The 111,996-nt window shown below is 71.8% G+C and carries 104 protein-coding genes, 4 pseudogenes and 1 riboswitch (1 of these 109 cut by a window edge); of the genes and pseudogenes, 53 read left to right on the top strand and 55 right to left on the bottom strand.

Going from position 1 to position 111,996, the window contains the following annotated elements:
- Positions 1-188: 188 nt before the first annotated feature.
- Complete coding sequence (hisN, locus tag HUT19_RS13625) at positions 189-983, bottom strand: histidinol-phosphatase (protein ID WP_176180737.1); 795 nt, start codon at positions 981-983, stop codon at positions 189-191.
- A gap of 137 nt (positions 984-1,120) precedes the next feature.
- Here hisN and HUT19_RS13620 point away from each other — a divergent pair, with 137 nt between their 5' ends.
- A complete protein-coding gene (locus HUT19_RS13620) occupies positions 1,121-1,795 on the top strand; it encodes a TetR/AcrR family transcriptional regulator (RefSeq protein ID WP_176180736.1) in 675 nt (224 codons plus the stop codon).
- On the opposite strand, the gene HUT19_RS13615 is transcribed toward HUT19_RS13620, so the two are convergent.
- The 4 genes from HUT19_RS13615 to HUT19_RS13600 form a co-directional block, all read right to left on the bottom strand.
- The gene (locus HUT19_RS13615; RefSeq protein ID WP_176180735.1) at positions 1,749-2,072 is read right to left on the bottom strand and encodes a multidrug efflux SMR transporter; all 324 of its coding nucleotides are present in this window, start codon (positions 2,070-2,072) and stop codon (positions 1,749-1,751) included. The two genes, HUT19_RS13620 and HUT19_RS13615, sit on opposite strands and share 47 nt — an antisense overlap.
- Before the next feature lie 107 nt (positions 2,073-2,179).
- Positions 2,180-3,187 (bottom strand): ribosome small subunit-dependent GTPase A, encoded by a 1,008-nt coding sequence (gene rsgA / locus HUT19_RS13610; RefSeq protein WP_176180734.1) that lies wholly within the window; start codon positions 3,185-3,187, stop codon positions 2,180-2,182.
- 12 nt (positions 3,188-3,199) lie between these two features.
- A complete protein-coding gene (aroA, locus tag HUT19_RS13605) occupies positions 3,200-4,552 on the bottom strand; it encodes a 3-phosphoshikimate 1-carboxyvinyltransferase (protein WP_176180733.1) in 1,353 nt (450 codons plus the stop codon).
- Between the two features lie 116 nt (positions 4,553-4,668).
- On the bottom strand, positions 4,669-5,382 hold the full coding sequence (locus HUT19_RS13600; RefSeq protein WP_176180732.1) for a M50 family metallopeptidase: 714 nt from the start codon (positions 5,380-5,382) through the stop codon (positions 4,669-4,671).
- A gap of 110 nt (positions 5,383-5,492) precedes the next feature.
- On the opposite strand from HUT19_RS13600, the gene HUT19_RS13595 reads away from it, so the two are divergent.
- The 8 genes from HUT19_RS13595 (at position 5,493) to def (ending at position 13,569) form a co-directional block, all read left to right on the top strand.
- A complete protein-coding gene (locus tag HUT19_RS13595) occupies positions 5,493-6,350 on the top strand; it encodes an SOS response-associated peptidase (protein WP_176180731.1) in 858 nt (285 codons plus the stop codon).
- Positions 6,351-6,406: 56 nt separating this feature from the next.
- Positions 6,407-7,054, top strand: a complete 648-nt coding sequence (locus tag HUT19_RS13590) for an alpha/beta family hydrolase (protein WP_176180730.1) — start codon at positions 6,407-6,409, stop codon at positions 7,052-7,054.
- A 284-nt stretch (positions 7,055-7,338) separates the two neighbouring features.
- Positions 7,339-8,028 (top strand): sigma-70 family RNA polymerase sigma factor, encoded by a 690-nt coding sequence (locus HUT19_RS13585; protein ID WP_217712367.1) that lies wholly within the window; start codon positions 7,339-7,341, stop codon positions 8,026-8,028.
- A complete protein-coding gene (rsrA, locus tag HUT19_RS13580) occupies positions 8,025-8,354 on the top strand; it encodes a mycothiol system anti-sigma-R factor (protein WP_176180728.1) in 330 nt (109 codons plus the stop codon). Before HUT19_RS13585 ends, rsrA begins: the two co-directional genes overlap by 4 nt.
- A 175-nt stretch (positions 8,355-8,529) precedes the next feature.
- Positions 8,530-9,927, top strand: coding sequence for an HD-GYP domain-containing protein (locus HUT19_RS13575; RefSeq protein ID WP_176180727.1), 1,398 nt, complete (start codon positions 8,530-8,532; stop codon positions 9,925-9,927).
- A 386-nt stretch (positions 9,928-10,313) separates the two neighbouring features.
- Positions 10,314-11,597 carry an HD-GYP domain-containing protein gene (locus tag HUT19_RS13570; protein WP_176186840.1) on the top strand — a complete coding sequence of 428 codons (1,284 nt, stop codon included), beginning with the start codon at positions 10,314-10,316 and terminating at the stop codon, positions 11,595-11,597.
- Between the two features lie 218 nt (positions 11,598-11,815).
- Positions 11,816-12,802, top strand: a complete 987-nt coding sequence (locus HUT19_RS13565) for a hypothetical protein (protein ID WP_176180726.1) — start codon at positions 11,816-11,818, stop codon at positions 12,800-12,802.
- A gap of 137 nt (positions 12,803-12,939) precedes the next feature.
- Positions 12,940-13,569, top strand: a complete 630-nt coding sequence (def, locus tag HUT19_RS13560; protein ID WP_176180725.1) for a peptide deformylase — start codon at positions 12,940-12,942, stop codon at positions 13,567-13,569.
- Between the two features lie 84 nt (positions 13,570-13,653).
- Here the strand turns inward: def and HUT19_RS13555 are convergent, their stop codons facing one another.
- From HUT19_RS13555 to HUT19_RS13540, 4 genes are all read right to left on the bottom strand, one after another.
- Positions 13,654-14,685 carry a ribonucleotide-diphosphate reductase subunit beta gene (locus HUT19_RS13555; RefSeq protein WP_176180724.1) on the bottom strand — a complete coding sequence of 344 codons (1,032 nt, stop codon included), beginning with the start codon at positions 14,683-14,685 and terminating at the stop codon, positions 13,654-13,656.
- Positions 14,686-14,702: 17 nt separating this feature from the next.
- Positions 14,703-17,126 carry a ribonucleoside-diphosphate reductase subunit alpha gene (locus HUT19_RS13550; RefSeq protein ID WP_176180723.1) on the bottom strand — a complete coding sequence of 808 codons (2,424 nt, stop codon included), beginning with the start codon at positions 17,124-17,126 and terminating at the stop codon, positions 14,703-14,705.
- A 132-nt stretch (positions 17,127-17,258) separates the two neighbouring features.
- A riboswitch (cobalamin riboswitch) is annotated at positions 17,259-17,382 on the bottom strand.
- 71 nt (positions 17,383-17,453) lie between these two features.
- Positions 17,454-18,953 (bottom strand): FGGY-family carbohydrate kinase, encoded by a 1,500-nt coding sequence (locus HUT19_RS13545; protein WP_176180722.1) that lies wholly within the window; start codon positions 18,951-18,953, stop codon positions 17,454-17,456.
- Positions 18,950-20,011, bottom strand: coding sequence for a 2-hydroxyacid dehydrogenase (locus tag HUT19_RS13540; protein ID WP_176180721.1), 1,062 nt, complete (start codon positions 20,009-20,011; stop codon positions 18,950-18,952). The genes HUT19_RS13545 and HUT19_RS13540 overlap by 4 nt, the downstream gene beginning before the upstream one ends.
- Positions 20,012-20,105: 94 nt before the next feature.
- On the opposite strand from HUT19_RS13540, the gene HUT19_RS13535 reads away from it, so the two are divergent.
- The 3 genes from HUT19_RS13535 to HUT19_RS13525 all read left to right on the top strand — a co-directional run bounded on the left by HUT19_RS13535 (position 20,106) and on the right by HUT19_RS13525 (position 23,069).
- Positions 20,106-20,750 (top strand): histidine phosphatase family protein, encoded by a 645-nt coding sequence (locus tag HUT19_RS13535; RefSeq protein ID WP_176180720.1) that lies wholly within the window; start codon positions 20,106-20,108, stop codon positions 20,748-20,750.
- Positions 20,747-21,547 carry a DeoR/GlpR family DNA-binding transcription regulator gene (locus HUT19_RS13530; RefSeq protein WP_176180719.1) on the top strand — a complete coding sequence of 267 codons (801 nt, stop codon included), beginning with the start codon at positions 20,747-20,749 and terminating at the stop codon, positions 21,545-21,547. The genes HUT19_RS13535 and HUT19_RS13530 overlap by 4 nt, the downstream gene beginning before the upstream one ends.
- Before the next feature lie 64 nt (positions 21,548-21,611).
- A complete protein-coding gene (locus HUT19_RS13525; RefSeq protein ID WP_176180718.1) occupies positions 21,612-23,069 on the top strand; it encodes an FGGY-family carbohydrate kinase in 1,458 nt (485 codons plus the stop codon).
- A gap of 7 nt (positions 23,070-23,076) precedes the next feature.
- Here HUT19_RS13525 and HUT19_RS13520 read toward each other — a convergent pair whose 3' ends face one another.
- On the bottom strand, positions 23,077-23,577 hold the full coding sequence (locus HUT19_RS13520; protein ID WP_176180717.1) for a GNAT family N-acetyltransferase: 501 nt from the start codon (positions 23,575-23,577) through the stop codon (positions 23,077-23,079).
- Here HUT19_RS13520 and HUT19_RS44265 point away from each other — a divergent pair.
- Positions 23,458-23,955: pseudogene (locus tag HUT19_RS44265) on the top strand (KR domain-containing protein); the annotation flags it as partial. The gene HUT19_RS13520 and the pseudogene HUT19_RS44265 sit on opposite strands and share 120 nt — an antisense overlap.
- Positions 23,956-24,022: 67 nt before the next feature.
- Here the strand turns inward: HUT19_RS44265 and mctP are convergent.
- From mctP to HUT19_RS13500, 3 genes are all read right to left on the bottom strand, one after another.
- Positions 24,023-25,666 carry a monocarboxylate uptake permease MctP gene (gene mctP / locus HUT19_RS13510; RefSeq protein ID WP_176180716.1) on the bottom strand — a complete coding sequence of 548 codons (1,644 nt, stop codon included), beginning with the start codon at positions 25,664-25,666 and terminating at the stop codon, positions 24,023-24,025.
- Positions 25,663-25,923, bottom strand: a complete 261-nt coding sequence (locus HUT19_RS13505; protein ID WP_176180715.1) for a DUF3311 domain-containing protein — start codon at positions 25,921-25,923, stop codon at positions 25,663-25,665. Before HUT19_RS13505 ends, mctP begins: the two co-directional genes overlap by 4 nt.
- A gap of 239 nt (positions 25,924-26,162) precedes the next feature.
- Complete coding sequence (locus HUT19_RS13500; protein ID WP_176186838.1) at positions 26,163-26,951, bottom strand: GntR family transcriptional regulator; 789 nt, start codon at positions 26,949-26,951, stop codon at positions 26,163-26,165.
- 239 nt (positions 26,952-27,190) lie between these two features.
- Between HUT19_RS13500 and HUT19_RS13495 the strand changes: the two genes are divergently transcribed.
- The 6 genes from HUT19_RS13495 (at position 27,191) to HUT19_RS13470 (ending at position 34,819) form a co-directional block, all read left to right on the top strand.
- Positions 27,191-28,462, top strand: coding sequence for an extracellular solute-binding protein (locus tag HUT19_RS13495; RefSeq protein WP_176180714.1), 1,272 nt, complete (start codon positions 27,191-27,193; stop codon positions 28,460-28,462).
- Positions 28,463-28,466: 4 nt separating this feature from the next.
- Complete coding sequence (locus tag HUT19_RS13490) at positions 28,467-29,468, top strand: carbohydrate ABC transporter permease (protein WP_176180713.1); 1,002 nt, start codon at positions 28,467-28,469, stop codon at positions 29,466-29,468.
- Positions 29,465-30,295, top strand: coding sequence for a carbohydrate ABC transporter permease (locus HUT19_RS13485; protein WP_176180712.1), 831 nt, complete (start codon positions 29,465-29,467; stop codon positions 30,293-30,295). Before HUT19_RS13490 ends, HUT19_RS13485 begins: the two co-directional genes overlap by 4 nt.
- A 9-nt stretch (positions 30,296-30,304) precedes the next feature.
- Complete coding sequence (locus HUT19_RS13480; RefSeq protein ID WP_176180711.1) at positions 30,305-31,852, top strand: glycoside hydrolase family 3 protein; 1,548 nt, start codon at positions 30,305-30,307, stop codon at positions 31,850-31,852.
- A gap of 43 nt (positions 31,853-31,895) precedes the next feature.
- Positions 31,896-32,966 carry an SIS domain-containing protein gene (locus tag HUT19_RS13475; protein ID WP_176180710.1) on the top strand — a complete coding sequence of 357 codons (1,071 nt, stop codon included), beginning with the start codon at positions 31,896-31,898 and terminating at the stop codon, positions 32,964-32,966.
- 383 nt (positions 32,967-33,349) lie between these two features.
- Entirely contained in the window at positions 33,350-34,819 is a 1,470-nt protein-coding gene (locus HUT19_RS13470; RefSeq protein WP_176180709.1) for a sensor histidine kinase, read from the top strand.
- Positions 34,820-34,952: 133 nt separating this feature from the next.
- Here HUT19_RS13470 and HUT19_RS13465 read toward each other — a convergent pair whose 3' ends face one another.
- Both HUT19_RS13465 and HUT19_RS13460 read right to left on the bottom strand, forming a co-directional pair.
- On the bottom strand, positions 34,953-35,210 hold the full coding sequence (locus HUT19_RS13465; protein ID WP_003953983.1) for a WhiB family transcriptional regulator: 258 nt from the start codon (positions 35,208-35,210) through the stop codon (positions 34,953-34,955).
- A 318-nt stretch (positions 35,211-35,528) separates the two neighbouring features.
- On the bottom strand, positions 35,529-36,497 hold the full coding sequence (locus HUT19_RS13460) for a diacylglycerol kinase family protein (RefSeq protein ID WP_176180708.1): 969 nt from the start codon (positions 36,495-36,497) through the stop codon (positions 35,529-35,531).
- An 84-nt stretch (positions 36,498-36,581) separates the two neighbouring features.
- Between HUT19_RS13460 and HUT19_RS13455 the strand changes: the two genes are divergently transcribed.
- The gene (locus HUT19_RS13455; RefSeq protein ID WP_176180707.1) at positions 36,582-37,091 is read left to right on the top strand and encodes a hypothetical protein; all 510 of its coding nucleotides are present in this window, start codon (positions 36,582-36,584) and stop codon (positions 37,089-37,091) included.
- A gap of 53 nt (positions 37,092-37,144) precedes the next feature.
- Here HUT19_RS13455 and HUT19_RS13450 read toward each other — a convergent pair whose 3' ends face one another.
- The 4 genes from HUT19_RS13450 to HUT19_RS13435 all read right to left on the bottom strand — a co-directional run bounded on the left by HUT19_RS13450 (position 37,145) and on the right by HUT19_RS13435 (position 39,575).
- Positions 37,145-38,014: an RNA polymerase sigma factor SigF gene (locus tag HUT19_RS13450; RefSeq protein ID WP_254886160.1), complete on the bottom strand. Its 870-nt coding sequence runs from the start codon at positions 38,012-38,014 to the stop codon at positions 37,145-37,147.
- A gap of 56 nt (positions 38,015-38,070) precedes the next feature.
- A complete protein-coding gene (locus HUT19_RS13445; RefSeq protein ID WP_176180706.1) occupies positions 38,071-38,484 on the bottom strand; it encodes an anti-sigma regulatory factor in 414 nt (137 codons plus the stop codon).
- 244 nt (positions 38,485-38,728) lie between these two features.
- On the bottom strand, positions 38,729-39,268 hold the full coding sequence (locus tag HUT19_RS13440) for a GNAT family N-acetyltransferase (protein ID WP_176180705.1): 540 nt from the start codon (positions 39,266-39,268) through the stop codon (positions 38,729-38,731).
- Positions 39,269-39,314: 46 nt separating this feature from the next.
- Complete coding sequence (locus HUT19_RS13435) at positions 39,315-39,575, bottom strand: UBP-type zinc finger domain-containing protein (RefSeq protein ID WP_176180704.1); 261 nt, start codon at positions 39,573-39,575, stop codon at positions 39,315-39,317.
- 44 nt (positions 39,576-39,619) lie between these two features.
- On the opposite strand from HUT19_RS13435, the gene HUT19_RS13430 reads away from it, so the two are divergent.
- On the top strand, positions 39,620-41,230 hold the full coding sequence (locus HUT19_RS13430) for a Na+/H+ antiporter (protein WP_176180703.1): 1,611 nt from the start codon (positions 39,620-39,622) through the stop codon (positions 41,228-41,230).
- 40 nt (positions 41,231-41,270) lie between these two features.
- Here HUT19_RS13430 and HUT19_RS13425 read toward each other — a convergent pair whose 3' ends face one another.
- On the bottom strand, positions 41,271-41,861 hold the full coding sequence (locus HUT19_RS13425; RefSeq protein WP_176180702.1) for an N-acetylmuramoyl-L-alanine amidase: 591 nt from the start codon (positions 41,859-41,861) through the stop codon (positions 41,271-41,273).
- A gap of 162 nt (positions 41,862-42,023) precedes the next feature.
- On the opposite strand from HUT19_RS13425, the gene HUT19_RS13420 reads away from it, so the two are divergent.
- The 3 genes from HUT19_RS13420 to HUT19_RS13410 all read left to right on the top strand — a co-directional run bounded on the left by HUT19_RS13420 (position 42,024) and on the right by HUT19_RS13410 (position 44,009).
- Positions 42,024-42,935 (top strand): glutaminase, encoded by a 912-nt coding sequence (locus tag HUT19_RS13420; protein WP_176186834.1) that lies wholly within the window; start codon positions 42,024-42,026, stop codon positions 42,933-42,935.
- A gap of 97 nt (positions 42,936-43,032) precedes the next feature.
- Positions 43,033-43,257 carry a hypothetical protein gene (locus HUT19_RS13415; protein ID WP_176186832.1) on the top strand — a complete coding sequence of 75 codons (225 nt, stop codon included), beginning with the start codon at positions 43,033-43,035 and terminating at the stop codon, positions 43,255-43,257.
- Complete coding sequence (locus HUT19_RS13410; protein WP_176180701.1) at positions 43,254-44,009, top strand: helix-turn-helix transcriptional regulator; 756 nt, start codon at positions 43,254-43,256, stop codon at positions 44,007-44,009. The genes HUT19_RS13415 and HUT19_RS13410 overlap by 4 nt, the downstream gene beginning before the upstream one ends.
- A 72-nt stretch (positions 44,010-44,081) precedes the next feature.
- On the opposite strand, the gene HUT19_RS13405 is transcribed toward HUT19_RS13410, so the two are convergent.
- Both HUT19_RS13405 and HUT19_RS13400 read right to left on the bottom strand, forming a co-directional pair.
- Positions 44,082-44,477, bottom strand: coding sequence for a VOC family protein (locus tag HUT19_RS13405; protein WP_176180700.1), 396 nt, complete (start codon positions 44,475-44,477; stop codon positions 44,082-44,084).
- A gap of 74 nt (positions 44,478-44,551) precedes the next feature.
- The gene (locus HUT19_RS13400; RefSeq protein WP_176180699.1) at positions 44,552-45,511 is read right to left on the bottom strand and encodes a beta-ketoacyl-ACP synthase III; all 960 of its coding nucleotides are present in this window, start codon (positions 45,509-45,511) and stop codon (positions 44,552-44,554) included.
- A 284-nt stretch (positions 45,512-45,795) separates the two neighbouring features.
- Between HUT19_RS13400 and HUT19_RS13395 the strand changes: the two genes are divergently transcribed.
- Complete coding sequence (locus tag HUT19_RS13395; RefSeq protein ID WP_254885558.1) at positions 45,796-47,025, top strand: DUF2330 domain-containing protein; 1,230 nt, start codon at positions 45,796-45,798, stop codon at positions 47,023-47,025.
- On the opposite strand, the gene HUT19_RS13390 is transcribed toward HUT19_RS13395, so the two are convergent.
- A complete protein-coding gene (locus HUT19_RS13390) occupies positions 47,004-47,654 on the bottom strand; it encodes an HAD family acid phosphatase (RefSeq protein ID WP_176180697.1) in 651 nt (216 codons plus the stop codon). The two genes, HUT19_RS13395 and HUT19_RS13390, sit on opposite strands and share 22 nt — an antisense overlap.
- Positions 47,655-47,733: 79 nt before the next feature.
- Positions 47,734-48,727 (bottom strand): annotated as a pseudogene (locus HUT19_RS13385) (helix-turn-helix transcriptional regulator).
- A 211-nt stretch (positions 48,728-48,938) separates the two neighbouring features.
- Here HUT19_RS13385 and HUT19_RS13380 point away from each other — a divergent pair.
- A complete protein-coding gene (locus tag HUT19_RS13380; protein WP_176180696.1) occupies positions 48,939-49,316 on the top strand; it encodes an STAS domain-containing protein in 378 nt (125 codons plus the stop codon).
- Positions 49,317-49,541: 225 nt separating this feature from the next.
- The gene (locus tag HUT19_RS13375) at positions 49,542-50,093 is read left to right on the top strand and encodes an anti-sigma factor antagonist (protein ID WP_176180695.1); all 552 of its coding nucleotides are present in this window, start codon (positions 49,542-49,544) and stop codon (positions 50,091-50,093) included.
- Here the strand turns inward: HUT19_RS13375 and HUT19_RS13370 are convergent.
- Positions 50,065-50,289, bottom strand: coding sequence for a hypothetical protein (locus HUT19_RS13370; RefSeq protein WP_176180694.1), 225 nt, complete (start codon positions 50,287-50,289; stop codon positions 50,065-50,067). The genes HUT19_RS13375 and HUT19_RS13370 overlap by 29 nt on opposite strands.
- Before the next feature lie 262 nt (positions 50,290-50,551).
- Positions 50,552-51,217 (bottom strand): snapalysin, encoded by a 666-nt coding sequence (gene snpA, locus HUT19_RS13365; RefSeq protein ID WP_176180693.1) that lies wholly within the window; start codon positions 51,215-51,217, stop codon positions 50,552-50,554.
- A 291-nt stretch (positions 51,218-51,508) separates the two neighbouring features.
- On the opposite strand from snpA, the gene HUT19_RS13360 reads away from it, so the two are divergent.
- A complete protein-coding gene (locus tag HUT19_RS13360) occupies positions 51,509-52,564 on the top strand; it encodes a LysR family transcriptional regulator (protein ID WP_176180692.1) in 1,056 nt (351 codons plus the stop codon).
- A gap of 20 nt (positions 52,565-52,584) precedes the next feature.
- On the opposite strand, the gene HUT19_RS13355 is transcribed toward HUT19_RS13360, so the two are convergent.
- The gene (locus HUT19_RS13355; RefSeq protein WP_176180691.1) at positions 52,585-53,793 is read right to left on the bottom strand and encodes a serine hydrolase; all 1,209 of its coding nucleotides are present in this window, start codon (positions 53,791-53,793) and stop codon (positions 52,585-52,587) included.
- A 164-nt stretch (positions 53,794-53,957) separates the two neighbouring features.
- On the opposite strand from HUT19_RS13355, the gene HUT19_RS13350 reads away from it, so the two are divergent.
- Positions 53,958-54,464 (top strand): pyridoxamine 5'-phosphate oxidase family protein, encoded by a 507-nt coding sequence (locus tag HUT19_RS13350; RefSeq protein ID WP_176180690.1) that lies wholly within the window; start codon positions 53,958-53,960, stop codon positions 54,462-54,464.
- 117 nt (positions 54,465-54,581) lie between these two features.
- Here the strand turns inward: HUT19_RS13350 and sodN are convergent, their stop codons facing one another.
- Positions 54,582-54,977, bottom strand: coding sequence for a superoxide dismutase, Ni (sodN, locus tag HUT19_RS13345; protein WP_176180689.1), 396 nt, complete (start codon positions 54,975-54,977; stop codon positions 54,582-54,584).
- 157 nt (positions 54,978-55,134) lie between these two features.
- Here sodN and sodX point away from each other — a divergent pair, with 157 nt between their 5' ends.
- Positions 55,135-55,629, top strand: coding sequence for a nickel-type superoxide dismutase maturation protease (gene sodX, locus HUT19_RS42985; RefSeq protein ID WP_368661692.1), 495 nt, complete (start codon positions 55,135-55,137; stop codon positions 55,627-55,629).
- Between the two features lie 44 nt (positions 55,630-55,673).
- Here the strand turns inward: sodX and HUT19_RS13340 are convergent.
- A pseudogene (locus tag HUT19_RS13340) lies at positions 55,674-56,132 on the bottom strand (ABATE domain-containing protein); the annotation flags it as partial.
- A 123-nt stretch (positions 56,133-56,255) separates the two neighbouring features.
- Here HUT19_RS13340 and HUT19_RS13335 point away from each other — a divergent pair.
- On the top strand, positions 56,256-57,050 hold the full coding sequence (locus HUT19_RS13335) for a trans-aconitate 2-methyltransferase (protein WP_176180687.1): 795 nt from the start codon (positions 56,256-56,258) through the stop codon (positions 57,048-57,050).
- Between the two features lie 82 nt (positions 57,051-57,132).
- Here the strand turns inward: HUT19_RS13335 and HUT19_RS13330 are convergent, their stop codons facing one another.
- The 3 genes from HUT19_RS13330 to HUT19_RS13320 are packed head-to-tail and all read right to left on the bottom strand — an operon-like array spanning position 57,133 to position 59,834.
- The gene (locus tag HUT19_RS13330) at positions 57,133-57,894 is read right to left on the bottom strand and encodes an amino acid ABC transporter ATP-binding protein (protein WP_303331870.1); all 762 of its coding nucleotides are present in this window, start codon (positions 57,892-57,894) and stop codon (positions 57,133-57,135) included.
- Positions 57,891-58,829, bottom strand: coding sequence for an amino acid ABC transporter permease (locus HUT19_RS13325; protein WP_176180686.1), 939 nt, complete (start codon positions 58,827-58,829; stop codon positions 57,891-57,893). Before HUT19_RS13325 ends, HUT19_RS13330 begins: the two co-directional genes overlap by 4 nt.
- A 45-nt stretch (positions 58,830-58,874) precedes the next feature.
- On the bottom strand, positions 58,875-59,834 hold the full coding sequence (locus tag HUT19_RS13320) for an ABC transporter substrate-binding protein (RefSeq protein ID WP_176180685.1): 960 nt from the start codon (positions 59,832-59,834) through the stop codon (positions 58,875-58,877).
- A gap of 515 nt (positions 59,835-60,349) precedes the next feature.
- On the opposite strand from HUT19_RS13320, the gene HUT19_RS13315 reads away from it, so the two are divergent.
- The 3 genes from HUT19_RS13315 to HUT19_RS13305 all read left to right on the top strand — a co-directional run bounded on the left by HUT19_RS13315 (position 60,350) and on the right by HUT19_RS13305 (position 65,648).
- A complete protein-coding gene (locus HUT19_RS13315) occupies positions 60,350-61,576 on the top strand; it encodes an NADP-dependent malic enzyme (protein WP_176180684.1) in 1,227 nt (408 codons plus the stop codon).
- Between the two features lie 246 nt (positions 61,577-61,822).
- Positions 61,823-62,785 (top strand): zinc-binding dehydrogenase, encoded by a 963-nt coding sequence (locus HUT19_RS13310; protein ID WP_176180683.1) that lies wholly within the window; start codon positions 61,823-61,825, stop codon positions 62,783-62,785.
- 151 nt (positions 62,786-62,936) lie between these two features.
- Positions 62,937-65,648, top strand: coding sequence for a hypothetical protein (locus HUT19_RS13305; protein WP_176180682.1), 2,712 nt, complete (start codon positions 62,937-62,939; stop codon positions 65,646-65,648).
- On the opposite strand, the gene HUT19_RS13300 is transcribed toward HUT19_RS13305, so the two are convergent.
- The 5 genes and pseudogenes from HUT19_RS13300 to HUT19_RS13280 form a co-directional block, all read right to left on the bottom strand.
- The gene (locus HUT19_RS13300; RefSeq protein WP_176180681.1) at positions 65,649-66,107 is read right to left on the bottom strand and encodes a TIGR03668 family PPOX class F420-dependent oxidoreductase; all 459 of its coding nucleotides are present in this window, start codon (positions 66,105-66,107) and stop codon (positions 65,649-65,651) included.
- A gap of 9 nt (positions 66,108-66,116) precedes the next feature.
- Positions 66,117-66,902 carry an antibiotic biosynthesis monooxygenase gene (locus HUT19_RS13295; protein WP_176180680.1) on the bottom strand — a complete coding sequence of 262 codons (786 nt, stop codon included), beginning with the start codon at positions 66,900-66,902 and terminating at the stop codon, positions 66,117-66,119.
- Between the two features lie 145 nt (positions 66,903-67,047).
- A pseudogene (locus HUT19_RS13290) lies at positions 67,048-67,900 on the bottom strand (hypothetical protein).
- Positions 67,901-67,999: 99 nt separating this feature from the next.
- Positions 68,000-69,154 carry a PadR family transcriptional regulator gene (locus HUT19_RS13285; RefSeq protein WP_176180679.1) on the bottom strand — a complete coding sequence of 385 codons (1,155 nt, stop codon included), beginning with the start codon at positions 69,152-69,154 and terminating at the stop codon, positions 68,000-68,002.
- Positions 69,154-70,008 carry a DUF4097 family beta strand repeat-containing protein gene (locus HUT19_RS13280; RefSeq protein WP_176180678.1) on the bottom strand — a complete coding sequence of 285 codons (855 nt, stop codon included), beginning with the start codon at positions 70,006-70,008 and terminating at the stop codon, positions 69,154-69,156. The genes HUT19_RS13285 and HUT19_RS13280 overlap by 1 nt, the downstream gene beginning before the upstream one ends.
- A gap of 388 nt (positions 70,009-70,396) precedes the next feature.
- Here HUT19_RS13280 and HUT19_RS13275 point away from each other — a divergent pair, with 388 nt between their 5' ends.
- The 3 genes from HUT19_RS13275 (at position 70,397) to HUT19_RS13265 (ending at position 74,711) form a co-directional block, all read left to right on the top strand.
- The gene (locus tag HUT19_RS13275; protein WP_176180677.1) at positions 70,397-73,237 is read left to right on the top strand and encodes a non-ribosomal peptide synthetase; all 2,841 of its coding nucleotides are present in this window, start codon (positions 70,397-70,399) and stop codon (positions 73,235-73,237) included.
- A gap of 52 nt (positions 73,238-73,289) precedes the next feature.
- Positions 73,290-74,243 (top strand): NAD(P)-dependent oxidoreductase, encoded by a 954-nt coding sequence (locus tag HUT19_RS13270; RefSeq protein ID WP_176180676.1) that lies wholly within the window; start codon positions 73,290-73,292, stop codon positions 74,241-74,243.
- 69 nt (positions 74,244-74,312) lie between these two features.
- Positions 74,313-74,711: a nuclear transport factor 2 family protein gene (locus tag HUT19_RS13265; protein WP_176180675.1), complete on the top strand. Its 399-nt coding sequence runs from the start codon at positions 74,313-74,315 to the stop codon at positions 74,709-74,711.
- Positions 74,712-74,815: 104 nt separating this feature from the next.
- On the opposite strand, the gene HUT19_RS13260 is transcribed toward HUT19_RS13265, so the two are convergent.
- Positions 74,816-75,436, bottom strand: coding sequence for a malonic semialdehyde reductase (locus tag HUT19_RS13260; RefSeq protein ID WP_176180674.1), 621 nt, complete (start codon positions 75,434-75,436; stop codon positions 74,816-74,818).
- Between the two features lie 126 nt (positions 75,437-75,562).
- On the opposite strand from HUT19_RS13260, the gene HUT19_RS13255 reads away from it, so the two are divergent.
- On the top strand, positions 75,563-76,222 hold the full coding sequence (locus HUT19_RS13255) for a TetR/AcrR family transcriptional regulator (RefSeq protein ID WP_176180673.1): 660 nt from the start codon (positions 75,563-75,565) through the stop codon (positions 76,220-76,222).
- Positions 76,223-76,241: 19 nt separating this feature from the next.
- Entirely contained in the window at positions 76,242-77,057 is an 816-nt protein-coding gene (locus HUT19_RS13250; protein WP_176180672.1) for an AfsR/SARP family transcriptional regulator, read from the top strand.
- Here HUT19_RS13250 and HUT19_RS13245 read toward each other — a convergent pair.
- The gene (locus HUT19_RS13245; RefSeq protein ID WP_176180671.1) at positions 77,054-78,058 is read right to left on the bottom strand and encodes a GlxA family transcriptional regulator; all 1,005 of its coding nucleotides are present in this window, start codon (positions 78,056-78,058) and stop codon (positions 77,054-77,056) included. The genes HUT19_RS13250 and HUT19_RS13245 overlap by 4 nt on opposite strands.
- 129 nt (positions 78,059-78,187) lie before the next feature.
- Between HUT19_RS13245 and HUT19_RS13240 the strand changes: the two genes are divergently transcribed.
- The gene (locus HUT19_RS13240; protein ID WP_176180670.1) at positions 78,188-79,069 is read left to right on the top strand and encodes an NAD(P)-dependent oxidoreductase; all 882 of its coding nucleotides are present in this window, start codon (positions 78,188-78,190) and stop codon (positions 79,067-79,069) included.
- 4 nt (positions 79,070-79,073) lie between these two features.
- Here HUT19_RS13240 and HUT19_RS13235 read toward each other — a convergent pair whose 3' ends face one another.
- The 5 genes from HUT19_RS13235 to HUT19_RS13215 form a co-directional block, all read right to left on the bottom strand.
- Positions 79,074-79,256, bottom strand: coding sequence for a DUF6104 family protein (locus HUT19_RS13235; protein ID WP_176180669.1), 183 nt, complete (start codon positions 79,254-79,256; stop codon positions 79,074-79,076).
- Between the two features lie 147 nt (positions 79,257-79,403).
- Positions 79,404-83,252, bottom strand: a complete 3,849-nt coding sequence (locus tag HUT19_RS13230; protein WP_176180668.1) for a multifunctional oxoglutarate decarboxylase/oxoglutarate dehydrogenase thiamine pyrophosphate-binding subunit/dihydrolipoyllysine-residue succinyltransferase subunit — start codon at positions 83,250-83,252, stop codon at positions 79,404-79,406.
- Between the two features lie 234 nt (positions 83,253-83,486).
- Positions 83,487-84,761: a HAMP domain-containing sensor histidine kinase gene (locus HUT19_RS13225; RefSeq protein ID WP_254885557.1), complete on the bottom strand. Its 1,275-nt coding sequence runs from the start codon at positions 84,759-84,761 to the stop codon at positions 83,487-83,489.
- On the bottom strand, positions 84,758-85,498 hold the full coding sequence (locus tag HUT19_RS13220) for a response regulator transcription factor (protein ID WP_176180667.1): 741 nt from the start codon (positions 85,496-85,498) through the stop codon (positions 84,758-84,760). The genes HUT19_RS13225 and HUT19_RS13220 overlap by 4 nt, the downstream gene beginning before the upstream one ends.
- 104 nt (positions 85,499-85,602) lie before the next feature.
- A complete protein-coding gene (locus HUT19_RS13215) occupies positions 85,603-86,319 on the bottom strand; it encodes a spermidine synthase (protein WP_176180666.1) in 717 nt (238 codons plus the stop codon).
- Positions 86,320-86,562: 243 nt separating this feature from the next.
- Between HUT19_RS13215 and HUT19_RS13210 the strand changes: the two genes are divergently transcribed.
- From HUT19_RS13210 to HUT19_RS13200, 3 genes are all read left to right on the top strand, one after another.
- Positions 86,563-87,507: a rhomboid-like protein gene (locus HUT19_RS13210; protein ID WP_254885556.1), complete on the top strand. Its 945-nt coding sequence runs from the start codon at positions 86,563-86,565 to the stop codon at positions 87,505-87,507.
- An 89-nt stretch (positions 87,508-87,596) separates the two neighbouring features.
- A complete protein-coding gene (gene lon, locus HUT19_RS13205; RefSeq protein ID WP_176180665.1) occupies positions 87,597-90,011 on the top strand; it encodes an endopeptidase La in 2,415 nt (804 codons plus the stop codon).
- Between the two features lie 250 nt (positions 90,012-90,261).
- The gene (locus HUT19_RS13200) at positions 90,262-90,813 is read left to right on the top strand and encodes an NAD(P)H-dependent oxidoreductase (RefSeq protein WP_176180664.1); all 552 of its coding nucleotides are present in this window, start codon (positions 90,262-90,264) and stop codon (positions 90,811-90,813) included.
- Positions 90,814-90,881: 68 nt separating this feature from the next.
- Here the strand turns inward: HUT19_RS13200 and HUT19_RS13195 are convergent, their stop codons facing one another.
- Both HUT19_RS13195 and HUT19_RS13190 read right to left on the bottom strand, forming a co-directional pair.
- A complete protein-coding gene (locus HUT19_RS13195) occupies positions 90,882-91,460 on the bottom strand; it encodes a TetR/AcrR family transcriptional regulator (RefSeq protein ID WP_176180663.1) in 579 nt (192 codons plus the stop codon).
- A 113-nt stretch (positions 91,461-91,573) separates the two neighbouring features.
- Complete coding sequence (locus HUT19_RS13190; RefSeq protein ID WP_176180662.1) at positions 91,574-92,416, bottom strand: lysozyme; 843 nt, start codon at positions 92,414-92,416, stop codon at positions 91,574-91,576.
- Between the two features lie 302 nt (positions 92,417-92,718).
- Here HUT19_RS13190 and HUT19_RS13185 point away from each other — a divergent pair, with 302 nt between their 5' ends.
- On the top strand, positions 92,719-93,201 hold the full coding sequence (locus HUT19_RS13185; RefSeq protein WP_176186824.1) for a MarR family winged helix-turn-helix transcriptional regulator: 483 nt from the start codon (positions 92,719-92,721) through the stop codon (positions 93,199-93,201).
- Positions 93,202-93,311: 110 nt separating this feature from the next.
- Here HUT19_RS13185 and HUT19_RS13180 read toward each other — a convergent pair whose 3' ends face one another.
- Positions 93,312-94,082 carry a protein phosphatase 2C domain-containing protein gene (locus HUT19_RS13180; protein WP_176180661.1) on the bottom strand — a complete coding sequence of 257 codons (771 nt, stop codon included), beginning with the start codon at positions 94,080-94,082 and terminating at the stop codon, positions 93,312-93,314.
- 379 nt (positions 94,083-94,461) lie between these two features.
- Between HUT19_RS13180 and HUT19_RS43955 the strand changes: the two genes are divergently transcribed.
- The 5 genes from HUT19_RS43955 (at position 94,462) to HUT19_RS13155 (ending at position 100,213) form a co-directional block, all read left to right on the top strand.
- Positions 94,462-97,350: a nitrate- and nitrite sensing domain-containing protein gene (locus HUT19_RS43955; protein ID WP_176180660.1), complete on the top strand. Its 2,889-nt coding sequence runs from the start codon at positions 94,462-94,464 to the stop codon at positions 97,348-97,350.
- On the top strand, positions 97,347-97,838 hold the full coding sequence (locus HUT19_RS13170; RefSeq protein WP_176180659.1) for a roadblock/LC7 domain-containing protein: 492 nt from the start codon (positions 97,347-97,349) through the stop codon (positions 97,836-97,838). Before HUT19_RS43955 ends, HUT19_RS13170 begins: the two co-directional genes overlap by 4 nt.
- The gene (locus HUT19_RS13165; protein WP_176180658.1) at positions 97,835-98,224 is read left to right on the top strand and encodes a DUF742 domain-containing protein; all 390 of its coding nucleotides are present in this window, start codon (positions 97,835-97,837) and stop codon (positions 98,222-98,224) included. Before HUT19_RS13170 ends, HUT19_RS13165 begins: the two co-directional genes overlap by 4 nt.
- 37 nt (positions 98,225-98,261) lie before the next feature.
- Positions 98,262-98,882 (top strand): ATP/GTP-binding protein, encoded by a 621-nt coding sequence (locus HUT19_RS13160; protein WP_254885555.1) that lies wholly within the window; start codon positions 98,262-98,264, stop codon positions 98,880-98,882.
- Positions 98,883-98,959: 77 nt separating this feature from the next.
- Entirely contained in the window at positions 98,960-100,213 is a 1,254-nt protein-coding gene (locus HUT19_RS13155) for a styrene monooxygenase/indole monooxygenase family protein (protein WP_176180656.1), read from the top strand.
- Here the strand turns inward: HUT19_RS13155 and HUT19_RS13150 are convergent.
- From HUT19_RS13150 to HUT19_RS13135, 4 genes are all read right to left on the bottom strand, one after another.
- Positions 100,194-101,381, bottom strand: coding sequence for an NlpC/P60 family protein (locus tag HUT19_RS13150; RefSeq protein ID WP_254885554.1), 1,188 nt, complete (start codon positions 101,379-101,381; stop codon positions 100,194-100,196). The genes HUT19_RS13155 and HUT19_RS13150 overlap by 20 nt on opposite strands.
- Positions 101,382-101,652: 271 nt before the next feature.
- Positions 101,653-101,919: a hypothetical protein gene (locus HUT19_RS13145; RefSeq protein ID WP_176180654.1), complete on the bottom strand. Its 267-nt coding sequence runs from the start codon at positions 101,917-101,919 to the stop codon at positions 101,653-101,655.
- A 10-nt stretch (positions 101,920-101,929) separates the two neighbouring features.
- Positions 101,930-102,715, bottom strand: a complete 786-nt coding sequence (locus HUT19_RS13140) for a TetR/AcrR family transcriptional regulator (RefSeq protein WP_176180653.1) — start codon at positions 102,713-102,715, stop codon at positions 101,930-101,932.
- A 61-nt stretch (positions 102,716-102,776) separates the two neighbouring features.
- Entirely contained in the window at positions 102,777-103,706 is a 930-nt protein-coding gene (locus HUT19_RS13135) for a diiron oxygenase (protein ID WP_176180652.1), read from the bottom strand.
- Positions 103,707-103,898: 192 nt separating this feature from the next.
- Here HUT19_RS13135 and HUT19_RS13130 point away from each other — a divergent pair, with 192 nt between their 5' ends.
- Positions 103,899-105,008: a ferritin-like domain-containing protein gene (locus tag HUT19_RS13130; protein WP_176180651.1), complete on the top strand. Its 1,110-nt coding sequence runs from the start codon at positions 103,899-103,901 to the stop codon at positions 105,006-105,008.
- A gap of 48 nt (positions 105,009-105,056) precedes the next feature.
- Here HUT19_RS13130 and HUT19_RS13125 read toward each other — a convergent pair whose 3' ends face one another.
- A complete protein-coding gene (locus tag HUT19_RS13125; protein ID WP_176180650.1) occupies positions 105,057-105,605 on the bottom strand; it encodes a hypothetical protein in 549 nt (182 codons plus the stop codon).
- 276 nt (positions 105,606-105,881) lie between these two features.
- Between HUT19_RS13125 and HUT19_RS13120 the strand changes: the two genes are divergently transcribed.
- Positions 105,882-106,421, top strand: coding sequence for a GNAT family N-acetyltransferase (locus HUT19_RS13120; RefSeq protein WP_176180649.1), 540 nt, complete (start codon positions 105,882-105,884; stop codon positions 106,419-106,421).
- A gap of 414 nt (positions 106,422-106,835) precedes the next feature.
- On the opposite strand, the gene HUT19_RS13115 is transcribed toward HUT19_RS13120, so the two are convergent.
- Positions 106,836-107,735 carry a LysR family transcriptional regulator gene (locus HUT19_RS13115; protein ID WP_176180648.1) on the bottom strand — a complete coding sequence of 300 codons (900 nt, stop codon included), beginning with the start codon at positions 107,733-107,735 and terminating at the stop codon, positions 106,836-106,838.
- Between the two features lie 195 nt (positions 107,736-107,930).
- Between HUT19_RS13115 and HUT19_RS13110 the strand changes: the two genes are divergently transcribed.
- Positions 107,931-109,070: an MFS transporter gene (locus tag HUT19_RS13110; protein ID WP_368661691.1), complete on the top strand. Its 1,140-nt coding sequence runs from the start codon at positions 107,931-107,933 to the stop codon at positions 109,068-109,070.
- Between the two features lie 36 nt (positions 109,071-109,106).
- On the opposite strand, the gene HUT19_RS13105 is transcribed toward HUT19_RS13110, so the two are convergent.
- Positions 109,107-109,880, bottom strand: coding sequence for a thioesterase II family protein (locus HUT19_RS13105; RefSeq protein WP_176180646.1), 774 nt, complete (start codon positions 109,878-109,880; stop codon positions 109,107-109,109).
- Positions 109,881-110,065: 185 nt separating this feature from the next.
- Here HUT19_RS13105 and HUT19_RS13100 point away from each other — a divergent pair, with 185 nt between their 5' ends.
- Complete coding sequence (locus HUT19_RS13100; RefSeq protein WP_176180645.1) at positions 110,066-110,305, top strand: hypothetical protein; 240 nt, start codon at positions 110,066-110,068, stop codon at positions 110,303-110,305.
- 115 nt (positions 110,306-110,420) lie between these two features.
- Here the strand turns inward: HUT19_RS13100 and HUT19_RS13095 are convergent, their stop codons facing one another.
- Positions 110,421-111,996, bottom strand: the 3' portion of a protein-coding gene (locus HUT19_RS13095; RefSeq protein WP_176180644.1) for an MFS transporter. Its footprint extends 818 nt past the window's final position; the window shows 1,576 of its 2,394 coding nt (coding positions 819-2,394); its start codon lies beyond the right edge, outside the window; the stop codon is at positions 110,421-110,423.

Here is a 111,996-nt window from a genome sequence, read left to right as displayed (position 1 = left end):
TGGTGCATCCAGGGTGCGAACACCCGGCGCCGGAGGCGCCTGTGAAAGGATGCACAAGTTCACAAGGTCCTGGATTCTCATGTTCACATGCTTTGGCGGACTCAACAAGGGCGCGCGGAAGCGGATCTGCCGCTTCCTGGCTCCTGCGCGCCGATTGACAGTCTGAACGGATCCGGAGTGGCCCGGGCTCAGGACCGGAGGTGATCCAGCAGCGGTCCGTGGAGCAGTCCGTTGGATGCCGCCGCATCGCCGCTGTTCGGACCCGGTACCCCGTCCAGCCCGGTGAAGCGGCCGCCCGCCTCCTGGACGATCACCGCGTTCGCCGCCATGTCCCACAGCGACAGCTCCGGCTCGGCGCAGATGTCCACCGAGCCCTCGGCGACCATCATGTACGGCCAGAAATCGCCGTAGCCGCGGGTGCGCCAGCAGGCGCGGGTCAGCCCCAGGAAGCCGTCCAGCTTCCCCCGCTCCTCCCAGCCGCTGAGCGAGGAGTACGCGAACGAGGCGTCGGCGAGCCGGGTCACCCCGGAGACCCGCAGCCGACTGGCGGACGACAGACTCCGTCCGGTGTACGCCCCGAGCCCCTCGGCGGCCCACCAGCGGCGGCCCAGGGCCGGAGCCGAGACCACCCCGACCACCGGCCGGTCGCCGCCCTCGCCGCGCTCCATGAGCGCGATCAGGGTGGCCCAGACCGGGACCCCGCGGACGTAGTTCTTGGTGCCGTCGATCGGGTCGATGACCCAGCGGCGCGGTCCGCTGCCCTCGCTGCCGAACTCCTCGCCGAGCACGGCGTCACGCGGCCGGGCGCGCTGCAACTGGCTGCGGATCAGTTCCTCGGCCGCCTTGTCGGCCTCGGTCACCGGTGTCATGTCGGGTTTGGTCTCGACCTGGAGGTCGAGGGCCTTGAACCGCTCCATGGTCGTGGCGTCGGCGGCGTCGGCCAGCACATGGCCGAGGCGCAGGTCATCGTGGTAGTCGGGCATGGCCGAACAGTATCGATACGGAATGAACCGAAGCCACATGAGCGCGGCCGTGGCCCGGGTGCGTCGGAGCGCACCGGATCCCTTGACAGTATCTGGCGGCCCGTCAATTCTGTCCGCACCCGGCTGGGGAGGTGACGGTGCCCGCAGCGCGCGAATCCTTGTTGGACGCGGCCTACACCGCGCTCGCGGAAGGCTCCTGGGCGGCGGTCCGGATGGTCGATGTCGCCGCGGCCGCCGGGGTCTCGAGGCAGACCCTCTACAACGAGTTCGGCGGCAAGGACGGACTGGCCCGCGCCCTGCTGCGGCGCGAGGCGGACGCCTATCTGAGCGGGTTGGAACAGGCGCTCACCCAGCCGCCCGGCCCCGTGGACCCCGGGGAGCGGCTGGCCGCCGCGGCCGTCTGGACGGTACGGACCGCGACCGAGAATCCGCTGGTGCGGGCGGTGCTCACGGGCTGCTGGGGGGACCGGCTGCCCGCGCCCGTACGGCTCGACCCGGCGCCCCCGCGGCCGTCGCGCTCGCTGCGGCCCCGGGCCGCGGAGCGGGCGGAGACCATGGCGCCGCTGCCCACGCCGGTCGAACTGCTGAGCCAGGTCCGGGAGCGGTCGGTGCGGCTGCTGGCGGATCAATGGCCACGCGGCGGACCGGGGGAGCTGGCCCGCGCCTGCGACACCGCCGCGCGGCTGGCGCTGGCGTATGTGGTCGCCCCCGCCCCGGCGGCGGACGTGGCGACGGTGGTGCGCGGTGCGCTCACCTCCGCGCCGCTCAGTGAGCCGAGCCGGAGAGCTGGAGCCCTATCACCCCGACGATGACCAGGCTGATGGAGACGATCTTGAGGGTGGAGACCAGATCGCCGAGGAAGACCATGCCGTAGATCGCGGTGCCGGCCGCCCCGATCCCCGTCCACACCGCGTACGCCGGGCCCACGTCCAGCTTCTTCAGCGCCAGCGTCAGCAGTCCGAAGCTGCCGAGGGCGAACACACAGAAGGCGATCGTGGGCCAGACGCGGGTGAAGCCGTGCGAGAGCTTGAGACAGACGGCGAACCCGGTCTCGAGGAGCCCGGCGACCACGACCAGCAGCCACGCCATAGAGATTCCTCCCGAACCGCTGACGGCTGCCTTCGCCGGAGGGTGCCTTGATGCGATTATCCATTTACCTCCCGTCGGGGGTGGCAAACGTGGCCGGGGGGCCGGGGTCAGTCCCCCTCGCGCCGCTCCCGGGTGGCGAGCAGCCGCCGCAGCGAGTACAGCCGGGCCGGGTCGGCGTGGCCGTCGGCCACCCACTGGTCCAGCGCGCAGTCCGGCTCGTCGTGGCTGCATGCGCGCGGACACTCCGCCGTGCCCGGCTGCAGGTCCGGGAAGGCGTGGATGACCCGCGCCGGGTCCACGTGGTGCAGCCCGAAGGAGCGCACCCCGGGGGTGTCGATCACCCATCCCTTGTCGTCCGGGAGGGGGAGGGCGAGCGCCGAGGTGGTGGTGTGGCGGCCGCGGCCGGTGACCGCGTTCACCCGGCCGGTGGCCCGCCTGCGGTCCGGCACCAGCGCGTTGACCAGGGTCGTCTTGCCCACGCCGGAGTGGCCGACAAAAACCGTGATCCGGTCCGCGAGCCGCTCCCGCACCCGTTCCGCCGCCTGACCGTCGGTCAGTTCGTCCCGGTTGGTAACGACATAGGGCACGCCCAGTGCCTCGTATGTCTCCAGCAGCGTGTCGGCCGGGGCCAGATCGGACTTGGTGAGGAAGAGCAGCGGCTCCAGACCCGCGTCGAAGGCGGCCACCAGACAGCGGTCGATCAGCCGCGGCCGGGGCTCGGGGTCGGCGAGCGCGGTGACGATCGCCAGCTGCTCGGCGTTGGCGACCACCACCCGCTCGTACGGGTCGTCGTCATCGGCGGTCCGGCGCAGCACCGAGGAGCGTTCCTCGACCCGGACGATCCGGGCCAGGGTGTCCTTGTCGCCGGACAGATCGCCGACGACGGCGACCCGGTCGCCCACCACAACACCCTTGCGGCCCAGCTCACGGGCCTTCATGGCGAGGATGGTGCGGTCCTCGACCAGGACGGTGAGCCGTCCGCGGTCGACCGTCAGCACAAACCCCTCGGTGGCGTCCTCGTGCTTGGGGCGGATGTTGGTGCGCGGGCGGTTCCCCTTGCGGTTGGGGCGGACCCGGACGTCGTCCTCGTCGGTGTGCTTGCCGTAGCGGCGCATGGCGGAGGGCTCTCAGGCTCTCCGCGCCGAGGGTGTCGTCGCGTCGAGCATGCCGGTCCACAGGCCGGGGAAGTCGGGCAGGGTCTTGGCGGTGGTCGCCACGTTCTCGATCTGGACGTCCTCGACGGCCAGACCGATGACGGCGGCGGCGGTGGCCAGCCGGTGGTCCTCGTAGGTGTGGAAGATCCCGCCGCGCAGCGGGGCCGGGACGATGCGCAGGCTGTCCTCGGTCTCGGTGACCTCGCCGCCGAGCCCGTTGATCTCCTTGGCGAGGGCGGCGAGCCGGTCGGTCTCGTGCAGCCGCAGATGGCCGATGCCGCGCAGCACCGACTCGGAGTCGGCGAGCGCCGCGACCGCCGCGATCACCGGGGTGAGCTCGCCCACCTCGTGCAGATCGGCGTCGATACCGGTGATCCGGCCGGTGCCGGTGAAGGTCAGACCGGTCTCGGTCAGCTCGCAGGAGCCGCCCATCTCGACGAAGATCCGGCGCAGCTCGTCCCCGGGCTGGGTGGTGTGCTCGGGCCAGTCGGGGATGGTCACCCGACCGCCGGTGACCAGGGCGGCGGCCAGGAACGGCGCCGCGTTGGACAGGTCCGGCTCGACGACCAGGTCGCGGCCGAGCAGCGCGCTCGGCGCCACCCGCCAGACACCCCGCTCGCCGCCCGCCTCGGCGGTGTCCACCCGGGCGCCCACGGCGCGCAGCATGTCCACGGTCATCCGGATGTGCGGCAGGGAGGGCAGCGCGGCGCCGACATGGCGCACCTCGACACCCTGGTTGAAGCGCGGCGCGGACAGCAGCAGCGCGCTGACGAACTGGGACGAGGACGAGGCGTCGATCCGCACCGGGCCACCGTCCAGCGCTCCGCCGCCGTGGACGGTCATCGGCAGCGCGCCGCGGCCGTCGTCGTCGATCCGGGCGCCGAGCGCGCGCAGCGCGTCGATCACTCCGTGCAGCGGGCGCTCGTGCGAGCGCGGGTCGCCGTCGAACCGGACCGGGCCGTCGGCCAGGGCGGCGACCGGCGGCAGGAAGCGCATCACGGTGCCCGCGTTGCCGACGTCGACGGTGGCCGGGCCGTGCAGCCCCGCCGGGATGATCCGCCACACCTCACCGCCGCCGTCGGGGCCGACGCCCTCCTCGATGCCCACGCCCATCGCCCGCAGCGCCTCGGCCATCAGCAGGGTGTCGCGGGAGCGGAGCGGACGGCGCAGCCAGCCGGGTTCGGCGGCGAGCGCGGCCAGGATCAGACCGCGGTTGGTAACCGACTTGGATCCGGGCACGGTGACGGTCGCGTCCACCGCTCCGTCGGCGGTCGGAGCGGGCCAGAGGGCGGGGTGTGCGCCCGGGGAGGTCTCAATGCCGGTCATGGGTTTCACTTTAGTGGTTCGCCGAGAGTGCGATTCTTGATCAAAAGTGGCGAAACCCAGTCGAAACACAGCCCTGGGCCATGTGGCGCACGAGGTACGCCGGGGGCTCGTACGGCTCACATCCCCAGCAGCCAGCGACCGCCCGCGAGCAGCGAGCACAGCGAGACGACGTGGAACATCAGCAGCCAGGCACCGGCCGGAATGCCGGTGAGGCGGGCCAGTTGATCGGGGTCGGAGTCATGCGCGCCGCCGTGCCGGCGCTTGCGCTGGAGCTCGAACGCCGGGCGGACGCCGCCCAGCAGCAGGAACCACACCGCCGCGTAGGCGAACGCCGCCTGCACCTCCGATCCGGTCAGCCAGGAGACGAGGAAGAAGGCGGCACCGGTGACCACGACCGTGAGCACTCCGTACGCGTTGCGGATCATCACCAGCATCGCGGCGAGCAGCGCCGTGGCCCCCCACAGCAGGGCGGTGATGTGGTTCGAGGCCAGCAGCCAGGAACCGGCCAGGCCGAGCAGCGAGGGCGCGGTGTACCCGGCGGCGGCGGTGAGGACCATGCCGAGGCCGGTGGGCTTGCCGCGGGAGACGGTCAGCCCCGAAGTGTCCGAGTGCAGTCGTATGCCGTCCAGCCGCCGCCCGCTGAGCAGCGCGACCAGCCCGTGGCCGCCCTCGTGGGCGATGGTGATGGCGTTGCGGGTGATCCGCCAGGTGGTCCGGTAGACCACCACGGCCAGTGCGACGAGCCCGGTGGAGGCGACCAGCCAGGTGGTGGGGTCCGGCTGGGTCCCGACGACGCGGTCCCACAGCTCGGCGGCGTTCGTGGCGTCCATGGGCGGGCGGCTCCTCGCGGCTGGCGTTGCGGTCGGCCGTCTTCCGGCCGTCGGGCTCGATTCCCGGCTCGGCGGCCACCGGGCCCGGGCGTCGTGGCAGTGTGGCACCTATGTGCGGTCGATACGCAGCGAGCCGGAGGCCGGAGGATCTCGCCGGGCTCTTCGGAGTGGAGAAGTGGGAGCCGGAAGAGACTCTGGCGCCCGACTGGAACGTCGCGCCCACCAAGGGCGTGTACGCGGTGCTCGAACGCCCGCTGAAGAACGGCGCCGACGCCGCCGGGCCGCGTCCGGTCCGCCAGCTCAGGGCGCTGAAGTGGGGACTGGTGCCGTCCTGGGCGAAGTCGCCCGAGGGCGGGGTGAAGATGATCAACGCCCGGGCCGAGACGGTGCACGAGAAGCCCTCGTACCGGCGGCCGTTCGCCTCGCGCCGGTGCATCCTGCCCGCCGACGGCTATTACGAGTGGGTCACCGGATCCTCGGAGCGGCAGCTGGAGGAGAGGGGGAAGCGGAAACGGCCGCGCAAGCAGCCGTACTTCGTGACCCCGGTGGACGGTTCGGTGATGGCGATGGCCGGGCTGTACGAGTTCTGGCGGGACCGGACGCTGCCGGACGAGCACCCGCGGGCGTGGTGGGTGACCTGCACTGTGATCACCACGGAGGCGGAGCAGGAGCCGTTCGCCGAGGTGGCCGGAGCGGCGGAGGCCGGGGATACGGCGGGCGAGGGTGCCGGGCCGCGCTCGCTGGCCGATATTCATCCCCGGATGCCGCTGGTGCTCACCGAGGACCGCTGGGCGGAATGGCTGGATCCCGCCCGTACCGATCCGGACGATCTGCGTCCGCTGTTGGCCCCGCCGCCTGCGGGTCTGCTGCGCGCGTACCCGGTCGGGACCGGGGTGAGTGATGTTCGCAACAACGGGCCGGAGCTGGTGACGGAGCTGGAGGCGCCGGAGGAGGCCACCCTCTTCTGATCGGCCCCCGGTGGTGCCCCGTGCGATCCGGCCCCGGCGCACGGCAGGATGGCCGGGTGAGTACGAAGACGACCGAAACCGTGCCGACTCCGGTCGGTGATGCCCGTATCACCTGGCATCGCGCCCCCGGCGCCCACGCCGTGCTCGCCGTGAGCCATGGCGCGGGCGGCGGGATCGAGGCGCGGGACCTGCGCGCCCTGGCCGCCGAGCTGCCCGGGCAGCGGGTGAGCGTCGCCCTGGTCGAGCAGCCGTGGCGGGTGGCCGGGAAGAAGGTCGCGCCCGCGCCGAAGACCCTCGACACCGGCTGGCGCGCCCTGTGGCCCGCCCTGGAGAAGGCCGGACTGCCGGTGGTCGCCGGCGGCCGCAGCGCGGGGGCGCGGGTGGCCTGCCGGACCGCCCGTGAGCTGGGCGCCGCCGCCGTACTGGCGCTGTCCTTCCCGCTGCACCCGCCGGGCAAGCCGGAGAAGTCCCGGGCCGAGGAGCTGCTGGGGGCCGGGGTGCCGACGCTGGTCGTCCAGGGTGGACGGGATCCGTTCGGACGCCCCGGGGAGTTCCCCCAGCTGCCCGCCGGTACCGAACTGGTCGAGGTGCCCCACGGCGACCACGGCTTCGCGGTGCCGAAGTCGGCCGGGGTCGGCGAACCGGAGACGCTCGCGGTGATCACCGGGGCGGTCACCGGGTGGCTGCCGCGCGCCCTGGGCTGAGGCCGGGCCGAGCACACCGGCCCGGAGCGCCGCGGGAATGCCGGGGCCGGGTCCGGCGTTGTAGCCGACATCGGTATTCACCGCGCGATGGCACCGCACGAGGAAAGGGAGTTCCCCGCATGGGTTCGCTTGCTTGCCCGGCCCGCCCGCACGCCGCTGACCTGGAGTGGACGGAAGCGGTAGGGGCGCAGACCGCGAAGATCGAAGCGGCGGGCGGACCGGATCGTCGTCTATTCTCCGATTCGAGCGGGTCCGCATCCGGCCCCGCCGCGAAGCTGGAGGAGGTGGGTCAGGTCACTGGGACCGACGCAGAGACCGACGGCGTCAACGAGGGAGAGCCGGCCGAGCGCCCGGAGGAGACGACTGCCGAGCGCAATGCGCGCTTCGAGCGGGACGCCCTCACCTTCCTCGACCAGATGTACTCCGCCGCGCTGCGCATGACGCGCAATCCGGCCGATGCGGAGGATCTCGTGCAGGAGACGTACGCGAAGGCGTACGGGTCCTTCCATCAGTTCCGTGAGGGCACCAACCTCAAGGCGTGGTTGTACCGCATCCTCACCAACACGTTCATCAACTCGTACCGCAAGAAGCAGCGCGAACCGCAGCGCAGCGCGGCCGAGGAGATCGAGGACTGGCAGCTCGCGCGCGCCGAGTCGCATATGTCGACCGGGCTGCGCTCCGCCGAGTCACAGGCCCTCGACCACCTGCCGGATTCCGATGTCAAGGAGGCTCTTCAGGCCATTCCCGAGGAGTTTCGCATCGCGGTCTACCTCGCGGATGTCGAGGGGTTTGCCTACAAGGAGATCGCGGACATCATGGGTACACCCATCGGTACGGTGATGTCCCGTCTGCACCGGGGGCGCCGTCAGCTGCGTGGACTGCTGGAGGACTACGCCCGTGGGCGCGGGCTGGTCCCGGCGGGCGCGTCCGCCGCGGCGGACGAGTCGCACGATCGGAAAGGCGCGGACTCATGAGCTGCGGAGAGCCGCACGAGACGGATTGCTCCGAGGTCCTCGACCATCTCTACGAGTTCCTCGATCACGAGATGCCGGACGGCGACTGCGCCAAATTCGAGGTGCACTTCGACGAGTGCTCCCCGTGCCTGGAGAAGTACGGCCTGGAGAAGGCCGTGAAGAAGCTGGTCAAGCGGTGCTGCGGCCATGACGACGTACCCAGCGACCTCCGGTCGAAGGTCATGGGCCGGATCGAGCTGATCCGGTCCGGACAGACCGTCCCCGAGCGGGAGATCACCGCGGAGACCCCCGCCCCGGAGAGCACCCCCAGCACCGCCCAGGAGTGACCCGCGGCGGAGCGTGACCGCCGCGCGACGTGCCCCAGCGGTCCGATCATCACCCGAAGGTGTGCAATCGGGCGGCTCGGCCGGTCGTCCCCGCCGTTCGCGGCTCTATTCTCCCGAATCTGACCCGCCCCGCCCGTCAGGGGACAGGGCGGACCTGGACCGGGAGGAGGGCGCCGTGCGGGCACTTCCTCTCGGGGCGCGCGTCTATGTTCTGTGCGCCGCGCTCGCCGCCGCGCTGTGTGCCGCCCCCCTCCTCCGGCCCCAGGCCGCCGTTCCCTGGGCCTCCGTTGTCCTCCTCGCCGCGGTCTACGCGGCGGGGGCCCGCGGGACCCGCGCCCCATGGCCGGAGTGGTACAGCCCCGTCCTTCTGGCCGGGGCTTTTCTGCTGCCTCCCGGCGCCGCGTCGCTGGTCGCGGTGCCCGGCGCGCTGCTCGCGCCCGTCGGACGGCGACCGGCCGGGGTACGCCGGATCTGGCACGCCGCCCAGCTCGCCCTGGCCGTCTGGGCCGCCGGACACACGTTCGCCGCGTTCGGTGGGCGTGCGGCGCTCGACGCCGTCCGGGCGCCCGGCGCACCCGGCTTCTCGTCCGCCCTGGCCGCCGCGGCCGTCGCCGCGCTCGTGCTCTGCCTGGCCGTGATCGCCCTGGAGTGCGGGGTGCTGGTCACCGCCGAGCGCCACTCCCCGCGCGCCGCCTGGCGCGGCCGGGTCCTCGGCTCGCTCGCCCCGCATCTGGTGCACGGGTCCGCGGGGCTGGCCATGGCCGTGCTCTGGCACAGCGCCTGGGGGCCGGCGGCGGCCCTGCTGGTGCTGCTGCCGATGTACGTCTCCGCGTGCGTCTTCGCCCTGTACCACCGGGAGCGCACCGCCCACCAGGCCACCATCCGCGCCCTCGTCCAGGCCGTCGACATCAAGGACCGCTACACCCGGGGCCACAGCGAACGCGTCGGCCGCGCCTCGGCGATGATCGCCCGGGAACTGGGCATGAGCGGCGACCGGCTCGAGGCGCTGCGGATCGCGGGCATCCTCCACGACGTGGGCAAGCTGGGCGTCCCCACCCGGATCCTGCGCAAGAACGGGCCGCTGACCCCCGACGAGCGCCGGATCATCGAACTGCACCCCGAGTACGGCCACGAGATGGTGCGCGGCATCGGCTTCCTGGGCGAGGCGCGCGCGGCCATCCTGCACCACCACGAGCGGCTGGACGGCACCGGCTATCCGTACGGGCTCGCCGGGACGCAGATCCCGGAGTTCGCGCGGGTGGTCGCGGTCGCCGACGCCTTCGACGCGATGACCTCGACGCGTACGTACCGGCGGGGGCGGCCGGTGCCCACCGCGGTCGAGGAGCTCAAGCGGTGCGCGGGCTCGCACTTCGACCCCCGGATGGTGCGGGCCCTGGCCCGCGCCCTGGACCGGCACGGCTGGCACGCGGCCGTCACGGCGGACGCCGCCGGTGAGGAGCGCGGAAACGCTCCGGCGGGCGCGCGGCGGGCGCTCCCGGAACCGGCCGTCGCGGCGGCCCCCGGCCCGTCCGCCCCGGCAGCGCAGCCGGACAGCGCGGACGGTGCACCATGACGGCCGACCGCGACCGCGACCGTGACCGCGACGTGGCCGAGCGGCGGCGCAGCACCCGCGACGAGGACGCCGCCGGGCACATCGCGCGCGGGCGGGCACGCGGTGACGACGCACCGGACGCCCCGCCGGTCCCGGCGGGGCGCCGGGGCGGGCCTCCCAGGGCGCCGGGAGGGCCGGGTCCGGAGGGGCGGCCGGACCCGCCCGCAGCCGGGGACACCACCGGGGCGACCGGAGTCCTGGGCCTGCCCGGGGCGCCTGGCCGGTTCGTCGGTCCCCTCGACCGGCTCGCCGGGCGGCACGGGCGGGCGGTGGGGCGGATACGGCGGGGCCGGGTGCGGGCCGTGGCGGAGGGCGGGCGGCGGACCGGGGCGCTCACCGTGGCCGGGGTGTACGGCGCCGCCGGGGCGCTCGCCGTTGTCGCGCTCGGCTGGACCGAGTGGCACGGGGTGCGCGAGCCGGAGGCGGCGCTCGCCTTCGGGGTGCTCATCGCCGTCGGGGAGGCCATCCGGTGCGCCGATGTTCCGCCCACGCTCCCGCGCGCGAGCGGGGCGCACGAACAGCGCGGTGAGCCCGCGCCCGTGGCCGCCGCTGGTGCCCTCGGCTACGCCCTGCTGGGCAGCCTCGGCGGTGAGCCCACCACCCACGGTGTCCTCCAGGTCGTCACCGTCGTCGTGGCCGCCTCCCTGGCGGGCATGGTGCCGCGGCTGGCGTTCGGCTGCCCGGCCGACCCCGGGCACACCGCCCGCCGGGTGCTCACCGTCGCCTTCGCCGCCACCTGCTTCCAACCGGTGTACCAGACCGGCCGGTTGACCTCGTGGTTCGGCCAGGGGCCGCTGGTGGTCGGCTACTTGCTCGCGCTGCTGGCCCTGACCGCGCTGTGCGACGCCGTGCTGGCCGCCGCGCTGGCGCGGGCCCGCACCGGCTGGCCGTACGTCCCGCTGCTCCGCGACGAGCTGTGGGCGCTGCCCGGGGTGGGGTCGGCGATCTGCGCGACGGGGGTGGTGATGGCACTCGCGGCCGCCGTCGCCGGGCTGTGGGCGCTGCCGGTGCTGTCGGTGCCGCTGCTGCTGATCCAGTACGCGTTCCGCCGCTACGCGGGCATACGGGCCACCTACCGGCAGACCATCGCCTCGCTGGCCCGTTCGACCGAGATAGCCGGGTACACCCCCGCGGGCCATGCCCGCAGGGTCGCCGAACTCAGCCGGGCCGTCGGCCGTGAGCTGGGGCTTTCCGAACCGGCGCTGACCGTGCTGGAGTACGCGGCGCTGATGCACGACATCGGGCAGCTGTCGCTGCTCGACCCGGTGCCCGCCGGGGCCACCGAACCGCTGCCCGGGGCGGAACAGCGCAGAATCGCGCTGCTGGGAGGTGCTGTGGTACGCCAGACCGGGGTACCCGCCGAGGTGGCGGTGATTGTCGAGCGGCAGGCCGATCCGTATCGGGACCAGCCGCTCACCGCGCGTATCGTGCGCGCGGTGAACGCGTACACCGAGCTGGCGGCCGGTGGGGCGGTCGGCCCGGCGGGCCCCGCGGGCGCGGCCGCGCTGTACGCCCTGGAGCGGCTGCGGCTGGCCACGGCCCGTGACTTCGACCCGGCGGTGGTCGAGGCGCTCGCCACGGTGCTGTCCCGTCCGGTGCACGGCCGGTCCCGGTCGAGAACTCGCGGGTAATGAGCGGGTCTCCCAGAAGGCATGGTTGGATGCGAGGAGAGGGGTGTCGGGCCGATGGCCGGTGGCAAGGAGGTGTGGTGGGCATCGTGTCCCGGCCGAAGCGAGAGGGGCCGGGCTGAGATGTCCGCGAATGTGTGGCAGGTTGTCCTCCAGGGAGGGCGACGCCGTCCGCGAAGGCATCTGGTTCGGGACTATTTCGATACCGGCAGGCGGGAATCGTGAAGATCTTCGGCAAGGTACGGCACCGGCCGTCCGCCTCATGGCGGCAGGCCACGGACCGTGCGTTCACGCTCATCGGCGACGGCCGGTACGAGGACGCGGGCGCGCTGCTGACCCGCGCCGCCGACCTGGAGCCGTGGCTGTCGGAGTCCTGGTTCAACCTGGCCCTGCTGCACAAGTTCCGGCACGACTGGGAGCAGGCCCGCGCCGCCGGGCTGCGCGCGGTCGCACTGCTGGACCGCGAGACGGGCGCTCCCGACTGGTGGAACGTGGGCATCGCCGCCACCGCCCTCCAGGACTGGCCGCTGGCCCGCCGCGCCTGGCAGGCGTACGGGCTGAAGGTTCCCGGGGAGGCGTCCGCGTCCGGTGAGCCGCTGGGCATGGAGCTGGGCAGCGCCGCGGTGCGGCTGTCGCCGGAGGGCGAGGCCGAGGTGGTCTGGGGCCGCAGGCTGGACCCGGCCCGGATCGAGGTGCTGTCCATCCCGCTGCCGTCCTCCGGGCGGCGCTGGGGCGAGGTGGTGCTGCACGACGGCGTTCCGCACGGTGAGCGGGTGACCTCCGCGGGCCCGGCCTACCCCGTCTTCGACGAGATCGAGCTGTGGGCGCCGTCCCCGGTGCCGACCTGGGTGGTGCTGCTGGAGGCGGCCTCCGAGGCCGACCGGGACGCCCTGGAGCGGCTCGCGGCGGACGCGGGCTTCGCCGCCGAGGACTGGTCGTCCTCGGTGCGGCTGCTGTGCCGCTCCTGCTCGGAGAGCCGGATGCCCAGCGACGAGGGCGAGGGCGAGCACCTGGATCCGCACGACCACAGTGAGCCGGGCCACCCCGGACCGCTGGGGCACCGCACGGCCGGCTCGGGCTCGCTGTGGGTCGCCGAGCGCGAATGCGGGATCGCGGCGCCGAGTGGGCTGGTGCGGGGGCTGCTGGACGGCTGGGTCGCCGACAGCCCGGACACCCGTGAGTGGCGGGATCTGGAAGAGGTCTGCTGACGCCCGCGGGCCCGCTTCCGGGCCCGTCCCGCCCCCGCCGACGGCCAGTGGGGGCTCCGCTGACGCCCGTGTCACTCCGGGCGGGCCGTACTCTGTAGGGCGACGCATCAGGGTTGACGGAAGGCGTACGGCGGACGATGTCGCAGCAAGGGACTGAACAGCAGGTGGACGGCGAGTTCATCGTGGACACGGAGAACTGCGAGGAGCGCGAGCGGACTCACCGCGAGCGCGGCACCGCCCGCCCGATCACCGTCGTCGGCAATCCGGTGCTGCACCGCGAGTGCAAGGACGTCACTGAGTTCGGCGACGACCTGGCGCGGCTCGTCGACGACATGTTCGCCAGCCAGCGGGCGGCGGAGGGCGTGGGTCTGGCCGCCAACCAGATCGGCGTCGACCTGAAGGTCTTCGTCTACGACTGCATGGACGACGAGGGCGTCCGGCATGTGGGCGTGGTCTGCAACCCGGTGCTGGACGAGCTGCCCGCCGAGAGCCGGGTGCTGGACGACTCCAACGAGGGCTGTCTGTCCGTCCCCGCCGCCTACGCCGAGCTGCCCCGCCCGGACGTCGCCGTGGTCCGCGGCCAGGACGCCGAGGGCAAGCCGGTCGCGGTGCGCGGCACCGGCTACTTCGCCCGCTGCCTCCAGCACGAGACCGACCACCTCTACGGCCGCCTCTACATCGACCGGCTCTCCAAGCGTGACCGCAAGGACGTGCTGCGGCAGATGGCCGAGGGCACCCCGCGCTACGAGACGGTGCCCAACGACTGAGCGCCCCTTCGCCCGACGCCACGGGCCGGACCCCCGTCAGGGAGTCCGGCCCGTGGCGTGTGTGCCGGTGGGAGGTTAAGGCGATCAGAAGTCGTCGTCGAAGGAGACCGAGCCCTCGACCGCGACCTGGTACGCCGAGGCGCGGCGCTCGAAGAAGTTGGTCAGCTCCTGGACGTCCTGGAGCTCCATGAAGGAGAACGGGTTCTCCGAGCCGAAGACCGCGGGGAAGCCCAGGCGCTTCAGGCGCTGGTCGGCCACGCACTCCAGGTACGCGCGCATCGACTCGGTGTTCATGCCCGGCAGCCCGTCGCCGCACAGGTCGCGGGCGAACTGGAGCTCCGCCTGGACGGCCTCCTTCAGCATGTCCGTGACCTGCTGCTGGAGCTCGTCGTCGAAGAGCTCGGGCTCCTCCTGGCGGACGGTGTCCACGACCGAGAAGGCGAACTCCATGTGCATCGACTCGTCCCGGAACACCCAGTTGGTGCCGGTCGCCAGGCCGTGCAGCAGCCCGCGGGAGCGGAACCAGTAGACGTAGGCGAAGGCGCCGTAGAAGAACAGCCCCTCGATGCACGCCGCGAAGCAGATCAGATTGAGCAGGAAGCGGCGCCGGTCGGCCTTGGACTCCAGCCGGTCGATCTTCTCCACCGAGTCCATCCAGCGGAAACAGAATTCCGCCTTCTCCCGGATGGAGGGGATGTTCTCCACGGCGGCGAACGCCGCGGCGCGGTCGTCCGGATCGGGGAGGTAGGTGTCCAGCAGCGTCAGATAGAACTGGACGTGCACGGCCTCCTCGAAGAGCTGCCGCGACAGATACAGCCGCGCCTCGGGGGAGTTGATGTGCTTGTAGAGCGTCAGCACCAGGTTGTTGGCCACGATCGAGTCGCCGGTCGCGAAGAAGGCGACCAGCCGGCCGATCAGATGCTGCTCGCCCGGGGAGAGCTTGGCGAGGTCGGCCACGTCGGAGTGGAGGTCGACCTCCTCCACCGTCCAGGTGTTCTTGATCGCGTCGCGGTAGCGGTCGTAGAAGTCCGGGTACCGCATGGGCCGCAGGGTGAGTTCGAAGCCCGGGTCGAGCAGGTTCTTCGGACGGTTGGGCGAGGTGTTCGCCGTGGTCATCTCGGATGCGGTGGGCATTACTGGCAGGCCTCGCAGGACTCGGGGTTTTCCAGGGAGCAGGCGATGGCGTCCTCGTCGGCCGCCACCTGCTGTACGGGGACGGAGACGGGGGTGGTGGCGGCGGCCGCGCCACCGCCGCGCGCGGACTGGGCGATCCGGGTCGCCGGGCGCGAACGCAGGTAGTAGGTGGTCTTGATGCCCCGCTTCCAGGCGTAGGCGTACATCGAGCTGAGCTTGCCGATGGTCGGCGAGGCCATGAACAGGTTCAGCGACTGGCTCTGGTCCAGGTACGGGGTGCGGGCCGCGGCCATGTCGATCAGGGCGCGCTGCGGCACCTCCCACGCGGTGCGGTACAGCGCCCGGACGTCCGCGGGCACCCAGGAGAAGTCCTGGACCGAGCCGTTGGCCTCGCGCAGCGCCTCGCGGGTCTGGGCGTCCCAGACGCCCAGCTTCTTCAGGTCGTCCACCAGGTAGGAGTTGACCTGGAGGAACTCACCGCTGAGCGTCTCGCGCTTGAAGAGGTTGGAGACCTGCGGCTCGATGCACTCGTAGACACCGGCGATCGAGGCGATCGTCGCGGTCGGCGCGATCGCCAGCAGCAGCGAGTTCCGCATCCCGGACTTCGCCATCCGCTGCCGCAGCGCCTCCCAGCGCTCCGGCCAGGTGGCCACCGCGTCCGTGTAGTGGTCCGGGTGCAGCACACCGCGTGCGGTGCGCGTTGCGGACCAGGCCGGATGCGGGCCGTGGCGCTCGGCGAGGTCGCAGGACGCCTCGTACGCGGCCAGCATGATGCGCTCGGAGATCCGGGTGGACAGCTCCTTCGCCTCGGGGGAGTCGAAGGGCAGCCGCAGCCGGAAGAAGACGTCCTGGAGGCCCATCAGGCCCAGACCCACCGGCCGCCAGCGGGAGTTGGAGGCACCGGCCTCTTCCGTGGGGTAGAAGTTGATGTCCACCACGCGGTCGAGGAAGGTCACGGCCGTGCGGACGGTGGCGTCCAGCCGCTCCCAGTCCATCGCCTGTTCCCCGTCGACGCCCTTGCCCAGGTGGACGGCGAGGTTGATCGACCCCAGGTTGCACACGGCGGTCTCGCCGTCGTCGGTGACCTCCAGGATCTCGGTGCAGAGGTTGGAGGAGTGGACGACCTTGCCGGGCTCGGCGGTCTGGTTGGCGGTGCGGTTGGCGGCGTCCTTGAACGTCATCCAGCCGTTGCCGGTCTGCGCCAGGGTGCGCATCATGCGGGCGTAGAGCTGGCGGGCCAGGACCTGCTTGACCGCGCGGCCCTCGGCCTCGGCCTTGCGGTACGCGGTGTCGAACTCCTCGCCCCACAGGTCCACCAGCTGCGGCGCGTCGGCGGGGGAGAACAGCGACCAGGAGGCATCCGCCTCGACCCGGCGCATGAACTCGTCCGGGATCCAGTGGGCGATGTTGAGGTTGTGGGTGCGGCGGGCTTCCTCGCCGGTGTTGTCCCGCAGCTCCAGGAACTCCTCGATGTCCGCGTGCCAGGTCTCCAGGTAGACACAGGCCGCGCCCTTGCGCCGGCCGCCCTGGTTGACCGCGGCCACCGAGGCGTCCAGGGTGCGCAGGAACGGCACGATGCCGTTGGAGTGCCCGTTGGTGCCCCGGATCAGCGAACCGCGGGCGCGGATACGGGAGTAGGAGAGCCCGATGCCGCCCGCGTGCTTCGACAGCCGCGCGACCTGGTGGTAGCGGTGGTAGATCGAGTCCAGCTCGTCCAGCGGCGAGTCCAGCAGGTAGCACGAGGACATCTGCGGATGGCGGGTGCCGGAGTTGAACAGCGTGGGGGAGCTGGGCAGGTACGACAGGGTGCTGGTGAGCCGGTACAGCTCGGCGACCTCGTCCACGGCTCGCTCGCTGAGGTCCTCGGCCAGACCGCAGGCGACCCGGAGCAGGAAGTGCTGCGGGGTCTCGATCACCTGACGGGAGGTCGGGTGGCGCAGCAGGTAGCGGCTGTGCAGGGTGCGCAGTCCGAAGTAGCCGAACCGGTTGTCGGCGCCGTCGGCCAGCGCCCGGTCCACCAGCGCGTCCAGCCGGGCGGCGTGGGCGGTGACGAACTCGGCGGTGGAGTCGGCGATCAGGCCCTCGCGGTGGCCCACCGCGACCGAGGCCGAGAAGGAGACCGCGCCCTGCCCGGCCGCCTCCTCGGTGATCGCCAGGGCCAGCAGCCGCGCGGCCAGCCGGGAGTACTCCGGCTCCTCGGCGATCAGCCCGGCCGCCGCTTCGGTCGCGAGGGTGCGCAACTCCGCCTCGTCCGAGCCGGGGTGACGGCCGCGCAGGGCGGCGGCCGCGACCTTGCCGGGGTCGGTGGCGGGCAGATCGGCGGTGAGCCCGGTGAGGGTCCGCAGCAGTGCGGTCCCGGGAGCGTCGGCCTCTGCCTGGGAAGCCGCTGCCTCTGAAACCGGGTCGGCGGGCGCGATGGTCACTGAAGTGTTCTCCCTCGCTCGGCTGGGGGCCAGGAGGGAGGGTGCGATGGCCGCGTACGGGCATGACGAATCCGCACTACCGTACGAACGCACACCGCGCAGCGTCCAACGGCCCAACCCGCGAGGCCCGGACGTGTTCAGACGGCCGTCGACGGGTCATCGGACTCACGGGTACACATATGCGTACACGTACACCGTTGCGGGACAGTTCCGGATTCCCACCGGATTCCCCTGCGTCGACAGCGAGCACGAGCATACATCTTGTGTCGGCCGACGCACGCACCCCCACATCTTGTGTCGCCCACGGGGGAGTTTCCCACGTATGTGCTATTGCGGGGCGGCCTCGGCCCGCTGTTCCGAGGCGTTCTCCCGCCATACGGCAAGGGCCCGGGCCAGCCGGGAACGGTAGTCGGCGTAGCCGCGTTCGAAGATGTCGCGGCGGTCCGGATCCGGTGCCACGGTCCGCGCGTCGGCCTGCCAGCGCTCCGCGTCGACCGGCTCGCCGAGGCACTCCCAGGCGACGGCGACCGCGCCGCGAGCCCCCACCTCGGGCTCGTCCGGGATGCGCACCTCGCGGCCGAGGACATCCGCGAACAACTGGGTCCAGGCCCGGGACCGGGTGCCGCCGCCGCACAGCGCCAGGCTCGCGGAGAGCCCGGCCGCCTCCAGGCAGTGGCGGGCGGCGTAGGCGATCGACTCGCAGACCGCGCGGACCGCGTCGGCTCGGGTCGAGGCGAGGGTGAGCCCGTCGAGCCGTCCCTGGGCGGCGGGTTCGACGAACGGCGCCCGCTCGCCCGCCCCGGACAGGAACGGCAGCGCGGTCACCCCGCGGGCGCCGGGCGGGCTGGTGCCGAGTATCGCGTCCAGGTCGGCGGTGGTGGCCCCGGTGAACTCCAGCGCCCATTCCAGGGCCGCGGTGCCGACCATGGCGGGCATGGCCCGCAGCCAGCGCGCCGGGTCGGGGGTGCACAGCCACATCCCGGCCGGGTCGGCGGACGGGTCGATCCGCGCGTCGTCGGTGAGGACCTGACAGGCCAGGGTGGTGCCCACGATCAGCAGACCGTCGCCCCGCTCCCGTACCCCGCTGCCGATGGCGCAGGCCGGCAGGTCGTACGGGCCCGCGGTGACGGGGAGTCCGGCCGGGAGCCCGAGCAGCCGGGCGCCCTCCGCGTGCAGCGCGGCGACCGCGCCGGGCGCCGAGGGCTCCGGCAACAGCCGTGCGTACGCGGCGATTCCGCACATCTCCAGCGCGTCCGGGACATAGCGGCGGGTGGTGACGTCGAGGAACGGCAGCGAGGCGTCGGAGGCGTCCACGCCGATCACCCCGGTCAGCCGCTGGGCGACCGCGTCCACGCAGTAACCCGCGACCTCGGCCCGCTCCAGCGACCGCGGTTCGTGCTCCGCGAGCCAGGCCAGCAGCGGCGCGTGGCAGCCGGGGAACACCCCCGAGCCGGTGCGGGCCCACAGGGCGCGCAGGGTGCCGTCCGCGCGCCAGCGGGCCACCGTGTCACCCGCCCTGCCGTCCATCCACGAGATCGGCGGACGCACCGCCCGGCCCGCCGCGTCGCGCAGCCACAGACCGTCCCCCTGGCCGGTCAGGGCGAGTGCGACGGGGGGCGCCGGAAGGGCGGCGGCGACCTCGCGGCACACCTCGGCGACGGTGCGCAGCACGTCCTCCAGGTCCTGTTCGACCCGGCCGCCGGCCTGCCGGTCCAGTCCGCTGGGGCGGCTCGCGGACACCACGGCCCGCCCGTCCCGGCCGAAGGCCACGGCCTTGGTCACCGAGGTGCCGACATCGACTCCGATCATCACCCGGTCGGTGCTCATGGCGTACGGACCTCCGTGGCATCGGGGTTGGCGGGGAGGGCGGGATGGGCGAGCTTCTCGCCGCGGACCCAGCGGGCGACCTCGGCGGCGGTGATGGCCGCCGCGCGGTGCGCCGTCTGCCGGGTGGCACCGGCCAGGTGCGGGGTGGTGACGACGTTCGGCGCGGAGTGCAGCGGCCAGTCGGCGGGCGGCGGTTCGATGTCGTAGACGTCCAGCGCCAGGGCGCCCAGCCGCCCGCTGCGCAGCGCCTCGGGCAGCGGGGCGTAGTCCAGCAGCCCGCCGCGCGCGGTGTTGACCAGGACGGCGCCGGGTTTCATCCGCGCGATCCGCTCGGCGTCCAGCAGATGGCGGGTCTCCGGGGTCAGCCGGGCGTGCAGGCTCACCACCTCGCTGCGGTCGAGGAGTTCGTCCAGGCCGACCGGTTCGACCCCGTCGGCGCGGGCGGCCTCCGGGTCCGTGTAGGGGTCCGCGACCAGCACCCGGGCGCCGAAGGCGCGCAGCACCCGGGCGACGATCCGGCCGATGGCCCCGTAGCCCACCAGCCCGACGGTCGCGCCGTCCAGCTCGATTCCGGCCTCCTCGTACGCGTAGAGGTCGCCGCGCCAGCGCCCGCCGCGCAGTTCGGCGTCGGCTGCGGGGATCCGGCGCATCGCGGCGAGCATCATGACGATCGCGAACTCGGCGGCGGCAGCGGCGTTCCGGCCCGGGGCGAAGCTGACGGCGACCCCCGCGCGGGTGGCGGCGGCCAGGTCGACATTGACCGGGCCGCCGCGGGAGACGGCGACCAGGCGCAGTCCGGGGCGGGCGGCGAAGACCTTCTCGGTGAAGGGCGCCATCTGCGTCACACACACCTCGGCGCCCGCCAGTGCCTCGATCAGCCCCTCCTCGCTGCCGCTGGCCTCGGTCACCCCGTCCACCGGGCCGAACGGCTCGTGCGGCCAGGGCAGCGTCAGCTCGGCGATCTCCAGGGACCGGCCCGCCGGACCGAGCCGGTCGTGGAGGGCCGCGGCGATCAGCCGGGGGGTGACGAAGTGGTCTCCGGCGGCGAGGACGCGCATAGGGGCCTTCCTTCGGCGATACATCACATGAACGATGCTAGATTTAACATCCCAGACTTGATCAGGCAATGGCCGACGCGTGGAGGCGCCCGGAATGACCACCCGACTGCTGCTGGTGCGCCACGGCGAGACCGTCTGGCACGCGGAGAACCGCTACGCCGGAATCTCGGACGTGGCCCTGACCGAGCGGGGCCACCGGCAGGCCGCGGCGCTCGCCCGCTGGGCCGCGGAGCGCGGCGCGGACGCCGTCGCCTGCTCCCCGCTGAGCCGCGCCCGGCTGACCGCCGCCCCCGCGGCGAAGGCGCTGGGCCTGGTGCCCGAGGTCGTCGAGGAGCTGCGCGAGGTCGACTTCGGCTGGGGCGAGGGCCGCACCATCGCCGAGATGGAGGCCGAGGACCCCGCAGCGGTACGGGCGTTCCGGCGGGACGCCGAGACCGGCGCCTTCCCCGGCTCGGAGCCGCCCGGCCGGGCGGGGGAGCGCGCCGCCGCCGCGCTGCGCTCCCTCGCCGCCGCGCACCCGGGGCGCACGGTCCTCGTCGTCGCGCACAACACCCTGCTGCGCACCGCGTTGTGCGCCCTGCTCGGTATCCGCCCCGGCCGCTACCGCGAGGTCTTTCCGCGGCTGGACAACGCGGCGGTGACCGAGATCGAGCTGACCGGGGACCGTGCGGCACTGCGCTCGCTGAACGTCCCCACCGGGCGCGGCCCCGCGGGCGGTACGGAAGAATCCCCGGCATGACCTCCACCGGCACCTCCGGCGGCTCCGCCCGCTCCCAGGACGCCCGCAGGCAGACCATCACCGAGTACGTGCTCGAACGCTCCACCGCCACCGCCGCGGAACTGGCCGAGCTGACCGGCGTCAGTCTGATGACGGTCCACCGGGACCTCGACGAACTGGCCCGGCTCGGGGTGGTGCGCAAGTTCCGGGGCGGGGTCTCGGCGCTGCCCTCGTCGGTCTTCGAATCCAGCCTGGACTACCGGATGGGCGTCAACCGGGCCGAGAAGGAGGCGGTCGCGGCCGCCGCCGCGGAGCTGGTCGAGCCCGGGATGTCGGTGATGCTGGACGACTCCACGAGCGCGCTCGCGCTGGCCCGGCTGCTGGTGGCGGCCGCCCCGCTGACCGTGGTGACCAACGCGCGGCGGGTGGTGGAGGTCTTCGCCGGGGTACCGCAGACGCGGCTGATCGGGCTCGGCGGCGAGTACTCGCACACCCATGACTCCTTCCTCGGGGTGCCGTGCGCGGAGGCCATCGAGGCGCTCTCGGTGGACATGGTGCTGGTGTCCACCTCTGCCATGGACGCGCGGACCACCTACCACCAGGAGCAGGACGTGGTGATGGTCAAGCGGGCGATGCTGGCCGCGGGGCACCGCAAGGTACTGCTGATGGACGCCTCCAAGACCAAGCGGACCGCGCTCCACCGGCTGTGCCCGGTGGACGACTTCGACCATCTGGTGGTGGACGGGGGCGTGGAGCCGTCGCTGCTCACGGAGTTGCGGGAGCGCACCGACGTCCGGGTGGCGGGAACATCCACCTGACCCGCAGGCGGCAACCAGGTCCTGGCCCACCCCGAAATCACATCGCTCATGTTAATTTAACGGAATGCATGATGTTCTGGGTGAGGTGGTCGCCGGGATCGACATCGCCACGGCGGCGGTACGGGTGCTGTGCGTCGACGCGGACGGCCGGGTACGGGCGGAGGGCCGCGCGGCCCTGCCGACGCCGCACCGCGGCCCGGGCGGCCACAGCGAACAGCCGGCCGGGTCCTGGTGGCCAGCGGTCGCCTCGGCCCTGCGCCAGGCCACCGGAGCGCTCCCCGCGGGCGGCCGGGAAGTGGTGGCGGTCGCCACCTCCGCCACCTCCGGCACGATCGTCCCCGTGGACGGCGCGGGGGAGCCGACCGGTCCGGCCCTGATGTACGACGACCGCCGCGCGGCCGCGCTCAACGCCCGCGCCCAGGAGCTCGGCGCCGACCGCTGGCGGGCACTCGGCCTCTCCGTCGGCCCGACCGCCGCGCTGGGCCGGATCGCCTGGCTGGCGGACGACTCCGGCCGCGGGAGCGGCCGGACCCGGCACATCCGCCACACCCCCGATCTCATCGGCCACCGGCTGACCGGGGCGCCGGTGGCCACCGACTGGAGCCACGCGCTCAAGAGCGGCTACGACCCGCGCGAGGGCGGCTGGCCGGACGAGGTCCTCGGCGCCCTCGGCGTCCCCGGCGGCTGGCTGCCGCCGGTCCAGGCACCGGCCACCGCCGTCGGCACCGTCTGCCCGGAGGCCGCGGCGGAGACCGGACTGCCCGCCGGATGCGCGGTCCGGCTCGGGATGACCGACGGCTGCGCCGGACAGCTCGCCACCGGCGCGGTGCGGCCGGGCCAGTTCGCCGGAATCCTGGGCACCACCTACGTCCTCAAGGGCGTCACCCGCGAGCTGGTCACCGATCCGTCCGGAGCGCTCTACAGCCACCGCCACCCCGACGGCTGGTGGCTGCCCGGCGGCGCCTCCAACACCGGCGGCGAGGCGCTCGCCCGGGTCCCGGCCGACCGGCTGCCCGCGCTCGACCGGGCCGCCGCCGACCGCGGCCCGGCCTCCGTGATCGCCTATCCGCTGCGCCGCGAGGGCGAGCGCTTCCCGTTCGTCAGCGGCGCGGCCCGCGGCTTCGTCCACGGCACCCCGGACGACGACGCCGACCGCCACCGCGCCGCGCTGGAGGGCGTCGCCTTCCTGGAGCGCCTGGCGCTGGACCGGGTGCGGGAGCTGGGCGTGGCGGTCGAGGGACCGCTGTGGGCGGCGGGCGGCGGCAGCCGCAGCCCGCTGTGGACCCGGATCCGCGCCACCGTCCTCGGCCGCCCGCTGCGCGTCGCCGACCACGCCGAAACCGCCTTCGGCGCCGCCCTGCTGGCCGCCTCCGGCACCCTCCACCCCGATCTCGCGACGGCCGCCGCCGCGATGGTCCGCACCGGGCGGGACATCGAACCGCACCAGAAGGAACGCGGGGCGCTGGAGGACTCCTACGCCGCCTTCACCGCCGCCCTGCGCGACCGCGGCTGGCTGGGCTGACGGCGGGCTACAGCGCCACGGTGAACGCCCAGATCCCTATCCCCGGCACCGGCTCCCAGTCCCGCTCCGGGGCGCGGACGAAGCCCAGCCGCCCGTAGAGCCGGTGGGCGGCGGTCATCCTCGGGTGGCTGGATATCACGATCCCCTGGAGCCCCCGCTCCCGCGCCCTGTCCAGACACGCGCGCACCAGCGCCTCCGCCACCCCGCGCCGCCGGGCCCCGGGCCGCACCGCGAGCATCCGGAACTCGCCCTCGCCGGGCCGGGCCTGCTGGGCGTACGGAGCGCCGTACGCGGAGAAGGCCAGGGCTCCCAGCACCGTTCCGCCGGAGGAATCCACGGCGACCAGCACGTCGGACTCCGCGGCCCGCCGCCGGGCGTCCCGCAGATCGTGCAGGTAGGGGTCCTCGGCCCCGAAGTCGAGCAGGCCGTCGTCGAGGTACACCGCCGTGGTCATCTCCCCGACCTCGTCCAGTTCCTCGTCCCGCGCCCGCCGCACCGTGATGTCCATGTCCGCAGTGTGCCCGACCTCACCGCCGCCCGGCACCCCGATCCGTGCCCCTCCGGGTTCCCCGGACAGCAGGTGGCCCCAGGGCACCGCGGACGCTGTTCGCGGTCGCCGCCGTGGGTCCGAAGCCGCTCCACTGACCGGCCCCTGCTCACCGTTCCGGCGCCCCTGGGCCCGGAGGGCACGGTGGTGGTCACCGGTGGCACGGGTGGTCCGGGCGCGTTGTCCGCCCGCCGTCTCGCCGCCACCCACGGCGCGCGCGACCTGCTGCTGTTCAGCCGCCGGGGCCTGGAGGCCGACGGCGCCGCCGCGTGGGTGGCGGAGCCGGCGGATCTGGGGTGCCGCGCGCGGGTCGTCGCGTGCGAGGTGTCCGACGGCGCACAAAGGGCACAAAAGGGCCGCCGCCTCCCGCGAGGGGAGGCGGCGGCCCGTGGGGACGGGGTGAGGGTCAGTGTCCGCCGGGGGCGCCCGCCGTCGCCGGGGGCAGCTCGACCTCGACGCCCGGGTCGCCCGCGTCCGCGCGGTAGTCGGACGGGGAGGTCTCGTCCACGCCGTCCGGCGCCTTCACCGCCCGCAGGATCACCGTCAGGGCCACGGTGACCACCACGTTGAGGACGAACGCGGTGAGACCGATGTAGCCGATCTCGCCGAGGCCCGGGATCTCGTCCGAGGGGCCGCCGAAGTGCTTCTGGCTCGGGTTGGTGGGGCTGGGCACGCCGTACGCCACGGCCGTGCCGTAGATCATGCCGACCGCCCAGCCCGCCAGCAGCGCCCAGCGGTGGAACCAGCGGGTGAACAGACCGCCCACCAGGGCCGGGAAGGTCTGGAGGATCCAGATGCCGCCCAGCAGCTGGAAGTTGATCGCGACCGTCTTGTCCATCGTCAGGACGAAGATCAGCGCACCGACCTTCACCATCAGCGAGACCAGCTTGGAGATCTTGGTCTCCTGCTCGGGTGTGGCGTCCGGCTTGAGGAAGTCCTTGTAGATGTTGCGGGTGAACAGGTTCGCCGCGGCGATCGACATGATGGCCGCCGGGACCAGCGCGCCGATGCCGATGGCGGCGAAGGCCACGCCCGCGAACCAGTCGGGGAACATGTTCTCGAACAGCTGCGGAATGGCCAGCTGGCCGTTGTCCACCTCCACCCCGGCCGCGATGGCCATGAAGCCCAGCAGTGCCAGCAGTCCGAGCATCAGCGAGTACAGCGGCAGGATCGTGGTGTTGCGGCGGATCACCTCGCGGCTGCGGCTGGAGAGCGTCGCGGTGATCGAGTGCGGATACATGAACAGCGCGAGGGCCGACCCGAGGGCCAGGGTCGCGTACGCCCATTGCTGTTTCTCACCGCTGGCCAGTGCGCCCTTGGGCGCCTTGGTGGTCGGGTTCTTCTGCGAGAGGGCGTCGCCCGCCTTCGCGAAGATGTCGTCGAAACCACCCAGTTTGATCGGGATGTAGATGATCGCCACCGCGATGACGATGTAGATCAGGGTGTCCTTGACGAAGGCGATCAGCGCGGGGGCGCGCAGCCCGGAGGAGTAGGTGTACGCCGCGAGCACACCGAAGGCGATCAGCAGCGGCAGGTCCTTGATGAACCAGTTGGTGTTCTCGCCGCCGCCGACGCCCATCACGTCCAGCACCGCCTGGATACCGACGAGCTGGAGGGCGATGTACGGCATGGTCGCGAGGATGCCGGTGACCGCGACGGCCAGCGACAGCCCCTTGGAGCCGAACCGGCCGCGGACGAAGTCCGAGGTGGTGACGTACCCGTGCTTGTGCGACACCGACCACAGCCGGGGCAGGAAGGTGAAGATCAGCGGGTAGACGAGGATGGTGTACGGCACCGCGAAGAACCCGGAGGCGCCGGCCGCGTAGATCGCCGCCGGGACGGCGACGAAGGTGTACGCGGTGTAGAGATCGCCGCCGAGCAGGAACCAGGTGATCCAGGTGCCGAAGCTGCGGCCGCCGAGACCCCATTCGTCGAGGTTGTTCGCGTTCTCCGCGGCCCGCCAGCGCGCGGCCAGGAACCCCATGACCGTGACGGCCAGGAAGAAGAGCAGGAAAACGGCCAGAGCGACGCCGTTCACACCGTCTTTCATGCCGATCCGCCTTCCTTGCGCGCCCGCCGCTCACGCCGGATCAGTACATAGGCGACCGAGGTCAGCACGGCCGAGATCGGCACCCAGAGCATCTGGTACCAGTAGAAGAACGGGATGCCCATGACGGTGGGCTCGATCTTGGCGTACGAACCGACCCAGAGCATGGCCACGAAGGGCGCGATCAGACAGAAGGCGACCACCACGCGGGTCGGCGTGATCGCCGGTCTCCTGCCGGGTGAAGCGGATGTGTCGGACATGGTGGCGGGCTCCCGTCCTCTCGGCTCATCACCTGCGTCTATGACTGATCGCTCACGCTGATCATGTATGTAATGCGCAGGAAATCTAAGCCCGCAGCGTGGCGGCAGTCACTACCCGTCCGCATATCGGTATGAGAAAGAAGTGGCCTCGTCCGCGACTCGGCCGCCCGCCGCGGCGTCCGGGACCGCTCCCCCACGGCGCCCGGAGCCGCCCCGTACGGCGTACGGGGCGGGCCGGCTCAGCCGTGCGGGCGCTGGAGCCGGGCCACGAACTTGTAGCGGTCCCCGCGGTAGACCGACCGCACCCACTCCACCGGCTCGCCGGAGGCGTCCAGGGAGTGCCGCGAGAGCATCAGCATCGGCAGTCCGACGTCGGTGCCCAGCAGCCCGGCCTCCCGCGGGGTGGCCAGCGAGGTCTCGATGGTCTCCTCGGCCTCGGCCAGGTGGACGTCGTAGACCTCGGCCAGGGCCGTGTACAGCGAGGTGTACTTCACCAGGCTGCGGCGCAGCGCCGGGAAGCGCTTGGCCGACAGATGGGTGGTCTCGATCGCCATCGGCTCCCCGCTGGCCAGCCGCAGCCGCTCGATGCGCAGCACCCGGCCGCCGGTGGCGATGTCCAGCAGTCCGGCGAGCCGGTCGTCGGCGGTGACATAGCCGATGTCCAGCAGCTGGGAGGTGGGTTCCAGGCCCTGGGCCTTCATGTCCTCGGTGTAGGAGGTCAGTTGCAGGGCCTGGGAGACCTTGGGCTTGGCCACGAAGGTGCCCTTGCCCTGGATCCGCTCCAGCCGCCCTTCGACCACCAGCTCCTGGAGGGCCTGGCGCACGGTGGTGCGGGAGGTGTCGAACTCGGCGGCCAGGGTCCGCTCCGGGGGGACCGGGGTGCCCGGCGGCAGGGTCTCGGTCATCTCCAGCAGATGCCGCTTGAGCCGGTAGTACTTCGGGACCCGCGCGGTGCGGGTCCCCCCGGAGTTGTTGCCGCTCTCGGCCGCGGGTGTGGTGGCCGTGGCCGTAACCCCCTCGGTCTCCATCGCGCGCCCTTCCGACTCCTGGTCTGCTGCCGTCACCGGCTCCTCCGAATTCAGCGGCTCACATCGTGGCACGGTCCCGCGCTCGGGCGGTGGCTCGGGCCGGATGTCGACAGATGTCGGTCCGGTAACGGAGCCGTTGGCGACCTTATACACCCTTGACACCCCTAAAGGTCTAGGCCAAGCTGCGGGCACTGGTCTAAACCATTAAACCTCTCATCCGGTCCTTTGAGGAGAGTGCTGTGAAGCGTGGGCTCATAGCGGCGACGGGTGTCGCGGCAATGCTGGTGAGCGTCGCGGCCTGCGGGTCCGGCGACGACGACAACAAGACCGGAGCGGACGGTTTCAAGGGCGAGACGCTGACCGTCTGGGCGATGGACGGATCCACTCCGGACGGCTGGACGAAGGATGTCAAGGCCGCTTTCGAGAAGAAGACCGGCGCCACTTTGAAGCTGGAGATCCAGCAGTGGAACGGCATCCAGCAGAAGGTGACCACCGCGCTCTCGGAGTCCGATCCGCCGGACGTCCTGGAGATCGGCAACACCCAGACCCCCTCCTACGCCCGCACCGGCGGCCTGGCCGAACTGGGCGACCTCAAGGAGTCGATCGGCGCCGACTGGTCCCCGTCGCTGAACAAGTCGGCGGTGTACGACGGCAAGCAGTACGCCGCCCCCTGGTACGCGGCCAACCGCGTTGTCCTCTACAACAAGAAGATCTGGGCCGAGGCGGGTCTGAAGAGCACTCCGAAGACCCGTGCCGAATTCTTCGAGGACCTGGACACCATCCGTAAGAAGACCGACGCCGAACCGCTCTATCTGCCGGGTCAGAACTGGTACTTCTTCGACGGGCTGACCATCGGCACCGGCGCCGACCTGGTGAAGAAGGAAGGCGGCCACTGGGTCTCCAACCTCGCCGACGCCAAGGTCGCCAAGGCCATGGACATCTACAAGCAGTACCAGTCCTTCAGCAAGGCGCCCAAGAACAAGGACGAGGCCACCCCGCAGCAGGGCGAGGTGTTCGCCAAGGGGAAGACCGGCGCCTTCATCGGTATGGGCTGGGAGGCGGCCATCGCCGTCAAGGCCAATCCGAAGATCGAGAAGGACATCGGCTACTTCACCATCCCCGGTGAGACCGCGGGCAAGCCGGAGGGCGTCTTCCTCGGCGGCTCCAACCTGGCCGTCGCCGCGGCCAGCGAAAAGCAGGAACTGGCCAAGGAGTTCCTGAAGATCGCGCTGAACAACACCTTCGAGGGACAACTCGCCGAGGAGGGCGGGGTGATCCCCAACAAGGAGTCCCTCCAGGACCGGCTGAAGGGCAACGCCGCCGCCCAGGCGGCCGCCCCCGCCGCCGCGACCGGCGGCACCACCCCGCTGATCCCCGAATGGGCCGCGGTGGAGAACGCCCCCAACCCGGTCAAGTCCTATATGACCGCCGTGCTCAAGGGGAAGTCGCCCGCGGACGCCGCCGCGTCGGTCGAGGACGAGATGAACAAGCGCCTCAGCCAGGAGCAGTAGGTCCATGGCCGTAGCGACCGAACACAAGGACCCCGGACCGGCCGCGGCCGGGGTCCCCCGGGGAGCGGCACCACCGGTCCGGACCGCCCCACCGGAGGGGCGGTCCGGACGCGGGCGGCTCACCGCCGCCGCGCCCTATGTGCTGCTCCTGCCCGCGCTGGCCGCCACCGTGGCGCTGCTGGGCTGGCCGCTGGTGAAGAACGGCATGCTGTCGTTCCAGGACCTGAACATGCGGCAGCTCATCCAGCACCTCACGGAGTGGAACGGGGGCGACAACTACCGCGAGGCGCTGGGCAGCGAGGACTTCTGGCGGGTCACCGGCCGGTCGGTGGCCTTCACGGGGGTCAACGTCGTACTGATCATGGTGCTGGGCACCCTGATCGGACTGCTGCTCGCCCGGCTCGGCACCCGGATGCGGCTGCTGCTCTCGGTCGGGCTGGTGCTCGCCTGGGCGATGCCGGTGATCGCCGCCACCACCGTCTTCCAGTGGCTCTTCGCGGCCCGCTTCGGAGTGGTCAACTGGGTGCTGGACCGGCTCGGCTGGCACTCCATGGCCGACTACAACTGGACCGGCGGCCAGTTCTCCACCTTCTTCGTCATCACCGTGCTGATCGTCTGGCAGTCGATCCCCTTCGTGGCGCTCAACCTCTACGCGGCCACCACCACCATCCCGAAGGAGCTGTACGAGGCGGCCGCGCTCGACGGCGCGGGGGCCTGGCGCGGCTTCACCTCGGTGACCCTGCCCTTCCTCAAGCCGTTCCTGCTCGCCACGGTCTTCCTCGAAGTCATCTGGGTCTTCAAGGCGTTCCCGCAGGTGTTCGCGATCAACGAGGGCGGTCCCGACCGGCTCACCGAAACCCTTCCCGTGTACGCCTTCATCGAGGGCGTCGGCAACCAGCACTACGGGATGGGCGCCGCGATCTCGCTGCTCACCATCCTGATCCTGCTGGTCCTGACCTCCTCCTACCTCCGTATCGCCCTCAGGAAGGAGGAGGACGAGCTGTGAAGCGCTCGCCGCTGGCCCGGCTGTGGCCGAACGCGACCGCCGTCGTGCTCTTCGTCGGCTTCGCGTTCCCCGTCTACTGGATGTTCTGCACGGCCCTCAAGCCGACCTCGGACATCGTCTCCGAGGACCCGGTGTGGTTCCCGGCCTCCGCCACCTTCGAGCACTTCTCAACGGCCGTCGGCGCCGAGCACTTCTGGACGCTGGTGGGGAACTCCCTCACCGTCACCGTCTCGGCGGTCGCGCTCTCCCTGGTGATCGCGCTGCTGGCGTCCTTCGCGCTCGCCCGGCTGCGGTTCCGGGGGCGGCGCGGCTTCCTGGTGACGTTCATGATCGCGCAGATGGCGCCCTGGGAAGTCATGGTGATCGCGATCTACATGCTCGTCCGCGACGGCGACATGCTGAACAGCCTGCTTCCCCTCACCCTGTTCTACATGGTGATGGTGCTGCCGTTCACGGTGCTCACGCTCCGCTCCTACATCGCCGCCGTGCCCAGGGAGCTGGAGGAGTCGGCGATGGTCGACGGCTGCACCCGGACGCAGGCGTTCATCAAAGTGATCTTCCCGCTGCTGGCACCCGGACTGATGGCCACCTCGCTCTTCGGCTTCATCACCGCCTGGAACGAATTCCCGCTGGTGCTGATCCTCAACAAGGACGCCGGGGCCCAGACCCTCCCGCTGTGGCTGTCCAGCTTCCAGACCCAGTTCGGCGACGACTGGGGCGCCACCATGGCGGCCGCCTCGCTCTTCGCCGTCCCCATCCTGCTGCTCTTCCTGTTCCTGCAACGCAAGGCGGTCGGTGGGCTGACTTCCGGCGCTGTGAAGGGATGATCCCCGGCCATGACGACCCTCGCGCACGACCCGGCCACCCTCACCCATGACGCCCTGACCGTCCTCCAGCCCGGCTTCACCGGCACCACCGCCCCCGACTGGCTGCTGCGCAGACTCGGCGAGGGGCTCGCCGCCGTCGGCCTGTTCGGCCGCAATGTCTCCTCGCCCGAACAGCTCGCCGCGCTCACCGCCCAGCTGCGCGCCGAACGGGACGATGTGCTGGTGGCGATCGACGAGGAGGGCGGCGATGTCACCCGGCTGGAGGTGCGCGGCGGCTCCTCCTTCCCCGGCAATCTGGCCCTCGGCGCCGTCGACGATCCCGACCTGACCCGCGCGGTGGCCCGGGAGCTGGGCCGCCGGCTCGCCGCCTGCGGGGTCACCCTCAACTGGGCGCCCGCCGCCGACGTCAACTCCAACCCGGACAACCCGGTCATCGGCGTCCGCTCCTTCGGCGCCGACCCCGGGCTCGTCGCCCGCCACACCACCGCCTGGGTCGAGGGGCTCCAGAGCACCGGGGTCGCGGCCTGCACCAAGCACTTCCCCGGCCACGGCGACACCGCCGTCGACTCCCACCACGCGCTGCCGCGGATCGACGCCGGACTCGACACCCTGGCCGCACGGGAACTGGTGCCCTTCCGCGCCGCCGTGGCCGCGGGGACGAAGGCCGTGATGAGCGCGCACATCCTGCTGCCCGCGCTGGACACGGAGCGGCCCGCGACCCTCAGCGCCGCCGCGCTCCACGGACTGCTGCGCGGTCCCGTCGCCGACGGCGGCCTCGGCTTCGATGGCCTGATCGTCACCGACGGTATGGAGATGCGGGCCATCTCGGCCGCCTACGGCATCGAGCGCGGCACCGTGCTGGCCATCGCCGCGGGCGCCGACGCCATCTGTGTGGGCGGCGGCCTCGCCGACGAGGACACCGTGCTCCGGCTGCGCGACGCGCTGGTGGCGGCCGTATGCGAGGGACGGCTGGCCGAAGCGCGGCTGGCCGAGGCGGCCGCGCGGGTACGGGCGCTGGGGGAGTGGACCCGGCAGCACGGAGGGCCGGGCGCGGCGGAGGGGATCACGCCCGCCCCCGAGGTCGGGCTCTCCGCGGCCCGACGGGCGCTGCGGGTCACCCACGGCGGTGTGGGGTACGAACCGCTGACCCGCCCCGCCCACGTCGCCGCCCTCACCCCGGTCGCCAACATCGCGGTCGGTGACGAGACCCCCTGGGGCGTGGCCGCCGAACTCACCCGGCTGCTGCCCGGCACCACGACCGCCACCTACGGACGCCAGGACGCCGAGACCGACGGCACCCCCGCCCTGATCGAAAATATGCTCGGCCAGGCGGCCGACCGTAGGATCGTCGCAGTGGTCCGCGATGTCCACCGTCACCCCTGGATGGCCGATGCCCTGGACGCCCTGCTCGCCGCCCGGCCCGACACGGTCGTCGTCGAAATGGGAGTGCCCCAGGCGCCGCCCGCCGGGGCACTGCACATCGCGACCCACGGCGCCGCCCGGGTCTGCGGACGGGCGGCCGCGGAAGTCATCACCGGCGGCGCGGCCGGGGTATGACACCACCGAGCACCGCCGGCCCAGCCACCTGGAGGCACCCAGCATGTCCGCCACGACAACGGCCCAGCACAGCGACCAGCCGGGCCGGATCATGTCCGGCGAGATGGCCGAACAGCCGTCCGTACTGCGCCGGATCCTCGACGAGGGCGCGCCGCGGATCCGCGAGACCGCCGAGCGGATCGCCGCCCGCCAGCCGCGCTTTGTGCTGCTGACCGCCCGGGGCACCTCGGACAACGCCGCGCTGTACGCCAAGTACCTGCTGGAAGTGCTGCTGGGCAAGCCCTGCGGTCTCACCTCGATGTCCACCACCACCGCGTACGGCGCCCGGCAGGACCTCACCGACGTTCTGGTGATCACGGTCAGCCAGTCCGGCGGCTCCCCGGACCTGGTCGCCTCCACCGAGGCCGCCCGCGCGGCCGGTGCGATCACCCTGGCGGTGACCAACAACGCCGACTCGGCCCTGGCCGCCGTCTCCGAGTTCCACATCGATGTGCTGGCCGGGCCGGAGAAGGCGCTGCCCGCCACCAAGACCTACACCGCCGAACTGCTCGCGCTGTACCTGTTCGTCGAGGGGCTGCGCGGCGGCGACGGCTCGGCCGCCAAGGTGCTGCCCGACCTCGCCCAGCAGATCCTCGACCGGCAGGCCGAGATCAAGCAGTTGGCCGCCCGTTACCGCTTCGCCGAGCGGATGGTTCTCACCTCACGCGGCTACGGCTACCCCACCGCCAAGGAAGCCGCGCTGAAGCTGATGGAGACCAGCTACATCCCGGCGCTCTCCTACTCCGGCGCCGATCTGCTGCACGGCCCGCTGGCCATGGTCGACAACATCTCCCCGGTGATCGCGATCGTCACCGAGGGGAAGGGCGGGGAGGCGCTCCAGCCGGTGCTGGAGCGGCTCCGCGGCCGGGGCGCCGATCTGGTGGTCATCGGCGCGCAGGCCGAGGTGGACCGTGCCTCCGCCGGATTCTCCCTGCCCACCGGCGGGGTGGCCGAGGAGGTCCAGCCGATCCTGGAGATCCTGCCGCTCCAGATGCTGGCGTACGAGGTCACCATCGCGCGGGGCCAGGACCCGGACGCCCCCCGGGCGCTGGCAAAGGTGACCGAGACCCGCTGAGCGGGCGGGTACGCACCGCACGCCGTACATGCGGTGCGTACCGTGCGTGCGGTGCGTACCGTGCGTGCTGGGCGTGCGCGAAGGCTCCCGTCGCCTCCGGTGAGGCGCGGGAGCCGTGGTGTGTCACCCGCGGGCCGCGGCGCCAGAGCGGGACCCTCAACCCGCCCGGCACCGCAGCCCGGGTTGCGCCGGCCGAGCGGCCGGCCACGAGGCGCCCGGTGCGGTCAGGGCAGAGCGCGCCGGGTACCCGATCCGCCCTCCTGTGCGGGGAGAGCGGAAGATCGTTGTGCTCGATCATTCTGGACTAGACCACTTGGGTCTGTCCATGCTTGTGCGCGGATAGGCTAATCCACCCGGACGGGTAGGCTCACACCGTGCCCTCCATGAACGACCTCGTCCACCAGCACACCGCCCTCGGCGATGCCGATCTCGAATGGCTTCACCTGCTGGTATCGGAGTGGCAGCTGCTCTCCGACCTCTCCTTCGCCGATCTTGTGCTCTGGGTTCCGACCAGCGACGGCACCCGGTACGTCTCCGTGGCGCAGATGCGGCCCAACACCGGCCCCACCTCCTATCAGGACGACATGGTCGGCCATCTCGTTCCCCGCGGCCGCCGTCCCATGCTGGACGCCGCCCTCGACGAGGGCCGGATCGTCCGCGAGGGCGACCCGGAGTGGCGCGAGGAGGTGCCGGTCCGGGTGGAGTCCATCCCGGTCTGCCGGGAGGGCCGGGTGCTCGGCGTCATCGCCCGCAACACCAATCTGCTGACCGTACGGACCCCCAGCCGGCTGGAGCTCACCTACCTCCAGAGCGCCTCCGACCTGGCCCAGATGATCGCCGTCGGCGCGTTCCCCTTCCCCGGCCAGCAGGTCGACATGGACGCCTCGCCGCGTGCGGGCGACGGGCTGATCCGGATGGACGCGGACGGGGTGGTGCAGTACGCCAGCCCCAACGCGCTCTCCGCCTACCACCGGCTCGGCCTGGCCGCCGATCTGGTCGGCCACCACCTGGGCCGGACCACCGCCGACCTCGCCCCGGTGCGCGGGCCGGTGGACGAGGCGCTGGTCAAGCTGGCCAGCGGCTGGGCGCCCCGGGAGTTCGAAGTCGAGGGCGGGGACGGGGTCATTCAGCTCCGGGCCATCCCGCTCAAGCCCAAGGGCGCGCACATCGGCTCGCTGGTGCTGCTGCGGGACGTCACCGAACTGCGTCGGCGCGAGCGCGAGTTGATCACCAAGGACGCCACCATCCGCGAGATCCACCACCGGGTGAAGAACAACCTCCAGACGGTGGCCGCGCTGCTGCGGCTCCAGGCCCGCCGGATGGACTCCGCACAGGGCCGGGAGGCGCTGAACGAAGCGGTGCGCAGGGTCGGTTCGATCGCGATCGTCCATGAGACGCTGTCCCAGAACTTGGACGAGCAGGTCGAGTTCGACGACATAGCCGACCGGGTGCTGGCCATGGTGGCCGAGATATCCCCGGGCAAGGTCACCGGGCGGCGCACCGGGCGCTTCGGCATCCTGGACGCCGAGGTCGCCACCCCGCTGTCCATGGTCCTCACCGAGGTGTTGCAGAACGCACTGGAGCACGGCTTCGGACCGGGGGAGCAGGGCACGGTCGAGGTCGGCGCGGTGCGCAGCGGCAGCGGTGAGGACAGCAGGCTGCGGGTCACCGTGCAGGACGACGGCCGCGGGCTGCCGGAGGGCTTCGATCCGCAGCGCGCCGGGAACCTCGGGCTCCAGATCGTCCGCACCCTGGTGGAGGGGGAACTCGGCGGCAGCTTCGACATGCTGCCCGCCCCGGAGCGCGGTACCCGGGTGGTCCTGGACTTCCCGGTGCGCGCCGAGAAGTGCTGACCCCGGATCCGGTGGCGTCCCCCGGACAGCACTGAGCCCCCGGACCGGCTGGTCCGAGGGCTCAAAGCTCACGTTGCTGTGCGCATCGGGGTTACTGCGCGCTGCGGCTCGGGGGCCACGGGGCGTTTCAGGGTCAGGCGCTGGCGTTGCGCGCCCGGTTACGAGCGGCACGGCGCTTCATTGCGCGGCGCTCGTCCTCGCTGAGTCCACCCCAGACGCCGGAGTCCTGGCCGGACTCAAGCGCCCACTGCAAGCACTGCTCCATGACGGGGCAGCGGCGGCAGACGGCCTTGGCTTCCTCGATCTGCAGCAGCGCAGGACCAGTGTTGCCGATGGGGAAGAACAACTCGGGGTCTTCCTCGCGACAAACGGCGTTGTGACGCCAGTCCATGGCTGCTCCATCTCCTCGCGATTGCGGGTTCGTTGCTTGTGAATGTGAACGCTTTCACGAATCCCCCCGCAAGGGTAGGGACGTCAACCAGTTGGGGCTGGTGCGGTCCCGTGGAATGAGGAGGGGGTTCGGGCTCTCAAGGGGGCCTTTCACCGGCCGTCCCGATCGCCAAGAAGAGACTCGCAAACCTCGGCGGCGGATACAACCCCTTCCGGAAAGTTTTTTTTGATTCCTTGGTGTCGACTAGGTCACAGCCGTACTTCTGTTGGGTGGAAGCCAGGCTAAACGTTCGACTGGAAGGACTTTCTGCGGTCTCACTCACACAATCACACGCAGTGCACGGCGTACGCCTGTGAACGTTACGCTCGTGCGCAGTCCCAGATGGTCACCGTCCATCTGGAGCGGCAGTGGCGCCTGGGAATGCAAGGTGAAGTCCGTCTCGTCGTGGAGCGAGACCGCGTGCTTGCCGCGAGGCCCCCGCTCGGGGGTCGACATCAGCAGCTGGGTGGCGTAGCGGGTCATCGTCGGCGCCGACAGCTTGGTGAGTCCCAGCACGTCAAGGGCGGTGTCGAAGGACGCCTGGGGGGCCGCGTAGACCGGGCGGTTGCCCAGATAGGTCCACGGGGAGGTGTTGCAGACTATCGCCAGGGCCAGATCCTCGATCGTGTCCTGCTCGGGTCGCCCCAGGGCGATGGTGCCGTGGTGCCGGTGCGTCTCCCCGAGGAACTGCCGGAGCATCTGCCGTATGTACAGGGCGTGGGTCGAACGCTTGCCGCGTTCGCGCTGCTGTTCGACCCGGCCGATCACACTCGCGTCGAAGCCGAAGCCCGCGCAGAAGGTGAACCACCGGGCGGGCACCGCTTCGTCCGGGGTGCCCGGGGTGCCGCCCGCGAGCCCGAGGCCCACGGTGCGCTCGGTGCCGTCCCGCAGCGCGTCCAGCAGGGCGCCGGTGGCCTCCACGGCGTCATTGGGCAGCCCCAGGGCGCGGGCGAAGACATTGGTGGAGCCGCCGGGGACCACGGCGAGCCGGGGCAGCTCCGCCGGGGCGGGGCCATTGTGCAGCAGTCCGTTGACCACCTCGTTGACCGTGCCGTCCCCGCCCAGCGCGACCACCAGTTCATGGGTGCCGCCGTCGACCGCGCGGCGGGCCAGATCGCGTGCGTGCCCCCGGTACTCGGTGGTCGCCACGTCCAGCTTCAGATCGCTGGCGAGCGCATGGATGAGTACGTCCCGGGTGCGGGCACTGGTGGTGGTTGCTGCCGGATTGACCACGAGGAGTGCGCGCATGCGCGCCAGCCTACCCATCCGCGGTGAACCCCCGTACCCCCCGGGGTGCGCCCCACGGGCCGGTGCGACGGCTAGGCTGCTGGGGTGAGCAGTAAGAAGTCCGCCCCCGCGCAGAAGTCCCGGACCGCCGGGAAGGCGTCGCAGGGGAAGAAGGCACAGCGGGCCGCCCCGGAGGTCGCCCCGGCCGACACCGCCCCCCACGGGCCGCGTCCGGCGCGGATCACCGCCGCCGCGGTGCTGGCCGCCGTCGAGGGCGTGGTGCTCGTGGGCTTCGGTGTCTACGTGCTGATCATGGGGCTGACCGGAGACCCGGACAGCCCGCAGCAGGCGGAGATGCTCGGCGTCACCGTGCTGGCGCTGGCCGCGCTGCCGCTGGTGGCCGCCCGCGGGCTGTTGCTGCGCCGCCGCTGGAGCCGCGGCCCCGCGATGATCACCCAGCTGATGGCGCTGCCGGTGGCCTGGACCCTGGTGCAGAACGGCGGCGGGCTGATCGCCGCCGGAGCGGCGACCGGGATCGCGGCCCTCGCCGTGCTCGCGCTGCTGATCAACCCCACCGCGACCGAGGCACTGGGGATCGGGCCGCGCGACGCCTGACCGGTGCCCGGCCCGCCCCTGCCGTACCGCTCCTCGCTCCTCGCTCTTCCTTGCTATTCCTCCACCAGCAGCCGGTCCCGCAGCTGGGCGAGGGTTCGCGCCAGCAGCCGTGAGACATGCATCTGCGAGATGCCGACCTCCTGCGCGATCTGCGACTGGGTCATATTGCCGAAGAAGCGCAGCAGCAGGATCTTCTTCTCCCGCGGCGGCAGATCCTCCAGGAGCGGTTTGAGCGACTCGCGGTACTCCACGCCCTCCAGTGCCTCGTCCTCGGCGCCGAGGGTGTCGGCGACCGCCGGGGACTCGTCGTCGGTGTCCGGTACGTCCAGGGAGAGGGTGCTGTAGGCATTGGCCGACTCCAGCCCCTCCAGCACCTCTTCCTCGGAAATGGACAGATGCTGGGCCAGCTCGTGCACGGTCGGGGCGCGGCCGTGCCGCTGGGAGAGCTCCGCGGTGGCCGTGGTCAGCGACAGCCGCAGCTCCTGGAGACGGCGCGGCACCCGCACCGCCCAGCCCTTGTCCCGGAAGTGGCGCTTGATCTCGCCGACGACCGTGGGGGTCGCATAGGTCGAGAACTCCACCCCGCGGTCCGGGTCGAACCGGTCCACGGATTTGATCAGCCCGATGGTGGCGACCTGGGTGAGGTCGTCCAGCGGCTCTCCCCGGTTGCGGAAACGCCGGGCCAGGTGCTCCACCAGCGGGAGATGCATACGCACGAGGTGGTTGCGCAGTTCCGCCCGCTCGGAGGAGCCCTCCGGGAGCCGGCGCAGCTCGATGAACATCGCCCGCGCGCCGCTCCGGTCATGCGGATCGTGGTGATGCGCCTGCTCGTGGTCGTGCTGATCCATGTGGTCCGCCCGCTCTGGTCGGTCTCCTGCCGCCTCCGAGTCCGCGGGATGCGGCCGGGCCGGCGGGTGCGGGATGGCCGGGGTACCCACTCCCCGCGATGATGCAGTGCTCACGGAGCCCCCTCGTTCCTTCACGGCTGTCCGGGGCCGGCGCCGCGCTCCTTGTACAGGCTGATGCTGACCGTACGGTCCTCGGCCACGGTCGAGTCCACCTTGCCCGCCAGTGCGGAGAGCACCGTCCAGGCGAAGGTGTCGCGCTCGGGCGCGCGGCCATCGGTGGTGGGAGCCGAGACAGTCACCTGGAGTGCGTCGTCGATCAAGCGGAAGACGCAGCTCAGCACACTGCCGGGGACGGCTTGCTGAAGCAGGATCGCGCATGCCTCGTCAACGGCGATCCGCAGATCCTCGATCTCGTCAAGGGTGAAGTCCAACCGGGCTGCGAGGCCGGCCGTGGCCGTACGCAGCACCGACAGATACGCCCCCGCAGCGGGCAGCCGGACTTCGACGAAGTCCTGGGTCCCGGGCTCGCCTGCGATCTGGGACACCCTCACCTCCAAGGTGACACAAGCTGGTTGAGCTGAGCTGATTGGAGCGCCGCCCGTATGCCCTTATGGTGGAGGGAGGACAGTCGGCGCGATATGTGGTTCGGCTGCGACGCTATCGCGATCTGCGGTTCGGTGTCGCCCGGACGAAGCACGGCCCCCGTCATGGGTGAACGCCGACCCGAAGGTGCGCGATATCACTCATAGTAAGCACATGAGTACGCAGCGTGGCTAGGGGTCTGCGGTCTCAATTCGAAAGAGATGTCGCCCCACCCAACGAATCGCTGGTCGAAGAGGTGCCCGGGGCCTCCGCGGCCAATGCGCGCAGCGGCTCTCCGGTCAGCCGGCGGACCGTCCACTCGTCCATCGGCTCGGCGCCCAGTGAGGCGTAGAAGCCGATCGCCGGAGCGTTCCAGTCGAGCACCGACCACTCGAAGCGGGTGTAGCCCCGCTCCACGCAGATCCGTGCCAGCTCGGCGAGCAGCGCCTTGCCGTGGCCGCCGCCGCGCGCCCGCGGAGTGACGTACAGATCCTCCAGGTACACCCCGTGGGTGCCGGTCCAGGTGGAGAAGTTGCGGAACCACAGGGCGAACCCCACCGTCTCCGCGCCCTCTCCGGTGACCTCCTCGGCGATCAGTGCGAAGACCGCCGGGTCCGCCCCGAAGAGCGCCGCGCTCAACTGCTCCTCAGTGGCCTTCGCCTCCTGCGGCGCCTTCTCGTACTCCGCCAGCTCCCGGATCATCGCGAGGATGGCCGGGACGTCGGACGGCTTCGCTGGTCTGATCATGTGATGAAGGCTAACCGGAGGCACCGGTCCCGCGGCAGCCGTCGCACTAGACGATGAGCAGATCCACATAGCACCAGCGCCACTCCTCACCCGGTTCGAAGCTGCGCATCACCGGATGACCGGTCTCCTCGAAGTGCCGGGTGGCATGGCGGTAGGGGGAGGAGTCGCAGCAGCCCACATGGCCGCACTCCAGGCACATCCGCAGCTGCACCGGATGGCTTCCGACGGCCAGGCACTCCGGGCAGGTCGCGGCCAGCGGCCGGGGACCGGGGTGCGGCAGGCCGGGAACATGTGGGCACTCACTCATGATTGCCAGGTTAGACGCCAACCGATGGGGACGGGCCGGGGCCGATGGACGTATTGCCGTTGTTGATGCTGGTCGCGGGCAGCGCGGCGGTCGCGGGGGCGGCCCGGCGCACCCCCGTGCCCGCGCCGCTGCTGCTGGTCGCGGTCGGGCTGGTGCTCTCCTTCGTACCGGGGGTGCCGGACTACACCCTGGACCCGGACGTCGTGCTGCCCCTGGTGCTGCCGCCACTGCTGCACACCGCCGCGCTGGACAGCTCCTATCTGGATCTGCGGGCCAATCTGCGCCCGATCGCGCTGCTGTCGGTCGGCTATGTGCTGTTCGCGACCGTCTCGGTCGGCTGGATCGCCCATCTGCTGGTGCCCGATCTGTCGCTGGCCGCCGCCCTCGTGCTGGGCGCGGTGATCGCGCCGCCGGACGCGGTGGCGGCCACCGCCATCGCCCGGCGGCTCGGACTGCCCTCGCGGCTGACCACGATCCTCCAGGGCGAGTCCCTGGTGAACGACGCCACGGCGATCACCGCCTACCGGGTGGCGCTCGCCGCCGTGGTGGGGGAGGGGGTCACCTTCCTGCACGGCGCGGGGGAGTTCCTGCTCGCGGCCGTCGGCGGGGTCGGCGTCGGTCTGGTGCTGATGGTGCCGCTGCACTGGCTGCGCCGACGACTGCGCGATCCGCTGCTCCAGAACACCCTCTCGCTGCTGATCCCGTTCGTCGCGTACGCCGCCGCCGAGCAGTTCGAGGCGTCCGGGGTGCTGGCCGTGGTGGTGGTCGGCCTCTACCTCGGACACCATGCCTGGCAGGTCGACTTCGCCACCCGGCTCCAGGAGGCGGCGGTGTGGCGGATGATCGCCTTCATCCTGGAGTCGGCGGTGTTCGCGCTGATCGGGCTGCAACTGCGGGTGGTGCTCCAGGGTCTGGGGCCGTACGGCTCGGGCGAGGCCGCCTGGTACGCGGTCATCGTCTTCCTCGCCGTGGTCCTCATGCGCTTCGTCTGGGTCTTCCCGGCGACCTTCCTCCCCCGGGCGCTCTTCCCCCGGATCCGCGAACGCGAACCGGGTGTCACCTGGACCACTCCGGTCGTCGTCGGCTGGGCCGGGATGCGCGGAGTGGTCTCGCTGGCCATCGCCGCCTCGATCCCGCGGACCATGCCCGGCGGAGAGGCGTTCCCGGCCCGCAATCTGATCCTCTTCCTGACCTTCACCACCGTGATCGGCACCCTGGTCGCGCAGGGGCTCACCCTGCCCGCGCTGATCCGGCGGCTGGGGGTGCCCGGCCGTGACCCACAGGCCGAGACGCTGATGGAGGCACAGGCGCAGGCCGAGGCGTCCCAGGCCGCCGAGGCCCGGCTGGAGGAACTCCTCGCCGATGAGCGCAACGCCCTGCCACCGCCCCTGGTCGACCGGCTGCGCCATGTGCTGGAACGGCGGCGCAACGCGGTGTGGGAGCGGCTCGGCGCGGTCAACGAGGTGACCGGGGAGTCGGTGGACGACACCTACCGCAGACTCACCCGCGAGATCATCGAGGCCGAGCGGAAGGTCTTCGTCGAACTGCGCAACCAGCGGCGGATCGACGACGAGATGCTGCGCCGACTGCTGCGCCGGCTGGATCTGGAGGAGGCGGCCGCCTTCCGCGAGGAGGCCGCGGAGGGCGGACTGTGAGCCGCCCGTCCGCGGACTCCTCCCCGGACGAGGGGTGTGCTCAGGCCAGCCGCTCGCGGATGCGCGCCCGCATCGCGTCCATGGTGAAGCCGCGCGGATCCACCTTGCCCGGCTGCCATTCCAGGTGGCCTATCACCGAGCGCTGATTCCAGCCGTGATGGCGGCAGATCGCGGCCGAGGCCCGCTCGATCGCCTCCAACTGGGCCTCGGGCCAGGGATCCCGGCCGTCCCCGAGGTTCTCGCACTCGAAGCCGTAGAAATGGCGATTGCCGTCCGTGTTCGCCTCGTTGTCCGGGGGCAGCACCCGCTCGGCGATCACGGCCCGCAGCACGTCGTCGTCGCCGAGACCGGCGTGGTTGGCCCGGCCGTAGCCGACCAGGTGCACGGTGCCGTCCTTGGCGATCACGCCGTGGCACAGCGGACCGGGCAAGGACTCGAAGCCGTCCCGGCAAATCTCCACGGTCAGATCGGTGCCGGAGGTGACGGTGTGGTGGATCATCACTCCATGCACGGGCCCCCAGGGGCCCTTGTGGTTTCGGTTGTGATTGCGCCAGTCCCCGACCTGCACCACCCGCAGGCCCTCGCGTTTCAGTGCCGACAGGAAGTCCCCCGCGGACATGGGTGAGGCCATGGCCGCCTCCGTTCGCTCATGCGGCGGGCGCACCGACCGCGTCCCGCTCGTTCACTGGTTGCTTACCCACTGCGTTCTCATAAACACATGGGGTGATCGATGTGCATGATGGCTATCGTGCGGTCTGATCCGCTCGACGACGCGCAGGAGAACCACGGCACCATGGACTACCAGGCAGTACTCGACGAGGTCGCGGCCCATGTGGAGCCACAGATCGGCCGGGGGCAGGTGGCCCAGTACATCCCGGCGCTCGCCGAAGTGGACGCCCACCGCTTCGGGATGGCCGTCGCCGACGTCGACGGCGGGATCACCGGAGTCGGCGACTGGGAGGTGCCGTTCTCCGTCCAGAGCATCTCCAAGGCGTTCGGACTCGCGCTCGTGCTCGCCCAGGACGGCGAGAAGATCTGGCGGCGGGTCGGCCGGGAGCCGTCGGGCAACCCGTTCAACTCCCTGGTGCAGCTGGAGTACGAGAACGGCATTCCGCGCAATCCTTTCATCAACGCCGGTGCCCTCGTCGTCACCGACCGGCTGCACAGCCTGACCGGCGACGCCAGCACCACCATGCTGGACTTCCTGCGCACCGAGAGCGGGAACGCCGAGCTGGCCTTCGACCCGGCCGTGGCCGCCTCCGAGTCCGGCCACGGGGACCGCAACGCCGCCCTCGCGCACTTCATGGCGAGCTACGGCAATCTCGACAACCCCGTCCCGACCGTCCTGGAGCACTACTTCTGGCAGTGCTCGATCGAGATGAGCTGCCGCGACCTGGCGCTCGCGGGCACCTTCCTGGCCCGCCACGGACTGCGCGCGGACGGCTCCCGGCTGCTGTCGCGGCGGGAGGCGAAGCGGGTCAACGCGGTCATGCTCACCTGCGGTACGTACGACGCGGCGGGCGACTTCGCCTACCGGGTCGGGCTGCCCGGCAAGAGCGGTGTCGGCGGCGGCATCGTCGCGGTGATCCCGGGCCGCTGCACCCTGTGCGTATGGAGTCCGGGCCTGGACGCGCGCGGCAATTCGGTGGCCGGGGTGGCCGCGCTGGACCACTTCACGACGCTGACCGGCTGGTCGGTGTTCTAGGGCCCGCGTTTTCCGGGTCCGGTATCGCTCAGGGTGGCGTCCGGCCGGGCCGGGCGGGAGCATGGAAGGAGTGGTGGTGAGCAGGAGGTGTACCGCCATGCAGCACGAGATGCGCGCCGAGTACGAGGAGGGCAGCTCCGGACGGGTGGCCGGTGCGCCGGTCAAGATCTGGCACATGGTCCGGGGCGCCGGGACCACCGCCATGTGCGGCCGGGAGCTGGCCGCCGACGCGGAGACCCAGGCAGCCGATCTGTGGGCCACGAACGACGGCGGCCCGTTCTGCCACTCCTGCGGTGCGATGTATCTGCGCGAGGTGCCGTGAGCGGATACCGCGAGCGGGGGTCGCGGCTCGGCGGCGGTGCGGTGGTGTGGACCCGTGACGCCGGTCACGGGCCGCAGCGGGTGCTGCCCGACGGCTGCATCGATCTGATCTGGACCGACGCGGGCGACGCAGCCCCGGACGGGGAACTCTTCGTGGCCGGGCCGGACACCCGGGCCCAGCTGGCCGCGGCCCCGCCGGGCACCCGCTATGTCGGTCTGCGGTTCGCGCCCGGCACCGGCCCGGCCGTGCTCGGCGTGCCCGCGCACGAACTGCGGAACCTGCGGGTGCCGTTGGCCGCGCTGTGGCCCGCCGCGCAGGTGCGGCGGCTGACCGCGTCGCTGGCCGGGCGGGCGGCGGCCGACGACACCGGGGCCGGGAGCGCGGCGCCCGCGGTGGGCCGGGCGCTGGAGGAGACCGCCCTCGGGCGGCTGCGCGAGGCACCGCCGCCCGATCCGGCCATGGCGGCCGTGGTCGCCGGGCTCGCGCGCGGGCGCGGCGTCGCCGAAGTGGCCCGGGCGGCCGGGCTGGGGGAGCGGCTGCTGCACCGGCGCTCCCTGGCGGCTTTCGGCTACGGCCCCAAGACCCTGGGGCGGGTGCTGCGGCTGAACCGGGCGCTCGACCTGGCGCGCGGCGGTGTGCCGTTCGCGGAGGTCGCGGTGGCGGCCGGGTACGCCGACCAGGCCCATCTGGCCCGGGAGGTACGGGCGATGGCGGGCGTACCGCTGGGGCGGCTGCTGACGGAGTCGGGCTGAGCCGCTGTCCAGCGGGCGAGGGGCGGCGGCCGGTCGGCCGGGGCGGCGGCTCGTCGGCCGGGCGGTGGTGCGTCAGCCGGGCAGCGGTGCGAACAGGTCCACGCCGTTGCCGTCCGGGTCCAGCACCACGGCGTAGCGCTGTCCCCAGAAGGCGTCCCAGGGTTCCTTGTGCCCCTGTGCGCCTGCCCGCACCAGCTCCGCGTAGACCGTGTCCACCTCGGCCGGGCTGTCGCAGAGGAAGGCCGGCGAGATGCGGCCGGAACCGCTCGGCGGGGTCCAGTCCGGGTCGAAGGAGCGGACCGTCTCGACGGTGTCCCAGAGCAGCCGCGTCCCCCCGGGCAGGGTCGCCTCGGCGTGCGGCTGGGTGTCGGCCTCGGCGGGGATGTCCAGGCCGAGCCGGCGGTAGAAGGCGAGGGCCGCGGCCATGTCCGCGACGACCATGCTGATCGCGTCGAATCGTGGTGTCATGCCGGCAGCGTAGGCAGCGCGCGGACGGCCGGTCTTGAACGAATCGGACGTGTTCCGCGCGCTGGCGCCCCGGGTCAGGGGCAGCGGATGACCTGGCCCGCGTAGGAGAGGTTGCCGCCGAAGCCGAAGAGCAGCACCGGATCGCCGGAGCCGACCTCGCCGCGTTCGACCAGTTTGGACAGGGCGAGCGGAATGCTGGCCGCCGAGGTGTTGCCGGACTCCACGACATCGCGGGCGATCACCGCGTTGACCGCGCCCAGCTTCCGGGCCACCGGCTCGACGATCCGCAGATTGGCCTGGTGCAGCACCACTCCGGCCAGGTCCTCGGGGCGGATCCCGGCCCGTTCGCACACCTCCCGGGCGATGGGCGGCAGCTGGGTGGTGGCCCAGCGGTAGACGGACTGGCCCTCCTGGCTGAACCGGATCGGGGTGCCCTCGATCCGGACCGCGTTGCTCATCGTGGGCACCGAGCCCCACACCACCGGGCCGATCCCCGGGACCGTTCCCGCCCCGGCCGGCGCGTCGTCGGCCACCACCACGGCCGCCCCCGCGCCGTCCCCGAGCAGCACACAGGTGGAGCGGTCGGTCCAGTCGGCGGCCTCGGTGAACTTGTCCGCGCCGATGACCAGCGCGGCGGTGGCCGCCCCGGCGCGCAGGGTGTGGTCGGCGGTGGCCAGGGTGTGGGTGAACCCGGCGCACACCACGTTCATGTCCATGACGGCCGGACGGTCGAGACCGAGCCGCTCGGCGACCCGGGCCGCCATGTTGGGGCTGCGGTCGATGGCGGTGGAGGTGGCCACCAGGACCAGATCGATGTCGGAGGGCGAAAGACCGCTGTGCGCCAGGGCCTTGGCGGCCGCCGCCGCGGCCATCTCGTCCACCGTCTCGTCGGGACGCGCGATACGCCGGGTGCGGATGCCCACCCGGCTGCGGATCCACTCGTCGCTGGTGTCGACCATGCCCGCGAGGTCGTCGTTGGTGAGGACCTTCGCCGGCTGGTAGTGGCCGAGCGCCAGTATGCGTGATCCGGTCATCGGACATCCCTTCGCGCGGGTGACGGCGGTGACGTATGCGCGTCCTTCGCGGGGGTGCCGACGCACAGTCTGCGGTATGTCCAGTCTTGGTGCGCACCGGGCGCGTGGGCGCGGGGGTACCCACCAATCTTGAGCCCCGAGATCTGGAGCTTCCGGCCTTTCCAGAGGTGGAACCGGAACTCCCGCCCGGTCCGTCTGAGGCCGTGTCCGCCACGAAAGCGGGCGCGGAACACACAGAACAGCGGGAAAGCGTGCACAACGGGGACATCGGGGGAGCGGAAGCGGTGGAGATCGGGGGAGTCGGCGGACGGCTGTCGCCGGGACGGCGACGGGCGCTGGTCGTGGTGCTGGCCCTGGTGCTGGTCCAGCTCGGATCACTGGTGCGGCCCGCCTGGGCGTGCGGCTGCGGCGGCATGGTGCCGGGGCGGAACAGCACCATCGCGGTGCAGCGCGAGACATCGGTGGTGCGCTGGGACGGCACCTCCGAGGAGATCGTCATGAGCCTCACGGTGGGCGGCGACGCGCCGGAGGCCGCGTGGATCATGCCGGTGCCGCACCGGGCCACCGTCACACTGGGCGACCAGGATCTCTTCGACGAGGTCAGCGAGGTCACCGCGCCGGTGGACAAGGAGCGCCACTACTTCTGGCCGCGTGACGGCGACTGGCCCTTCGACGGCGGTGACGGGGACGGCGCCGTGGGGGCCGCGCCCCAGGACGGTGCCAAGGCGGGCGCCCCGCCGGTGGGCGTCGTCGGCCGTGAGCGGCTGGGCCCGTTCGACGTCGCGCGGCTGACCGCGACCGACCCGGACGCGTTGCGCGACTGGCTGGAGCGGAACGCCTTCGACCTGCCCGATCGGCTGGCGGACGGGCTGAAGCCGTATGTGCGGGCGAAGTGGGAGTACGTGGCCGTCCGTCTCGCGCCCGCCGAGGACGCCTCGAAGGACACCAGCGGCACGGGTGGGACGGGCGGTACCGGCGGCACGGGCGGCCGGGCCGTACTGGGCGGCACCCTGGAACCGCTGCGGCTGCGCTTCGCCTCCGAGCGCCTGGTCTATCCGATGCGGCTGTCCCGGCTGGCCAGGACACCGCAGGGGCTGGATCTCTACGTGCTGGCCCCGCACCGGATGGAGCCGCGCGGCGACATCGGCGGCCGGAAGCCCGAGGTGACGTACGCGGGGCGGGTCGATCCCGGGGGTGCGCCGCGGGGCGAGCTGGAGAAGCTGGCGGGGCGGCGGATGTTCCTGACCGCGTTCCGGCAGGAGTTCCCTTGGCCGGAGCGGATCTCGGGCGACCACGAACTGCGGCGCGCCGCCCGCGACAGCACGTACCAGCGGGTCGTTTACCACGACAGCCTGCTGACCGCGGGCGGCGTTCCGGTGTGGCTGCTCACCGTGGGCGGCGGCCTCCTCGTCACGGCCGGTGTGACGGTGGCCGTGATCCGGAGGCGGCGCCGCCCGGTGGTGCGCTGGGGGCCGGGCCACCCGGCCCCGGCTCAGGACAACTGGCCGTCGTAGTCGGGGAGCTTGAAGTGCCGCTCGGCGTGGCCGCCGACCAGGTCGGTCGGGGTGTTGCCGATGTTCGCGATGATCGTGTAGCCCTTCTTCTCGATCTCCGCGCGCTTGGCGGCCTTGTACGCGCCCACGTTCGTGAAGAGGTCCGGCAGGAAGCGTACGTACAGGCCCTCGACCGAGTAGCCGACCTTCTCCAGGTTGTACTCGGTGACGGGGTAGATGATGCCGGGCCGGGCGGTGACGAAGAAGATGTCCACGCCGCGCTGGTGGGCGTACTGGGTGAGCTTCAGCACCGGGTCGACGGCGTGCTGCGGGAAGGTGAGGCCGAGGTCCGTCTCCAGCGAGGTGTTGTCGATGTCGAGGACGATGGCCTGCTTCTGGCCGCCGGGGTCCGCGGTGCGCTGCTCGACGTAGGGGCGGGCCTGGTTGTCGATGATGTCCCGCACGTCCTGCTGCCAGGTCTCGTAGTCGACCTTGTCCGCGCTCGCGGCGGTTGTGGCACTGGCGGCAGCCGGTGCGGCGGCCGGAGCCGCCGCGTTCGCCGTCGTGGCGGTTCCGCCGAGGCCGATGGCGATGGCCACCGCCGTCGCCGTCCCGCCGAACCGTCGCGAACGCGTACGTGCTGCTGTCATCGGTCACATCCCTCAGTCGTTGGGTCTGCCCCCGGGTGGCATGTTCACGGCTTGCGGCGGATGGAGGAAGACATGGGGATTACCGTTCAGTAACAGTTGGCTGTCCGTGGCCGGTTGGGGGATCTGCGGCCCGGAGCACCCGGGCGCCCAGGGTGCGCAGGTACGCGATCAGCTCGGGCGGCTCGTGGACCTCGAAGTCGGCGTCGAGCGGCACCAGCCGGAAGGCCAGCCACTCCAGGGCCTCGGTGCCGGTGCGCAGGCGGCAGGAGTGCTCGTCGAGGGGCTCCAGTTCGGCCCCCGGCATCGGTCCGGCCACGGTCTCGTGGGGCAGGTGCACGGTGGCCACCGCCTGGAAGCCGGGCGCGAGGTTCTGGAGGGAGCGGGTGACGACGGTGGTCACGTCGTCGGTGGGCAGGGCGCGCGGTGCGGTCCGTACGCCGGTGGGCCGGGGGTCGTGGACGCGGTCCGCCCGGGAGGTGCGCCAGTCCTCGCGGTCGTTGTCGTACGCCATCAGGTACCAGTGGCGGTTCGCGGCCACCAGGTGGTGCGGTTCCACCAGCCGCCGGGTCTCGGTGCCGTCGCCCGCGCGGTAGGCGAAGCGCAGCCGCTCGTGCGCGGTCACCGCGGCGGCCAGCGCGGTCAGCAGCCCGGGGTCCACGGTCGGCCGGCCAGGGCGGGCGGCAGTGCGACGGTGGCGGAGCCGAGGGCGCCGACCCGGTGGCGCAGCCGGGACGGCGGCACCTGTTCCAGTTTGGCCAGCGCGCGCACCGACGCCTCCTCGATGCCCTCGACGGTGTGCCCGCCGCCGTGCGCAGCCCCACCGCGATGGCCACCGCCTCCTGGTCGTCCAGCGGCAGCGGGGGCATGGCGGTACCCGCCACCAGCCGGTAGCCACCGGTGGTGCCCCGGCTGGCGTCCACCGGGTAGCCCAGGTCACGCAGCCACTCGATATCGCGGCGGATGGTGCGGTGGCTGACGCCGAGTCCCTCGGCCAGTTCGCTGCCCGGCCACTCGCGGGGGGTCTGGAGAAGTGACAGCAGGGTCGGCGGCAGCCGGGCGGGGGTGTCGGTCATGGCCTCAGCCTCAATAGGTCAACGTCACATGCCGTGCCGTGCGTTGACTGGTCAGCCGGTAGATGGGTATGTCATGTACTGAAGGGCCGGCCTGGGCCCCGGTGGTGACCGGCGCGGCGGCGTGTGGTGTCCGCGCACCCTCGGATCGGACGGTGTGTCATCCCCGGGCGCTCCGGTGTCGCGCGCCTCCCACCATGCCGAGGAGGCTTGCATGTTCGATGATCGGCCCGCCTTCGGAGTCCGTGTACGTGTGCTCGGTGGCGTCACGGTGGCCGAAGTGGCGGGAGAGCTGGACATCTTCGCCGCGGGGCGGATCGCGGCACGGCTGGAGTCCCTCGCCCAGGTCAGGTGCCCGGATCTGGTGCTGGACCTCCGGCCGGTCACCTTCCTGGACTGCGCGGGGCTGTCCCTGATGTGCCGGTTGCGCAATCGTGTGCTGGAGCGTGAGGGGCGGCTGCGGCTGGTCATCGACGATCCGCGGTTTCTGCGGCTGCTGCGCATGGTCCGGCTCGACGACGCCTTCGAGGTGCTGGAGGATCTGACTCCGGCGGTCGCGGGGGCGGCGGCTCCGGCTTCTGAGCGCACCTGAGTCCGATCTGACCAAGCGTCAATAGTAAGAGCGGAAATTCACTCGGAAGAACGCTTTTCCATCCCGGAATGTCGTACCCCGCCCCCTGTAACCGGCGGTCACCCCTTTACGCTCGCCCCACGCCACCCAGGGCCGGGGGATCTGCGCCAGATGCCCGAGGTGCCCGCTCGCGGGGCCCTGGCGGGGGTGAGAGGGGGCAGTATGCCGTTCCGAGGGGATATCGCGATGACACAGCCAGGCGCTCCTCGTCGTGCGCCGGTGTCGTCGGACGCCGCCGTGGGTCCCGATCCCTTCTCCGATACCGCCGCCGACGGCTTATGCCCCCTGCCGGAGTGCCGCCCGGCCCCGGATCCCGAGCCGCGCGCCGTGACGTACCGGGTCGGCCGGTGCACCGTGGTCGAGCTCCACGGTGAGATCGACATCGCCGGTCTCGCGAGTGTGGGTCCCCAGCTGGACGCCGCCACGACCACACCCGCGGTGGTGATCGATCTGACGCCCACCGCCTTCTTCGACTGCTCCGGGCTGGGGCTGCTGTGCCGGGCCCGGCGCCGGGTGATCGAGCGCGGGGGCCGGATGCGGCTGGTCTGTGCCCATCCGCTGATCCTCCGCACCCTGCGGGCGGGCGGTCTGGCCGAGGTGTTCCACCCGGTGCCCACGCTGGAGGAAGCCCTCCGGGCGGAGGAGATCGCCTCCGGCGCCGCGCACACCGCGTCCGGCGGCGCGGGGCCCGCGGTCCGCGGTGCGGGGTCTACGCCCGGCGGTCCCGGGGAGGGGTGACCCGGCGCTCCGGGTGCGGCCGTCCCCGCCCCGGACCGTGGCGGCGGTGGTGGTGGTGAGGGCGGCGGCCGCCGCGCACGTCGTCGTGACGCTCGGCGGAGATGTGGTAACCCTGCTGGACATTGAGCCGGTGGATCAGCAGAACGCCGAGGGCGATCAGCCCGAGGATCACGACCACGGTGACGACGGTCTGCATGGTGCTCACTCCCTGGGGCCGGGCCCCAGCCTGGAGGGAATCCGGCCGGTTTGTGCGACATGCTCGGTGTTCTCCACGGTACCTCCCGCCGGGGGCGGCGTCTCCCGCCAACCGCCCGCACCCGGCATCGGGTGACCGGGTGCGGGCGGCGGGGCCCTGATCCATGGGCCCTGAGCCATGGAGTGAGGGGGTCAGTGGGACCGGGTGGGCGGACCGGCACCGGCGGGGGCGGTGGCCGGGCCGGTCAGCCCCCGGTACCGGATCAGCGGGTGCCGGCGAGCTTCTTGTCGAGGGCGGCCAGGCCGTTCGCCCACAGCTCGTTGACCTTGGCGATCTCGTTCTGATCGGGCTGCGAGTTGGTGCAGGACGGGCCGGGGCCGCCACCGGACATCAGCTCGCTGCACGGACCCTCGTAGTGGTCCGGCAGGCCGAGCACATGGCCGGTCTCGTGGGCGGTGACGCGGGTGGAGTCGTACTCCTGGTTCTGTGCGTAGTCCAGGAAGATGTAGCCCTTGCCGTGCCCGTCGGTGTCCGCGTACGAACCCTGGGGGTCATTGCCCTCGCGGTAGGTGAAGTCGGCGTTGCCGCCCTCCTGGAGGGTCACGTTGCTCACCGAGGAGTTCCAGATCTCGGCGCTGCGGGATATCTGGGCCTTGAAGGTCGGGGCCGCGCTGGCGTCGTAGGTCACGGTGACGGCCGCCGACTTGTCGTGCGCCTTCGCCTTCTTGGCCAGCGCCGACTTCATGACGGCCTTGATGAAGGCGGTGGTGTCCGCCCGCTCCTCACCGCTCGCGGTGTACGCGGCGGCCGCGGTGCCGCGCTGGGCCGGGCTGTGGTCGGTGGTGGCCGCGGACGCGGGCAGGGCGGTCAGGGTCGCCGCCAGGCCGATACCGAGCGTTGCGGTCAGCGCCAACTTGGGCAGTGTCATGTGGGGGGCTCCTCATCGTCCTCGGGCCGACGGCCGCCGAATGTGGGGTGGCGGCCGGGGCCGTGGGATGAACTCTTGGTGCCGGAGAGTCTTGAGGAGAATTGGCCTGTCGTAGAGATATCAAAGGGTGATAGCACCACCGCATCGCTTTCACCCCCGACCGGCGGGGCATCCAGAGCCGGTTGACCCCTGATGGAGCGGCGTTTGACCACCAATTGGTCAAACATGCGGCAATTTTGGTGGGGAATCAGAGTCTGGTGAGACGCCCGTGATCGCCGTTATGCTCCCGTTATGGAGCTCGAGGTGAGGCATCTTCGTGCACTATGCGCCATCGCCGACACCGGCAGCCTACGGAAGGCGGCGCGTCAACTCGGCATGACCCAGCCTTCGTTGACGACCCAGCTCCGGCGGATCGAGAAGACCATCGGGGGCCGGCTGTTCTCGCGGGAGGTCACCGGCAGTCGGCCGACCCCGCTGGGGCGGTCCGTGCTGTGCCGCGCCCGCCCGATCGTGGCCGAGATGAGTGCCCTGCTCACCGATGTCCGGCTGGAGGCCGGGCAGGCCGCGGAAGCCCGGCTGCGCATCGGCAGCACCGGGAGCCGGGCCGTGGTCGGCTGGCTGCGCAGACTCCGCGCCCGCTACCCCGACACGGACACCACGATCCACATCGATGTGTCCGCGAACGCCCTCTTGCAGATGGTCGCGGCCAACCAACTGGACGTCGCCTTCGTCCACGAGGTCGAGGGCGCCCCGCTGCGGGTCCCCGACAACGTCCGGCGCCGCGTCCTGGTGGCGCGGGAACCGCAGTTCGTCGCCCTGTCCGACGCCCATCCGGCGGCCGCCCGGCAGTCGGTGCACCTGGCCGACCTCGCCACCGACCAGTGGATGGTCGACCCCAGCGTGGACGGCGAGGGCCCCGGGCTGCGGCGGGTGCTGGCCGCGGCCGGGGTGAGACCCCGGGTGGTCTACGGCGACTACCTCACCGCCGCCGACCTGGTGGCCTCCGGTGAAGTGGTCACCCCCTGCCAGCCCACCGCCCGCTCCCGCCAGGGCGTGGCCGTACGCCCCCTGTGCGGGGACCCCTTGACCGTCCGGCTGTTCCTGGCCTCGCGGGCGATGACGGCGGCCCGCGCCGGACACTCCGGGGGCGGTCCGGCCGATGGCCTCATCGACGTCGACGCCCTCTTCGGTGACCTCGAGGAGGCCTACTTCGAGATCGCGTGGGCCAGCGACGCGTACCGCCAGTGGCTGGTGCGCAACGAGAGCCCCTTATTGCGCTTCCACGACGCCCGGCTGCCCGATCCGCTGCTCGGTGTCGGGCTCGCGGGCCCGGACGACGGCTCGTAGCCCGTCGCCGCGGCGCCGGCTCAGTCGTCGATCGCCTGGTAGACCAGCGTCCAGAAGTCCAGGTGGACGGGCGAGAACCGGGGGAACTGCGCCCGCTGCGTCATCAGCACGGCGACCAGGCCCTCTGCCGGATCCGAGGCCCATGACGTCCCGAGCCCGCCGTCCCAGCCGAACCGGCCGGGCACCGCGGCGATCCCGTCCCGCCCGGTCACCACCTGGACGCCGAAGCCCCAGCCGCGGTGGTCCCAGGACCCGGGCGCCGCTCCGGAGGCGGCCTTCTGGGCGGGGGTGAGCTGATCGGTCGTCATCACCTCGACCGCCGGACGGGACAGCAGCCGCTCACCGTCCCCGTACCGCCCCTTGGCGAGCAGCATCCGGCCGAAGGCGAGATAGTCGTCGGCCGTCGAGACCAGGCCCGCGCCGCCGTCCGGGAACACCGGCGGGCGGCTCCACCGGCCGTCCTCGGCCGGGTCGTACAGCTCCGGCCTCCCGGTGGTGAGATCCGCCAGATAGGACGCGGCGAAGCGGTCCCGTTTGCCGGGCGGTACATGGAAGCCGGTGTCCTCCATACCCAGCGGTTCGAAGATCCGCGTCCGCAGGAAGTCCTCCAGCGGACACCCCGCGGCACGGGCGATCAGCACCCCCAGCACCTGGGACCCGGTGTGGTACAGCCATGTCTCGCCCGGCTGGCGCATCAGCGGCAGCGTCCCGAACCGGCGCAGCCACTCGTCGGGGCCGTGCGGGGTGGCGGGTTTCGGCGGCCCCATGGCCAGCCCCAGTTCCTCCGCGGCGGCCAGCGCCGGATGGCCGCCGGGCAGGCCCGGCACCAGACCGAACCCCATCCGGAAGGTCAGCAGATCGCGCACGGTGATGGGGCGTTCGGCCGGAACGGTCTCCTCCAGTGGTCCGTCCGCACGCATGAGGACCCTGCGGTCGGCCAGGTCGGGCAGCAGCCCGTCCACCGGCTCGTCCAGCCGCAGGACGCACTCCTCCACCAGGATCATGGTGGCCGCCGCGATCACCGGCTTGGTCATCGAGGAGATCCGGAAGATGGTGTCCCGGCGCATCGGCACACCACCGAACGCCTGCGCCCCGATCACTTCGGCACGGGTCTCGCCGCGCCTGCTGACCAGCGCCACCAGGCCCGGCGCCGCGCCCTCTTCGACATGGCGGGCCAGGACATCACGCATCCGGTCCAGCCGAGCGGTGGACCATCCTCCGGCACCCATCGCGTGTCCCTTTCGTCCGGTCCGCGGTGTTCATACAGACTCCTCCGGGAGCCGCGGCGGCGAGCGATGAGTTCCGGTCCGCCGCGCGGTCCCAGAGGACAGGAGCGACGGGAGCACCGACCGGACCGCCCTGCCGCCACGGCACCCCGATGAGGAGCGAGCACATGACGGAGAACGAGCCGCGGACCGCCCTGGACACCCGCTTCAGCAGCCCCGACGCCACCGCCACCCCTTGGTCCGAAGGACGTGAGCGGCTGGCGGCGGCCGAGTTGTACTGGCTGTCGACCGTCCGCGGCGACGGCCGCCCCCATGTCACCCCGCTGCTCTCGGTCTGGCACGACGGCGCCCTCTACTTCTGCACCGGCCCCGGCGAACAGAAGGCCAAGAACCTCGCCCAGAACCCCCACTGCACCCTCACCACCGGCGCCAACACTCTCCACGAGGGCCTGGACCTGGTGGTCGAGGGCACGGCCGCCCCGGTCCGCGAGGACGCCGTGCTGCGGCGGGTGGCCGCGGTGTATGTGACGAAGTACGGCGAGGAGTGGACCTTCGAGGTGCGCGACGGCTCCTTCCACCACAAGGGCGGCCAGGCCCTGGTCTACGAGCTCGCCCCGGCCACGGCGTTCGGCTTCCGCAAGGGCGCCTACGGCCAGACCAGCTGGCGCTTCTGACCGCCCGGGGCTCGGCGCGGAGAGGGCTCAGTGCGAAAAGACTCGGTGCGAAAAGACCGCACCCGGGCCGCCGGAGGCGGTCCGGGTGCGGTCCGGTGGTGCTGGTGAGGGGCCGGGTCAGCCCTTCTTGGTCTCCCAGAAGATCTTGTCGATCTGGGCGATGTAATCCAGCGCCTTCTGGCCCGTGGCCGGGTCGGTCGAGCCCTTGGCGGCGCTCAGGGCCTTGAGGGTGTCGTTGACCAGCTGGTGCAGCTCCGGGTACTTCTCGAAGTGCGGGGGCTTGAAGTAGTCGCTCCACAGCACGGAGACATGGTGCTTGGCCAGCTCCGCGCGCTCCTCCTTGATGACGGTGGCGCGAGCGCGGAAGTGGGGGTCCTCATTGGCCTGGAACTTCTCCTGTACGGCCTTGACCGACTCGGCCTCGATACGGGCCTGGGCCGGGTCGTACACGCCGCACGGCAGGTCGCAGTGGGCGCTGACCTGAACCTTGGATGCGAACAGGCGGGAGAGCATAGAGCTGTCCTTCCATTCGTGATCGTCTTCTCAGGTGCGACATTACTCCGTGTGGGAAGTCTTTTCTCGGGCGCCCCGGGGGGCTTAGGTCAAAAGTCCGGTGGCGGTCCGGGATGCCTGCGATGGTGGTGGTGGCGTACGAACCGGAGGTGCCGTGATGCGGGAGGAGCTGCACGACCGCGGGCAGGAGCGCGGTCGCGATCAGCAAGGACTGCTGCGGATCGGGCTCGCCGAGGTGTACAACCCGTCGATGCAGCCGACGCTGTACCCCGGTGATCAGCTGGTGGTGCGGTACGGGGCGCCGGTGCGGCCGGGGGACGTGGTGATCCTGCGGCATCCGTTCCGCCAGGATCTGCTGATCGTCAAGCGGGCGGTGGAGCGGCGCGAGGGCGGCTGGTGGGTGCGGGGCGACAATCCCTACGTGGAGAACGACAGCCGGGAGTTCGGTGTGGTGCCGGACGAACTGGTGGTCGCGCGGGCGTGGGTGCGGCTGCGGCCGCGGCCCGGGGCCGGGTCCGGGGGTCAGCGTTCCATCGCGGGGCTGCTGTCGTGGGCGGCGTCCGCGGTGCGGCCGGTGCGATCGCGCTCCTCTCGCGGGCCGCGGTCGGCGGCGGCCGAGCGCTCGGCGTCGAGGCGCTTGCGGGCCCGGTAGGCGGCCACGTTGGCGCGGGTGGCGCAGCGGTCCGAACAGTAGCGCCGGGATCGATTTGTCGATGTGTCGAGATAGGCGTTGCGACAGGGCGACGCCTCGCAGATGCCGAGGCGGTCGGCGCCCAGTTCGGTGAGGTGGAAGGCGAGTCCCATCGAGGCCGTGGCGGCGAATCCGGCGCCCGCGTTGGCCGCGTAGTCCGCGATGTGCATATGCCAGTCGGCGCGGCCGTCCTCGGCGCGGGTCTCGTGCCCGGAGATCTGCGGGCTCACCGGGAACTCGATCAGCAGCGCGTTGAGCAGGTCCACGGCCAGGACCTCGTCCCCCTCGGCCGCCGCCTCGAAGACCGCGCGCAGCCGTGCCCGGACGGACCTGAGCCGGGTGACATCGGCATCGGTCGCGCGCCGGGCCGCCTGTTTGCTCTCGCCGAAGAGTGCGCGCACGGCATCCACCGAGGTGAGGGCGTCGGTACCGCGGACGGGCTCCTCGCTGTTGACCAGGCGCACCGCGAGATCCGAGTAATAAGCCAGTTCCACTTGTGGTCCTTACGGGGGTGTTTTAAAGTCGGACGGTCGGTAATGGTCGCCTTGTGATCCAGGGTATTACGGACCGGGAGAGGGAGTGGCACGATGACGGAGACCGCCGCCGCAGCGGACTGGCAGGCATGGCAGCGGAGCTGGGACCGGCAGCAGGAGTGGTACCTCCCTGATCGTGAGGAGCGGTTCCGGGCGATGCTCGACGCGGTCGAGGCGCTCGTCGGCCCGGAGCCGAGGATCCTGGACCTCGCATGCGGCACGGGCAGTATCTCGGATCGGGCGCTCCGCCGGTTCCCGAAAGCCACCAGTACCGGTGTGGATCTGGACCCGGCGCTGCTGACGATCGCCCGCGGCCACTTCACGGCCGAGAGCCTCTTCAGGGCGGAGAGCCGCGTCGCGTTCGTGACGGCCGATCTGCGTGACCCGGAGTGGACGCGGCGGCTGCCGCACCGCCATTACGACGCCGTGCTCACCGCCACCGCGCTGCACTGGCTGCGCTCGGAGGAGCTGAGCGTGCTGTACGGCCAGGTGGCGGGCGTGCTGCGGGACGGCGGTGTCTTCCTCAACGCCGACCACATGCCGGACCCGGCCACCCCCCGGATCAACGCCGCCGACCACGCCTTCCAGAAGGAGCGGCAGGCGCGCGACAAGGCGGCCGGTACCCAGGACTGGGTGGACTGGTGGGAGACCGCCGCCCGGGACGCGGCGCTGGCCGGACCGGTCGCCGAGCGGTTCAGGATCTTCGGCAATCCGGCCGACGGCGACCACGCCGACGGTGAGGTGCAGTCCGCGGCCTGGCATGCGCGGGCGCTGCGCGACGCGGGCTTCGCGGAGGCGCGCGCGGTGTGGTGCTCGGTCTCGGACGCGATGGTGCTGGGGCTGAAGTAGGCCCGGCGCCGCGCGGACGGACGAGGGCGGTACGGCCGACATCGGCCGTACCGCCCTCGTGTCGTTCCGGGCCGGTTCCGGGTCAGAGGACCTTCGAAAGGAACGACTTGGTCCGCTCGTGCTGCGGGTTGGTCAGCACCTCGCGCGGATTCCCGGACTCCACGACGACCCCGTCGTCCATGAAGACGACCGAGTCGCCGACCTCACGGGCGAAGCCCATCTCATGGGTGACCACGATCATCGTCATCCCGTCCTCCGCGAGCCCGCGCATGACGTCGAGGACATCCCCGACCAGCTCCGGGTCGAGAGCCGAGGTGGGCTCGTCGAAGAGCATCAGCTTGGGCTCCATGGCCAGCGCCCGGGCGATGGCGACGCGCTGCTGCTGACCGCCGGAGAGCTGCGAGGGGTAGTTGCCCGCCTTGTCGGCCAGGCCCACCCGGTCCAGCAGCTTCAGCGCGCGTTCCCGTGCGACCGCCTTGGTCTCCTTCTTCACCTGGACCGGCGCCTCGATGACGTTCTCCAGCGCGGTCATATGCGGGAAGAGGTTGAAGCGCTGGAACACCATGCCGATGTCCCGCCGCTTCTCGGCGACCTCGCGGTCCTTGAGTTCGTAGAGCTTGTCGCCCTTCTGCCGGTAGCCGACCAGGTTGCCGTCGACGTACAGCCGCCCGGAGTTGATCTTCTCCAGGTGGTTGATGCAGCGCAGGAAGGTGGACTTCCCGGAGCCGGACGGGCCGATGAGGCAGAACACCTCGCGCGGGGCGACCTCGAGGTCGATGCCCTTGAGGACCTGGACGGCGCCGAAGGACTTGTGTACGCCCTCGGCCTTCACCATGGGGGTCATGCGCTGGGACCTCCGGCCCGGTTGCTGAAGGAGAGAAGGTTGACCCGGATCCGCTGGAGCGGGGTCATCGGGAGGGATCGGCTCGATCCGCGGGCGTAGTACCGCTCCAGGTAGTACTGGCCCACGCTCAGCACCGAGGTGAGGATCAGATACCAGGCGGCGGCCAGGAAGAGCATCTCGGCGGTGGCGCCGGTGCTCTGGCCGACGTTGGTGGTGGCCTGCAACAGATCCCAGTACTGCACGGCGATCACCAGTGAGGTGGTCTTGAGCATGTTGATGAACTCGTTGCCCGTCGGCGGCACGATCACCCGCATGGCCTGCGGCAGGACCACCCGGCGCAGCGTCTTGGCGTGGCTCATGCCCAGCGCCTGGGACGCCTCGGTCTGACCCTCGTCGACCGCCTGGAGACCGGCCCGGCAGATCTCGGCCATGTACGCGGCCTCGTTCAGGCCGAGGCCCAGCAGGGCGGCCAGGAAGGGGGTCATGAAGTCCGACCACTCGTCCTTGTAGATCGGACCGAGGTTGATGTAGTCGAAGACCAGCCCGAGATTGAACCAGACCAGCAGTTGGACGTAGACCGGGGTGCCGCGGAAGAACCAGATGTATCCCCAGGCGAGGGAGGAGGTCACCGGGTTCTTCGACAGCCGCATCACCGCGAGGATGATGCCGAGGACCACACCGAGCGCCATCGACAGGATGGTGATCCAGACGGTGTTCCGGACACCGCGCAGCACCTCGCTGTCGAAGAAGTAGTCCGGGATGGCGCCCCAGTTGACATCGCCGCGGGCGAAGGCGAGGACGAGCGTCACCAGCAGGGCGATGGCGATGACCGCGGTAACCCAGCGGCCGTAGTGCCGCACCGGGATGGCCTTGATGTTCTCCGGCGCGGGCGGCGGGGTGTCGACCGGGCCCGCCTTGTCGATCTCAGTTGTCACGGATTGTGCCTTTCAGCGCGAATGCGCGAGGAAGGAGGAGCCGGGTCACTTGCCGCCGTTGATGATGGCCTTGGTGACGGCGCCGTCCTTGACGCCCCACTTCGCGATGATCTTGTCGTACTCGCCGTTCGCGATGATCAGGGCGAGTGCCTGCTTGAGGGCGTCACGCAGCTCGGTGTTGCCCTTGCTGAGGGCTATGCCGTACGGCGCCGCCTTCACCTGGTCACCGGTGATCTCGAAGTCGTTGCCGCCGCCGGAGGTCTTCACGGCGTAGGCCGCGACCGGGAAGTCACTGGCGGCCGCGTCGGCGCCGCCGCCGCGCAGCCGGGTCTGGGCCTCGGTGTCGTTGGCGAACGCCTCGATCTTGATCTTGCCCTTGTTGTCCTTGTCGCACTCCTTGGACTGGGCCTTGCCGAGGTCGTGCGAGACGGTGCCGCGCTGGACGACGATCTTCTTCCCGCACAGATCGTCCCAGGTCTTGATTCCCTGGGTGTCGCCCTTCTTGGTGTAGATCGAGACACCGGCGGTGAAGTAGTCGACGAAGTCGACACCCTCGCCCGCCTTCTTGCCGGTGTCCGGGTCCACACCCTCCTGGCGGCCCTTGGTGTCGGTCATGGCCGACATCGCGATGTCGTAGCGCTTGGAGCGCAGACCGGAGAGCAGGGTGTCGAACGTGGCGTTGTTGAACTCGAACCTCACACCGAGCGCCTTGCCGAGGGCATTGGCGAGATCCGGGTCGATGCCCATGACCTGGCCGCCCTTCTTGAACTCGACCGGCGGATAGTTGATGTCCGAGCCGACCTTGATCACGCCGGCGTCCTGGATCTGCTTCGGCAGCTCGCTGAAGAGCGGACCCTTGCCCGCGGCGTTGGAGGAGCCGCTCTTGGCCTTGTTGGTCTGGTCGCCACAGCCCGTCAGCAGCAGGGCGCCCACGACCGCTACCGCGCCGGCTGTGGCCATCCGGGACTTCAAGGTGGCCGGACGGCGCGTGAAGCTGGCGGTCATGCTGGTTCCTCCCGCAGGATGAGGGGGTGTCCGAGATGTCGGGAACACGCTTTTGAGTGTCGCGACCTCGTGTGATTGGGGCATCTTGCCATCTGGACCGGCTCGATCGGACGGGTATCCATGTCAAAATCGGATAACGGGCGATCCCCGTGGTTGCGCAGGTGGAATGCCGGGCCGGACAGCGGTGGCCGGGGAAGTGGGACGGGCTCATGATCACGCGGCGCCTGCCGAGCGACGGTGACATGTACATTCATGTCCGATTCGATCGCTTTCGATGGTAACGCGGACTTTCTGAACGGCACCGTGACAGAAGTCGCTCGTCTCCTGGAGCGCGCATCCGGTAGAACAGATCGTTACACCCCTCACCCGGGGCTCAGGGCGTGTGTGCGACACGCCCGGCGTCCGTATTTCCCTCCAGGGCGCGGCTATCTGTGCCATGGGGGCCCGGACGCGGTGCCCGCCCGCTCCCAACCTGGGGCGGCTACCCTCGACAGAAAACGACAAAGGGGTCAAAAGTGGCAGCGGAGATTGCCCATCCTCGCAGCGACAGCAGCAACGGCGAAGGAGCCGAAGACGTGACCGACGGAGAGCCGTTCGATCCGGCCTTCGCGCTCCACCGGGGCGGCAAGATGGCCGTCCAGGCGACCGTGCCCGTGCGCGACCGGGACGATCTGTCCCTCGCGTACACACCGGGTGTCGCCAAGGTGTGCAGCGCGATCGCCGAGCAGCCGGAGCTCGTCCACGACTACACCTGGAAGTCCCAGGTCGTCGCCGTGGTGACGGACGGCAGCGCGGTTCTCGGACTCGGAGACATCGGCCCGGAGGCGTCCTTGCCGGTGATGGAGGGGAAGGCGATCCTCTTCAAGCAGTTCGGCGGAGTCGACGCGGTGCCCATCGCCCTCGACTGCCGGGAGGTCGACGAGATCGTCGAGACCGTGGCCCGGCTCGCGCCCTCGTTCGGCGGCGTCAACCTGGAAGACATCTCGGCGCCCCGCTGCTTCGAGATCGAGCGCAAGCTCCAGGAGCGCGTCGACATCCCGATCTTCCACGACGACCAGCACGGCACGGCGGTCGTCACCCTGGCGGCACTGCGCAACGCCGCCAAGCTGACCGACCGTTCGCTCGGACAGCTGCGCGCCGTCATCTCCGGGGCGGGTGCCGCCGGAGTCGCCATCGCCCGGATCCTCGTCGAGGCGGGCATCGGCGATGTGGCGGTCTGCGACCGCAAGGGCATCGTGTCCGCGGACCGCGAGGACCTCACCGACGTCAAGCGTGAGCTGGCCGGCTTCACCAACAAGGCCGGGCTGACCGGCTCCCTGGAGACGGCCCTGGCCGGAGCGGACGTCTTCATCGGGGTCAGCGGCGGAACGGTGGCGCAGGAGGCGGTGGCCACCATGGCGCCCGGCGCCTTCATCTTCGCGATGGCCAATCCCAACCCGGAGATTCACCCGGAGGTCGCGCACCGGCACGCGGCGGTGGTCGCCACCGGCCGCAGCGACTTCCCGAACCAGATCAACAACGTGCTCGCCTTCCCGGGCATCTTCGCCGGGGCCCTCCAGGTCCGGGCCTCCCGGATCACCGAGGGCATGAAGCTCGCCGCCGCCGAGGCGCTGGCCGCCGTGGTGGCCGACGAGCTGAGCGCGGACAAGGTCATCCCCTCGCCGTTCGACGAGCGGGTCGCCCCGGCCGTGACCGCGGCCGTCGCTGCGGCCGCGCGCGCCGAGGGTGTGGCGCGGCGCTGACGAACGCTGACCAAAACTGACCAAAGCTGACCGACGCTGACGAGCACTGACGAGCGCTGACGCGCCATCGGCTGAGTGAGCTGAGTGAGCTGAGTGACGGGCCGGGCCGGTTCCTCCGTGAGGGGGAAGCGGCCCGGCCCGTCGCCGTATGCGCCCGCCCGCACCGCTCCGGGGGGCTGCGGCGCGGTGCGTGTCACACCCCGGTGTGGTTCCGCCGCGTCCCCGCCGCGGCCTATGGTCAGGATCATGTTCGCTGCCTACGCCGCACGTATCGACCGTGACCAGCCGCTGAGCGGTCTTGAACTGGGCGAGCGCCCCGAGCCGGAGGTACGGCCGGGCTGGAGCACCGTCCGGGTCAAGGCGGCCTCGCTCAACCACCACGACCTGTGGTCGCTGCGCGGCGTCGGGCTCGGCGAGGAGTCGCTGCCGATGATCCTCGGCTGTGACGCGGCCGGGATCGACGAGGACGGCAACGAGGTCGTCCTCCACTCGGTCATCGGCCAGAGCGGCCACGGTGTCGGCCCGCACGAACCCCGCTCCATCCTCACCGAGCGCTACCAGGGCACCTTCGCGGAGAAGGTCACCGTGCCCAGCTGGAATCTGCTGCCCAAGCCGAAGGAGCTGTCCTTCGAGGAGGCGGCCTGTCTGCCGACGGCCTGGCTGACCGCGTACCGCATGCTCTTCACCAACGCGGGGGTGCGCCCCGGCGACAGTGTGCTGGTGCAGGGCGCGGGCGGCGGGGTGGCCACCGCCGCGATCGTGCTGGGCGCCGCGGCCGGTCTGCGGATCGTGGCGACCAGCCGGGACGAGGCCAAGCGCAAGCGTGCCGTCGAGCTGGGCGCCGAGGCGGCGTTCGAGCCGGGGGAGCGGCTGCCGCACCGGGTGGACGCGGTGATGGAGACGGTCGGCGCCGCGACCTGGTCGCATTCGGTCAAGTCGCTCAAGCCCGGCGGCACCCTGGTCATCTCGGGCGCCACCAGCGGCCCCAACCCCAAGGCCGCCGAGCTCAACCGGATCTTCTTCCTGGAGCTGAAGGTCGTCGGCTCCACGATGGGCAGCAAGGACGAGCTGGAGGATCTGCTCAGCTTCTGCGCGGCGCACGGGGTGCGACCGGTGATCGACTCGGTGCTGCCGCTGGACCGGGCCCGCGAGGGGTTCGAGAAGATGGCGGGCGGCGATCTGTTCGGCAAGGTCGTGCTGACGGTCTGACATCTTGGCGCCCGGCGGTCTGGCGCCCCGACGGTCATCTTCGGTTTCCCCTCGTCCCCCATACGGCCAACACCGGAAAATGTCTGTCGCTCTGTGTGAGGAGTCTGGTGCTCTCCGGAGCGGGCGGGGATGATGGGTCGGGGGGATGCTTATGACTGCCGCGGTGCCACCGCTGCCCAAAATCGAATCGCTGGTCGAATCGCTCGAACAGCTCGTTCTGCTGCCGCCCGGACAGCGGGGCCCGGCCCCGCAGATCCTGCTCACACAGCTCACCGAAGCGACCAATGCGGAGCGGATCGCCGATGGCCTGTGCGCGCGCTTCAGCGCGGGCGGCAGGGCCCGGATTCCGTTCGCGCAGGTGGCGGGGAAGATCAAGGGCCCGCCACGGGAGCGGGTGGGGAAGACCTTCCAGAAGATCGAGGAAGAGCTGGTGCGCAACCGGCCGGGGGGCTTCGGCAAGCTGCGGCTCTCGCAGTTCCGGCTGATGTGCGCCGTCGTCGAGGCCGACCTCACCAGGCCGCAGGTGGACGCGCAGCCCAAGGAGTTACGGAACCAGATCTACGAGGCGCGCTGCTCGAGCTCCGCCGTGCTGCGGGCGCTGGAGACCATGAGCGGTGGCGAGGAGCCGCCGCCCGGAATCCCGGGCACCGCCTGGTACTGGCTGCGCCGACCGGTGTTCGGGCTGCTGCCGCGCTGGTGGTACGGGCGCCGCCACCACCGCCGGATGACCCGTCAGGGCGGCTGGTACGCGAAATGGGCCGAGCTGCCGGACAAGGGCGCGGATTTCTACGCCGACGCCGTACGGCTGACCGCCGGGGCCGAGGCCGCCGCGGGCCCCGAAGGGCGCGCGCTGATCGTCGACGCGCTGTTGCGGGCCTTGCTCGCCGATGTGGAGCGGGCCTTCCGCCACCCGCGGCTCTCTCCCTGGGGGAGGCGCCGCAGACATCGTGTCGTCCTCGTCCTGCCCCAGTTCCCGGGCGCCGGATCCGACGCGGGGCTGCTGCTGGAGCGGTTCCCCGGCGCGGTGGAGCACACCGGCTGCACCGGGGCGATGCTGGTGGCCGTGGTGCCCCGGGACGAGCAGCGCACCGAGAGCTTCGCCGAGGCCGCCATCACGCTCAAGTCCTGGATCGGGAGCACGGGGACGGGTGGTGCCCGGGTGGTCCGGGTGGGGGTGGAGTCGCACCCCGATGACCCGGACGCCGCGCGATGGCTCGTCCGCTATCCGGAGACGCCCGTGGGGAGGGCTCGTTCCGATGCGGCACCGCGGGTCGAGGCGGCCTCGGCGGGGGTGGCGGGCATCATCGCGCTCGCCCTGCTGGGCGTTTACGGCGTGGCCTGGGTGACGGCGAAGAGCGACACGGCATGTCTCGGCGAAGGCGGCGCGTCCGCGTCCGCCTCCCCGGCCGGGTCCGGCGGGCCGGCGACCCGGCCGCCGGACCGCAGCCCCCAGGAGGTCTATGACGACATCCGGACCGCCATCGGCAAGGAGAACGAGAAGGCGGACCGGGCCGCCCGCGACGGCGCGGTCGTGCGGACGGTGGTCTATCTGGGCGTGCCGGTGACCGCCGACGACTGGGAAACGGCCAAGTACAGCGGTGCCATTCCGGAGTTGCGCGGAATCGCGCTGGCCCAGAAGGAGATCAACCGTCAGGCGGCCCAGCAGAAGGAGAGCGAGGTGTGGCTGAAGATCCGTCCGATGGACGCCGGGCAGCGCTTCGCCAAGGCGCCCGCGATCGCCGAGCGGCTGGTGCGGGAGGTCGGCCGTGGCGGGAGCACGGCGGGCGGGGAGCAGATCCTGGGAGTCGTCGGTCTCGGCCAGAGCCGCAAGGACACCCTGCGTACGCGGGACATCCTGGCCGACGGCGGGCTGCCGATGATCGGCACCTCAGCGACCGCGGAACAGATGCAGGGGTCGGCGATGTACCGGCAGATACCTCCCGACAACGGACGTGAGGCGCGCATCGCCGCGGAGTTCGCGCGGCACGGCAATATCGTGCGGACCAGACCCGGGGAGTGCGCTCCGGCGGAGAAGGCGGTGGTGATCGGGGACCCCCACGACATCTACAGCGCCAATCTCAGCGAGCGGTTCACCGAGGAGTTCAAAGGCGCCCGGCAGATCTGGTACCCCCTCGGCGACGCGTCCGCCTCTCCGCCATCCGGGGTGAACGACGGGGGGGACGAATGGGTGTCCAGTCCTCCCCAGATGGCCACCAGCATCTGCCGGAGGCTGACGGAGGAACCGCGCACGGTCGTCTACTGGGCCGCCCGCGCCAATGAATTCGAGAATTTTCTCAACGCCTTCGACGAGGGCACCACATGCAAGGGCCGGGTGACCGTGCTCGGCGGCAACGACCTCACCAACGCGGTGGTCGAGGAACAGCGCCCCACCGAGCGGCACTCCGGACTGCGGCTGTACTACGCGGCGCAGGCCCTGCCGAAGGACGATCCGCCCAATGTGATGGGCATCGCCTTCCGCCGGCAGTACGCCCAGGCGTACGGGGACGACCTGTGGAGCAACGATGGACGGGCCCCGCTTGCCTGGGACGCCCTACGGGTCCTCTCCGAGGGGATCAACGCGGCGTATCGCAATGCGGGCACGGCACCGTTCGGCCGGGCCACGGTGCAGTTCGCGCTGGAGGAGGGGGTGGGCGGCACCGACGGGGTACGCGGGGCCACCGGATCACTGGTGTTCGCCGAGAACCGCAAGGTCCCGAGGAACAAGCGGCTGCTGATGCTGTACGACAGGGCGGGGGCGTCTCCGGCGGTTGCGCTGGAGTGCGGCATACGGGACAGCGGAGTGGAGGCTACGAGCTGGGGGCCCGACGACCGGTTCTCCTGTCCGCGTGACCGTGACGACTGATCAGCTCTCGGGGGAGTCCGGACCGCGGCCGGGACCACCGGTGTACGCCCAGCCCGTCCAGCGGACCACCTCGACCTCGGTCACCGGACCCCGCGGCGGCCGCCCGGCGTACTGCGGGTACTTCGCGACCAGCCGCTCCACCGCCGCCGTATGACCGGCGGCGGACGCGTCGGGGAGGATCCGGGCCCGGCCGTCGGCCCGGACCCACCACAGCCGCCGCCAGTCCTCGTCGTAGTGGTCCACCAGCAGCGACACCACCGGATTGGCGCGGATGTTGCGCAGCCGCCGCAGCTCCTGATGGCGTTTGGGCTTGTTGTCCACGGCCATCACCACCGTGTCCGCGTCCAGTGCGAAGGTGGCCGGGACACAGTGCGGCCGGCCGTCCCCGTCGGTGGTGGCCAGCCGCAGCACCCGGGCGCGGGCGAAGCGCCGCCGCCCCTCGGCGATCTCCAGTCGCATGTGGTGAGGCTACTGCTGCCCCACCGTCCCGGGGGTGAAGCTGCGCGCGAAGTGGTAGCGCATGCTCTCGGACCGCGCGAACCCCGGGAGGCCGCGCATCCGGTCCCGGGCGGCGGGGCCGCCCGGCCGCCGGTCGGCGAGGACGGCCGCTTCGTACGCCTCCTCGTCGGTCCACTGGGCGTAGTTCAGCACCCGGGCGCGGTCGGTGCCCAGACGGGCCCGGCCGTCGAGGTTCAGATGGAAGTCGGCCGAGATCAGGCCGGGACGGGGCACGGTCCGCAGGGTCTCGATGACGGCGTCGACCCAGTTCCGCCGCAGTACGGGGTCGGGCGCGTCGAAGTCGATGTCGATGACGACGATGAGGCCGGGCGCCGGGGCGGTCCCCCCGGCCGTCCCCGAGAAGCCCCGGTAGCGGCGGAAGTTGCCGATCCCCATCCGCTTGATGCCCGGGACGGCGCTGTCGATGTCCGCGATCCGTTCCGTGCGGTGCTCCCGGACGAAGGCGTGGTACGACTCCTCGCTGGACCACTGGGAGAGATGCATCAGGGTGTCGCCGTCGGTGCCCGCGTAGACGTTGTACGAGAGGAGATCGGGCGTCGGCCACGGCCGGGAGTCCCAGGCGGCGGCGATGGCGTCCACGGCGGCCCGCTGCCGCTCGGGCGTGCCCACGCTCCAGGTGCTGAACAGCGCGGCGCCCACATCGGGCCGCGCGAGGTCGGGCAGCGGACCCGCGGGGCGGGGACGGGAAGGATCGGCTGAGCTGGCTGAGCTGGTTGAGCCGGACGCGCTGGACACGGCGGTCACCTCGGGCTGGAGGGGGAATCGGTGAGCGGCGGGGCACCGGTCGGTGCGCGCCCCGCCGCTCACGATCCTCAGACTTCAACCCCAGATGAAGTCAAGGCCGTTCAGCCGCCCCGCTCCGGCGGCCGCGGCCGGTCGGCTACGCGTACGCCACCCGCACGGTGGCGATGCCCAGCGTGCTCCGCGCGGGCAGCATGCCCGACTCGAACACCCCGCCCAGCAGCGGACCGGTCAGCTCGGCGAGCCGTGCGGCGCGTTCGGTGCCGAGCGCCCGCCAGGGCTCGGTCGCCAGCTCGTCGGTCAGCCGCTCCACCGCGTCCCGGCCCTCCCGGCCGCGGTCGGTGGCCTTGCCGTCCGCGTCGAGCCAGCCGCGTCCGGCCAGCCGGTCGCGGGCGGCGTCCCACTCCTCGCCGGTCCAGCCCCGGCTCGCGAAGTTGGCCCTGGGGGCCGCGTCGACGGCCGCGAAGGAGACCAGGGACTCGCACGGGTCGAGCCCGGCGGTGAGCAGCGCGGCCAGATGGCCGTCCCCGCGGTGCTCGCGCAGCACGGTGGTGGCCTGCCAGAGCGCGAGGTGCGGCTCGTCGGCCCAGCCGAGGTCACGGTTGGCCGCGGCCAGCGGACGGGCCGCGAGGGTCGCGTGCTCGGCCGCCTCGGTGGCCAGCGCCGCGGCCTCGGCGATGCCCTCGCCGCCGATCCGGTCGCCGAGCAGATCGCGGAACGTGCGGTCGACGGCGCGCAGCCGGGCCGCCAGGACCTCGGACGGGGCGGCCGTGGACCAGATCGCCGGGACGTACTCGGCGATCACCGCGGGGCTGAAGCTGTAGTACGCGGCGCTGACGAGGGCCGGGCCCGCCTGGCCCATGCGGGGCCGTCCGCCAGGCGAAATAGCTGGGCCAGCGGGACTCGGTGTCATAGCCGAGGGCCGCGGCCTCCTCGAAGGCCCGCGGGGCGAAGTAGAGGCTGGCGTGGATCGGTTCCAGCTGGTGCCACATGCGGCGGGCAAGTGCCTGGTACTCCGTCACTGGACTACCTCTCGAGGTCAGGAGCAGAGGAGGGGCGCATCGAGCACGCGCCGAGGGGAGGCTCGGAGCCTACCCGTTCGCCCCGCCGCGCAGCAGGACGGTGATCCGCGTCGCCGTGGCCGCCAGACGGCGCCGGGCGTCGGCCAGTTGGTCCGGGGTCACCCCGTGGTCACGGGCGGTGTCGCGGATGTCGTCACGGAACCGGTCGAGCAGCCGGTCCAGATCGCGGGCCGGGTCGCCGGAGGGGGTGAAGTCCCGGGCCCACGCGGGCTGGTCCGCCCCGGCCGCGCCGGTCGCGTCTTCGTCCGTCCCGGCGTCACCCTTTGCGGCGCCACCCTTCGGGGCGCCCTCCGCCCCGGCGCCGCCCTTCGCGGCCCCGCCCGGGGCCGGGCCATCCGCCCGTTCCACCGTGACCCCGTGATCGGCGCTGCCGGCACCGTCCCTGCCGTCCGTCTCCCGCCACGGCCGGTCCTGCCGGGAGATACGGCTCATCCCGCGCGAGACCTCGGCCAGCCCCTCGCGCACCGCCCGCTGCCAGTCGCCCGTCCGGACGTGCTCCTGGGTCCGCTCCTGCACCCGCCGGGCCATCCGCTGGACCTCCTCGCGCGCGAACTCCTGGGCGTCCTTGGCCTGCTGGCGGGCGCGCTGGGCGTCCTGACGGGCCCGCTTGCTCTCCTCCTTCGCCCGGCGCGCCTGCTCCTTCCACTCCTCCTTGGCGCGCCGCATCTCCTCCTTCGCCTGCTGCCAGGTCTCCTTGTCGCCGAACGCGCCCTCCCACGGACCGCGTCCGGCCTTGCCGCCGCCGTCCGCCGAACCGCCGCCGGAACTCCCGGAGGTACGGGCCTGCTTGGCCGCCTCCCGCATCTCCCGCCGCAGATCGCTGGCCGAACCGCGGACGTCCTCCCGGATCTCGGCGGCCAGTTCGGCGACCGACTCCCGGATCTCCAGTTCCAGATCGGCCAGTTCACCGCTGCGGTCGGCCAGTTCGGCACGCCCGGCCTCGGTGATGGCGTAGACCTTGCGGCCGCCCTCGCTGGTGTGGGTGACCAGGCCCTCGGCCTCCAGTTTGGCCAGCCGCGGATAGACGGTTCCCGCGGAGGGCGCGTACAGCCCCTGGAACCGCTCCTCCAGCAGCCGGATGACCTCGTAGCCGTGGCGCGGTGCCTCGTCGAGCAGCTTCAGCAGATACAGACGCAGCCTGCCGTGGGCGAATACGGGGGGCATCAGAGGACCTTTCCCTGGGATCCGTCGGTGTCGTCCTCGGACCGCGGACGGCGCAGCAGCGCGATGGCGCCGGAGATGGTGGTGGCCTGGAGGCGGCCGCTGCCCGTGCCGAGCGTGCCGTTGATCCGCTTGGCGCCCCACTGCCCGGTGACCCGCAGATCCTCGAAGGCGCAGGAGACGGCGCCGCTCGCGGTGTTGGCGTCGACCTCGGCGTCGGCCGGGTGCGGCAGCCGGATGGCGATCTCCCCGGAGACGGTGTTGAGCCTGATCCGCGCGCTTTCGGAGGTGGGGGCCAGGTCGAGCACCACATTACCGCTGACCGAATCGGCCTGTACGCGCGGTCCCGAGCCCTCGACGACGGTCAGGTCGCCGGAGACGGAGTTGAAGCGCAGATCGTCGGTGAGGGCCTGGGTCTCGACCCGTCCGGAGACGGTGTCCGCGCGCACCGGGCCGGTCAGTCCGACGAGGGTGAAGTCACCGGAGACCCCGCGCAGATCGGTGCGGCCGGACAGCCCGGAGACGACGGCGGAGGCACTGACGACGCCGATCGAGACATCGGTGCCGGTGGGCACGGTGAGGGTGACATGGACGGTGCGGTTCCAGCCCTTGCGGTCGAGCCACTTCAGCAGGCCCTTCCAGGGGAGGTCGTCATAGGCGACGGTCAGGGTGCCGTCCTCGAGAGTGACCGTCAGCGGCGGTCCGTCGAGCTCGGACAGCTCCAGCCGGGCGGGGCCGCTGTCGGTGCCGACCACATTGACCGTGCCGCCCACCACCCGGACATTGAGGGCGGAGACGGGTCCGTCGAAGGTGAGTTTCTCCGGTTCGCTGATCGACCACTCTGATCCGGCTGACATGCCCGGCCTCCCCTGCTGGATGCATGACGCAACATATCGTGTCTTGGCTAGACACGATATATCGCGGTTCATCGGAGTCAAGTCCGGACCCCGTGGACGCCTCCCGTGGCGGCCGGTTCCGGGTCTCGGCCGGTCTCGTCCAGTCTCGGCCGGGACCCGGCCGGGACCCGGTCGGGCGAGGAGAGGCGCTCTTTTCTGAAAACCGTTTCCGGTGTATGGCGCCGCCCTCGTTTCCATGTCAGATGAATCTCAGGCTCCGAGGAAAATCCTGATCCGGAGATTTCTGCTAGAGCGCCGCTAGAGCGACGGTGGAGAGTCATGGAGTGCGAATGTTCGAGACTGTTACCTTCGACCCTCGGATTCGATAACGAAGAGGGCAGTGGGGGGAATGACTGAACAACCCTTGAAAAACTCGGTGCCGAAGGAATCGAAGGATCTGCGATCGGTCGCCCAGATACTCCTGCGGGCGGCGTACGACCACCCCGATTCCGGTGTGCGATACGTGTCCGGACGGGATTGGAGCGATTCAACGCACCAGTCGTATCCGGAACTTCTGGAATCCGCGCTGGAGGTCCTCGCCGCCCTGCGGGCGCGGGGCCTGCGGCCGCGGGACACGGTGGCCCTGCTCCTGGACGGCCAGCGGGAGTTCCTGACCGTCTTCTGGGCCTGTCTGCTGGGCGGGTTGGTCCCCTGCCCGATGGCGCCGGTTCCCGGTGACCCGGCCCGCTGGGCCGCCCAGCTTACCCATGTCAACGCGCTGCTGGACGATCCGCTGCTGGTCACCAGCGAGGCGCTGGCCGCCGGACTGCCGGATGTGCCCGGGCTCTCGGTGGCCGTGGTGGAGGAGCTGCGGGACGGCTCCGCCGTGTCCGTCGATGACTGTCAACCACCGGTCGACGCGCGTCGACTGCCGCCCGGAGTGCACCTCGCGGACCCCGGCGAGCTGGCCCTGCTGGTGCTGACCTCCGGCTCCACCGGACACTCCAAAGCCGTGATGCTCACGCACGGAAATATCCTGGCGTCCATGGCCGGGAAGGCCGACAAGCAGCGGCTCACCGCGACTGATATCACCTTCAACTGGATTTCGTACGACCATGTGGCGGCGCTTCTGGAAGCGCATATGCTCCCGCTCTACCTCGGCGCCGAGCAATTACATGCGGAACCGTCCGTCATTCTTGAGGAACCAGTGAGATTCCTCCGGATTATCTCGCGTCACAAGGTCACGATGACCTTCACGCCCAACTTTCTTCTGGGGTCGCTTAATGCGTTCGCCCGCGCAGTAGGCGAGGAAGTGGCGGCGGGTGGCGAGGGGCTGGATCTCCGTGCGCTGCGCCATATCGTCAGCGGCGGCGAGGCCAATGTTGTCGCCACCGGTGAGGCATTCCTCGATCACTACGCGCCCTACGGACTGCGCCCCAGCGCCCTGTGGCCGGCCTTCGGGATGACCGAGACCTGCGCCGGATCCCTCTACAACCGCGGCTTCCCGGCCGGTGACGAGGGACAGGAGTTCGCCAACCTGGGAACGCCCGTCCTGGCCCTGAGGATCCGGGTGGCCGACGACGACCACCGCGAGCTGCCGCCGGGCGAGGTCGGTGAACTCCAGCTCAGCGGGCCCATGATCACAAGCGGCTACTACCGGAACGCGGCGGCCACCGAGGACGCCTTCACCCCCGACGGCTGGTTCCGCAGCGGCGACCTCGGCCGGATCGACGAGGGGCGGCTGACCCTCGTCGGGCGCAGCAAGGACAGCATCATCGTCAATGGCGTCAACTACTTCAGCCATGAGATCGAGGCGGCGCTCGAGCAGCTGGAGGAGGTGGCGGGCGGCTATGCCGCGGCCTTCCCGACCCGGCGGTCCGGCAGCGACACCGAGCAGCTGGTGATCGCCGTCAGCCCCGAACTCGCGGAGGACGACGAGGCGGGGCTGTACCGGCTGATCACCGCCGTGCGCTCCACCGTGGTGATCCACTGGGGCTTCCGGCCCTCCCTCGTGCTGCCGCTGCCCAAGGAGGCGTTCCCCAAGACCAGTCTGGGCAAGACGCTGCGGCAGCGGATGCGGCAGCGGCTGGAGTCCGGTGGCTTCGACGACGTCATCGAGGGCGTGGCGGAGCTGACCGCCCGCAGGCTCGGCGACCACACCCCGCCCGAGGGCGAGACCGAGCGGATCCTCGCCGGGATCTTCGCCGAGATGTTCGACACCACCCCGGACCGGATCAGCGCCACGGCCAGCTTCTTCGACCTCGGTGGCACCTCGCTGGACATCCTGCGGCTGCGGCGGCATGTCGCCCGGCAGCTGGGCGGGGTGGACCTGCCCGTCATCACCGTGCTCACCGCGCCCACGGTGCGGCAGCTCGCCGCCCGGCTGACCGGAGGCGGTCGGTCCGGCGCGGACGACTACGACCCCGTCGTACCGCTCCAGACCGGTGGCGAGAAGACCCCGCTGTTCTGTGTGCACCCCGGTGTCGGCGAGGTCCTGGTCTTCGTCAACCTCGCCCAGTACTTCGTCGGCGACCGGCCGTTCTACGCCCTGCGTGCCCGCGGCTTCAACGAGGGCGAGAAGCCCTTCGCGAGCTTCGAGGAGATGGTGGAGACCTACGTCCGGGCCATCCGCGCCCGGCAGCCGCACGGGCCCTACGCCGTCGCGGGCTACTCCTACGGCGGCGCCGTGGCGTTCGAGATCGCCAAGGCGCTGGAGGCGGACGGGGAGCGCGTCGACTTCGTCGGCAGCTTCAACCTCCCGCCGCACATCAAGTACCGGATGGACGAGCTGGACTTCATCGAGACCGCGGTGAACCTGGCTTTCTTCCTGGACTTGATCAACAAGAAGCAGTCGCTGGACCTCCCCGGCGAACTGCGCCCGCTGCCGAGGGACGAGCAGCTGGCGCGGCTGCTGCGGATCGCCCCGCCCGACCGGCTGGCCGAACTGGACCTGGACCTGACGCGGTTCACCGCCTGGGCGGAGCTGGCCCACGGCCTCACCGACCTGGGCCGCGGCTACCACCCCAGTGGCACCGTGCGGTCCATGACGGTCTTCTACGCCATCCCGCTGCGCGGCTCCAAGGAGGACTGGCTCAACAACGAACTGCGCCGCTGGGACGAGCACAGCACCGAGCCCAACCGGTACCTCGACGTCCCCGGTGAGCACTACACGCTGATGGGCCCGCAGCACGTCGCCGTCTTCCAGGCGGTACTGCGCCGGGAACTCGACCGCGCGATGGGCGACGGCTAGCGCGCCTCCCGATCACATCCGAACGGGAGCCAGACAGAGGAGAACAAGCACGGTGGAAGGCAAGAAGATCCTGGTAACCGGCGGCACCGGACAGGTCGCCCGGCCCGTCGCGGAGGCCCTGGCCGAGCGCAACGAGGTGTGGTGCCTGGGCCGGTTCGGTGCCCCGGGGGTCCGGGAGGAACTCACCGCCCGCGGGATCACCACGTTCCCCTGGGACATGGACGACCTGGACGCGTCGGCGTACGACGGGCTGCCGGACGACTTCACCCATGTCATCCACTCGGCGATGCGGCGCGGAGAGGACGGTGACGTCAACACCGCCGTCGAGGTCAACGCGGTCTCCTGCGCCCGGCTGATGACCCACTGCCGTACCGCGGAGGCGTTTCTGTACGTCTCCACCGGCGCCCTGTACAAGCGGCAGTCGCTGGACCACCCGTACACCGAGGACGACCCGGTCGACGGAGTGGCGGACTGGCTGCCGGTCTACCCGGTGGCCAAGATCGCCGCCGAGGGCACGGTCCGGGGGCTGGCGCAGGTGCTGAACCTGCCGACCACCATCGCCCGGCTCAACATCGCCTACGGGCCGGGCGGTTACGGCGGGGTGCCGATGCTCTACTTCCGCCGGATGCTGGCGGGCGAGCCCATCCCGGTGCCGGTCGAGGGGCAGAACTGGTGCTCCCTGCTGCACACCGACGATCTGGTGGCCCAGGTGCCCCGGCTGTGGGAGGCCGCGGCGGCCCCCGCCACGCTCGTCAACTGGGGCGGTGACGAGGCGGTCGGCATGACCGACTGCGTGCGCTACCTGGAGGAGCTGACCGGAGTGCGGGCCCGGCTCGTCCCCAGCGAGGTCACCCGGGAGACCTACCGGTTCGACCCCGCCCGGCGGCGGGAGATCACCGGGCCCTGCCGGGTGCCGTGGCGCGAGGGGCTGCGGACCACGCTCCAGGCGCTCCACCCGGAGCACATCAAACCGGAGTACGCGGACCGGCCCGGGTCCGCCGTCTGAACAGCGCACCGTCTGAACAGCGCACCGCACCCCGTCGTGCCCGCCGTCGTCCGAGGAGATACGCACACCATGCCATCAGCGAACATCGAGGCCATCCAGCGGTCCTACGCGGGATTCCGCGACCGCGACATCGAGGGGATCCTGTCGGCCATGCATGCCGACGTCGAGTGGGTCCACCCGGAAGGGATGGCCGTCTACGGGCTCGGCGGCACCAAGCGGGGCCATGCCGGGATCAAGGAGTTCCTCACCCGTGTCCCGGCCGTGCTCGGCGGGATGCGGCTGGAACCGAAGGAGTTCATCGAACAGGGCGACCGGGTGGTGGTGTTCGGCTCCCGCGCGGTCACCTCGCGCCGCGGGACGACCGTGACGTTGGACTTCGTCCACTCGTGGACCATGCGGGAGGGCAAGGCGACGCGCATGGAGGACATCTTCGACACCGTGGTCTTCCACGAGCTGATAGAGAGCTGAGCCCGCGCCGTCCGCGGCCGAGCCCGGGCCGTCCGCGCGGCCGTCCGCACCCGCCCCCACCGCGGGTGCGAACGGCCCGGGAGGGCCCGGGCCGCCCGGGGGCCTCACACCGTGGTGACGACCTCCTCGTACGGCAGCCGCGGCAGCCGCCCCATCCAGGCGTCCGGGCCCGGGCGGCCGATGTTGACCACGCACACCGCCTGGTGCCGTCCGTCGCCGAAGAACTCCTTGGAGACGGCGGCGTGGTCGAAGCCGATCATGGGCCCGGCGGCGAGACCGGCGGCGCGTACGCCCAGGATGAAGTAGCCCACCTGGAGCGCGGTGTTGAACCGGGCGGACGCCTCGCGGGGGCCCGGTTCGGCGAAGACGTTCTGCGGGTTCTCCATGAAGGGCACCAGCCGGGGCAGCTCCTCGTGGAAGTCCAGGTCGGCGGCGAGCACGGCCACCAGCGGCGCCTTCGCCGTCTTCTCCTGGTTGCGCCCGGTCATATGCGGCACCAGCCGGTCCCGCGCCTCCGGGGAGCGGACCAGCACGATCCGCATCGGCTGCTGGTTCATCGAGGTGGGCGCGTACTTGACCAACTCGTAGACGGCGCGGATCTGCTCCTCCGTCACCGGTTCACCGGTGAAGGTGTTCGCCGTGCGGGCCTCCAGGAACAGCTGCCGTTGCGCCTCCGGCGCCAGGGTGAGGTGCCGCAGGGCATCGCTGTTCTCCGGTGCGCTCATGGAGCTCTCCTCGTCAGGCGGTGCGGAATTTATTGGACTGGACGGGCTAGTCCAGTGGTACGAGGGAAGGCTAGACTCACAGGTCCATCGGGGGCAAGGCCGAGACACATCAAGGAGGTTGGACCGTTGCGAACGGACAACGGTCCCCGGCGTGCCGCCGTGGGCCGCCCGATGGGCCCCCAGCCCGCCAAGCGCCAGGCGATCCTGGAGGCGGCCGTGGCCGTCTTCCTGCGCGAGGGATACACCCGGGCCGGCGTGGACGTCATCGCCGATGAGGCCCGGGTCTCCAAGCAGACCGTCTACAACCACTTCGGCGACAAGGAACGGCTGTTCATCGCTGCCGTGGAGGGGGAACGGGAGCGGGTGGCCGCCGAGTTCGCCACCGGTGCGCCGTGCGTCCCCGAGCAGTTCGACGGCGGCGACGCCCGCACCGCGCTGACCGCCCTCGGCCACCGGGTGCTCGAGGTCCTGCTCGACGAACGGGCCTCCGCGCTGCGCCGCCTGGTCATCGCCGAGGTCGCCCGCCACCCCGCGCTGCGGCCCGCGTGCGCGGAGGGCGAGCCCCAGCAACTGGTCGTCTGGCTCGCCGGGATGCTGGACCGCCGCACCGGCAGCGGTGAGCTGAGCGTCCCCGATCCGCTCGCGGCCGCCCAGCAGTTCGTGGCCCTGCTGGTGCAGCAGGGCCTCTACCAGTCCATGTACGGCACCCGCCCGATCGCCGCCGAGACGGCGGCCTCCATCTGCGAGAAGGCCGCCGACCTGTTTGTCCGCGCGTACCGCACTTGATGTGTGAGAGGTGTCACCCATGCGTGTGAACGTCCTCGGACCGCTGACGCTGAGCCATGGCGCCCTGTCCGGAGTTCCCAGCGCGATGAAGCCACGCAAGGTCCTGTCCCTGCTGCTGCTCAGCGACGGCCGGATGGTGCCGGTGCAGTCGCTGATGGCCGAGCTGTGGGGCGACGGGCCGCCGCGGACGGGCCAGACCACGCTCCAGACCTACATCCTGCACTTGCGCAAGCTGCTCGCCCAGGTGCTGGGCATCCCCCCGGCCGTTGTCGCCCGGGAGGTCCTCCAGACCAGACCCGGGGGGTACGCCCTGGTGCTGCGCCCCGGTCAGCTCGATGTCCACGACTACCGCCGGCTCGTCACCGAGGGCGAATGCGCGCTGGAGGTCGGCGACGAACGGACCGCGGACGCCGCCTTCCGCCAGGCGCTCGCCCTGTGGCAGGGCCCGGCCCTGGTCGATGTCACCCCGCTCGGCCGCCCGCTCCAGGCGGAGGTGGCCCGGCTGGAGGAGTCCCGGCTCACCGTCACCGAGCGCGGGATCGAGACCCGGCTGCGGCTCGGCGGCCATCTGGAGGTGCTGAGCGACCTGGCCTCCCTGGTGGTCGAGCACCGCTTCCACGAGGGCCTCCACGGCCAGTACATGCTGGCCCTGCACCGCTCCGGCCAGCGCACCCGTGCCCTGGCGGTCTACCAGCGGCTGCGGATGGCGATGACCGAGGAACTGGGCCTGGAGCCCTCCGTGAAGCTCCAGCGCCTCCAGCAGGCGGTCCTGGTCTCCGACCCCCGGCTGGACCACGAGGCGGGGGCGCCGGGGCGCGGGCCGGTGGTGGCCTAGGGCGCGGCCCGGGGCGGCCGGGCGGGGAAGGCCCGCCGGTAGTCGCCGGGCGACACACCGATGTGCCGGAGGAAGTGGTGGCGGAGGTTGTTCGCCGTGCCGAGGCCGCTGAGCTCTCCCACCTTCTCGATCGGCAGGTCGGTCGACTCCAGCAGGCTCTGGGCCCGGGCCAGCCGCTGGCCGAGCAGCCAGCGCAGCGGGGTCGTCCCGGTGGCCGCGTGGAGACGGCGGTAGAGGGTGCGCGGGCTCATCGCGGCCCGCCGCGCCAGGTCCTCGACGGTCAGCGGCCGGTCCAGATGCGCACGGGCCCAGTCCAGTACGGGCGACAGCCCCGCGTCGTCACGGGCGGGCACCGACAGATCGATGAACTGGGCCTGGCCGCCGGGCCGGTGGGCGGGCACCACCATCCGGCGGGCCAGCTGGTTGGCGATGTGCGCGCCCAGGTCGCGGCGCACCAGATGGAGACAGAGGTCGAGCCCGGCGGTCAGCCCGGCGCTGGTCAGTACGTCCCCCTCGTCCACGTAGAGCACCGAGTCGTCCACCCGCACCTTCGGGTAGCGCCCGGCCAGTTGGGCGGTGTGCATCCAGTGCGCGGTCGCCCGGCGCCCGTCGAGCAGCCCCGCCTCGGCGAGCGCGAAGGCGCCGGTGCACAGGGAGACCATGCGGGCGCCCGCCGCGGCGGCCCGGCGCAGGGCCGCGATCAGCTCCCGCGGCAGCGGTGCGCCCTCCTCGACGCAGACGTCGGGCACCGAGGGCACGATGACGGTGTCGGCGCCCACGAGGTCCTCGAGCCGGTACGGGGTGCGCAGCGACAGCCCGCCCCCGGTGGGGGAGCCGCCGGCCCCCGCCCCCGTACCGCACAGCCGCAGGTCGTACCAGGGGTCGGCCAGATCGGGCTGCGGCTTGCCGAAGACCGTGCAGGGGATGCTCAGTTCGTACAGGTCCCAGGAGGGGACCCCGATCTCCTCGGTCACCACCACGGCGACGGAACCAGCGGGCATGCCCCGCAGCGTATGGCAGGAATCTGGTGGCCGCCGTCACCGGTGTCACTGTTTCCGGCCCGCCGACACTGCGATCTTGGTCAGGACCCGACCAACCGCCTCCCGGCGGACCTGACGAGGAGTTGTGACATGCAAGCTGACCGCCCGGCCGTCAGTGTCATCGGACTGGGATCGATGGGCTCGGCGCTGGCCGCCGCGTTCCTCGACCGAGGCCATCCGACCACCGTGTGGAACCGCTCGGAACACAAGGCCGCGCCGCTGTCCGAACGGGGTGCCCACCGCGCCGCGACACCCGGGGCGGCGGTCACGGCGAGCCCGCTGATCGTCGCGTGTGTCCTGGACTACCCGGCGCTGCGCACCGTGCTCGACCCCGTCGCCGCTTCCCTCGCGGGCCGGACCCTGGTCAACCTCACCTCCGGCTCCCCGGAGCAGGCCCGGGAGATGGCCGAATGGGCCCGGTCGCACGGGGCCGACTATCTGGACGGCGCGATCATGACCACTCCGCCCGGGGTGGGCAGCTCCGCGATGATGTTTCTCTACAGCGGTCCGCGGGAGGTCTTCGACACCCACCGCCCGGCGCTGGAGTCCCTGGGCGACCCCCTGCACCTGGACACCGACCCGGGACTGGCGTCCCTCTACGACGCCGCGCTGCTCGGCCTGATGTGGTCGGCCATGACCGGCTGGCTGCACGGCACCGCGCTGGTCGGCGCGGAGAAGACGGCGGCCACGTCCTTCACCCCGGTCGCGATCCGCTGGCTGACCGCCGTGGCCGGTTTCCTGACCACCTACGCACCCCAGGTGGATGCCGCCCGCTACCCGGGCGACGACGCCACCGTCGACATCCAGATCGCGGCGATCGACCACCTGATCCACGCCGCAGCGGCCCGCGGGATCGACAACTCCCTGCCGGAACTGCTGAAGCGCACCATGGAACGGACCAGCGCCGCGGGCCACGGCTCCGACAGCTACGCGAGCGTGATCGAGGTGCTGAGGGACCCGGCCGCCCGCTGAGGGATCAGAGGTCGTCGTCCTCGTCGTCGAGCCGCGCCAGCCAGGTCGCCAGCCGCTCCACCGGCACCTCGAAGTCCGGGTTCAGATCGACGAAGGTCCGCAGCTGCTCGGCCAGCCACTCGAAGGTGACCTCCTCCTCGCCGCGTCGCTGTGCCAGCTCCTCGATGCCGCGGTCGGTGAAGTACAAGGGTCGCTCCGGAAGAGGGGGGTTCGGGGATGATCTGCACCGCCCAGGATATGCCGCCCGGGAACCGGGAAGGCCCGGCCTCCGCTCGCGCGGGGGCCGGGCCTTCGGGTCGACGGGTGTGTCGACGGGCCGTGACAAGCCGCTGGATCAGATGTCGAAGACCTCGTTCACCAGCGCCTGCTGCTCCGACTGGTGGCGCTTGTTCGACCCCACCGCGGGCGAGGACGAGTGCGGGCGCGACACGCGGACCAGCCGCTCGGCCGCGGGGACGTCCTCGCCGACCGCCAGCTCCAGGTGGTCGATCAGGTTGAGGGCCATGAACGGCCATCCGCCCTGGTTCGCCGGCTCCTCCTGGGCCCACACGAACTTCTCGACGTTCGTGTACTTGGCGATCTCGGCCTGCACCTCGGCACCCGGCAGCGGGTACAGCCGCTCCAGCCGGATGATCGCCGTGTCGGTCGCACCGCGCTTGTCCCGCTCGGCGGCAATGTCGTAGTAGACCTTGCCGGAGCAGAAGACCACCTTGCGCACCGTGGCCGGGTCGGCGGTCTCGTCACCGATGACCGGACGGAAGGCGCCGGTGGTGAACTCGTCGGACTTCGAGGCCGCCGCCTTCAGCCGCAGCATCGACTTCGGGGTGAAGACGACCAGCGGCTTGTGGTGCGGGTTGTGGACCTGCCAGCGCAGCAGGTGGAAGTAGTTCGACGGCAGCGTCGGCATGGCGACCGTCATGTTGTTCTGCGCGCACAGCTGGAGGAACCGCTCGATCCGGGCCGAGGAGTGGTCCGGGCCCTGGCCCTCGTAGCCGTGCGGCAGCAGCAGCGTGACGCCGGAGGTCTGGCCCCACTTCTGCTCGGCCGAGGAGATGAACTCGTCCACGATGGTCTGCGCGCCGTTGACGAAGTCACCGAACTGCGCTTCCCACATGACCAGCGACTCCGGGCGGGCCAGCGAGTAGCCGTACTCGAAGCCCATCGCCGCGTACTCGCTGAGCAGCGAGTCGTAGACGTTGTAGCGGGCCTGGTCATCGGCGAGGTAGAGCAGCGGGGTGTAGTCGTCGCCGGTCTCCCGGTCCACCAGCACCGCGTGGCGCTGGCCGAAGGTGCCGCGGCGGGAGTCCTGGCCGGCGAGCCGGACCGGGGTGCCCTCCATCAGCAGCGAACCGATGGCCAGGGTCTCGCCCATGCCCCAGTCGATCGCGTCGTCCTCGATCATCGCCGCGCGCCGCTGGAGCTGCGGCATCAGCCGCGGGTGGACGGTGATCCGGTCGGGGACGTTGACCTGGGACTCGGCGATCCGCTTGACGACCTCCTGGGAGACCGCCGTGTTCACCGCGACCGGGAACTCCGGCTGCGGCTCCGGGACCTCGGGCTGGGCCGGGGCGGAGACCGCGTCGCGGACCTCGGTGAAGACCTTCTCCAGCTGCCCCTGGAAGTCCTGGAGCGCCTGCTCGGCCTCCTCCAGCGTGATGTCGCCGCGCCCGATCAGCGACTCGGTGTACAGCTTGCGCACCGAGCGCTTCTTGTCGATCAGGTCGTACATCAGCGGCTGGGTGAAACCGGGGTTGTCGGTCTCGTTGTGACCGCGGCGGCGGTAGCAGATCAGGTCGATGACCACGTCCTTGTTGAACGCCTGGCGGAACTCGAAGGCGAGCCGCGCGACGCGGACCACGGCCTCCGGGTCGTCACCGTTGACGTGGAAGATCGGCGCCTCGATCATGCGCGCCACGTCGGTGGCGTACATCGAGGAGCGGGACGCGGCCGGGGCGGCGGTGAAGCCGACCTGGTTGTTGATGACGATGTGCACGGTGCCGCCGGTGCGGTAGCCGCGCAGCTGCGACATGTTCAGCGTCTCGGCGACCACACCCTGGCCCGCGAAGGCCGCGTCGCCGTGCAGGGCGACGGGCAGCACGGTGAAGTCCGTACCGGCCTTGCCGATGATGTCCTGCTTGGCGCGGGCGACACCCTCCAGGACCGGGTCCACCGCCTCCAGGTGGGAGGGGTTGGCGGTCAGCGAGACCTGGATCTGCTCACCGTCCAGACCGGTGAAGGTGCCCTCGGCGCCCAGGTGGTACTTGACGTCGCCGGAGCCGTGCATCGACTTCGGGTCGAGGTTGCCCTCGAACTCACGGAAGATCTGCGCGTACGACTTGCCGACGATGTTGGCCAGCACATTGAGACGGCCGCGGTGGGCCATCCCGATGACGACCTCGTCCAGGCGCGACTCGGCGGCCGCGTCCAGCACCGCGTCCAGCAGCGGGATGACGGACTCGCCGCCCTCCAGCGAGAACCGCTTCTGGCCGACGTACTTGGTCTGGAGGAAGGTCTCGAACGCCTCGGCCGCGTTGAGCCGGCGCAGGATGCGCAGCTGCTCCTCGCGCTCCGGCTTGTCGTGGCTGCGCTCGACGCGGTCCTGGATCCACTTGCGCTGCTTGGGGTCCTGGATGTGCATGAACTCGATGCCGGTGGTGCGGCAGTACGAGTCGCGCAGCACGCCCAGGATGTCGCGCAGCTTCATCATGGACTTGCCCGCGAAGCCGCCGACCGCGAACTCGCGTTCCAGGTCCCACAGGGTGAGCCCGTGCTCGATGATGTCGAGGTCGGGGTGCTTGCGCTGGCGGTACTCCAGCGGGTCGGTGTCGGCCATGACATGGCCGCGGACCCGGTAGGCGTGGATCAGGTCGAAGACCCGCGCCGCCTTGGTGACATCGTCGTCGTGGCTGACGTCGATGTCCTTGAGCCAGCGGACCGGCTCGTAGGGGATGCGCAGCGCCTTGAAGATCTCGTCGTAGAACTCGTTCTCGCCGAGCAGCAGCTGGCTCATGATCCGCAGGAATTCGCCGGAGGCGGCGCCCTGGATCACCCGGTGGTCATAGGTGCTGGTCAGCGTCATGACCTTGGAGACGCCCAGCTTGTTCAGAGTGTCCTGGGAGGTGCCCTGGAACTCGGCCGGGTACTCCATGGCGCCGACGCCGATGATCAGGCCCTGGCCGGGCATCAGCCGCGGCACCGAGTGGACCGTGCCGATGCCGCCGGGGTTGGTGAGGGAGGCGGTGACGCCGGTGAAGTCCTCCATCGTCAGCTTGTTCGCGCGGGCGCGGCGGACGATGTCCTCGTACGCCTGCCAGAACTCGAAGAAGTTGAGCGTCTCGGCCTTCTTGATCGCCGCGACGACCAGCTGACGGTCACCGTTGGGCTTGACCAGGTCGATCGCCAGGCCCAGGTTGACGTGCTCGGGCTTGACCAGGGTCGGCTTGCCGTCCTTCTCGGTGAACGAGTGGTTCATCGAGGGCATCGCCTTCAGCGCCTGCACCATGGCGTAGCCGATGAGGTGCGTGAAGGACACCTTGCCGCCGCGGGCGCGCTTGAGGTGGTTGTTGATGACGATGCGCTGGTCGAACAGCAGCTTCACCGGGACGGCGCGCACCGAGGTGGCCGTCGGCAGCTCCAGCGACGCATTCATGTTCTTCGCCACGGCGGCGGACGGGCCGCGCAGCGTGACCAGCTCCGGTCCGGCGGACGGCTCGGCCTTCGCGGCCTTGGCCGAGGGCGTCGGCTCGGCGGGCGTCGGCTTGACCGGAGCGGGCTTGACCGGAGCGGGCTTGGCCGGGGCGGGAGTCGCGGCGGCGGGCTTCGGGGCGGCCGGGGCCGCGGCGGCGGCCTTGGCGTCCGCGGGCTTCGCGGCGGGCGCGGCCTTCGGCTGCGCCGGGGCGGTGGCGGCGGGGGCGGCCTGCGCGGCGGCGGGCGCACCCGGAGCGGCGCCTCCGGTCACGGCCTGTGGCGGCGCGGCCACGGCGGAGCCGGTGTCCTGACCCGGCTTGTAGTCGGCGAAGAAGTCCCACCAGGCTCGGTCGACCGAGTTCGGGTCCTGGAGGTACTGCTGGTAGATCTCGTCGACGAGCCACTCGTTGGGCCCGAAAGCAGCAGCAGGGTTACTTCCCTGCCCGTCCTGCTCATCGGTCGAGACGCTCGAGGTATTGGGGGACTGTGGCGACACGGCGGCAACCGCCCTCTTCCGCTTCCTTAGGTGGTGGACAGCGGGAATAAAGGCTACGCCTCTTGGACCCTTACGTGCAGGCCGCACTGGTCATCGTCGCGCAAGTCACATCGATCGGCGGGTTTCGGCGCATGTCGTGGCGGGAAGCACACGGGGTTCCGCTGTGCTCCCGCAGATACGAGCGAACGCAAACGTGCACCCACACCGCTCGGATGTGCGCGTCCGGGACCGACTTTACGTCACATGTTCTCGTGGGCTGCCCGGAATCGTGACCTTGATGCGGCAGCCCCGGGGGGACTCCGCGACCCGTATCCGACCCCCGTGCAGGTCGACCGCCCAGCGTGCGATGGCCAGCCCCAGCCCGGTGCCCCCGTCGCTGCCCTGCCCCGACGGGCGGCGGAGCGCGGGCCCCGGGCCGCCCGGGGAGAGACCGCCACGGTTGAAACGCTCGAAGACGCGGTACCGCTCCGCCTCCGGGATGCCGGGACCCTCGTCCTGCACCTCCAGCTCCAGGCTCTCCGCCCCCTCGCCGCGCCGGGCCCGCACCGTGACCCGGCCGTGCGCCGGACTGTGCTTCATGGCGTTGTCGATGAGATTCGCCACCACCTGGTGGAGCCGCTCGGCGTCCGCGTGCGCGGTCAGCTCGGGCGGGGAGACGTCCAGGTGGAGATGGACGTCCTTGCGGGTGTGCGAGCCCGACCCGGCGTCCGCGCCCTTGGCCATGCTCGCCTCCTTGAGGATCTGGGCCAGATACGGCCAGACCTCGAAGCGCCGTGCGTGGAGCGGCACCACCCCGTTGTCCAGCCGCGACAGATCGAGCAGCTGCTCGACCAGCCGGCCCAGCCGCTGGGTCTGGCGCAGGGCGACCCGCATCGTCTCCGGATCGGCGTCGGAGACCCCGTCCACCACGTTCTCCAGCACCGCCCGCAGCGCCGCGATCGGGGTGCGCAGCTCATGCGAGACATTGGCCACCAGTTCCTTGCGGTGGGTGTCCACCGCCTCGAGGTCGGCCGCCATCCGGTTGAAGGCGTTCGCCAGGTCGCCGAACTCGTCCCGGCGCTGTGCCGCCCCCACCCGCCGGGTGTAGTCACCGTGCGCCATCGCCCGGGTGACCGCGGTCATCTCGTCCAGCGGAGCGGTGAGGCCGTGGGCCACGAACTGGGTGATCAGCAGCGAGGCGATGATCGAGAAGATGGTGATCACCCGCAGCTCGGTGTCCGAGTGCATCGCGGCGAACACCAGCAGCGTGGTGATGATCACCGACCCGATGACCAGCGCGCCGAGCGCGGCCTTGACCGAGCGGTACGGGTCGAACGGCCGCAGCGCCTCCCACACCCGGCCCCAGGTGGCCCGGCTCCGGGCATAGCGGCGCCGCGCGGGGTGCCCGGGGGAGCCGGGCGGCTGCGGCGGCCTGGCGGCCCGGGCGGCCCTGACCGCGGTGCGTGCCCGCAGCGCTGTGAGGGCCCTGCGGACGGGAGGGAACCTGGGCGCCCCGCGGGCCGTCCTCATGCGGCCGGGGTCTCCAGGGCGTAACCGACGCCGTGCACCGTACGGATCCGTTCCGCGCCGATCTTCCGCCGCAGTGCCTTGATGTGGCTGTCCACGGTCCGGGTGCCCGAGGCGTCCGCCCAGTCCCAGACCTCCGCCAGCAGTTGCTCGCGGGAGAGCACCGCGCGCGGGGTGTTGGCCAGGCAGACCAGCAGGTCGAACTCGGTCGGGGTCAGATGGACGTCGGAGCCGCGGACCCGCACCCGGCGCTGTGCGTGGTCGATCTCCAGCTCGCCCAGGCGCAGGATCCCGCTGCGCGGGGTGTGCGCGGCCAGCGCCGCCCGCTCCACCCGCCGCAGCAGCACATGCACCCGGGCGGCCAGCTCGCGCATCGAGAACGGCTTGGTCATGTAGTCGTCCGCGCCGACCCCGAGCCCCACCAGCATGTCGGTCTCGTCATCGCGCGCGGTGAGCATCAGCACCGGCACCGGCCGCCTGGCCTGCACCCGTCGGCACACCTCGAGCCCGTCGAAGCCCGGCAGCATCACATCGAGTACCAGCAGGTCGGGCTGCCACGCCTCGGCCGTGTCGACGGCCGCCGGGCCGTCCCCGGCCGTCTGCACCTGGAAGCCCTCGGCCCGCAGCCGGGCCGCGATCGCGTCCACGATGGTCGGATCGTCCTCGACGACGAGCACCCGGCGCTGTGCGCCGGGGGTGGTCGTGGCGGCCCCGTTGTGGCCGTTGAGATTCTGGTCCATACGCCCGCCCCATGCGTCGTCTTGAAAAACCGCGCTCCGCGCCTGGTCATTGCCGTGCGGCGTGGTCTAGGCAGGAAAGCGTAAGGGCAGCGTACGCGGCTCGGCTACGCGCCCCGAATCCCGATGTGCACCACGTCGGGTACTCCTCGGGCAACAGCGATCTCTTCCGTACGCACCCTTGTGAATCCGGCATTGCGGAGAGATCCCTCGAACGCGGGCGACGGCTGTGCCGACCACACCGCGAGCACCCCGCCGGGGGTGAGGCGGGCCGCGCAGGCGGCCAGTCCGGCGGGGGAGTAGAGGCCGGTGTTGTCCTCGGTGACGGTCCAGTCCGGTCCGTTGTCGATGTCCAGGCACAGCGCGTCGTGGCGCGGGCCGTCCGGCTCACGGAGGTGGGCGACCAGATCGGCGTGGACGACCGCGGTGCGCGGATCGGCCAGTGCCCGCGCGGTGACCGCCGCCAGCGGGCCGTCGCGGTGCCAGTCGACGACCGCCTCCTCCCGCTCCACGACCGCGATCCGGCCCCAGCGCGGCTCGTCGGCCGCCTCGGCGAGCGAGAAGCCGACGCCGAGCCCGCCGATGAGCAGGGCGGGAGCGGGTCGGTCGGCGGGCAGGGCGTCGAGCGCGGCCCGCACGAGCAGCCGCTCGGAGCGGCCGTCGGAGGTGTCCATGAGGAAGCAGCCGTTGGCGATGATCTCGAAGACGGCGTCCGCGTCGTCCGCCGCCCCGCGCCGCCGCAGCGCCACCTCGCCGTACGGGCCGTCGCGGCGGTCGAGGGTGACCGGCTGCCGGTCGGCTGCGGTGTCGTACGGGGGGTGCATGGCGATCCTCCGGCTGGACGTGGCGAGCGGGCCCCTGGCGGCGGGCCCGCCGCCATCCTCGCGCCGCCCCGGCTCACCGGTCCACCGCATGCGGTGTCCGCTGTGGCGGTGTGCACATCGGCGGCCGGTCGGCATCACATACGGCCCGGGAGGTGTTCTGGTGTCGAACGCGGACATGCGAAGAGTGCGAAGAGAAGGACGGCCGGGGACGGCCGGGGGCGGCCGGGGGAAAGGAGCCCAGCGGTGGCAGTCGTACGGGCGGACGGTGCCGGGCCCGGTGCGGACCGCGCGGGCCAGGCCGCGCGTCCGGGCGCGGCCGCCAGTGGTGGAGACCTCTCCGCCATCGCCACCGCCGCCACCGCTCCGCGTGATCCCGCCGTCGCCGGATGGTGCTGGTCGGTGCCCGGGGTCTGTGCGGCACCGCTCTTCCCGGCCCGCCTCCCGGCCCCGTCGGACGCCGCCGTCGCCGTGGGGGCGGCGACACCGCGGATCCCGGGGCGGACCCGGCGGGCGGGGGAACCGTGGCGGCGGCTCGCACGGTGGGTGCCCACGCCCGCCTCCGCGCCGTTCACCCTCGCTTACGCCCTCGTCCTTCTCGGCACCGGCCTCTTCGCGCACCTCGGCGATCCGCGCACCGTCCACGAGCTGCTCGCGGGCTCCAGCACCGATGTGTCCCATCTTGCCCAGCGTCCGCTGCTCACCCTGCTGGCCAGCGCGGTGTGGATGGTCGGCGGCCTCGTCTCGCCGTATCTGCCCGCGCTGCTGCTGGTGCTCACGGCGCTGGAGCGGCGGATCGGCGGACTGCGGACGGCCGGGGTGTTCCTGCTGGGGCATGTGCTGGCGACGCTGCTCACCGAACTCCCGGTGGCCGCCTCCGTCGCGCTCGGCCATCTTCCGCACAGCTCGCTGCGGCGGCTGGACTACGGCGTGAGCTACGGGCTGATCGCCTGCGCCGGGGCGCTCGCCGTGCTGCTGCGGCCCCGGCCGCGCTGGGCGCTGGTCGGCGCGATCGCGGTGATGCTGGCCGCGTCGAGCCTGATCGGCATCGCCGATCCGCTCACCGACTGGGGCCATGCCCTCGCCCTGCTGACCGGGCTGGTCTGCTGGCCGTACGTCCGCCACACCGCCCGGCGGCGCGCCGCCGTGGCCCCTTCGGGCACCGCCGCCGTCGACGCGTCGAACGGCTGATCGCTCACGGCGAACACGGGCCCGGGAACACCTGAGGTCTCCCGAGCATTGAGTCTGCATAGCTCAACTTGCCTGCCTAAGGGGAGATCATGGCTTCGCTGTCCACACCGCTCACCCTGCCCGTGCTGCCTCTCGACGACGAGGTGGTGCTGCCCGGCATGGTGGTGCCGCTGGACCTGTCCGACACCGAAGTACGCGCCGCGGTGGAGGCCGCCCAGGCCGCCGCCCGCTCCAGCGGGAGCGGAGGGAAGCCGCAGCTGCTGCTGGTGCCGCGCGTCGACGGGACGTACGCGGGGACCGGCACCCTCGGCACCGTCGAGCAGGTGGGGCGGCTCTCCGGCGGCGACCCCGGCGCGCTCATCCGCGGGGTGCGGCGCGTCCGCATCGGCGCCGGGACCACCGGTCCCGGGGCGGCGCTGTGGGTGGAGGGGACCGCGGTCGAGGAGATCGTGCCCGACCCGCTGCCCGGTGCCGTCACCGAGCTGATGAAGGAGTACAAGGCGCTGGCCACCAGCTGGCTGCGCAAGCGCGGCGCCTGGCAGGTCGTGGACCGGGTGCAGCAGATCGACGATGTCGCGCAGCTCGCCGACAACTCGGGCTACTCGCCGTTCCTGACCACCGCCCAGCGGGTGGAACTCCTGGAGACCGCCGACCCGGTGGCCCGGCTGCGGCTGGCCGTCGGCCTGCTGGGCGAACACCTGGCCGAGCAGGACGTGGCCGAGTCGATCGCCAAGGACGTCCAGGAAGGTGTGGACAAGCAGCAGCGCGAATTCCTGCTGCGGCGCCAGCTGGAGGCCGTCCGCAGGGAGCTGGCCGAACTCAACGGTGATCCCGAGGACGAGTCCGAGGACTACCGGGCCCGGGTCGAGGCTGCCGATCTGCCGGAGAAGGTGCGCACCGCGGCGCTGAAGGAGGTCGACAAGCTGGAGCGGTCCTCCGACCAGAGCCCCGAGGGGAGCTGGATCCGCACCTGGCTGGACACCGTCCTGGAGCTGCCGTGGAACGAGCGCACCGAGGACGCGTACGACATCCAGGGCGCCAAGGAGGTGCTCGACGCCGACCACGCGGGCCTGGAGGACGTCAAGGAGCGGATCACCGAGTACCTGGCGGTGCGCAAGCGCCGCTCCGACCGGGGGCTGGGCGTGGTCGGCGGCCGCCGCGGCGGCGCGGTGCTGGCGCTGGTCGGCCCGCCCGGCGTCGGCAAGACCAGTCTGGGCGAGAGCGTCGCCCGTGCGATGGGGCGCACCTTCGTCCGGGTCGCGCTCGGCGGCGTCCGGGACGAGGCGGAGATCCGCGGTCACCGCCGCACCTATGTGGGCGCGCTGCCCGGCCGGATCGTCCGGGCGATCAAGGAGGCCGGTTCGATGAACCCGGTCGTGCTGCTGGACGAGATCGACAAGGTCGGCTCCGACTTCCGCGGCGACCCGGCCGCCGCCCTTCTGGAGGTCCTGGACCCGGCGCAGAACCACACCTTCCGGGATCACTACCTGGAGGTCGAGCTCGACCTGAGCGATGTGGTCTTCCTGGCGACCGCCAACGTCCTGGAGGCGATCCCGGAAGCGCTGCTGGACCGCATGGAGCTGGTACGGCTGGACGGCTACACCGAGGACGAGAAGGTCACCATCGCCCGCGACCACCTGCTGCCCCGGCAGCTGGAGCGCGCCGGTCTGGAGCCGGGCGAGGTCGTGGTGGAGGACGCGGCGCTGCGCAAGCTGGCGGGCGAGTACACCCGCGAGGCGGGCGTACGGAACCTGGAGCGGTCCGTGGCCCGGCTGCTGCGCAAGGTCGCGGCCCAACACGAACTGGGCGAGCGGAAGCTGCCGTTCACCGTCGGGGTGGAGGGCTTGCGGCCGCTGGTCGGACGGCCGCACCACACCCCCGAGTCCGCCCAGGACCCGGCCGAGCGGCGCACCGCGGTGCCGGGGGTCGCCACCGGGCTCGCGGTCACCGGCGCGGGCGGCGATGTGCTGTTCGTCGAGGCGTCGCTGGCCGATCCGGAGACGGGCGGCGCGGGGCTGACGCTGACCGGTCAGCTCGGCGAGGTGATGAAGGAGTCCGCCCAGATCGCGCTGTCCTTCCTGCGCTCCCACGGCGCGGAGCTGGAGCTGCCGGTGGGTGACCTCAAGGAGCGCGGCGTCCACCTCCACGTCCCGGCGGGCGCGGTGCCCAAGGACGGTCCGAGCGCGGGCATCACCATGACCACGGCGCTCGCCTCGCTGCTCTCCGGCCGCCAGGTGCGCCCGGACGTGGCGATGACGGGCGAGGTCTCGCTGACCGGGCGGGTGCTGCCCATCGGCGGCGTCAAGCAGAAGCTGCTGGCGGCGCACCGGGCCGGGGTGACCACCGTGGTCATCCCCAAGCGGAACGAACCCGATCTGGACGATGTCCCCGCCGAGGTGCTGGCGAAGCTGGACGTCCACCCGGTCTCCGACGTCCGGCAGGTCCTGGAGCTGGCGCTCCGGCCCGCCTCGTCGGTGACCCCGGAGGTTCCGGCGGCGGCGTGACGGACGCTGCCGGGGCGATGCGGCCCGGAGTCCTGCGTGTACGGGGGCTCCGGGCCGCGGCCCGCCCGCCGCTGCCACGCCCGTGCCGGGGGACCGAGGACCCGTGGCAGACAGACAGATCTGTCTGGTAGCGTACGAAGCAGTGAATCAGACAGAACTGTCTGTTCGGTTGCGTGGCGATGACGCCGCCCCCGCCGGCTCAGAGCCCTTCCCTGCCGTCCACGGCACCACGGAACCCACGGAGGAACCCGTGCGCACTCTTGTTGTCCTCGCCCACCCCGGCCTCGCCCGCTCCCGCGTCAACGCCGCGCTCGCCGAGGCGGCCCGGCCGGTGGAGGGCGTCACCGTCCACGATCTGTACGCCGCCTACCCGGACCTGACGCTCGACGTCGAGCGGGAGCAGCGGCTGCTGCTGGAGCACGACCGGATCGTGCTCCAGTTCCCCTTCTACTGGTACTCGGTGCCGCCGCTGCTCAAGAAGTGGATCGACGAGGTCTTCCTGTACGGCTGGGCCTACGGCACCGGCGGCACCTCTCTGCACGGCAAGTCGCTGCTGGTCACCACCTCGCTGGGCGGGCCCGCGGAGGCGTACCGGGCCGATGGGGTCAACCGCTACACGGTCGCCGAGCTGCTCAGGCCGATCGAGGCCACCGCGCGCATGACCGGGCTGCGCTACGAGGAGCCGTTCGCGCTGTACGGGACGCAGACGCTGGACGACGCGGGGCTGGCCGCGCACCAGGAGCGCTACCGCGCCCTGCTGGCCTCCGGCGCGGTGCGGGAACCGGAGCTCGCCGCCGTCTGACCGGTGACCTGGTGAAGGGCCTGACCGCCGCCGTGGTCAGGCCCTTCACCGTATGCCGTCAGGTCAGGTCAGGTCCGGGCCGGACAGGCGAGCGCGACCAGCGTCCGGGTCGCCTCCTTCGCCGCCTTCACGACCTCGGGCCCGCACTCCACCGCCGACGCGGACATCGCGCCGTCGACGAGGACGGAGATCTGGAGTGCCAGCGTCGCGGGGTCGGCGGCCCCTGCCGCCGTGGTCAGCTCGGTCAGCCAGGCCCGCACCGCCCGCTTGTGCTCGGCCGTGGCCTCATGGGTGTCACTGCCCGGCTCCGTCTCCCCGGCGGTCCGCACAAAGGCACAGCCGCGGAAGTTCTCCTGTACGGCGGCGGCGCACAGCGCGTCGAACAGTCCGGCGAGCTGGTCGCGCGGGTCCGGTCCCGCCGCCTCGGCCGCCTCCTTCAGCGCGGTGCGCCAATAGGTGTCCGACTGCTGGAGATAGGCCAGGACCAGCGCGTCCTTGCAGCGGAAGTGGGAGTACAGCGTCGCCTTCGCCACCCCCGACTCGGCGATGATCCGGTCCACCCCGACCCCGCGCACCCCGTGGGCGTTGAACAGGGTGGTCGCCGTGGAGAGGATCCGCTCGTGGGCGGAGGGGCGGGTGCTGCTCATGGTCATGCTCCTCGGGACGGGCCCAAGACGGCCGATGCCCTCCAGCGTACAGACAGACCTGTCCGTACGCTGGAGGGCGGGTGCGCCGGTCGTGGGGGTGGGGGACCGCCGCGTCAGCCGTTCGCCAGGGCCTGGAGCCGGTCCATGGCGCCGTTGAACTTGTTGTGGTCGCCGACCGTGGCCCCGGAGGAGGTGTACTGCCAGATGGTGTGGAAGCCCCAGCCCGCGGGGAGTTCGCCGACGGACGAGCCGTAGCGCGGAATCCACAGCGGGTTGACCCCGCCGAAGGCACTGGAGTTGCCGGTGCAGGTCTTCCACCAGCTGGTCGAGGTGTAGATCACCGGATCGCGTCCGGTGCGGGCGCGGTAGGTGGCGGAGAAGTCCTTGATCCAGCTGACCATCCCGCTGGCGCTCTTGCCGTAGCAGGTCGCGCCGTAGGGGTTGTACTCCATGTCGAGCGCGCCGGGCAGCGTCTTGCCGTCCTTGGACCAGCCGCCGCCGTGGTCGACGAAGTAGTTGGCCTGTGCGGCACCGGTGGAGTTGTTCGGCAGCGCGAAGTGGTACGCCCCGCGGATCATGCCGACGTTGTACGAGCCGGTGTACTGCTGGGTGAAGTACGGGTTGGTGTAGCTGGTGCCCTCGGTCGCCTTGACATAGGCGAACCGGACCCCGCTGCTCCACAGCGTGGACCAGGAGACATTGCCCTGGTGGCTGCTGACGTCGACACCTTCGACGCTGGCGAGCACACTCGGCGGTGCCTCACCGGTGGTGGACCCGCCCTCGTGCTTGAGTATCTGCGACCCCGCCCAGTCGTCCTCGGGGTGGGGGATGTCCTCCGAGCGCTGCGCGGCGGACGCCGGGGCGGAGAGCGCGAAGGTCGTGGTGACGAGAGCGGCGAGGATGCCGATCAGCGCACTGAGGGCGCGTCGGGCCGGACCAGGTCTGAGCACAGGCATGGTGTGCCTCCGAAGCCTCGGTGGGGGGAGTGGGGGAGTGGGGGAGTGGTGAGGGAGCGAGGGGGTGAGGGAGCGAGGGGACCATCCATGTTGGAATGGTCATGTCATAAGTGACGCTATGGGCGTAGATAGGAGCGGGGAAGGGGGAGGGGGTGGTGCCGTTGGTCTAATCCTGCGAAATACTGACGGAGCTGCGGCAACAACCGCACCTGACAGAAACTTTCACCATGTGAAAATCCGGAGAGGGCTCTGACGTGCACAACAGCGGGCCAAGGCCCCCCGAGCGGGGTGAGGGCGGCACCCTGGGTGGAATCGGTGTGGACCAAGCATTCCTGGCTCTGGAGCGCGAATTGGCGGTGTTCCTCCGCCGGGCCCGTGCGGCGTCGGGGGAGTTGGCCCGTGAGGTCCACCCCGATCTGGAATCCGCCGCGTACGGGCTGCTGATGCGGCTCGAGGACGCGGGACCGCAGCGCGCCACCGACCTCGCGGCCTACATCGGCGTCGGCAAGGCGACGATGAGCCGTCAGCTGCGCGCCCTCGAGGGGCTCGGTCTGGTGACCCGCACCCCCGACCCGGCGGACGGCCGGGCGTTCCTGGTGGAGCTGACGGACGAGGGCCGGACCCGCTTCCGCGCCGTCCGGGTCGCCCGCCGGGCACGGTACGCCCGCCGTCTCGCCGCCTGGGAGCGCAGCGAGGTCGCCGAACTCGCCCGCCTGCTGCACCGGCTGAACAGTGCGCAGGAGGCCGACGACACCGGGCACTCGGCCCGCGGGGGCGAGGAGTAGGGCACTCACATACGTCAGCTTCGGCGAGCCGCGGGCATCCTGCGACACGGGTGTGGCAACGGCGTTATCCGATGCGCCATTGGGGTTCCGGCCCCGCGCCCGGGTGCGGCTCAGAGCTCGGCGTAGACCACGGCGGTGTCGTCGTGCGCCTTGCCGCGCCGGAAGGCCGTGCGGTCCGGATCGGCGTGCTCCGCCGCCCGCACCCGGTCGATCAGAGCCTGCGGACCCTCCTTGCGCAGCAGCGCGAAGCAGGCGCTCCAATCGCCCTCGCCGAACACCTCCACCCAGCGCGACGCCCCGTCGGTGAGCGCCGCCAGCGCCCGTACTCCGGTGCGCGGAAGGTCGCCGGTGACCGCCTTGGCGGAGACGGCGGGGTCGGCGGCGGCCGTGAAGAAGCCGCCCTCGGCGTTGCGCAGCCCGGTCAGCCGGCGGCCCGCCGCCCGCAGCCGGTCGATGCGGTCGTCGAGCACCGGTGTCACCTCGCCGCCCGTCCGCTCGATGAGCAACGCGGAGTCGGAGAGCACCAGATGCTCGACCCGCTCGTGGCCCCAGCGGGCGGCGACCACGGTGGTCTGTGGGGTCAGTGGGTGATAAAGGTCACATGTTGAACCATGTGCTTCCGCGGTGCGCCGAATCGCCTCGGAGAGGCATGCGGTCAGCGGTATGTCCCGTCGCGAGCCGGACAGTTCGAGCAGTGCGCCGCCGAGCCGCGCGGTGAACCAGGGCACTCCGTGGACGCATCCGTCGTCACCCTCGGGTGGGGTCACTCCGTCCAGCACCACCAGTGCGCCGCCGAGCCCCGACGCCGGCAGGGCCACGGACGCGTAGTCCTCGTTGGGGCGCTGCTGGTCGCCGGGGGCCGTCGCGAGTTCGATGCGCATGCCGTCAGTCTGCCGGACCCCCTTCGGACACCGCCTCCGCGGGGGTGAAGGGAAGGGCAATGGTTCGCACCAGGCACACGTTTGTCGGATTGAGGATGGAATGCGATATCTGGAAAGGTGTGGGCGGGCATCCTGCCAGGGCGGCCATGTCTTTTCCCATCCCGCAAAAGGCGGCGGAAGGGTATGGCCCCTACGTAAAGTTGGTGGTCAACTACGCAATGCGGTTCACTCGTTCGGGTGGCCGGGTGGGTGATGCATGCCCGCCCCTGAGCCGTCCTGAAAGGGTCGGAATCCCTACCAGAGGTGGGGAAACACCATGGTTGATCCGTCGTCACCGCTGGAACCACAGCGGTCGGGCGAGAAAAGATTGTGAGCACCGGTGCGGAAGAAGCGGCTTCGGGGCACGCAGCGCGAACCGGGCGGCGAGCCACGCCTTCAGGACCTTCAGGACGGCACATCACGGCGGCGTTCCGCGCGTGTCCGCAACCGCCTGGCCGCGTCCATCGCGCTCGTCGCCGTCGCGGTCCTCGGCGCGGGCGCCCCGGCCGTCCTCATGGCCCTCGACGACTCGACCGGCGCCCAGCGGCTGGTCGCCCTCGCGGGGAGAAACCGTGACGCGGTGACCCTGGCCCACTCCCTCGCCGACGAGCGCGACGCCATGACCGCCTATGTGGCGGCCGGGCGTACCACCGCCTCCGGCGGCGGGGTCTCCGAGAGCCAGCGCGCCCGGGTGGACCGGCAGGTCAGGGAGGTGCGCCAGGAGGCCCCCGGCTCCGTGCGGCGGTTACTGGACAACCTCCCCGAGCTGCGCCAGCAGGCCCTGACCGGCCATGGCTCGGCAGAGGACGTCTTCGCCTCGTACACCACCGCCGTCCAGGCGCTGAACCAGATCTCCGCCGACCTCGCCCGCAGGCTCCCGGCCGACGCGGGTCCCGGCGCCGCCGCCGCGCTCGCCCCGCTGGGCCGCGCCACCGAGCAGGCGTCGGCCACCCGGGGACTGCTGGTGGCCGCGCTCGCCGGAGGCGGTGCCCAGCCCACACTGACCTCCGCCGCCCAGCGGACCCGGGTGCGCGAGGATTCCGCGCTCGCCGACTTCCGCCAGCTCGCCCCGGCCGCCGCGCGCGAGGCCTACGACCGCACGGTCAACGGCACCGAGGTCACCACCGCCGAGCGCTACACCAGCCGCCTCACCGACCGGGGCAGGCTGTCCGGCGGTGACCTCCGCGTCGACGAGGACCGGGTCGACGCGGCCCTGAGCGCCCGGATCACCAGGATGCGCGGGGTCGAATCCTCCCTGGCCTCCGCCGAGGTCGCCCGGCTCGCGCGGTCGCGCGACGACGACGTCACCGCCCTGGAGAAGCGGATCGCCCTCGTCGGCGGCGCCCTGCTGCTGGCCCTCGGCATCAGCGTGCAGAGCGCCCGCTCGATGACCCGGCCGCTGGCCGCCCTGCGGCTCGGCACCCGCCGGGTCGCGGCCGACCCGGCGTCCGAGGAACCGGTCGACTACACCGGCCGCAACGACGAGTTCGGCGACGCCGTCCGCGCCGTCAACGAGCTCCACGCCAAGGCGGTGCGCGCCCAGGAGCGCGCCACCGGGCTGGGCACCGAGCGCACCCGGCTGGTCGGGGAGCGGCAGCGGCTGGCCGACGAACGGGACGCGCTGCGCCGCGAGCGGGACGAGATCGCCGCCCGGCTGGAGGGGCTGCGGTCCCGGGTGCACAGCAGCTTCGTCAGCCTCGCCCTGCGCACCCTCGGCCTGATCGAGCGGCAGCTCGCCGTCATCGAGGGCATGGAGGAGCAGGAGCAGGACCCCGACCGGCTCCAGACGCTCTTCCAACTGGACCACCTGGCCACCGGGATGCGCCGCTACAGCGAGAACCTCTTGGTCATCGCGGGCTCGGAGAACACCTCCGGCCATCCGGGCCCGGTGCCGCTGCTGGATGTGCTGCGCGCCTCGATCAGCGAGGTCGAGCGGTACGACCGGGTGCAGATCCAGTCGTTGCCGCCGCACGCCCAGGTCGCCGGGTACGCCGCGGACAGCATCAGCCACCTCGTCGCCGAACTCCTGGAGAACGCCTCCTCGTTCTCCCCGCCCGACGCCCGGGTGCAGGTCTCCGGCTGGCTGCTGGAGAGCGGCGAGGTCATGCTCTCCATCCAGGACGAGGGCATCGGGATGACGCCCGAGCGCATGGCGGAGCTGAACGACCGGCTCGCCGACCCGGTGCCCGACTACTGCCAGGGCCCGCAGCCCGAGGACCCGCTGGGTCTCGGGCTGTATGTGGTGACCCGTCTCGCCGCGCGCCACGGCGTCCGGGTGCAACTGCGGCAGCAGCAGCCGGGCGGGGTGGCGGCCGTGGTGGTCCTGCCCACGAAGATCCTCCCGGCCGGTCCGCCGGGCGCCGGGCTGCCGCCTGCCCCACCGGCCGGTGCGGGCGTCGCCCACGGCGCCGCCGGGCTGCCCGCCTTCCCTGGCTCGGAGGCCGAGGCCAACTCGGGCGCCCTGCCGGCCCAGCCGCGTTCGGTGCCCGCGGCCGCCGCGGACCCGGCACCGGAGCCGGACGAGGAGGCGCCCGCGGCCGGCGACGCGGAGTGGACCGCGGCGTCCGTGCCCCGACCGTCCGGGACCGCCGTGGCGGAGACCCCCGCGCCCTGGGCCGTTCCCGGTGCGGAGCGGAGTCCGGGCCCGGCGTTCCAGGACGGCGCGCCGTACCCCATGGAGCCGACGCCGCCGCGCGGCCACCCGACCCCGGGAAGCGCCGGGGACCCGCCCGCACTGCCCAGGCGCACACCGACGTCCGGCCTCGCGCCCGTCCGGCCCGCCGCACCCGTCGCGCAGGACCGCTCGGAACGGACGATCGAGTTCGCCGTCCGTCACGACGACGTCGGGGGACTGGTGGGCGGCCACGGCATCCGTCCGGTGGGCGCGGACGCCTGGGGCCCGGCGGGCACGGATCCGTACGTTATCGGGCCCGACGAGCACACCCGGGCCGCCGAACACCCCCGCACCGACAAGGGGCTTCCCCAGCGCACACCGAGGAACGTGGAGCGTCGTGAGTCCGGGGCGCGGGAGCGGAGCGGCGCGGTCGACGCGGAGGAACTGCGGCGCAGACTCGGCGGCTTCCAGCGCGGTGCCCTGGAGGGCCGCCGGGACGCCGAGGCCGAGATCGCCGCGCGCGCCCGGGGCCGGGAGCACGGCCCGCGGGGCGGCACCACAGAACGTACGGGGGCGCACGACGAGGGTGACACGGTTGAGGAGGCACGCGGGTGAATGCGCCCAGTAGTACCTACGGGTTGAGTTCCGAGGCCCGTAATCTGCACTGGTTGCTGTCGAGCCTCGTCGAGGAGGTGCCGGGCGTCCGATCGGTCGCGGTGGTCTCCTCGGACGGGCTGATGCTGCTCTCCTCCGACGCACGGCACATCGCCGCCGCGGGCTCCGTGGACCCCACGACGCAGGACGGGCCCAAGGGTTCCGGTGCCGACCTCGCCACGATCGTCTCGGGGCTCGGCAGCCTCACGCTCGGCGCGGCGAAGCTGATGGACGGCGGGGGCGTCAAGCAGACGATGGTGGCGATGGACGGGGGCAGTCTGTTCGTCATGACGATCAGCGACGGTTCGCTGCTGGGCGTGCACGCCACCCCCGACTGCGATATGACCGTTGTCGCCTATCACATGGCGCTTTTCGTGGGCCGGGCCGGACATGTGCTCACCCCCGAACTCCGCGGTGAACTACGCAGGTCCCTGGAGTCGGCTCAGTGACGGCCGGGTCCGCCCGGCCCGCCCGTCGAGCCGGGCGTGTACGTCCGTACTCGCTCACCGGGGGCCGGACCCGCTCCGGCCATGTGCTGCTGGTGGAGACCTTCGTGGCCTCGCTGGAGTCACCGGACGGACGGTTCGACCCGGCCCCCGGCGGGGCGGGCACCCGGATGCTGCCGGAGATCCGGGCGATCATCGAACTGTGCCGCCGGATGCGCTCGGTCGCGGAGGTGTCCGCGATGCTCAAGATCCCGCTCGGGGTGGTGCGTGTCCTGCTCAGCGACTTAGCCGACCAGGGAAAGATCCGCGTCTACGGCACCGGGCGGGGCCCGGGACAGCCGGATCGCGCATTGCTCGAAAGGGTGCTCAGTGGACTCCGCAGGCTCTGACACGATTCCGATCACGACGGCGGTACCGCCGCCTCGTGTGTCCGGGATACCCGGCGCCGGGATACCCGGCGCCGAAGAGGTGCTCCAGAGCTGGCAGACGGACCGCTCACGGGCACCGATCGCTACCAAGATCGTGATAGCGGGCGGCTTCGGAGTGGGCAAGACCACCTTCGTCGGCGCGGTCTCGGAGATCACCCCGCTCCAGACCGAGGCGCTGATGACCCGGGCCGGCGAGGACATCGACGACCTCGCCGCGACCCCGGACAAGCTGACCACCACGGTGGCGATGGACTTCGGGCGGATCACACTCGAGAACGACCTGGTGCTGTATCTCTTCGGCACCCCCGGCCAGCACCGCTTCTGGTTCATGTGGGACGACCTGATGCGCGGGGCGATCGGCGCGGTGGTGATGGCCGACACCCGGCGGCTGGAGGACAGCTTCCCGGCGCTGGACTACTTCGAGAGCCTCGGACTGCCGTATGTGGTGGCGGTCAATCACTTCGAGGGGGCACCGCTGTACCGGCCGGAGGACGTGCGGGACGCGCTCTCCGCGGCCGAGGGGGTACCCGTGGTGCTCATGGACGCCCGTCGGCGGATCACTGTGGTGGACGCGCTGCTGTCGTTGGTGCGGCACGCCGTTGACGTCTCGCCCGAGTGACGTAACCTCGGCTCCGCTCGCGGAATGGAGCGTTCCGTTCCTCTTTTTGATCCGAGCTCGAGGGAGCGTCGACAGTCATGCGGAAGATACTCATCGTCGGAGCCGGGCAGTCCGGGCTCCAACTCGCCCTCGGCCTCCAGTCCCAGGGGTACGAGATCACCCTGATGTCCAACCGGACGGCCGATGAGATCCGCGCAGGGCGGGTGATGTCCACCCAGTGCATGTTTCACACCGCGCTCCAGCACGAGCGCGATCTGCGGCTGAACTTCTGGGAGGAACAGGCGCCGCGGATCGAGGGCCTGGGCGTGTCCATCGCCGGACCGCCGACCGCCGCGGGCCACTCCCGCGCCGTCGACTGGCTCGGGCGGCTGGACGGCTACGCCCAGTCCGTCGACCAGCGGCTGAAGATGGCGGGCTGGCTGGAGCTGTTCGCGCGGCGCGGCGGCCAGGTGGTCGTCCACGGGGCCTCCGTCTCCGACCTCGATGTCTTCGTGACCACCTACGACCTGGTCCTGGTGGCCGCGGGCAAGGGCGAACTGGTCTCGCTCTTCGGCCGGGACGCCGCCCGCTCCCCGTACGACACCCCGCAGCGGGCGCTCGCCGTCGCCTATGTGCACGGCCTCGGCCCGCGCCCGGAACACCCGGAGCTGGACGCGGTGCGCTGCAATCTGGTGCCGGGCGTCGGCGAGCTGTTCGTCATGCCCACCCTCACCACCTCCGGCCGCGCCGACATCCTCTTCTGGGAGGGCGTTCCGGGCGGTCCGGTCGACGCGTTCCAGGGCATCACCGACCCCTCCGAGCACCTGGCCCGGACCTTGGAGCTGATGGAGAGGTTCACCCCCTGGGAGTACGCGCGGGCCACCAAGGTCGAGCTGACGGACGCGGGCGCCACCCTGGCCGGGCGGTACGCCCCGACGGTGCGCCACCCGGTCGGGGAGCTGCCCGGGGGCGGACAGGTGCTCGGGGTCGCCGACGTCGTCGTCACCAACGACCCCGTCACCGGTCAGGGCGCGAACTCCGCCGCCAAGTGTGCCGCGAGCTACCTGGAGAGCATCGTCGAGCACGGCGACCGGCCGTTCGACACCGACTGGATGCGCCGGACCTTCGACCGCTACTGGGAGTCCGCGCGCCATGTCACCAAGTGGACCAACGCGATGCTGGCCCCGCCGCCGGAGCACATCGTGCACCTCCTCGGCGCGGCGAGCGGTCTGCCTGCGGTCGCCCGGCGGATCGCCAACGGTTTCGACGACCCCGCCGACTTCGAGCACTTCTTCTACGAGCCGGAGCGGACCGCGGCCTATCTTGCGGACGTCAGCGCTTCGACCGGTTGAGCGGCCCCGGGCGTACCGCGCCCTGGACCGGGTTGGTGGCGAGCGGGGAGAGCTTCACCACCTGGCCGGGCCGTGGCGCCTGTACCACCTGGCCGTTGCCCGCGTAGATCGCCACATGGCTGGCACCCTTGTTGTAGATCACCAGATCGCCGGGGCGCAGCCGCTGGAGGGAGACCCGGGGAAGCTGGCGCCACTGCTCCTGGCTGGTCCGCGGAATGGTCCGCCCCGCATGCGCCCACGCCTGGGAGGTCAGCCCCGAGCAGTCGAAGGAGTCGGGTCCCTCCGCGCCCCACACATACGGCTTGCCGATCTGGTCGAGGGCGTAGCCCAGGGCCCGCTGTCCGGCCGAGGCGGACGCCGTGGGGAGGCGGGACCCTCCGGTGGGCTGCGGCGTCGGGGCGGTGCCGCCGCCGGTGGCCGCCGAGCCGTCCTGGTCCGTACCCCCCTGGTCCGGGCTGTCCTGACCGGGGCTCGTCTGGTCGGGGGCGGGCGGTCCGGCGGCGCCGGCGGGGGTGCCGAGGGCGCCGGAGGAGAGCAGCTTGCGCTGGGCCTCCTCGGTCTCCCGGCGTTCGCGCGCGGCCACCTCGGCGATCTGGCGGGCGGTCAGCGACGCGAGCTTCTTCTCGATGCCGGTGAGCCGCTTCTTCACCTTGTCGCGCTGTTTCTTCCGCTTCGACATCAGGGACAGCTGCTTGTCCAGGGCGGTGCGGGCGCGGGTGGCGAGGGTGTCGGCGCGCCGCTCACCCTTGGACAGACGTTCGACCAGGGCGGCTTCACGGCCCGCGGCCCGGGTGAGCTCGCGCGCCCGGTCCGTGGCGTCGTCCGGATCGGCGCTGAGCAGGGTGAGCAGATAGCTGTAGGAGGAGAGCTGGCTGTGGCCCTGGTACTGCTGGCGGGCCAGCCGTCCCGCGTCCGCCTGGCTGTCGGCGAGCCGGGTGCGGGTGCGGGCGAGGGCGGCGGCCAGCTTCTTGGATGTGCTGCGCTGCTTGCGCAGCTTCTCCTCGGTCGCGTTGTACGCCTCGGTCGCTTCCTCGGCCTTCCGGTACATCGTCTTGAGCTGCGTCAGCAGCTCGGCGACGGATGCGTCGACGGGGCGGGCCGGGGCGGCCTGCGCCGTGACTCCCGCGGCGGGGGGTACGAGTGCGGCAGCAACGGCGATCGCCGCCACGCAGACCGAGCCTACGAATCGTCCTGACACGGGCTCACCTCCGGCTCCTGAGACGTCCTTCGACTTCCAGATCAGCAGGATCGTGGCATGACGGTCGTATCTTCAGGAGATACATGGGCGAGTCGGGTCAATACGGTCACCCGTCCGGTGGTCCGGTCACCGCCGTACGGCCCCGGCCCGGTGGACACGCACCGAGGTGTTCAGCGGCACACCGGGACACCGTCGGGGACAACCATCGGCGACACCCGCCGGGCCGCCGCAGGCCGGGGCGTCAGCCCGGCTTGGACCACGGCCACTTCAGCCCGCCGCGTGCCTTGCCCTCCGGGTCGTACTCGTACCGCCAGCCCCGGATCACACCCAGCCGCTTGGAAGTCCCCGCCGGAGCCCGGCGGTAGACGTACACCGTGGGCGGCCCGCCCGCCTCGTCCGCCACCGGGACCTCGTAGGTCTTCGGCGGCTGTCCGGTGGCGCCGACCATCACCTTCAGCACCCGGCCGTCCAGCGGCCCGCCCACGAAGGGCGTCTCCTCGCTCCTCACCTGACCAGTCTCACAGCAGATGCGCCGCCTCACCCACCACGGGCAGCATCCGGCGCACCAGGACGCCGACCGGTCCCTGCGCGGGCTCCAGTGCCAGCGCGGACCGGGTCACCGCCGCCGTCTGCGGGTCACAGGCCGCGGTCGCGCAGAGCAGTGACACGAAGTGGTCCACCAGCCAGTCGCGCACCTCCTCCACCGGCAGCTGCTTGTGCTCGTCCAGCCAGACCAGCGACGCCGCCTCGACCGCCGTGATCCAGGTGCGCACCATCATCCGCAGCCGCGGGCTGGGCTCCCTGACCGCCAGATGCAGCAGGATCTGCTCGGCCCCCGCCCGCCGCACCTCGTCGACGATGGCGTTGGTCTGCGAGGTCTCGGCCACACTGCCGCTCTGGAGCAGTGCGCTGAAACCCGTGGCGTGCTCGTCGACGAAGGCGAGATAGCGGTCCAGCACCCGGCTCAGCCGGGCGCTGAGCGGACCGCTCCGCGGCTCCTCGAAGCACCGCTCCAGCTCATCGGCGGCGCTGCGCAGCGCCGCCTCGTACAACTGCTGCTTGCCGCCCGGGAAGTAGCGGTAGACCAGCGGGCGGGAGGCGCCCGCCGTCGACGCGACATCGTCCAGCGACACGTCCTCGGGCGCACGGTGGGCGAAGAGATCCAGCGCGGCGGCGATGAGTTCGGCCCGCCGCGCCTCGACGCTGAGCCTGCGGTAGGTCCCGCGGCGCGCGACCGCGGGGCGGTCCGTCGCCGGGGGTGCTGCCTCCGGTCGTGCCGGGGCGGTGCCGCTGCCTGTCGTCATGTCTGGCAGCGTAACCGCCCCGGTCCGGGGCGCCAGGGCGCGGGGTCCGTGCACGGCGTACCTACGCCAGCAGCCCCGAGCTCCGCCACATCCGGCGGCCCGCTCCCCGCAGCACCCCGATGTCGTCGAGGAAATCGGTCAGCCGCTTGGCGCCGGTCTGCATCACCTCGCGCCGATGGCCGCTCGCCCGCACCTGCGCCACCGCCTCCCGCCGGTCCAGACCCACGTCCGTGTACACCCGGGGGTTGACGAACGCGCGGGAGAAGATACGGGCGAACTCGCCCGAGGTGACCCGGGTCAGCTCCTGCTCCCAGCGCGGCGCGGTCACCATCTGGCGGCGCAGCTCCTCGCGCGCGTACCGCACATGGCGGGCCTCCTCCACCACATGGATCCGGGTCACCCCGCGCACCAGCGACTGCACCCGGTCATCGGGGAAGGTCAGCCGCTGCATCCAGTCGAGCACTTCCTCGCCGAGCAGCGTGGCGGTGAAGGAACCGGGCGTGGTGGAGACCGTCTTGAAGAACCGGGCGAGATTGTGGTGGAACCGGGAGACCGGATAGTCCCCGATACCACCCTTGTTGATCAGCCGGGCGAACATCATCGAGTGGCGGCACTCGTCCGCGATCTCGGTGAGCGCGTAGCGCACATGGGCGCTGGTGGCGGGCTTGTCGTAGATGTGCCGGGTGAGCAGCTGGATCAGGATGACCTCGAACCATATGCCCAGCGAGAGAAGCGCGGCCCCCTCGTGCCTGGACAGCAGGACGCGCTGCTCCTCCGACATCCGCCGCCACATCGGGGTGTCGTACAAGGACACCAGCTCCGGCGGCCAGTACCACTTGTCGGGCTCGAACGGGGCGTCCCAGTCGAGCTCCTTGTCCGGGTCGAAGGAGTGCTTGGCGGAGGACTGGAGCAGCCGCTCGGCCACCCGCTCCCGATCCTTGATCAGCCCGAGCGCGTCCCGGAGCGCGGGCGGTTCGGTCATGGTCGTCATCGCTGAGGGCACCTCGCTGATGGCTCGGACACGGCGCCGGGTCATCGGGTGACCGGCGAACTCCTCTTATGAGACTGCGTGTCAGCAAGCGCGTCAATCCCCTGTGAAGGTGTTGTTGACCGTTCGGTCAGCCCGTGTGAGCCTGCCGAAAAAGCGTCCGTTCACGGGGGAGCGAGGTGAAGGAGGGCGTCGGTGCCGACGCATGAGCTCTACGCGATGGATCCCGGGAACCCGATGTGGAAGGTGCCGGCCGGCGGTTCCGCACGCTTCAGTTGGGAGTACGACGACCATCGTGCCCGGCTCCTCGCCCTCTACCAGAAGGGCAAGGACAAGCAGTGGGACGCCACCAAGCGGATCGACTGGGACCTGGAGGTGGACCCGTACGATCCGCTGGGCACCCCCGACGAGGCCCTCGCCCTGTACGGCACCCGGTACTGGGACGGGATGTCCGAGAAGGAGCGCGGGGAGTTGCGGCGCCATGTCGTCGCCTGGCAGTTCAGCCAGTTCCTCCACGGCGAGCAGGGCGCGATGGTGTGCGCCGCCCGGATCGTCGAAACGGCACCCGACCTCGACGCCAAGTTCTACTCCGCCACCCAGACCATGGACGAGGCCCGCCACGCCGAGCTGTACGGGCGCTTCCTCCACGAGAAGATCGGGATGCTCTACCCGATCAACGACAACCTCCAGGCCCTGCTGGGCGACACTCTCCGCGACTCCCGCTGGGACATGGCCTACCTGGGCATGCAGGTGCTCATCGAGGGCCTGGCCCTCGCCGCGTTCGGCGTCATCCGCGACACCACCGACAAGCCGCTGCCGCAGCAGCTCCTCGCCTATGTGATGCAGGACGAGGCCCGCCATGTCGCCTTCGGCCGGATGGCGCTGCGCGACTACTACCGCCAGCTGACCGACGCGGAGCTGCGCGAGCGCGAGGAGTTCGTCATCGAGGGCTGCTATCTGATGCGCGACCGGCTGCGCGGGGTCGAGGTACTGGAGAACCTCGGCATCCCGAAGGCCGAGGCCGAGGAGTTCAGCGAGCGCTCGCCCTATCTCCACCTCTTCCGCAAGCTGCTGTTCAGCCGGATCGTGCCGTGTGTGAAGGACATCGGACTGTGGGGCGAACGGCTCCAGCGGGCCTATGTCGACATGGGCGTGCTGGAGCTGGGCGACAGCAATCTGGACCTGCTGATGAGCCAGGACGAGGAACTCGCCGAACGCCTGGACGCGGAGCGCTTCGCCGCGGAGGAGGCGGCCCGCACCGCCGAGGTCGCGCAGGCCATCGCCGAGGGCGCGGAGGGCGGCTGAGGGCGGTCGGCGGTGTCCCGCGCTGCCCGGGGGCGCCGCCTCGGGGCGTCAGCCGGTCGACCCCGGACGGATGGTCTCGGCGGCCGCCACGGCGAAGGCGGCGATGTTGTGCGGGCAGCGCCAGCGGGATTCGGCGTCGGCGGCGGACTCCTCTTCGGCGGCGGACTCGTCCTCGGCGGCGGACTCCTCGGCGAAGTCGTCCCAGCCGCCGTGACCGCCCGCGGGGTCGCCGATCATCTTCAGCACCTGGGGGAGGAGTTCCAGCAGCGTTTCGACATCGTCCTCGTCGGCCGGGTGGTCCGGGTGGTCGCACGGCTCCCGGGCGTCCCCGGCGACGTCGAGCAGCGCGGCCACACTCCGGTCGGCGACCCCGGGCCCGGGATCCCACGCCACATAGCCGGACATCAGCACCAGGCCCAGCGCCGCAAAGGCCGTTCCGGCGGGGTCGGCACGCCCCGTGCGCCGCGCGGCCCGGGCCCGCCCGAGCCGGTCCACACAGTCCAGGACCACCGCGTCGATGTCCTCCCGGCTGCCGGGGTAGTAGCCGTGCCGGATGCACTCCCAGTCAACGGCCAGGCGCTTCGCCTCCACAGTCATGATCGGTACGACGCGGGACCCCACCGGCGCGGTTCCCGCGCGGCGACACGCCCACGGCGGACTCCGCGTGGCGGGGACGTGACACCGTCAACACCGCTCTGTGACATGGCCCTTGTTACCTTCGTGATCAGTGCCACCGGGAATACCGAGGTCATTGGGGTGATGTCGGTCCGGTGGCATATGTAGTGCAACAAGAGCAACAAGAACGGCCAAAGGGTGCTCTCCACGGCGGTGGGGGGCACCTCTTTGTGACACGGGCCGGAGGATGATGGTGGTGTGCGGATTCGAACGAGCACCATCGAGGACCTTCCCGTCCTCCAGGAGATAGAGCGTGCGGCGGGGCTGTGCTTCCGGGACGTGGGGATGGACGAGGTCGCCGACGAGGAGCCGCTGAGCCTGGCCGAGCTGGGCCGCTACCAGCGGGCCGGGCGGGCCTGGGTCGCGGTGGACGGCACCGACCGGGCGATGGCCTATCTGATCACCGACCCCGTCGACGGCAATGTGCACATCGAGCAGCTCTCGGTCCACCCGGACGCCGCCGGACGCGGGGTGGGACGTGCGCTGATCGACCACATCGCGGCGCGGGCGGCCGCCGAGGGCGCACCGGCGCTGACCCTGACCACCTTCGTGGACGTGGCGTGGAACGCGCCGTACTACGCGGCGCGGTGCGGCTTCCGGACACTGACGGAGGACGAACTCACCCCCGGACTGCGGGAGATCCGCCGCAGCGAGGCCCGACACGGTCTGGACCGGTGGCCGCGGGTCTGCATGCGGAGGGACTTGCCCCCGCGCCTGGCGGCCCCGGCTCCCGGCTGACCGGGTCGGCCGGGGGCCGGGAAGCGCATGCGGGCCGGGTCGCCGTGCCCGTGCCGCACCCGCGTCCGGCCCCGCCCGGTGGGGACAGGGGCCGGTGCCGCCAGGCGGTTCTGGTGCGCCGCCGTCCTTCGGCCCGGAACCGGAGACGCCGTCCCGCGTCCGTGTCCACCGGACCGGTCCCAGGACCGTATCGTGCGGCGAGGAGACCGCCACCCCGACCCGTACCGGTCGCCCTGACGAGCTGACTGACGCTGGTCTCCCGGATCCCGGTGACCAGCGTCAGCCACAGCTTGCCGAGGACGTACGTGGCCGGGGGCATCGGAGTGCCACCCAAGCGCCGCAGCACACCGTTCCCTTCGCCTCCGGCCATCCGGGCCGGGCGGCGGGAACCGGAACCGGTGCCGCCGCTCGCCGTCAGGCCCGCGCCGCGCAGACCTCGTGCACCGCCCGGCCGAACTCCCGTACCCGCGCGGTCGCGTCGGCCCGCCGCCACACCAGCCCGAGGGCCGACTCCGGCACCCCCTCCACCGGGAGGAACGTCACCGCGCTGCGCCCGTGGTACTCGGCGGTCGGCGCGCACATCAGCATCGCGCCCCGCCCCGCCGCCACCGCCGTCAGCCCCTCCTGGAGGGTGTGCACCCGCGGCCCGGGTGGCACCGGCCGCCCGCCGGGCGTCGTCGCGGGCGCCATGGCGTGCCGCCAGTAGCGCGGGGCGGGCCCGGCCGGGGAGATCAGCGGGCCGTCGGCCAGCTCCTCCGCCCCTACCACGGCGCGGCCCGCGAGCCGGTGGCCACCGCCGACCGCCAGCCGCTGCGGCTGCCGGGAGAAGACCGGGCCGAGCACCAAGTCGGGCTCGGCGACCGGCAGACAGACCACGGCCGCGTCCACCTCCCCGCTCCGCACCGCGCCGAACGGATCGGCGAGCGGGACCTCCACCGTCTCCAGCTCACAGCCGGGGTGCCGGTCCCGGAAGGCCGCGATCGCCGCCATCAGCCGTTCACCGACGGCCCCCTGGAACCCGACCCGCAGCACCCCCTCGACGCCGCGCGCCGCGTCCCGGGCCCCCTCGACCGCCCCGCGCAGCGCGGCGTAGGCGGGCTGTAGCTCGGCCAGGAACCGCTCGCCCAGGGGGGTCAGCCGGACCCGGCGGCTGGTGCGCTCCAGCAGCCGGGCGCCGATCCGCCCCTCCAGTGCGCGCAGCAGCTGACTCACCCTGCTCTGCGAGACGTACAGCCGCTCCGCCGCACGCCCGAAGTGCAACTCCTCGCTGAGCGCGAGAAAACACTCCAGTTCACGGATCTCCAGCCCGCTCATCACCCTCCTCCCGGGCGGCTCACCGGGATCGATGAGCCTCGCTCATGGAAGGGTGAAAAGGACGCCGTTGTTCCCCGCCCGGAACGGCAGTTCGCTGGAGCCATGTCCCCTACCACGGAACTCACCGCTCCGGCAGGCACATCAGGGTCAGGCCCCCTGTGCTCGCCGCTCAGGTCCTGGCTCGGCGTCGTCGCCGTGGCATTCGGCACCTTCTCCGTCGTCACCACCGAGATGATGCCGGTCGGACTGCTCACCTCCATCGGATCCGCGCTGCACGTCTCGGACGGTACGGCGGGGCTGGCCATGACCGTTCCCGGGATCGTCGCCGCGGTCGCCGCCCCGCTGCTCACCGTCGGCGCGGCCCGGCTCGACCGCCGGCTGGTGCTGACCGGCCTGATGGGGCTGCTGGCCGCCGCCGATCTGCTCTCCGCCCTCGCCCCCGGTTTCCCGGTGCTGCTGGTCGCCCGGGTCCTGGTGGGGGTGAGCATCGGCGGGGTGTGGTCGATCGCCGCCGGGCTCGCCGTACGGCTGGTACGGGAGAGGTCCGCGGGCCACGCCACCGCGGTCGTCTTCAGCGGGATCGCCGTGGCCTCGGTGCTGGGCGTACCGGCCGGAACGCTCATCGGCGACCTGATCGACTGGCGGGCGGCGTTCGCGGTGATGGCCGCGCTGTCGCTGGCCGTGGCCACCGCCATGGCGGTCACCCTGCCGCGGCTGCCCGCCACGGAGGCGGTCCGGCTGCGCGAGGTCCCCGGGCTGTTCCGCAACGTCCGGCTGCGGATCGGCCTGATCACCACCCTGCTGCTGGTCACCGGCCAATTCTGCGCGTACACCTATCTCCGCCCAGTGCTCGAGGACGTCTCGGGGGTGCGCCCGGGCCTGATCAGCACCCTGCTGCTGGTGTACGGGGTGGCGGGCATCGCCGGAAACTTCCTCGCGGGCGCCACCGCCCACCGCGACCCGCGCCGCACCCTCGTGGCGATCTTCGTACCGCTGGCCGCGGCCGAGCTGCTGGTCCCGGTCACCAGCGGCTCACCGGCGGGCGCGGCCGCGCTGCTGGTGCTGTGGGGGCTGGCGTACGGCGGGGTGTCGGTGACCTCCCAGACATGGGTGCTGCACGCGGCGCCGGACGCGCGCGAGGCGGCGTCGGCCCTGTTCGTCGGGGTCTTCAACGTGGCGATAGCGCTGGGGGCGCTGCTCGGTGGCCGGGTGGCGGACGGTGCGGGGCCGACGGGGGTGATGTGGTGCGGGGGCGCGCTGGCGGTGCTGGCCCTGCTGAACGTGGCGGTCTTCGGCGGACGCGGAACGGGGGCCCGGACCCGGCCCCGGGCATAACCGGGACCGCTGCCGCCGGGACCGGGACCGCTGGCGTCAGGCCCCGGACAACGTCCGCAGCCGCTCGGCGATCGTCTTCACCACGGCCGGCACCTGGTCGTTGAGATAGAAGTGCCCGCCGGGGAAGACCTGGTACTCGAAGGTGCCGGTGGTGTGCTGCTGCCAGACCCGCACCTCCTCGATGGTCGTCCTCGGGTCGGCGTCCCCGGTCAGCGCGGTGACCGGGCAGCTCACCCGCTGCCCGGGGGCACAGCGGTAGGTCTCGATGGCCTGGTAGTCGCCCCGGATCGCGGGCATCGCCAGCCGCAGCAACTCCTCGTTCCGGAACACCTCCCCGTCCGTCCCGTTCAGCCGCCGCAGCTCGCGCAGCACCCCGTCGTCGTCCCGCTGGTGCACGGTCTCGGCGCGCCGGGTGGACGGGGCGCGCCGCCCGGAGACGAACAGCGCGGCGGGCGTCACCCCGGCCCGCGCCTCCAGGCGCAGCGCCACCTCGTACGCGAGCGTCGCCCCCATGCTGTGCCCGAAGAGCGCCAGTGGCCGGTCGAAGATCCCGTCCCGCTCCTGGACGGCGGCGGCGACGGCGTCGGCGAGCTCGTGGAGATCGTCCAGACACGGCTCCCGGTAGCGGTCCTGCCGCCCGGGGTACTGCACGGCGAGCACCTCGACCGACGGTGCCAGCGCCTTCGCCACCGGCAGGTAGTAGCCGGCCGACCCTCCGGCGTAGGGGAAGCAGAGCAGCCGTATCGCGCTGTCCGGGGCCTCCTGGTACCGCCTGAGCCAGGCGTCGGCGCCGCGGGCGATGCTGGTCATGGTGAACGGTTCCTTCCGCCGAGGGTTCGCGGGACCGGGACGCGCGGGCCTCCCGCTCCGGCCGACCGCCTTCGTATCAGGAACCCCCTGACGCGCGGCTTGAGCGGCGAAAGCGTCAGGCCATGTGGACGGGGCGCGCAGGTGAGACCCTGAAACCAGGGGACTCGTCTTCGGGAGTGGGTCCGATGGCAGTGAGCATGCACGTGGTCTGGAGCAAGACCGAGCCGGGGCGCGTCATCTATGAGACGCACTCGATCGAAACGATCACCGACGGCGAGGGTGTACACGCGACGGTCGACAGCCACACGTACGAGATCTCCCTCCGCAGCCGCGCCCAGGCGGAGTCCATCGCGGACGAGGAGGGGTTCGAGCTGTTCCGCAAGGGCGAGGCGTGGGAGAGCCTGCCCGAGGAAGAGGAGGAATGACACGGTGCGGCGCCCGGGGCGCCGCACCGTGTGCTGATGACGTCTGTGACGGGGGTGGCGGCTCGACCGCCGTGGGTCCGCCGCCGTGGGTCCGCCGTGGATCAGCCGCCGTGGGTCAGCTGCCGTGGGTCAGCAGGAAGTCGACGTCGCGCGCCTCCGCGGGCTCCGCACCGCCGACCGTGACCGGCCGGGTCGTCGGGGCGTAACCGCCCGCCACCACCGTGTAGTGCTCACCGGTGAGTCCCTCGAAGCCGAACGTCCCGTCCTCGCCGGTGATGAACTGCCCGACGACGTCCCCCGAGGAGTCCAGCAGCGAGACCCGTGCGTCCTCCAGCGGCCGCCCGCCCCGACCCCGTACGGTGCCGCGGACCCGGGCGGCGGGCGGCAGTTCCGCGTCCACGCGCACCGGCTCGCCACCGGTCAGCTCGACCTGGGTGGCGTGCGGACGGTGCGCGTCGGCGGCCAGGGTCACGGTGTACGGGCCGGGGGCCAGCTCCGGCAGCGCGAACTCCCCCTTCTCGTCGGCCGTCGCCGCGCCCGCCACCGCTCCGTCGGGGCCGGTCGCGGTCACGGTCGCCCCGGCCAGCGGCTCTCCGCCGACGGCCCGCACCGAGCCGGTGAGCCCGGTGCCACCGCCGGTCAGCCGCAGATCGCAGACCACCGGCTGATCCGCCACCAGCAGGGTGGCGGCCTGCGGGCGGTGGCCGGGAGCGGAGCCGATGAGGACGACGTTCCCGGCGTCGGCGACGGCGACGCGGTAGCGGCCGTCGTGGCCGCTGGACGTACGTCCGAGCTGCTGACCGCCGGTGTCGATGAGGGTGACGGCGGCGCCGGCGAGCGGAACGTCGCCGGAGCCGAGGACGCGGCCGTGGACGAGCCGGCCGGTGACGGGCTCGTCGTCGGCGGTCTCGTCGGTGGCGGCCTCGGCCACGACGGTCCCGGCCACGACGGTTCCGGCCTCCGCCTCGGTTCCGGCCTCCGTGACGACCTCGGCGTCCGCCCCGTCGACGTCACCGCCGTCCCGCGGCTCGGACGTGGCGGCCGGGTTCCCGGCGGCCAGGGCGGCGGTCCGGCGCCGCGCGGGCAGGAAGAGGGCGATCAGCAGACCGCCGACCGCGGCGGCGCACGCCACGGCGAACGATGTCTTGAACCCGTCCGTGTTCGGCAGCGGAACACCGCCGAAGCTGGTGGTCCGGTGCGCCAGGATCACACCCACCACCGCGCTGGAGGTGGACATGCCGATGGACCGCATCAGGGTGTTGAGCCCGTTGGCCGCGCCCGTCTCACCGGCCGGAACGGCGCTGATGATCAGCGTCGGCATGGCCGAGTACGCGATGCCGACACCGATGCCGAGCGCGACGGACAGCACCACGATCTGCCAGACGTGGTCCATCATCACGGTGCCCGCGCCGTACGTCGCGGCGATCACGACGAGCCCCAGCATCAGCGACACCTTGGGGCCGCTCGCGGCGTTGATCCGCGCGGACAGCGGGGAGACGGCCATCATCGCCACGCCCATCGGCGCCACGTACAGCCCGGCCATGACCATCGACTGGCCGAGGCCGTAGCCGGTGGCCTCCGGCAGTTGCAGCAGCTGGGGGAGGATCAGCGACATCGCGTAGAAGGAGAAGCCGACCATGATCGAGGCGAGGTTGGTCAGCAGCACCTGACGGCGTGCGGTGGTGCGCAGA

It is taken from the genome of Streptomyces sp. NA02950, assembly GCF_013364155.1.
Classification (GTDB): Bacteria; Actinomycetota; Actinomycetes; order Streptomycetales; family Streptomycetaceae; genus Streptomyces.
This window is presented reverse-complemented; position numbering and strand designations above follow the sequence as displayed.

Excerpts from the sequence above, each read along its gene's own strand:
- HUT19_RS13405 (WP_176180700.1), bottom strand. The coding sequence starts at position 44,477 with ATGACACCACGATTCGACGCGATCAGCATGGTCGTCGCGGACATGGCC.
- aroA (WP_176180733.1), bottom strand. The coding sequence starts at position 4,552 with ATGACCGGCATTGAGACCTCCCCGGGCGCACACCCCGCCCTCTGGCCC.
- HUT19_RS13250 (WP_176180672.1), top strand. The coding sequence starts at position 76,242 with ATGCGTGTGAACGTCCTCGGACCGCTGACGCTGAGCCATGGCGCCCTG.
- HUT19_RS13215 (WP_176180666.1), bottom strand. The coding sequence starts at position 86,319 with ATGCACCCCCCGTACGACACCGCAGCCGACCGGCAGCCGGTCACCCTC.
- HUT19_RS13140 (WP_176180653.1), bottom strand. The coding sequence starts at position 102,715 with ATGACGACAGGCAGCGGCACCGCCCCGGCACGACCGGAGGCAGCACCC.
- HUT19_RS13615 (WP_176180735.1), bottom strand. The coding sequence starts at position 2,072 with ATGGCGTGGCTGCTGGTCGTGGTCGCCGGGCTCCTCGAGACCGGGTTC.
- HUT19_RS13225 (WP_254885557.1), bottom strand. The coding sequence starts at position 84,761 with ATGAGGACGGCCCGCGGGGCGCCCAGGTTCCCTCCCGTCCGCAGGGCC.
- HUT19_RS13220 (WP_176180667.1), bottom strand. The coding sequence starts at position 85,498 with ATGGACCAGAATCTCAACGGCCACAACGGGGCCGCCACGACCACCCCC.
- HUT19_RS13480 (WP_176180711.1), top strand. The coding sequence starts at position 30,305 with ATGACGACCCTCGCGCACGACCCGGCCACCCTCACCCATGACGCCCTG.
- HUT19_RS13360 (WP_176180692.1), top strand. The coding sequence starts at position 51,509 with ATGGAGCTCGAGGTGAGGCATCTTCGTGCACTATGCGCCATCGCCGAC.
- HUT19_RS13125 (WP_176180650.1), bottom strand. The coding sequence starts at position 105,605 with ATGACTGTGGAGGCGAAGCGCCTGGCCGTTGACTGGGAGTGCATCCGG.
- def (WP_176180725.1), top strand. The coding sequence starts at position 12,940 with ATGTCGCAGCAAGGGACTGAACAGCAGGTGGACGGCGAGTTCATCGTG.
- HUT19_RS13135 (WP_176180652.1), bottom strand. The coding sequence starts at position 103,706 with ATGACGACCATGACCGAACCGCCCGCGCTCCGGGACGCGCTCGGGCTG.
- HUT19_RS13540 (WP_176180721.1), bottom strand. The coding sequence starts at position 20,011 with ATGCGCGTCCTCGCCGCCGGAGACCACTTCGTCACCCCCCGGCTGATC.
- HUT19_RS13195 (WP_176180663.1), bottom strand. The coding sequence starts at position 91,460 with ATGAGCAGCACCCGCCCCTCCGCCCACGAGCGGATCCTCTCCACGGCG.
- HUT19_RS13415 (WP_176186832.1), top strand. The coding sequence starts at position 43,033 with ATGCAGCACGAGATGCGCGCCGAGTACGAGGAGGGCAGCTCCGGACGG.
- HUT19_RS13420 (WP_176186834.1), top strand. The coding sequence starts at position 42,024 with ATGGACTACCAGGCAGTACTCGACGAGGTCGCGGCCCATGTGGAGCCA.
- HUT19_RS13595 (WP_176180731.1), top strand. The coding sequence starts at position 5,493 with ATGTGCGGTCGATACGCAGCGAGCCGGAGGCCGGAGGATCTCGCCGGG.
- HUT19_RS13300 (WP_176180681.1), bottom strand. The coding sequence starts at position 66,107 with ATGCGACTGGAGATCGCCGAGGGGCGGCGGCGCTTCGCCCGCGCCCGG.
- HUT19_RS13555 (WP_176180724.1), bottom strand. The coding sequence starts at position 14,685 with ATGACCACGGCGAACACCTCGCCCAACCGTCCGAAGAACCTGCTCGAC.
- HUT19_RS13435 (WP_176180704.1), bottom strand. The coding sequence starts at position 39,575 with ATGAGTGAGTGCCCACATGTTCCCGGCCTGCCGCACCCCGGTCCCCGG.
- HUT19_RS13310 (WP_176180683.1), top strand. The coding sequence starts at position 61,823 with ATGTTCGCTGCCTACGCCGCACGTATCGACCGTGACCAGCCGCTGAGC.
- HUT19_RS13320 (WP_176180685.1), bottom strand. The coding sequence starts at position 59,834 with ATGACCGCCAGCTTCACGCGCCGTCCGGCCACCTTGAAGTCCCGGATG.
- HUT19_RS13240 (WP_176180670.1), top strand. The coding sequence starts at position 78,188 with ATGCAAGCTGACCGCCCGGCCGTCAGTGTCATCGGACTGGGATCGATG.
- HUT19_RS13265 (WP_176180675.1), top strand. The coding sequence starts at position 74,313 with ATGCCATCAGCGAACATCGAGGCCATCCAGCGGTCCTACGCGGGATTC.
- HUT19_RS13500 (WP_176186838.1), bottom strand. The coding sequence starts at position 26,951 with ATGGAGACCGAGGGGGTTACGGCCACGGCCACCACACCCGCGGCCGAG.
- HUT19_RS13285 (WP_176180679.1), bottom strand. The coding sequence starts at position 69,154 with ATGCCCCCCGTATTCGCCCACGGCAGGCTGCGTCTGTATCTGCTGAAG.
- HUT19_RS13465 (WP_003953983.1), bottom strand. The coding sequence starts at position 35,210 with ATGGACTGGCGTCACAACGCCGTTTGTCGCGAGGAAGACCCCGAGTTG.
- HUT19_RS13425 (WP_176180702.1), bottom strand. The coding sequence starts at position 41,861 with ATGGCCTCACCCATGTCCGCGGGGGACTTCCTGTCGGCACTGAAACGC.
- HUT19_RS13430 (WP_176180703.1), top strand. The coding sequence starts at position 39,620 with ATGGACGTATTGCCGTTGTTGATGCTGGTCGCGGGCAGCGCGGCGGTC.
- HUT19_RS13305 (WP_176180682.1), top strand. The coding sequence starts at position 62,937 with ATGACTGCCGCGGTGCCACCGCTGCCCAAAATCGAATCGCTGGTCGAA.
- HUT19_RS13600 (WP_176180732.1), bottom strand. The coding sequence starts at position 5,382 with ATGGACGCCACGAACGCCGCCGAGCTGTGGGACCGCGTCGTCGGGACC.
- HUT19_RS13275 (WP_176180677.1), top strand. The coding sequence starts at position 70,397 with ATGACTGAACAACCCTTGAAAAACTCGGTGCCGAAGGAATCGAAGGAT.
- HUT19_RS13155 (WP_176180656.1), top strand. The coding sequence starts at position 98,960 with ATGCGGAAGATACTCATCGTCGGAGCCGGGCAGTCCGGGCTCCAACTC.
- HUT19_RS13530 (WP_176180719.1), top strand. The coding sequence starts at position 20,747 with ATGACCTCCACCGGCACCTCCGGCGGCTCCGCCCGCTCCCAGGACGCC.
- HUT19_RS13535 (WP_176180720.1), top strand. The coding sequence starts at position 20,106 with ATGACCACCCGACTGCTGCTGGTGCGCCACGGCGAGACCGTCTGGCAC.
- HUT19_RS13335 (WP_176180687.1), top strand. The coding sequence starts at position 56,256 with ATGACGGAGACCGCCGCCGCAGCGGACTGGCAGGCATGGCAGCGGAGC.
- HUT19_RS13350 (WP_176180690.1), top strand. The coding sequence starts at position 53,958 with ATGACGGAGAACGAGCCGCGGACCGCCCTGGACACCCGCTTCAGCAGC.
- HUT19_RS13245 (WP_176180671.1), bottom strand. The coding sequence starts at position 78,058 with ATGCCCGCTGGTTCCGTCGCCGTGGTGGTGACCGAGGAGATCGGGGTC.
- HUT19_RS13115 (WP_176180648.1), bottom strand. The coding sequence starts at position 107,735 with ATGAGCGGGCTGGAGATCCGTGAACTGGAGTGTTTTCTCGCGCTCAGC.
- HUT19_RS13545 (WP_176180722.1), bottom strand. The coding sequence starts at position 18,953 with ATGAGCACCGACCGGGTGATGATCGGAGTCGATGTCGGCACCTCGGTG.
- HUT19_RS13280 (WP_176180678.1), bottom strand. The coding sequence starts at position 70,008 with ATGTCAGCCGGATCAGAGTGGTCGATCAGCGAACCGGAGAAACTCACC.
- HUT19_RS13475 (WP_176180710.1), top strand. The coding sequence starts at position 31,896 with ATGTCCGCCACGACAACGGCCCAGCACAGCGACCAGCCGGGCCGGATC.
- HUT19_RS13355 (WP_176180691.1), bottom strand. The coding sequence starts at position 53,793 with ATGGGTGCCGGAGGATGGTCCACCGCTCGGCTGGACCGGATGCGTGAT.
- HUT19_RS13190 (WP_176180662.1), bottom strand. The coding sequence starts at position 92,416 with ATGCCTGTGCTCAGACCTGGTCCGGCCCGACGCGCCCTCAGTGCGCTG.
- HUT19_RS13505 (WP_176180715.1), bottom strand. The coding sequence starts at position 25,923 with ATGTCCGACACATCCGCTTCACCCGGCAGGAGACCGGCGATCACGCCG.
- HUT19_RS13400 (WP_176180699.1), bottom strand. The coding sequence starts at position 45,511 with ATGACCGGATCACGCATACTGGCGCTCGGCCACTACCAGCCGGCGAAG.
- HUT19_RS13440 (WP_176180705.1), bottom strand. The coding sequence starts at position 39,268 with ATGATCAGACCAGCGAAGCCGTCCGACGTCCCGGCCATCCTCGCGATG.
- snpA (WP_176180693.1), bottom strand. The coding sequence starts at position 51,217 with ATGACACTGCCCAAGTTGGCGCTGACCGCAACGCTCGGTATCGGCCTG.
- HUT19_RS13260 (WP_176180674.1), bottom strand. The coding sequence starts at position 75,436 with ATGAGCGCACCGGAGAACAGCGATGCCCTGCGGCACCTCACCCTGGCG.
- mctP (WP_176180716.1), bottom strand. The coding sequence starts at position 25,666 with ATGAAAGACGGTGTGAACGGCGTCGCTCTGGCCGTTTTCCTGCTCTTC.
- hisN (WP_176180737.1), bottom strand. The coding sequence starts at position 983 with ATGCCCGACTACCACGATGACCTGCGCCTCGGCCATGTGCTGGCCGAC.
- HUT19_RS13390 (WP_176180697.1), bottom strand. The coding sequence starts at position 47,654 with ATGACAGCAGCACGTACGCGTTCGCGACGGTTCGGCGGGACGGCGACG.
- HUT19_RS13330 (WP_303331870.1), bottom strand. The coding sequence starts at position 57,894 with ATGACCCCCATGGTGAAGGCCGAGGGCGTACACAAGTCCTTCGGCGCC.
- sodN (WP_176180689.1), bottom strand. The coding sequence starts at position 54,977 with ATGCTCTCCCGCCTGTTCGCATCCAAGGTTCAGGTCAGCGCCCACTGC.
- HUT19_RS13525 (WP_176180718.1), top strand. The coding sequence starts at position 21,612 with ATGCATGATGTTCTGGGTGAGGTGGTCGCCGGGATCGACATCGCCACG.
- rsgA (WP_176180734.1), bottom strand. The coding sequence starts at position 3,187 with ATGCGCCGCTACGGCAAGCACACCGACGAGGACGACGTCCGGGTCCGC.
- lon (WP_176180665.1), top strand. The coding sequence starts at position 87,597 with ATGGCTTCGCTGTCCACACCGCTCACCCTGCCCGTGCTGCCTCTCGAC.
- HUT19_RS13470 (WP_176180709.1), top strand. The coding sequence starts at position 33,350 with ATGAACGACCTCGTCCACCAGCACACCGCCCTCGGCGATGCCGATCTC.
- sodX (WP_368661692.1), top strand. The coding sequence starts at position 55,135 with ATGCGGGAGGAGCTGCACGACCGCGGGCAGGAGCGCGGTCGCGATCAG.
- HUT19_RS13100 (WP_176180645.1), top strand. The coding sequence starts at position 110,066 with ATGGCAGTGAGCATGCACGTGGTCTGGAGCAAGACCGAGCCGGGGCGC.
- HUT19_RS13375 (WP_176180695.1), top strand. The coding sequence starts at position 49,542 with ATGACACAGCCAGGCGCTCCTCGTCGTGCGCCGGTGTCGTCGGACGCC.
- HUT19_RS13460 (WP_176180708.1), bottom strand. The coding sequence starts at position 36,497 with ATGCGCGCACTCCTCGTGGTCAATCCGGCAGCAACCACCACCAGTGCC.
- rsrA (WP_176180728.1), top strand. The coding sequence starts at position 8,025 with ATGAGCTGCGGAGAGCCGCACGAGACGGATTGCTCCGAGGTCCTCGAC.
- HUT19_RS13520 (WP_176180717.1), bottom strand. The coding sequence starts at position 23,577 with ATGGACATCACGGTGCGGCGGGCGCGGGACGAGGAACTGGACGAGGTC.
- HUT19_RS13180 (WP_176180661.1), bottom strand. The coding sequence starts at position 94,082 with ATGCGCATCGAACTCGCGACGGCCCCCGGCGACCAGCAGCGCCCCAAC.
- HUT19_RS13370 (WP_176180694.1), bottom strand. The coding sequence starts at position 50,289 with ATGCAGACCGTCGTCACCGTGGTCGTGATCCTCGGGCTGATCGCCCTC.
- HUT19_RS13105 (WP_176180646.1), bottom strand. The coding sequence starts at position 109,880 with ATGACCAGCATCGCCCGCGGCGCCGACGCCTGGCTCAGGCGGTACCAG.
- HUT19_RS13490 (WP_176180713.1), top strand. The coding sequence starts at position 28,467 with ATGGCCGTAGCGACCGAACACAAGGACCCCGGACCGGCCGCGGCCGGG.
- HUT19_RS13380 (WP_176180696.1), top strand. The coding sequence starts at position 48,939 with ATGTTCGATGATCGGCCCGCCTTCGGAGTCCGTGTACGTGTGCTCGGT.